At 63.9% G+C, this 93,789-nt stretch carries 93 protein-coding genes (1 of these 93 cut by a window edge); 38 read left to right on the forward strand and 55 right to left on the reverse strand.

Going from position 1 to position 93,789, the window contains the following annotated elements:
* The 6 genes in view from phnL to phnG are tightly spaced (at most 2 nt apart) and all read right to left on the reverse strand, a layout consistent with a single transcriptional unit that may run on beyond the window.
* A protein-coding gene (phnL, locus tag ACFPFW_RS03400) for a phosphonate C-P lyase system protein PhnL (RefSeq protein ID WP_114957456.1) crosses the window boundary here: on the reverse strand, positions 1-389 show its 5' portion. Its footprint begins 313 nt before the window's first position; 389 of the gene's 702 nt are visible here — the first part of the coding sequence; it begins with the start codon at positions 387-389; its stop codon lies off the left edge, out of view.
* A gap of 2 nt (positions 390-391) precedes the next feature.
* Complete coding sequence (gene phnK / locus ACFPFW_RS03405) at positions 392-1,165, reverse strand: phosphonate C-P lyase system protein PhnK (RefSeq protein WP_114957457.1); 774 nt, start codon at positions 1,163-1,165, stop codon at positions 392-394.
* On the reverse strand, positions 1,162-2,166 hold the full coding sequence (locus ACFPFW_RS03410) for an alpha-D-ribose 1-methylphosphonate 5-phosphate C-P-lyase PhnJ (RefSeq protein ID WP_114957458.1): 1,005 nt from the start codon (positions 2,164-2,166) through the stop codon (positions 1,162-1,164). Before ACFPFW_RS03410 ends, phnK begins: the two co-directional genes overlap by 4 nt.
* Positions 2,163-3,263: a carbon-phosphorus lyase complex subunit gene (locus tag ACFPFW_RS03415; RefSeq protein WP_114957459.1), complete on the reverse strand. Its 1,101-nt coding sequence runs from the start codon at positions 3,261-3,263 to the stop codon at positions 2,163-2,165. Before ACFPFW_RS03415 ends, ACFPFW_RS03410 begins: the two co-directional genes overlap by 4 nt.
* Positions 3,263-3,850 (reverse strand): phosphonate C-P lyase system protein PhnH, encoded by a 588-nt coding sequence (phnH, locus tag ACFPFW_RS03420; protein WP_114957460.1) that lies wholly within the window; start codon positions 3,848-3,850, stop codon positions 3,263-3,265. The genes ACFPFW_RS03415 and phnH overlap by 1 nt, the downstream gene beginning before the upstream one ends.
* Positions 3,850-4,299 (reverse strand): phosphonate C-P lyase system protein PhnG, encoded by a 450-nt coding sequence (phnG, locus tag ACFPFW_RS03425; RefSeq protein WP_379769435.1) that lies wholly within the window; start codon positions 4,297-4,299, stop codon positions 3,850-3,852. The genes phnH and phnG overlap by 1 nt, the downstream gene beginning before the upstream one ends.
* A 77-nt stretch (positions 4,300-4,376) precedes the next feature.
* Between phnG and phnF the strand changes: the two genes are divergently transcribed.
* On the forward strand, positions 4,377-5,117 hold the full coding sequence (gene phnF / locus ACFPFW_RS03430; protein WP_114957461.1) for a phosphonate metabolism transcriptional regulator PhnF: 741 nt from the start codon (positions 4,377-4,379) through the stop codon (positions 5,115-5,117).
* On the opposite strand, the gene ACFPFW_RS03435 is transcribed toward phnF, so the two are convergent.
* The 9 genes from ACFPFW_RS03435 to ACFPFW_RS03475 all read right to left on the reverse strand — a co-directional run bounded on the left by ACFPFW_RS03435 (position 5,114) and on the right by ACFPFW_RS03475 (position 15,937).
* Positions 5,114-5,800, reverse strand: a complete 687-nt coding sequence (locus ACFPFW_RS03435; RefSeq protein ID WP_114957462.1) for an LbetaH domain-containing protein — start codon at positions 5,798-5,800, stop codon at positions 5,114-5,116. The two genes, phnF and ACFPFW_RS03435, sit on opposite strands and share 4 nt — an antisense overlap.
* A gap of 57 nt (positions 5,801-5,857) precedes the next feature.
* The gene (locus ACFPFW_RS03440; RefSeq protein ID WP_162799712.1) at positions 5,858-6,820 is read right to left on the reverse strand and encodes a tripartite tricarboxylate transporter substrate-binding protein; all 963 of its coding nucleotides are present in this window, start codon (positions 6,818-6,820) and stop codon (positions 5,858-5,860) included.
* 33 nt (positions 6,821-6,853) lie between these two features.
* Positions 6,854-8,980 (reverse strand): putative bifunctional diguanylate cyclase/phosphodiesterase, encoded by a 2,127-nt coding sequence (locus ACFPFW_RS03445; protein WP_162799713.1) that lies wholly within the window; start codon positions 8,978-8,980, stop codon positions 6,854-6,856.
* A 336-nt stretch (positions 8,981-9,316) separates the two neighbouring features.
* A complete protein-coding gene (locus ACFPFW_RS03450) occupies positions 9,317-10,300 on the reverse strand; it encodes a dipeptide ABC transporter ATP-binding protein (RefSeq protein WP_114957465.1) in 984 nt (327 codons plus the stop codon).
* Complete coding sequence (locus ACFPFW_RS03455; protein WP_114957466.1) at positions 10,297-11,316, reverse strand: ABC transporter ATP-binding protein; 1,020 nt, start codon at positions 11,314-11,316, stop codon at positions 10,297-10,299. Before ACFPFW_RS03455 ends, ACFPFW_RS03450 begins: the two co-directional genes overlap by 4 nt.
* A 5-nt stretch (positions 11,317-11,321) precedes the next feature.
* Positions 11,322-12,242, reverse strand: coding sequence for an ABC transporter permease subunit (locus tag ACFPFW_RS03460; protein WP_114957467.1), 921 nt, complete (start codon positions 12,240-12,242; stop codon positions 11,322-11,324).
* On the reverse strand, positions 12,239-13,249 hold the full coding sequence (locus ACFPFW_RS03465; protein WP_114957468.1) for an ABC transporter permease subunit: 1,011 nt from the start codon (positions 13,247-13,249) through the stop codon (positions 12,239-12,241). The genes ACFPFW_RS03460 and ACFPFW_RS03465 overlap by 4 nt, the downstream gene beginning before the upstream one ends.
* 42 nt (positions 13,250-13,291) lie before the next feature.
* The gene (locus tag ACFPFW_RS03470; RefSeq protein ID WP_114957544.1) at positions 13,292-14,860 is read right to left on the reverse strand and encodes an ABC transporter substrate-binding protein; all 1,569 of its coding nucleotides are present in this window, start codon (positions 14,858-14,860) and stop codon (positions 13,292-13,294) included.
* Positions 14,861-15,082: 222 nt separating this feature from the next.
* A complete protein-coding gene (locus ACFPFW_RS03475) occupies positions 15,083-15,937 on the reverse strand; it encodes an urea carboxylase-associated family protein (RefSeq protein WP_114957469.1) in 855 nt (284 codons plus the stop codon).
* Between the two features lie 94 nt (positions 15,938-16,031).
* On the opposite strand from ACFPFW_RS03475, the gene ACFPFW_RS03480 reads away from it, so the two are divergent.
* A complete protein-coding gene (locus ACFPFW_RS03480) occupies positions 16,032-16,226 on the forward strand; it encodes a diguanylate cyclase domain-containing protein (protein ID WP_114957470.1) in 195 nt (64 codons plus the stop codon).
* A gap of 37 nt (positions 16,227-16,263) precedes the next feature.
* On the opposite strand, the gene ACFPFW_RS03485 is transcribed toward ACFPFW_RS03480, so the two are convergent.
* Entirely contained in the window at positions 16,264-16,953 is a 690-nt protein-coding gene (locus ACFPFW_RS03485; RefSeq protein WP_114957471.1) for a MarC family protein, read from the reverse strand.
* A gap of 104 nt (positions 16,954-17,057) precedes the next feature.
* Here ACFPFW_RS03485 and ACFPFW_RS03490 point away from each other — a divergent pair, with 104 nt between their 5' ends.
* Positions 17,058-17,849: a class I SAM-dependent methyltransferase gene (locus ACFPFW_RS03490; RefSeq protein ID WP_114957472.1), complete on the forward strand. Its 792-nt coding sequence runs from the start codon at positions 17,058-17,060 to the stop codon at positions 17,847-17,849.
* Here ACFPFW_RS03490 and ACFPFW_RS03495 read toward each other — a convergent pair.
* From ACFPFW_RS03495 to ACFPFW_RS03515, 5 genes are all read right to left on the reverse strand, one after another.
* Complete coding sequence (locus ACFPFW_RS03495) at positions 17,762-19,117, reverse strand: sensor histidine kinase (protein ID WP_114957473.1); 1,356 nt, start codon at positions 19,115-19,117, stop codon at positions 17,762-17,764. The genes ACFPFW_RS03490 and ACFPFW_RS03495 overlap by 88 nt on opposite strands.
* The gene (locus ACFPFW_RS03500) at positions 19,114-19,785 is read right to left on the reverse strand and encodes a winged helix-turn-helix domain-containing protein (protein ID WP_114957474.1); all 672 of its coding nucleotides are present in this window, start codon (positions 19,783-19,785) and stop codon (positions 19,114-19,116) included. The genes ACFPFW_RS03495 and ACFPFW_RS03500 overlap by 4 nt, the downstream gene beginning before the upstream one ends.
* Positions 19,766-21,355 carry an ArnT family glycosyltransferase gene (locus tag ACFPFW_RS03505; RefSeq protein ID WP_114957475.1) on the reverse strand — a complete coding sequence of 530 codons (1,590 nt, stop codon included), beginning with the start codon at positions 21,353-21,355 and terminating at the stop codon, positions 19,766-19,768. Before ACFPFW_RS03505 ends, ACFPFW_RS03500 begins: the two co-directional genes overlap by 20 nt.
* Positions 21,352-21,633 carry a lipid-A-disaccharide synthase N-terminal domain-containing protein gene (locus ACFPFW_RS03510; protein ID WP_114957476.1) on the reverse strand — a complete coding sequence of 94 codons (282 nt, stop codon included), beginning with the start codon at positions 21,631-21,633 and terminating at the stop codon, positions 21,352-21,354. The genes ACFPFW_RS03505 and ACFPFW_RS03510 overlap by 4 nt, the downstream gene beginning before the upstream one ends.
* Before the next feature lie 104 nt (positions 21,634-21,737).
* The gene (locus ACFPFW_RS03515) at positions 21,738-22,322 is read right to left on the reverse strand and encodes a TetR/AcrR family transcriptional regulator (protein WP_114957477.1); all 585 of its coding nucleotides are present in this window, start codon (positions 22,320-22,322) and stop codon (positions 21,738-21,740) included.
* A 116-nt stretch (positions 22,323-22,438) separates the two neighbouring features.
* Between ACFPFW_RS03515 and ACFPFW_RS03520 the strand changes: the two genes are divergently transcribed.
* Both ACFPFW_RS03520 and ACFPFW_RS03525 read left to right on the forward strand, forming a co-directional pair.
* Entirely contained in the window at positions 22,439-23,674 is a 1,236-nt protein-coding gene (locus ACFPFW_RS03520) for an efflux RND transporter periplasmic adaptor subunit (protein WP_114957478.1), read from the forward strand.
* A gap of 32 nt (positions 23,675-23,706) precedes the next feature.
* A complete protein-coding gene (locus tag ACFPFW_RS03525) occupies positions 23,707-26,901 on the forward strand; it encodes an efflux RND transporter permease subunit (protein WP_114957479.1) in 3,195 nt (1,064 codons plus the stop codon).
* 32 nt (positions 26,902-26,933) lie between these two features.
* On the opposite strand, the gene gntR is transcribed toward ACFPFW_RS03525, so the two are convergent.
* Positions 26,934-27,992 (reverse strand): HTH-type transcriptional regulator GntR, encoded by a 1,059-nt coding sequence (gntR, locus tag ACFPFW_RS03530; protein WP_114957480.1) that lies wholly within the window; start codon positions 27,990-27,992, stop codon positions 26,934-26,936.
* A 184-nt stretch (positions 27,993-28,176) separates the two neighbouring features.
* Here gntR and ACFPFW_RS03535 point away from each other — a divergent pair, with 184 nt between their 5' ends.
* The 6 genes from ACFPFW_RS03535 (at position 28,177) to ACFPFW_RS03560 (ending at position 32,524) form a co-directional block, all read left to right on the forward strand.
* Entirely contained in the window at positions 28,177-28,659 is a 483-nt protein-coding gene (locus ACFPFW_RS03535) for a gluconokinase (RefSeq protein WP_114957545.1), read from the forward strand.
* A gap of 10 nt (positions 28,660-28,669) precedes the next feature.
* Positions 28,670-29,251 carry a TRAP transporter small permease gene (locus ACFPFW_RS03540; protein ID WP_379769450.1) on the forward strand — a complete coding sequence of 194 codons (582 nt, stop codon included), beginning with the start codon at positions 28,670-28,672 and terminating at the stop codon, positions 29,249-29,251.
* A complete protein-coding gene (locus ACFPFW_RS03545; protein ID WP_114957481.1) occupies positions 29,248-30,525 on the forward strand; it encodes a TRAP transporter large permease subunit in 1,278 nt (425 codons plus the stop codon). The genes ACFPFW_RS03540 and ACFPFW_RS03545 overlap by 4 nt, the downstream gene beginning before the upstream one ends.
* A gap of 47 nt (positions 30,526-30,572) precedes the next feature.
* A complete protein-coding gene (locus ACFPFW_RS03550) occupies positions 30,573-31,574 on the forward strand; it encodes a TRAP transporter substrate-binding protein (RefSeq protein ID WP_114957482.1) in 1,002 nt (333 codons plus the stop codon).
* A gap of 94 nt (positions 31,575-31,668) precedes the next feature.
* Entirely contained in the window at positions 31,669-32,040 is a 372-nt protein-coding gene (locus ACFPFW_RS03555) for a DUF6152 family protein (protein ID WP_114957483.1), read from the forward strand.
* A 7-nt stretch (positions 32,041-32,047) separates the two neighbouring features.
* A complete protein-coding gene (locus tag ACFPFW_RS03560) occupies positions 32,048-32,524 on the forward strand; it encodes a DUF2214 domain-containing protein (protein ID WP_114957484.1) in 477 nt (158 codons plus the stop codon).
* Here the strand turns inward: ACFPFW_RS03560 and ACFPFW_RS03565 are convergent.
* Positions 32,521-32,718 (reverse strand): hypothetical protein, encoded by a 198-nt coding sequence (locus tag ACFPFW_RS03565; protein ID WP_114957485.1) that lies wholly within the window; start codon positions 32,716-32,718, stop codon positions 32,521-32,523. The two genes, ACFPFW_RS03560 and ACFPFW_RS03565, sit on opposite strands and share 4 nt — an antisense overlap.
* Positions 32,719-33,018: 300 nt before the next feature.
* A complete protein-coding gene (locus tag ACFPFW_RS03570; protein ID WP_114957486.1) occupies positions 33,019-33,198 on the reverse strand; it encodes a hypothetical protein in 180 nt (59 codons plus the stop codon).
* A gap of 192 nt (positions 33,199-33,390) precedes the next feature.
* Between ACFPFW_RS03570 and msrP the strand changes: the two genes are divergently transcribed.
* Both msrP and msrQ read left to right on the forward strand, forming a co-directional pair.
* A complete protein-coding gene (gene msrP / locus ACFPFW_RS03575) occupies positions 33,391-34,335 on the forward strand; it encodes a protein-methionine-sulfoxide reductase catalytic subunit MsrP (protein WP_114957487.1) in 945 nt (314 codons plus the stop codon).
* Positions 34,335-34,967 (forward strand): protein-methionine-sulfoxide reductase heme-binding subunit MsrQ, encoded by a 633-nt coding sequence (msrQ, locus tag ACFPFW_RS03580; protein WP_114957488.1) that lies wholly within the window; start codon positions 34,335-34,337, stop codon positions 34,965-34,967. Before msrP ends, msrQ begins: the two co-directional genes overlap by 1 nt.
* Positions 34,968-34,971: 4 nt before the next feature.
* Here the strand turns inward: msrQ and ACFPFW_RS03585 are convergent, their stop codons facing one another.
* Positions 34,972-35,100, reverse strand: coding sequence for a PepSY domain-containing protein (locus ACFPFW_RS03585; RefSeq protein WP_114957547.1), 129 nt, complete (start codon positions 35,098-35,100; stop codon positions 34,972-34,974).
* A 242-nt stretch (positions 35,101-35,342) separates the two neighbouring features.
* A complete protein-coding gene (locus ACFPFW_RS03590) occupies positions 35,343-37,508 on the reverse strand; it encodes a putative bifunctional diguanylate cyclase/phosphodiesterase (RefSeq protein ID WP_114957489.1) in 2,166 nt (721 codons plus the stop codon).
* 218 nt (positions 37,509-37,726) lie between these two features.
* On the opposite strand from ACFPFW_RS03590, the gene ACFPFW_RS03595 reads away from it, so the two are divergent.
* The 20 genes from ACFPFW_RS03595 to ACFPFW_RS03690 all read left to right on the forward strand — a co-directional run bounded on the left by ACFPFW_RS03595 (position 37,727) and on the right by ACFPFW_RS03690 (position 55,855).
* A complete protein-coding gene (locus tag ACFPFW_RS03595; protein ID WP_114957490.1) occupies positions 37,727-38,626 on the forward strand; it encodes a hypothetical protein in 900 nt (299 codons plus the stop codon).
* 12 nt (positions 38,627-38,638) lie between these two features.
* The gene (locus ACFPFW_RS03600) at positions 38,639-39,061 is read left to right on the forward strand and encodes an SET domain-containing protein (protein WP_114957491.1); all 423 of its coding nucleotides are present in this window, start codon (positions 38,639-38,641) and stop codon (positions 39,059-39,061) included.
* Positions 39,062-39,069: 8 nt separating this feature from the next.
* The gene (locus tag ACFPFW_RS03605) at positions 39,070-40,212 is read left to right on the forward strand and encodes an MFS transporter (protein ID WP_162799715.1); all 1,143 of its coding nucleotides are present in this window, start codon (positions 39,070-39,072) and stop codon (positions 40,210-40,212) included.
* Positions 40,213-40,346: 134 nt separating this feature from the next.
* Positions 40,347-40,559, forward strand: a complete 213-nt coding sequence (locus tag ACFPFW_RS03610) for a hypothetical protein (RefSeq protein WP_162799716.1) — start codon at positions 40,347-40,349, stop codon at positions 40,557-40,559.
* Positions 40,560-40,646: 87 nt separating this feature from the next.
* Positions 40,647-40,844 carry a DUF3606 domain-containing protein gene (locus ACFPFW_RS03615; protein ID WP_114957493.1) on the forward strand — a complete coding sequence of 66 codons (198 nt, stop codon included), beginning with the start codon at positions 40,647-40,649 and terminating at the stop codon, positions 40,842-40,844.
* 136 nt (positions 40,845-40,980) lie between these two features.
* Complete coding sequence (locus ACFPFW_RS03620) at positions 40,981-42,693, forward strand: Na/Pi cotransporter family protein (protein WP_114957494.1); 1,713 nt, start codon at positions 40,981-40,983, stop codon at positions 42,691-42,693.
* A 78-nt stretch (positions 42,694-42,771) separates the two neighbouring features.
* Positions 42,772-43,818 (forward strand): phosphate ABC transporter substrate-binding protein PstS, encoded by a 1,047-nt coding sequence (pstS, locus tag ACFPFW_RS03625; protein ID WP_114957495.1) that lies wholly within the window; start codon positions 42,772-42,774, stop codon positions 43,816-43,818.
* Between the two features lie 302 nt (positions 43,819-44,120).
* On the forward strand, positions 44,121-45,413 hold the full coding sequence (locus ACFPFW_RS03630) for an ABC transporter substrate-binding protein (protein ID WP_379769493.1): 1,293 nt from the start codon (positions 44,121-44,123) through the stop codon (positions 45,411-45,413).
* A gap of 74 nt (positions 45,414-45,487) precedes the next feature.
* Positions 45,488-46,456 carry a carbohydrate ABC transporter permease gene (locus tag ACFPFW_RS03635; protein ID WP_114957497.1) on the forward strand — a complete coding sequence of 323 codons (969 nt, stop codon included), beginning with the start codon at positions 45,488-45,490 and terminating at the stop codon, positions 46,454-46,456.
* A 10-nt stretch (positions 46,457-46,466) separates the two neighbouring features.
* Positions 46,467-47,420, forward strand: coding sequence for a carbohydrate ABC transporter permease (locus ACFPFW_RS03640; RefSeq protein WP_114957498.1), 954 nt, complete (start codon positions 46,467-46,469; stop codon positions 47,418-47,420).
* Entirely contained in the window at positions 47,417-47,650 is a 234-nt protein-coding gene (locus ACFPFW_RS03645) for a hypothetical protein (protein ID WP_114957499.1), read from the forward strand. Before ACFPFW_RS03640 ends, ACFPFW_RS03645 begins: the two co-directional genes overlap by 4 nt.
* Before the next feature lie 4 nt (positions 47,651-47,654).
* Positions 47,655-48,764, forward strand: a complete 1,110-nt coding sequence (locus tag ACFPFW_RS03650; RefSeq protein ID WP_114957500.1) for an ABC transporter ATP-binding protein — start codon at positions 47,655-47,657, stop codon at positions 48,762-48,764.
* Positions 48,757-49,791 (forward strand): ABC transporter ATP-binding protein, encoded by a 1,035-nt coding sequence (locus tag ACFPFW_RS03655; RefSeq protein ID WP_114957501.1) that lies wholly within the window; start codon positions 48,757-48,759, stop codon positions 49,789-49,791. Before ACFPFW_RS03650 ends, ACFPFW_RS03655 begins: the two co-directional genes overlap by 8 nt.
* Entirely contained in the window at positions 49,788-50,393 is a 606-nt protein-coding gene (gene dhaL, locus ACFPFW_RS03660; protein ID WP_114957502.1) for a dihydroxyacetone kinase subunit DhaL, read from the forward strand. The genes ACFPFW_RS03655 and dhaL overlap by 4 nt, the downstream gene beginning before the upstream one ends.
* Positions 50,390-50,824 (forward strand): dihydroxyacetone kinase phosphoryl donor subunit DhaM, encoded by a 435-nt coding sequence (dhaM, locus tag ACFPFW_RS03665; RefSeq protein ID WP_114957503.1) that lies wholly within the window; start codon positions 50,390-50,392, stop codon positions 50,822-50,824. Before dhaL ends, dhaM begins: the two co-directional genes overlap by 4 nt.
* Positions 50,821-51,129 carry an HPr family phosphocarrier protein gene (locus tag ACFPFW_RS03670; RefSeq protein ID WP_114957504.1) on the forward strand — a complete coding sequence of 103 codons (309 nt, stop codon included), beginning with the start codon at positions 50,821-50,823 and terminating at the stop codon, positions 51,127-51,129. Before dhaM ends, ACFPFW_RS03670 begins: the two co-directional genes overlap by 4 nt.
* Positions 51,126-52,733 carry a putative PEP-binding protein gene (locus ACFPFW_RS03675; RefSeq protein WP_162799717.1) on the forward strand — a complete coding sequence of 536 codons (1,608 nt, stop codon included), beginning with the start codon at positions 51,126-51,128 and terminating at the stop codon, positions 52,731-52,733. Before ACFPFW_RS03670 ends, ACFPFW_RS03675 begins: the two co-directional genes overlap by 4 nt.
* A 6-nt stretch (positions 52,734-52,739) precedes the next feature.
* A complete protein-coding gene (locus ACFPFW_RS03680; RefSeq protein WP_114957506.1) occupies positions 52,740-53,150 on the forward strand; it encodes a hypothetical protein in 411 nt (136 codons plus the stop codon).
* A gap of 25 nt (positions 53,151-53,175) precedes the next feature.
* Positions 53,176-54,162: a dihydroxyacetone kinase subunit DhaK gene (locus tag ACFPFW_RS03685; RefSeq protein ID WP_114957507.1), complete on the forward strand. Its 987-nt coding sequence runs from the start codon at positions 53,176-53,178 to the stop codon at positions 54,160-54,162.
* Between the two features lie 55 nt (positions 54,163-54,217).
* Entirely contained in the window at positions 54,218-55,855 is a 1,638-nt protein-coding gene (locus tag ACFPFW_RS03690; protein ID WP_114957508.1) for a dihydroxyacetone kinase subunit DhaK, read from the forward strand.
* 46 nt (positions 55,856-55,901) lie between these two features.
* Here the strand turns inward: ACFPFW_RS03690 and ACFPFW_RS03695 are convergent, their stop codons facing one another.
* The 29 genes from ACFPFW_RS03695 to ACFPFW_RS03835 all read right to left on the reverse strand — a co-directional run bounded on the left by ACFPFW_RS03695 (position 55,902) and on the right by ACFPFW_RS03835 (position 87,891).
* Complete coding sequence (locus ACFPFW_RS03695; RefSeq protein ID WP_379769496.1) at positions 55,902-56,624, reverse strand: transcriptional regulator NanR; 723 nt, start codon at positions 56,622-56,624, stop codon at positions 55,902-55,904.
* A 42-nt stretch (positions 56,625-56,666) separates the two neighbouring features.
* A complete protein-coding gene (locus tag ACFPFW_RS03700; protein WP_114957509.1) occupies positions 56,667-57,944 on the reverse strand; it encodes a TRAP transporter large permease in 1,278 nt (425 codons plus the stop codon).
* On the reverse strand, positions 57,941-58,537 hold the full coding sequence (locus tag ACFPFW_RS03705; RefSeq protein WP_114957549.1) for a TRAP transporter small permease: 597 nt from the start codon (positions 58,535-58,537) through the stop codon (positions 57,941-57,943). The genes ACFPFW_RS03700 and ACFPFW_RS03705 overlap by 4 nt, the downstream gene beginning before the upstream one ends.
* Positions 58,538-58,658: 121 nt before the next feature.
* A complete protein-coding gene (locus tag ACFPFW_RS03710) occupies positions 58,659-59,669 on the reverse strand; it encodes a TRAP transporter substrate-binding protein (protein WP_114957510.1) in 1,011 nt (336 codons plus the stop codon).
* Positions 59,670-59,762: 93 nt separating this feature from the next.
* Positions 59,763-60,614, reverse strand: coding sequence for a phosphogluconate dehydrogenase C-terminal domain-containing protein (locus ACFPFW_RS03715; protein ID WP_114957511.1), 852 nt, complete (start codon positions 60,612-60,614; stop codon positions 59,763-59,765).
* Positions 60,611-62,005, reverse strand: coding sequence for a four-carbon acid sugar kinase family protein (locus tag ACFPFW_RS03720; RefSeq protein WP_114957512.1), 1,395 nt, complete (start codon positions 62,003-62,005; stop codon positions 60,611-60,613). The genes ACFPFW_RS03715 and ACFPFW_RS03720 overlap by 4 nt, the downstream gene beginning before the upstream one ends.
* Positions 62,002-63,261, reverse strand: a complete 1,260-nt coding sequence (locus ACFPFW_RS03725) for a ribulose-bisphosphate carboxylase large subunit family protein (protein ID WP_114957513.1) — start codon at positions 63,259-63,261, stop codon at positions 62,002-62,004. The genes ACFPFW_RS03720 and ACFPFW_RS03725 overlap by 4 nt, the downstream gene beginning before the upstream one ends.
* A 261-nt stretch (positions 63,262-63,522) precedes the next feature.
* A complete protein-coding gene (locus ACFPFW_RS03730) occupies positions 63,523-64,902 on the reverse strand; it encodes an FAD-containing oxidoreductase (RefSeq protein WP_114957514.1) in 1,380 nt (459 codons plus the stop codon).
* Positions 64,899-65,588 carry a VOC family protein gene (locus ACFPFW_RS03735; protein WP_114957515.1) on the reverse strand — a complete coding sequence of 230 codons (690 nt, stop codon included), beginning with the start codon at positions 65,586-65,588 and terminating at the stop codon, positions 64,899-64,901. Before ACFPFW_RS03735 ends, ACFPFW_RS03730 begins: the two co-directional genes overlap by 4 nt.
* A 387-nt stretch (positions 65,589-65,975) precedes the next feature.
* A complete protein-coding gene (locus ACFPFW_RS03740) occupies positions 65,976-66,902 on the reverse strand; it encodes a ribokinase (RefSeq protein WP_114957516.1) in 927 nt (308 codons plus the stop codon).
* A 14-nt stretch (positions 66,903-66,916) separates the two neighbouring features.
* On the reverse strand, positions 66,917-67,363 hold the full coding sequence (rpiB, locus tag ACFPFW_RS03745; RefSeq protein ID WP_114957517.1) for a ribose 5-phosphate isomerase B: 447 nt from the start codon (positions 67,361-67,363) through the stop codon (positions 66,917-66,919).
* 64 nt (positions 67,364-67,427) lie between these two features.
* Complete coding sequence (locus ACFPFW_RS03750) at positions 67,428-68,219, reverse strand: transporter substrate-binding domain-containing protein (RefSeq protein WP_114957518.1); 792 nt, start codon at positions 68,217-68,219, stop codon at positions 67,428-67,430.
* Between the two features lie 34 nt (positions 68,220-68,253).
* The gene (locus ACFPFW_RS03755) at positions 68,254-68,991 is read right to left on the reverse strand and encodes an amino acid ABC transporter ATP-binding protein (RefSeq protein WP_114957519.1); all 738 of its coding nucleotides are present in this window, start codon (positions 68,989-68,991) and stop codon (positions 68,254-68,256) included.
* A 17-nt stretch (positions 68,992-69,008) separates the two neighbouring features.
* Positions 69,009-69,677 carry an amino acid ABC transporter permease gene (locus ACFPFW_RS03760; protein ID WP_114957520.1) on the reverse strand — a complete coding sequence of 223 codons (669 nt, stop codon included), beginning with the start codon at positions 69,675-69,677 and terminating at the stop codon, positions 69,009-69,011.
* Between the two features lie 10 nt (positions 69,678-69,687).
* Positions 69,688-70,371, reverse strand: coding sequence for an amino acid ABC transporter permease (locus ACFPFW_RS03765; protein WP_114957521.1), 684 nt, complete (start codon positions 70,369-70,371; stop codon positions 69,688-69,690).
* A gap of 12 nt (positions 70,372-70,383) precedes the next feature.
* Positions 70,384-71,280, reverse strand: coding sequence for an NAD(P)-dependent oxidoreductase (locus ACFPFW_RS03770; RefSeq protein ID WP_114957522.1), 897 nt, complete (start codon positions 71,278-71,280; stop codon positions 70,384-70,386).
* A 29-nt stretch (positions 71,281-71,309) separates the two neighbouring features.
* A complete protein-coding gene (locus ACFPFW_RS03775; RefSeq protein ID WP_114957523.1) occupies positions 71,310-72,065 on the reverse strand; it encodes a FadR/GntR family transcriptional regulator in 756 nt (251 codons plus the stop codon).
* 236 nt (positions 72,066-72,301) lie between these two features.
* Positions 72,302-72,913, reverse strand: a complete 612-nt coding sequence (locus ACFPFW_RS03780; RefSeq protein WP_114957524.1) for a TetR/AcrR family transcriptional regulator — start codon at positions 72,911-72,913, stop codon at positions 72,302-72,304.
* Between the two features lie 19 nt (positions 72,914-72,932).
* Positions 72,933-76,067 carry an efflux RND transporter permease subunit gene (locus tag ACFPFW_RS03785; RefSeq protein WP_114957525.1) on the reverse strand — a complete coding sequence of 1,045 codons (3,135 nt, stop codon included), beginning with the start codon at positions 76,065-76,067 and terminating at the stop codon, positions 72,933-72,935.
* A 13-nt stretch (positions 76,068-76,080) separates the two neighbouring features.
* Positions 76,081-77,178: an efflux RND transporter periplasmic adaptor subunit gene (locus tag ACFPFW_RS03790; RefSeq protein WP_114957526.1), complete on the reverse strand. Its 1,098-nt coding sequence runs from the start codon at positions 77,176-77,178 to the stop codon at positions 76,081-76,083.
* Positions 77,179-77,374: 196 nt separating this feature from the next.
* Positions 77,375-78,127: an iron ABC transporter ATP-binding protein gene (locus ACFPFW_RS03795; protein WP_114957527.1), complete on the reverse strand. Its 753-nt coding sequence runs from the start codon at positions 78,125-78,127 to the stop codon at positions 77,375-77,377.
* Positions 78,124-79,074 carry an iron chelate uptake ABC transporter family permease subunit gene (locus ACFPFW_RS03800; protein ID WP_114957528.1) on the reverse strand — a complete coding sequence of 317 codons (951 nt, stop codon included), beginning with the start codon at positions 79,072-79,074 and terminating at the stop codon, positions 78,124-78,126. The genes ACFPFW_RS03795 and ACFPFW_RS03800 overlap by 4 nt, the downstream gene beginning before the upstream one ends.
* Complete coding sequence (locus tag ACFPFW_RS03805; protein ID WP_114957529.1) at positions 79,067-80,044, reverse strand: ABC transporter permease; 978 nt, start codon at positions 80,042-80,044, stop codon at positions 79,067-79,069. Before ACFPFW_RS03805 ends, ACFPFW_RS03800 begins: the two co-directional genes overlap by 8 nt.
* Complete coding sequence (locus ACFPFW_RS03810) at positions 80,041-80,946, reverse strand: siderophore ABC transporter substrate-binding protein (protein WP_379769499.1); 906 nt, start codon at positions 80,944-80,946, stop codon at positions 80,041-80,043. The genes ACFPFW_RS03805 and ACFPFW_RS03810 overlap by 4 nt, the downstream gene beginning before the upstream one ends.
* Before the next feature lie 11 nt (positions 80,947-80,957).
* Positions 80,958-81,803, reverse strand: coding sequence for a sugar phosphate isomerase/epimerase family protein (locus ACFPFW_RS03815; RefSeq protein ID WP_114957530.1), 846 nt, complete (start codon positions 81,801-81,803; stop codon positions 80,958-80,960).
* A complete protein-coding gene (locus tag ACFPFW_RS03820; RefSeq protein WP_114957531.1) occupies positions 81,800-83,113 on the reverse strand; it encodes a DUF6005 family protein in 1,314 nt (437 codons plus the stop codon). Before ACFPFW_RS03820 ends, ACFPFW_RS03815 begins: the two co-directional genes overlap by 4 nt.
* Positions 83,113-84,381, reverse strand: coding sequence for an AMP-binding protein (locus ACFPFW_RS03825; protein ID WP_114957532.1), 1,269 nt, complete (start codon positions 84,379-84,381; stop codon positions 83,113-83,115). The genes ACFPFW_RS03820 and ACFPFW_RS03825 overlap by 1 nt, the downstream gene beginning before the upstream one ends.
* A complete protein-coding gene (locus tag ACFPFW_RS03830; RefSeq protein ID WP_114957533.1) occupies positions 84,378-86,114 on the reverse strand; it encodes an IucA/IucC family protein in 1,737 nt (578 codons plus the stop codon). Before ACFPFW_RS03830 ends, ACFPFW_RS03825 begins: the two co-directional genes overlap by 4 nt.
* The gene (locus tag ACFPFW_RS03835) at positions 86,098-87,891 is read right to left on the reverse strand and encodes an IucA/IucC family protein (protein WP_114957534.1); all 1,794 of its coding nucleotides are present in this window, start codon (positions 87,889-87,891) and stop codon (positions 86,098-86,100) included. Before ACFPFW_RS03835 ends, ACFPFW_RS03830 begins: the two co-directional genes overlap by 17 nt.
* A 458-nt stretch (positions 87,892-88,349) precedes the next feature.
* Between ACFPFW_RS03835 and ACFPFW_RS03840 the strand changes: the two genes are divergently transcribed.
* The 5 genes from ACFPFW_RS03840 to ACFPFW_RS03860 all read left to right on the forward strand — a co-directional run.
* Positions 88,350-88,847, forward strand: a complete 498-nt coding sequence (locus ACFPFW_RS03840; RefSeq protein WP_114957535.1) for an RNA polymerase sigma factor — start codon at positions 88,350-88,352, stop codon at positions 88,845-88,847.
* 66 nt (positions 88,848-88,913) lie between these two features.
* Positions 88,914-89,885, forward strand: coding sequence for a FecR family protein (locus ACFPFW_RS03845; protein WP_114957536.1), 972 nt, complete (start codon positions 88,914-88,916; stop codon positions 89,883-89,885).
* Positions 89,886-90,013: 128 nt separating this feature from the next.
* Positions 90,014-92,248: a TonB-dependent receptor gene (locus tag ACFPFW_RS03850; protein WP_379769485.1), complete on the forward strand. Its 2,235-nt coding sequence runs from the start codon at positions 90,014-90,016 to the stop codon at positions 92,246-92,248.
* A 10-nt stretch (positions 92,249-92,258) separates the two neighbouring features.
* On the forward strand, positions 92,259-92,480 hold the full coding sequence (locus ACFPFW_RS03855; RefSeq protein WP_114957538.1) for a DUF2218 domain-containing protein: 222 nt from the start codon (positions 92,259-92,261) through the stop codon (positions 92,478-92,480).
* Between the two features lie 60 nt (positions 92,481-92,540).
* The coding region (locus tag ACFPFW_RS03860; RefSeq protein ID WP_379769502.1) for an ABC transporter ATP-binding protein at positions 92,541-93,789 on the forward strand (1,249 nt) is incomplete at its 3' end.

The raw sequence follows: 93,789 nt of genomic DNA on the forward strand, positions 1-93,789 counted from the left end.
GCTTGCGCAACCTCCGGCGAAAGGCCGCTGTCGCGGCCGGCCGAGGCGACGACGTCGATGGTCGAGACGCGCGGGATGACGCGCAGGAACTGGCTGACATAGCCCATCACGTCGCGACGGAGCGCGATCATCCGGCGCGGTTCGGCGGTGGCGACATCGACATAGTCGTCGCCGTCGCGGACGAGCACGGAGCCATGATCGCAGCGGTAATTGCCATAGACGATCTTGAGCAGCGACGACTTGCCGGAGCCGGACGGGCCGCCGAGCACGACGCATTCTCCGGGCATGACCTCGAAGCCTACATCGTCGACGACGTCTAGCTTCATGCCGCCGCGCAGATGAAGAGTGAAGGCCTTCGAGACGCCGTTGAGCTTGATCAGAGGCTGCATGGTCAGGCCGCCAGGACGGAGGATACGAGGAGCTGGGTGTAGGGCTCGCGCGGATCGTCGAGCACCTGGTCGGTCAGTCCGGTCTCGATGACGCGGCCACCCTTCATCACCATCATCCGGTGCGAGAGGAGGCGCGCGACGGCCAGGTCATGCGTGACGATGACGACGGCGAGTCCCAGTTCGGCGACGAGCGTGCGGATCAGGTCGAGGAGGCGCGCCTGGACCGAGACGTCGAGGCCGGAGGTCGGCTCGTCCATGAAGACGAGGCGCGGCTGGGTCACGAGATTGCGGGCGATCTGAAGGCGCTGGCGCATGCCGCCGGAAAACGTCTTCGGGCTGTCGTCGATGCGGCCGGGATCGATCTCGACGCGGGCGAGCCAGTCCTCTGCGGTCGCGCGGATATTGCCGTAATGGCGCGCGCCGACGGCCATCAGTCGCTCGCCGACATTGCCGCCGGCCGAGACCGGCATACGCAGGCCCTGCGTCGCATCCTGGCGGATGAAGCCCCAATCGGTGCGCATCAGCAGGCGCCGTTCGGCCTCGCCGAGCGTGAGCAGATCGCGGACCTCGTCGTCGCGGAAGCGGTAATGGACCTCGCCGGCGTCGGGAGAAGTCTCGGTGGCAAGCAGGCCGAGTAAAGTCGACTTGCCGGAGCCGGATTCGCCAACGATCGCCAGCACCTCGCCCTCGTAGAGGTCGAGCGAGACATCGGCGCAGGCGGCGCGCGGGCCGTAGTTCTTGGCCAGACCACGGGCAGTGAGCAGGGGTGAGGTCACGGCAATGCCTCCTCTCCCTCTCCCCTGTGGGGAGAGGGTCGGGGTGAGGGGGAAGCCGAGTCGGATTTATGTTCTTCCCTCACCCGGTCGCCTTCGGCGACTCGACCTCTCCCCACAGGGGAGAGGGGATCGTCGCCAGCCAGGTGGCCGCGATGGCCGGCCTCGCGGCGCTCCTCGCAATAATCGGTGTCGGAACAGACGAACATCCGCCCGCCGCGGTCGTCGAGCACAACCTCATCGAGATAGACGCCTTCGGCGGCGCAGAGCGCGCACGGGTCCTTGAAGGTCTGAACCCGGAACGGATGATCCTCGAAGTCGAGGCTGCGAACCTTCGTGTGCGGCGGCACCGCGTAGATGCGCTTTTCGCGGCCGGCGCCGAAGAGCTGCAGCGCCTCGCAATCGTCGATCTTCGGGTTGTCGAATTTCGGCACCGGCGAGGGGTCCATCACATAGCGGCCGGCGACTTCGACCGGATAGGCGTAGGTCGTCGCGACATGGCCGTGGCGGGCGATGTCCTCGTAGAGCTTCACGTGCATCAAGCCGTATTCGCCGAGCGCATGAAGCTTGCGCGTCTCGGTCTCGCGCGGTTCGAGATAGCGGAGCGGTTCGGGGATCGGCACCTGGTAGACCAGCACCTGGTCCGAGCGCAGCGCCGTCTCCGGCACGCGGTGGCGCGTCTGGATGACCGTCGCCTCGACTGTTTTCGTCGTCGTCGCGACGCCGGCCGTGCGCGCGAAGAACTTCCGGATCGAGACAGCGTTCGTGGTGTCGTCCGAGCCCTGGTCGATGACCTTCAGTACGTCGTCCGGGCCGAGGATTGCGGCGGTCACCTGCACGCCGCCGGTGCCCCAGCCGTATGGCATCGGCATTTCGCGGCTGGCGAACGGCACCTGATAGCCGGGAATTGCGATCCCTTTCAGGATCGCGCGGCGGATCATCCGTTTCGTCTGCTCGTCGAGATAGGCGAAATTATAGCCCGTGGCCTGCGCGTGCTCGTTCATTCTGCGGCCTCCAGCGCATCGGTCTGGCCGCCGGCCTCGTGCTCGGCGCGCATGCGGCGGACGAGTTCGAGTTCGGCTTGGAAGTCGACGTAATGCGGCAGCTTCAGGTGCTCGACGAAGCCGGTGGCCTGCAGGTTGTCGCAATGCGACAGCACGAACTCCTCGTCCTGCGCGGGAGCCGCAACCTCCTCGCCGAATTCGCGGGCGCGGAGCGCGCGGTCAACCAGCGCCATGGCCATGGCCTTGCGCTCGCCGCGTCCGAAAGCGAGGCCATAGCCGCGCGTGAACTGCGGCGGCTGGGCGGCCGAGCCGGTGAACTGGGTGACCATCTCGCATTCGGTGAGGGTCATCTCGCCGAGCGGCACGGCGAAACCGAGCTCTTCCGGCACGAACTCGATCTCGACATCGCCGATGCGGATCTCGCCGGTGAAGGGATGGGTGCGGCCGAAACCACGTTGGGTCGAATAGCCGAGCGCCAGCACGAAGCCCTCGTCGCCGCGCGCCAGTGCCTGCAAGCGCAGATCGCGGCCGGCGGGGAAATCGAGCGGTTCGCGAGTCAGGTCGCCGACGGGGATGTTCGGATCGGCCGCAGGCTCGCGCTCGATCAGGCGCTCCCCGTCGAGCAGGCTCGCCACATGCGGCATTACCTCGGATGCTGCCTGGCTTTCGGCCGGCCTCTCCGGCTCGCCTTCGGCCGCGAGCGCGAAGTCGATCAGGCGATGGGTGTAGTCGAAGGTCGGGCCGAGCACCTGTCCGCCCGGCAGGTCCTTGTAGATCGCCGAGACGCGGCGGATCGCGCGCATCGTATCGGTGTCGATCGGCTCGGACGTGCCGAAGCGCGGCAGCGTGGTGCGGAAGGCGCGGACAAGGAATACCGCCTCGATCAGGTCGCCGCGCGCCTGCTTCAGCGCGAGCGCCGCGAGGTCGGGATCGTAGAGCGAGCCCTCGGTCATCACGCGGTCGACGAGAAGCGTCATCTGCTCACGGATCTGCGCGACCGAAAGCTCGGGGACGGAAGGGTCGCCGCGCCGCTCGTGGTCGAGCAGAGCGTGTGCATTGTCGATGGCGGCCTCGCCGCCCTTCACCGCGACATACATCAGCGCGCCTCCATCATGGTCGTGCGTGGCAGGCCGGTGACCATGCCGTTCGCCGTGAACAGCACATCGACGCCGCATGGGAACAGTGCGCGGTTCGCGATCCACTCTCGGGCGAATGCGGGCGGCAGCGGGTCGATCGACATCGTGGCCGTGCCGCGAATGCCGGGGCCGCTGAGAATCAGCCCGTCTCCGACGGAAATCCGGCTTGTATGGACAAACATAGTCGTCGAGCGATCCGGATAATCCGGCGTGCCGCGCGCGAAGCTGTGAAGCGACGGACAGAGCGCGGGGTCGGAAACCAGCGCGAAATGCGCCTCGCGCGGATTGGCCGTGATCGGAGTGCCGGTGTGGAAGCGGAGATAGTCCGTGACCTCGCGCGATCCGGCCAGAGTTGCATCGAGCCAGAGCGGCGTCTCATGGTCGGCGAGCGTCAGCGCAAGCGCGGCAAGTTCGGCAGGCAGCGAGGCCGGTGGCGCGATATCGCAGTCGAGCGTCTGCAGCGTACCGGGCCGTGACAGCGCGTTCATCGCCGCGCGGAAAACACGCTGAGCGTCGAAGACGGGATTGGCGAAAGCATGGGCGGCCATCAATCCTCTCCCCGGACCATGGTGAAGAAATCGACCTTCGTCGCCGCGACACGTCGTGCCTTAAGCGCGCGCTCTTCGGCGATGCGATTGCGGACCGGTTCGAGTGCGGCATGGACCTCGGTCCGGCGACCTGCCTGCCACAGTGCATCGAGCATTGCGGCCGTGCGGGCCTTCGGTTTGTCTCGACCGAGTTGGTAGGCGATTCCGATCTCGCCGGTCGTTAGCCGGACCGCCGCGCGAGTGACGCTGACCTCGCCGGCATTGAAGGGAGCGCCCGTTCCGCCGATGCGGCCGCGCGCCATGACGAGGCCGATCTCTGGCGCGCGCATCTCCTCGGCGCCGTCCGGCGGTCCGACCTTTTCGAGCGCGGTCGCGAGTTCGTTGGCGGTCGCCAGCGCGTAGACGCGCATCGCTTCCTGCCGGGGCTCGTATGCTGGTGTCTCGGTCATTCACGATCCTGTCGTCGAATGTTGTCTATTTTATTAGACAACTGGCCAAACACTGTCCAATGAAGTTTTGATGACGGATGACGATAACGAGGGATCAGGTGCTCGACAGGGCTTTGGGGCTGGCGGCGTGGCGGCAGGTGGCGGATGCGGTCGAGGCCGACATTACGTCGGGTCGATTGAAGCCGGGCGACAGGCTGGCGCCGGAATCGCAGCTGGCGGAAAGGTTCGGCGTCAACCGCCACACGGTCCGGCGCGGTCTTGCCATGCTGGCCGAGCGCGGCCTCGTGCGCGCCACGCAGGGCAGCGGCACGTTCGTCGAGACGGCGCCGGTCGTCTATCCCATCGGCCTGAAGACCCGCTTTTCGGAAGTGATGGCGAAGGTCGGCCGCGAGGCGCGGGGCGAACTCGTCTCCGCCGAGCATGTGCCGGCCGACAAGGGCATCGCGGAGGCACTCGGCATCGAGAAGGGATCGCCGATCCTGCAGATGCATACGATCTACCGCGCCGACGGCGTGCCCCTGTCGTTTGCCCGGACCTGTTTCCCGCTGCCCCGCTTCCTCGGTCTCGACCAGCATTTCGCCGCCAAGGGCTCACTGACCAAGGCCTACAAGAAGCTCGGCATCGAGGACTACAAGCGCCTGTCGACCCGCATCACGGCGCGGATGGCGGACCCTGCCGAGGCGGCGCAACTCGACATCGCGCCGGGCCGCGTCGTGTTGATCATCAGCAGCATCAATGTCGACCTGGAGGGTGTCCGCATCCAGGCGACGCAGTCGCGTTTCGTCGCCGACCGCGTCGAACTGACGATCGAGCGTTAGACCTGAGCCACAGCTTCGGCGACGTCGTAGCGCTTGGAGAACTCGATCGCGTCGAGCTTGCGGAAATCGGCCATCGCCTCGCTCAGCCGGGCATGGCTCCAGTCCCACCATTTGATGCGCAGGAAGCGGGCTTCGGTTTCTTCATCGACGCGGCGCTTGATGACACGCGCGGGTGATCCGACGACCACTGCGTAGTTCGGCACGTCCTTGGTCACGATGGCGCCCGAGCCGATCACCGCGCCCGTTCCGACATTGACGCCCGGCATGATGATTGCCGCGTGGCCGATCCAGACGTCCGGGCTGATGACAATGCGGTTCTTCAGCCGCCACTCGAAGATCTCTCGGTCGTCGTCCTGGGCCATGTGGTGGCAGCGCGAACGGTAGGTGAAGTGATGCAAGGTCGCCCGCCACATCGGATGATTGGTCGGGTTGATCCGGACATTCGTCGCGATGTTGCAGAACTTGCCGATCTCCGCGTTGAAGATCTGCACGTTCGGCGTCGCATAGGCGAAATCGAGGAAATCCGAATCGGTGATCTCGCAGCCCCTGGCGATCGAGGTCCAGGGACCGACGCGGGTGCGCAGCACGGTTGCGGAAGGATGGATGACCGGCGTCTCGGACAGCCCCTGTTCGTCGTACCAGGGAGCTTCCGGTTCGCCTTGATTGATCTCGATGAGCGCCATGATCCCCTTATCCCGCGTGAAAGCGGCGGACTCAAGCGGTGGAGTGTGACAGGCCGATTACGGCTGGCTGCCGCGCAGTCCCGCGACCTCCCAGCGCTCAATCTCGCTCCTCACAAGCAGCGCGAGCGCCTCTGGGGTCCGCCGGTTGTCGGCAGGTATTTCCGCGCCGAGGTCGATGAGGCGGTTTCGGAAGCGCGGTTGATCGAGCGTCGTGCGAACCGCCGAGTTGAGCGCCTGGATGTGTTCCGGTGGCGTGCCGCGTGCGGCGAACAGCGCGGTCCAGGAGTCGACCGGAAAGTGCATGCCGACCTCGCGCGCCAGCGGAACGTCCGGCAAGACGTTCGAGCGCTTGCTGCCTGAGATGACGTAGGCGTCGACGCGATGCGTGGCGGCGGCCGGAGCGATGTTGACCACCTGATCGATCAGGACATCGGCCTGGCCGCCGATCAGATCGTTCAACGCCGGACCGCTGCCGCTATAGGTGACCAAGGTCGGCGTGATCTTCATCTCCGACACGAGAACCAATGCTGATGCATAGGTACCCGCGCCGGGGCCGGAATGGGCGAGCTTGATCGCCGGTCCCCGTTCGCGGAGTACCCTGACGAGGTCGTTGTAATCACGGGCGAGACCGCGCCGGGTGACGAGGACGGCAGGCGTGTTGGCGATCAGCGCGACGGCAGCGAAATCCTTCTCGGGGTCGTATCCGGCGTCGTCGAACATCACCTTCGCCGCGGCATGCGTGCCGCCGCTGCCGAGCAGCAGGTCGGTTCCGTCGGTGGCCGTGGCCAAGAAGTTGAGGATGCCGGTTCGCCCGCCGCGGCCGGTGATGTTCTCCACGTAGACCGATCGGTTGAGGATGTTCGCAAGCTCGTCGGCGAGAATGCGCGCGAGCGTGTCGGTCGATCCTCCGGCGGCGAACGGCACGACGATGCGCACCGGCCCTTGCGGCCTCCAGGGCAGATCGGCGCGTGCGGATCGCGCGGACGGGCCCGCGAGCGCCAGACCCGCGGTTGCGGCCATGAATTGGCGACGATCGCAGGCCGGGCGCCGCATTCAGGTGCCCGTTGCCCCGAGCTCCGGCCCGGTCTCGCGCTTGAGATAGGTGACGACATCCCTGGCCGGCATCGGCTTGGCGAAGAGATAGCCCTGGCCCAGGCTGCAACCGGCCGAGAGCAGGAAGGCGCGCTGCGCCTGGGTTTCCACGCCCTCGGCGACGACGGACATGTTCAGGCTGCGGCCGAGATTGACGACGGCGGAAACAATGCCGGCGCTGTCGGTATTGCTCTCGAGGTCGCGCACGAAGCTCTGGTCGATCTTCAGCACGTTGACGCGGAACTGCTTCAGATGCGTGAGCGAGGCGTAGCCGGTGCCGAAATCGTCGAGGGCGAGCGGAACGCCCGCCTCGCGCAGCGCTTCGAGGTTCGCGCGGACATTCGACGAGTTCTGTTCGAACAGGACGCCTTCGGTAATCTCGATTTCGATCTGATGGGAATCGATCCCGGCCGTCGCCATTTCGGTGCGGAGGCTTTTCGCGAACGACCCGGTCTGCAGTTCGGCGCTCGATACGTTCACCGCCACGCGCACGAAGTCGATGCCCAGGCGCGTCCATTCCCGCATGTCGCGGAAAATCTGCGAGCGCAGTTCGCGGCCGAAGGCCATCGACAGTTCGTGGTTGGCGAAAACGGCCGCGAAGGCCATTGCCGACAGAACGCCCTTCTCCGGGTGATTCCAGCGGGCGAGCGCCTCGAAGCCGAGAACGGTGCCGGTCCGGATGCAGACCTGGGGCTGGTAGAACGGAACGAATTGTTCGCGCTCGATCGCCTCGCGGATCTCTTCGAGAAGCGCCACTTCTTCGAGGACGCGCCTGCGCATGTCGGGCGAGTAGACGCAGTACTGGTTTCGGCCGAGCGACTTGGCGCTGTAGAGCGCGATGTCGGCGTTCTTCAGGAGCTCGCTCGCTTCGCTGTCATGGCGCGGATATGCGGTGATGCCGATCGATGCAGGCATCGACAGCGCGTGCCCCTCGAATTGGCAGGGTTCGCGCAGATGCATCAGCACTTCCTCGGCGACGCTGATGCCTCGTCCGAGCGTACCCGGAACGATGATCGCGAATTCATCGCCGCCGAAGCGTGCGACGAGATCGTTCGGACCGACCGCGACGAGAAGCCTGCGGCCGACTTCACTGAGCAGGCGATCACCTGCCATGTGGCCAAGCGTATCGTTGACGTGCTTGAAGTTATCGAGATCGACGAGGAGCACGCAGAGCCGCTGGTTGGTGCCTGCGGCATCCCGCAGCGCGGCTTCCAGCTCGCGTCCGAAGAGAGTGCGGTTGGCGAGGCCGGTCAGGGCATCGTAATTCGCCGCGCGTAACAGCTCCTTTTCCGAATTGTCCCTCTGCGTCGCCTCCCGGGCCAGCATTTCGCCGACGACGGCGAGAAAGATGACACCGGCGAGCGCAAGCAGGGCGTTGCTCAGCGCGTCGTGCTGCCACTGCATCAGGGCGTCGCTGAGCGAGATGCCGATGCTGACGATGACCGGCACGTCCTTCAGTCGAACGAAGCTGAAAATCCGCTCGATGCCGTCGAGATGCGACCGCTGCTGGAATGTACCGGTCGGATGGTTGGACAACGGTTCCTTGAACATCACGCTGTTCGCGATGCTCCTGCCGATAGTTCCCTGTAGCGCCGGATGGCGGGCAAGCGTCGTTCCGTCGGACCGGAACAGCGCAACGGCGCCCTCAGGACCGACAGCGATCGATGAGTAGAAGCTGTTGAGATAGTCGAGGTTGACCAGTGCCAACACCACATGGCCGGGCACGCCTTCGCGACCGCTGATGCGGCGGCTGATCGCGACGACCTGCTTCCCGCTGACCGGGTCGAAGGTCGCGCTGCTGGCATAAAGCCCGCGATGGGATTTTGCCTGATGCGCGTTGATCGCGTCCTGATCGAGAAGATTGCCGACAGATGCCGAGCGTTCGAAGTCGTAGAGCGGGGCTGGAGCGCCCGGCGCAAGGAGGCGAACGGCCATGACATGCGGCAGGCTCTGGGTGAGCAGCGCGAGTCCGCCGGTGACATTGCTGCGGCGGACTGGATCGTCGGGAGCCGGGCCGAGTTCATGCGCGAGCAGGCCCAGCAGCATATTGACGGAGTCGAAGGTCCGTTCCGTATGCTGCGCCAGCATCCTGACGAGATTTTGCGAATTTCGCTCCGCGGCGTGCATCGCATCGATGTGCGCACGGCTGATGAAGAGCGAAGCGATCGCGATGACGGCCGCGCAGGTGAGTGCGACGCTCAGGCGAATGACCCAGCGGAGCGGGAGGCGCGACGTTAAAGTGCTCCCACGCCCATTTTCCGAGCGTAACCAAGTGGGCGCGTGTTCCCGTTCGGCTTTCACGCCGCGAGAGTTGATCGAAATCAGTTTCGATTATGTGAATGGAATGCTGTCGAAGCGAATACTTGCTCGATCACGAATAACGCTAAGCCGTTCACGCTATTTATGAATATCGATCTGTGTCGATCAAGACGCGCCAACTTCACCGGTCAGGACGCGCTCGGCGTAATGACAGGCGATCATGCGTCCATCGACGGGCCGCAAAACGGGGCGCACTTGCCTGCAATGCTCGGTGACTGTCGGACAGCGGGTGGAGAAGACGCAACCGACCGGCGGATTGAACGGTGACGGCGGCTCACCCTTCAGAATGATGCGCTCGCGGCGTGGAGCATTGATGTCCGGCGTGGAGGCAAGAAGAGCGCGAGTATAGGGATGCAGCGGCCGCGCGAAGATGACGTCCTTCGGACCCTGCTCGAGCGCGGTGCCGAGATATAGCACGAGTAGATCGTGCGCGAGGTGACGGACGACACCGAGATCGTGCGAGATGAACAGGTAGGCGAGGCCCATGTCCCGCTGCAGATCGGTGAGCAGGTTCAGCACCTGCGCCTGAACCGAAACGTCGAGCGCGGATACCGGCTCGTCGGCGACGATCAGACTCGGCTCGAGTATCAGTGCGCGTGCGATGGCGATACGCTGGCGCTGTCCACCGGAAAACATGTGCGGATAGCGATCGGCATGCTCCGGGCGCAGGCCGACGCGGGCCATGGTCTCGCGCACTTTGGCGCGGCGTGACGAGCGGTCGCCGCGCTTCGCCGCAATCAGAGGTTCTTCCAATATGGCGCCGACCTTCCGGCGCGGATTGAGCGAGCCGTACGGGTTCTGGAAGACGAACTGCACATGGCGGCGAAGCTTCGCCCGATCGATCTTCGATGCATAGGCGACGTCCGCGCCTTCGATTTCGAGCTGGCCGGATGTCGCGGGCTCGATCAGCGCGACCATCCGGCCGAGCGTGGATTTGCCGGAGCCAGATTCGCCGACCACCGCGAGCGTCTTGCCGGGTTCGATATCGAACGACACGCCGCCGACGGCGGTAAGCTTCGCCGGCTCCGCGAACATGCCGCGGGGGACTTTATAGATCTGCACGAGTTCGTGCGCCGAGACCGCTTTCATGATGCGGTCTCCGTGACGCCGATTGGTGTATCGGCGGCGATGTTCTGCAGACGCTGCGGATCGCCGAGCGGGTAATGGCAGCGCACGCGCCCGCCCTCCCAATCGCGCAATGCAGGCTGGTCGTTGCGGGAATGATCCGTCGCGTAGACGCAGCGCGGGCTGAACAGGCAGCCTTTCGGCCGGTCATAGGCGCCGGGAACCATTCCGGGAATGGTGGCGAGGCGGCCGTCCATCGCACGCTCGGGAAGTGCGTTCAGCAGGGCCTCCGTATATGGATGCTGCGGCGCGGCGAAAAGCTTCGCGGCTGGCTGCTCCTCCATGATCTGGCCGGCATACATCACCAGCACGCGCTTTGCGGTTTCGGCGACGACGCCCATGCTGTGCGTGATCAGGATCAGCGCCATGCCACGATCGCGCTGCAGATCGAGCAGGAGATCGAGGATCTGCGCCTGGATGGTGACGTCGAGCGCGGTCGTCGGCTCGTCGGCGATGAGCAGTCGCGGATTGCAGGAGATCGCCATGGCGATCATCACGCGCTGGCTCATGCCGCCGGAAAGCTGGTGCGGATAGGCGGAGAGGCGGCTTTCCGGCGCCGTGATGCCGACCTGATCCAGAAGTTCGATCGCGCGTCGCCTCGCCGCCTTGCGGTCGAGGCCGAGATGCAGCCGGATCGTCTCCTCGATCTGGAAGCCGACGGTGAAACACGGGTTCAGGCTCGTCACCGGATCCTGGAAGATCATGGCGATGTCCTTGCCGATCAGCCTGCGGCGCTGGCGGGCGGACATTCCGAGCAGGCTCTGGCCGTCGAACGTCAGGCGGTCGGCGGTCACGATGCCGGGGAATGGGACGAGACCCATCATCGCGAGCATCGAAATGCTCTTGCCCGAGCCGGATTCGCCGACGACGCCGAAGACCTCGCCCTCGTCGAGATCGAACGAGACGCCGTCGACCGCCTGGAGCATGCCGCCGGCGGTCGGGAAGCGGACACAGAGATTGCGGACTTGCAGCAAGGCCATTCCGGTCACCGCTTCAGCTTGGGATCGAGCGCATCGCGCAACCCGTCGCCGACGAGGTTGAACGCGAGCACGGTGATCAGGATCATTAGTCCCGGGAAGGTCACGACCCACCAGGCGCGCAGGACGAACTCACGCGCATCGGCGAGCATGGTTCCCCATTCCGACGCGGGCGGCTGGGCGCCGAGGCCGAGAAAGCCGAGCGCGGCCGCGTCGAGGATCGCGGCGGAGACGCCGAGCGAAGCCTGCACGATCAGCGGCGCGGCGCAGTTCGGCAGCACTTCCTTGAACATGATGCGCAGATTGCTCGACCCGCCGACGCGGGCGGCGGTGACGTAATCCTTCGACAATTCGCCGATGACGGCGGCGCGCGTCAGCCGGACGTAATGCGGCAAAGTCACGAGCGCGACGGCGATCATCGCGTTGGCGAGGCCGGGACCGAGGATCGCAACGATGACGATGGCGAGCAGCAAGCTCGGCAGCGTCAGGATGACGTCCATCGCACGCATGATCGCGGTCTCGATCCAGCCGCGGAAATAGCCCGCCGCCATGCCGATCAGCACGCCCGAGACGAGCGAGAGGACGACGACCGCAACGCCGATCGAGAGCGAGAGCTGCGCGCCCCAGATCAGGCGCGAAAGGAGGTCGCGGCCGATTGCGTCGGTTCCCAGGAGGTGGGACCACGAACCGCCGTCCTGCCAGACCGGCGGGCGGAGGAACGCGGTCGAGTCGGTCCGGTCCGGATGATGCGGCGCGATCAGCGGCGCAAACACCGCGAGGCCCGTCACGACCACGATGATGGCGAGGCCGATGACCGCGCCGGTATTGCGGCGGAAATCGTGCCAGAAGGCCGCCAGGTCGGATGGCGGTGCGGCCGCGGGCGTCGTGCCGGCCGCGATCGGGGGTGTCTGGAGAACCTCGGTCGTCATCGGGCGTGCCTGATGCGCGGGTTGATGATGCCATAGGCGAGGTCGACGAGCAGGTTCACGATCATGACGACCGCGCCCATCAGCAGGACGCCACCCTGAAGCACGGGATAATCGCGGCGGTAGATCGCCTCGATCAGCCATTTGCCGACGCCGGGCCAGGAGAAGATCGTTTCGGTCAGGATTGCGCCGGTGAACAGCACGCCCACCTGCAGCCCGATGACAGTGACGATCGGGATCAGGGCGTTGCGGAAGGCGTGCAGCGCGATCACGCGCATGCCCGACAGACCCTTGGCGCGAGCGGTGCGGATGTAGTCCTCACCCAGCACTTCGAGCATCGCCGAGCGCGTCATGCGCGCGATGACGGCGAGCGGAATCGTACCGAGCACGATCGACGGCAATATGAGGTGGGAGACGGCGGAGCCGAACGCGCCTTCCTCGCCGGACAGCAGGCTGTCGATCAGCAGAAAACCCGTCACCGGCTCGATGTAATAGAGCAGGTCGATGCGGCCGGAGACCGGGGTCCAGCCTAGCTGGACGGAAAACAGCAGGATCAGCAAGAGGCCCCACCAGAAGATCGGCATGGAATAGCCGGTCAGGGATATTCCCATCACGCCGTGATCGAAGATCGAGTTTCGTCGGACGGCCGCGATCATGCCGGCCGGAAGCCCGATGACGACCGCGAAGATGATGGCGCAGAGCGACAGTTCGACGGTCGCGGGGAAAAGCTCGAAGAATTCCGACGCCACCGAATTACGGGTGACGAAGGAACGGCCGAGATCGCCCTGCAGGACGCGCGAGATGTAGAGCCCGTACTGGACGATGACCGGCTGGTCGAAGCCATAGGCCTTGCGCAGTTCCTCATGCCGGGCGGCGGAGATGCCGCGCTCGCCGGCCTGAGCTTCGATTGGATCACCCGGCACGAGCCGGATCATGATGAAGGTGAGAAGCGTGATCCCGATAAAGGTGGGGATCAGGAAGCCTAGGCGGGAAAGTACGAACCTGAACATGGTGGGTGGCCGCGGGCTGTCATCCAGCCCGCGGCCCGCTCCTTAGTTGATGTCGACACCGTAGAAAGTGTGACGGCCGAACGGGCTCAGCTTGTAGCCGGTCACGTTCTTGCGGATCGGTCCGATCTGCACCGCGTGGGCGATCGTGAACCAGGGTTCTTCCTTCTTGAAGATCACCTGCGCCTGCTCATAGAGCTTGGTGCGCTCGGCCTGGTCGGAGATCGCCTTCGCCTTCACGACGATGTCGTCGTATTCCTTGTTGCAGAACTTGGCGATGTTCGAGCCGCTCGTCTGCTGCGCGGAGGCGCAGCCGAGCAGGGTGTGCAGGAAGTTGTCCGGATCGCCGTTGTCGCCGGTCCAGCCGAACAGCGCCATCTGGTGCTCGCCGGCCTGCAGCTTCTTGCGGTACTCGCCCCATTCGAAGCTCTTGATCTCGGCCTTCACGCCGATCTTGGCGAGGTCGGCCTGCATCAGTTCGGCGATGCGGCGGGCGTTCGGATTGTAGGGACGCTGCACCGGCATCGCCCAGAGATCGGTCTCGAGGCCGTTAGGATAGCCCGCTTCCGCAAGGAGCTTCTTGGCACCTTCCGGATCATAGGGCGTGTCCTGGATCGAGTCGTTATAGCTCCACATCGACGGCGGGATCGGGTTCTTCGCCGCGACGCCGGTGCCGAGGAAGACGCCATCGACGATGGCCTTCTTGTCGATGGCCATCGAGATCGCCTTGCGAACGCGAACGTCGTCGAACGGCTTTTTCTGGGTCTGATAGGCGAGGTAGCCGATGTTCAGGCCCGGCTGCTCGAGAACCGTGATGTTCGTGTCCTTCCGCATCGCCTCGATATCGGCCGGGTTCGGGTACGGCATCACATGGCATTCACCCTTCTGCAGCTTGGCCCAGCGGACCGAAGCGTCGGGCGTGATGGCGAAGACGAGATCGTCGATCTTGGCCTTGCCGCCCCAGAATTCAGGGAATGCCTTGTAACGGATGACCGCGTCCTTCTGATACTGGACGAGGTAGAACGGGCCGGTGCCGATCGGCTCCTGGTCGATCTTCTCCGGCGTACCCGCCTTCAACATCGCGTCGGCATATTCCTTGGACTGGATGCCGGCATATTCCATCGCGAGGTTGGCGAGGAACGGAGCCTCGGGTTTGTTGAGCGTGAATTTGACCGTGTAGTCGTCGACCTTCTCCAGCGACTTGATCAGTTCCGGCATCGCCATGTCGTTGAAGTACGAATGGTCCGGACTCGTCACGTTGAAGTAGGGATTCTCCTTCTTCCACATGCGCTCGATCGAGAAGACGATGTCGTCGGCATTGAAGTCGCGCGTCGGCTTGAAGGTCTTGTTGGAGTGCCACTTCACTCCCTTGCGCAGGTGGAAGGTGTAGGACGTGCCGTCCTCGGAGATGTCCCACTTCTCGGCGAGACCGGGAACGACCTTGGTGCCGCCGGATTCGAAGTCGACGATGCGGCCGTAGATCTGGGAGTTGGCGTCGAACGACGTACCCGTCGTCTGTACGCCGGGATAGAAATTTTCCGGGCTGCCTTCCGAGCAGTAGACGAGGGTTTTTGCAGAGGCGGGGGCGATAGAGACAGGCAGGGCCAGGCACATCGCGGCAATCAGATAACGAGACTTCACGACACCACTCCAACTGGGCTGGGTGAAGCGGCAGAGGCTATTCCACTAAAGGTTCCTGTCAATCGCGTCGCAGGCATGAAAAGCGGGCGAATCATGGCCTAAATTTGTGCAACAGCCTGTCTGAGAAGCACAATTCGGCTCTTTAAGATTTCTAATCCAAACGGTCCGAAATCGGGCGGTCAGGCGACTCTCCGATTACTCGCCGTCCTTGTCCCACCAGCCTTTTTCGGGCTTGAGGCCATGCTGGCCACGATAGGGCGCGACGTCCGGACTCTTCCAACTCTCGATCGTTGCGGGATCCAATCTGTACACCTCGACGCCAAGCGGGCGGCAGACCTCGATCGGGTCTCGGGCGTCCGGGCCCCACAACGGCACGGAGAGATCGCCCCCGGGACACGTCGACAGGGCGCAGAGGAGATCGATCTCGGCGAAGAATTCGAGATAGTCGCCCTTCTGCGCCGGGCAGTCGCGCATGAAGTACATGTCGTCGGCGTTGAGCCCGGTGACCTGGAAGACGTTCAGCACGTCGTGCACGTCGAACTCGGTCAGCCCGAACGGCAGGACCGAGCGGACGAGGTTCGAATGGCAGTGGAAATGGAAGTCCTGCCCGGTCAGGAGCTTGTTGACGTAAGGATCGCAGCGCGTGCCGAGGAGGTCGTGGATGCGGCCGCCATATTCGTCGATCCCGTAACCCGCCAGCGTGTCGGCGATGATGGTCACCAGCGGCCGCAGGAACGGCAGCGTCGACCACAGCCGGTCATGGGTCGAGACATGCGCGCCCTGGAGCTGGCGCGTCCGCGAGGCCCATAGGCGCTCGCGCGGATCGTGGCGGTTCCAGATATTGAGGTCGCCGACCTGCGGGCCCTCAACGGCGACGATTCGGAAGACATGGCCGGCCGGCACTTCCCAGGCGCGTCCGGTGCGAATCGGGATCGTGAATTGTTCGACCAGTTCGCGGCCCGGGGCCGAGGCGACGCGGTCGTAGAACTCCTTGTCGACGTCGAGCGCCGATCCCTTGCTCACCTGATACGCCGCCCGAAAATCCTTCATCGCACACTCCATGAAACCGGCGGATCAGGCAGGCTAGCGGCGGCGTCGTCAACCATCCGGATGACACGCGAAATTCTCCGATTGGTTCAACAGCGTGTTTACCGATGGGGTCGAAGTCTTGCGGATCCCGTTCGTGATCGAGGACCATGAGGTCTTCATCGGTGCGAGCGTCGGCTTCGCGGCGATGCACCCGGACGATCCAATGGAGGGAGACCAACTCCTCGTCGCGGCCGACAACGCGCTCTATGCCGCGAAACGCGCCGGAAAGAACACATGGCGGAATGCGTGACCGGCAACGTCTTCGAATGGGACGCCGCGATCTGAGCCTAAGTGTGCGGCCAGAGCGATTGCAGGAATTCGCTGATTCCGTTCATCGCGATCTGCGTGCCGATGCACAGCAGCAGGAACGCCGACAGCCGCGACAGCGCGCGCGCGCCGCCGGGTCCGAGAAAATTGAGCAGGCGGTCGGCCGACGAATAGGCCAGCCAGACGATTATCGCGACCGCCAAAGCCGCCGCCGATGCTCCCGCGACGAAAGCAAGGAACTCCTCGTTCGAATGCGGATGATTCGCGCCGATCGCGATCGCGACCGAGATGGTGCCGGGGCCAGCGGTGAACGGCATCGTCAGCGGGAAGAAGGCTACGTCCTCATAGCCTGCCGCCTCCGACGCCTGTTTCTGCTTGTCGGCCTCGTAGCTCTCGGTGAGGAAGAGCAGGCTCCACGCGCTCGCGGCCACCACGACGCCGCCCGCGACGCGGAGCGCCGCCAGGGTGATTCCGAAGAAGCTCAGTATGTACGCGCCGCCCCAGAGCGCGACGAGCATGATGATCGCCGAATAGATGCCGATCCGCCGCGCCAGGATCAGCCGCTCGAAATGCGAGCGATCCGCCGTCGCCTGGCTGAAGATCAGCGCCGAGCCCGGCGGATTGACGATCGAGAACAGCGCGGAAAATGACAGCAGGAATGTTTCGGTGGCGGTCGGCATCGGCGTCTCGACGGGCGGCGCCGGCATCATGACACGGCGCCTTCCCGTGGTCCAAATCCCTGTCCTGCAAGCTGTAATGTTGCCGTAAGGGCGCTCGGGCCGAGTCCTCGCGAATTTTCGTGAGGCGGTGTCGCATGTTGGATCCCGAGGGCATTCAGGTTGTCGCCAAGCAGTCCGGCTTTTCGAGCGTCGAGTCGGAACAGGTCGTCCGCACGCGCGGGCTCTTGGTGACGGGGCGCGCCGGCATCGTCGATACGCTCGAGAACCTGATCAGCGGCGGTCAGCAGGAAGACATCCTCGCCGCGACGCTCTCCGCTGCACTGGTCGACGAGGGCGACCGTCTGGTCGATGTTGGGTGCGGAACCGGCAAGCTTGCGATCGCCGCGTCGCGGCTGGTCGGCGCCAAAGGCTCGGTCGTCGGTATCGACGCGACGCCACAGATGATCGATCTCGCCAATGCCCGTTCCGCGAAGGAGAAGTCGGGTGCACGCTTCCGCGTCGGCGTCGCCGAGCACCTTCCGCTGCCGGCGGGCAGCCAGGACGCGGTGACCAGTTCCTATTTCTTCCATCACCTGCCGAGCGACCTGAAGCCGCTGGCGATGCGCGAGATGTGGCGCGTGCTGAAGCCGGGCGGCCGACTGATCGTCACCGATTACGGTCGGCCGCGCAGCCTGTTCGGCTATATCGCGAGCTTCCCGATGCGCTGCGATTTCCACGAATATGTTCGTCCGCAGCTGCGCGGCGAACTCGAACGCATCATCGAGACCGAGGGGTTCGGGCCGGTGGAATTCACCGCGACCTTCCTCGGCTACATCAGCGTGCTGCGGCTGATCAAACCCTACCCGGCGACGACGCGCTCGGTCGGCAGATCGAGCACGAACGACGATCCGCCGCCGGGCCGCGCCTCGATGCGGATCGAGCCCTGATGCTGCCGCATGATCTCGTGCGTGATCGCGAGCCCCAGCCCCGTGCCCGGCGCCTGTGTGGCGCCGCGCTGGAAGCGGCGGAACAGCCGCTCGCGGTCTCCCTCAGCGATACCGGGGCCGCGATCGTTGACGCGGGCCGTGGCGGGCAGGACGAGCTCGATCTCGATCGGGCTGCCTCGCGGGGTGTGCTTCAGCGCGTTCTCCAGCAGATTGCGCAGAGCGACAGCAATCGCGTGCGGGTCGGCGCGGACGGGCAGCGCGCCGGTCTCGCCGGTCACCGCGATCTCGCGGCCGTCCTTCACGGCGAGCGGGGCGATCTCGGCCACCGCCTCGACCACGACGTCGCGCAGGTCGAACACACGGTCGGATTTGAGCGTGCTGGCGTCGAGCCGCGCGACTTCCAGCAGTTGCTGGACGAGGCGGTTGATGCGGTCTGCGTCGCCGGCGAGCACCTTCCGATCCTCGCCGGGCGGGAGGCGATCGATGCGGGCGGTGAGGATGCTCAGCGGCGTCCGGATCTCGTGCGCCGCATTGGCGATGAAGCGCCGTTCGGAATCGAGCGCCGTTTCCAGCCGCTGGATGGCTGACGCGACGGCGTCGACGAAGGGCCGGATCTCGATCGGCATGCGCGAGGTCGCGAGGGTCGGCACGCCTTCGCCCGGCCGCATGCTCTCGGCGACGTCGGCGGCGGCGTCGACCTCGCGGAACGCCTGCCGAAGCGTGATCCAGACCACGGCGATGCCGAACAGCATCACGGCGAACAGGACCGGCGTGCTTTCCCGCGCGAGTTCTCCGACGACGCTGTCGGCCAGGACGTCGTCATGGATGCCGCTCTGCGCGACCGCCACGGAATAGTCGCCGACCGGCCGGTGATAGGCGTACCAGGGGCCGCCCGTCGCGCCCACGGGATTGAGCGCGAAGAAGTCCTCCGCAGGATGCTTGTTCGCGGTCTTCAGCACCTCGACCGCGCGGGGCGAGGACGAGGCGATCGCGTTTCCGGACTTGTCGAAGACCGCGTAGAGGAAGCCGTCGTTTGACGATTGGTAAGACCGCGCGAGCGTGTCGGGAACGCTGAGCGTCCCGGTCTTCGTGTCGAACGCGCGGACAATATCGGTCGCCTGGTCCTGCAGCGTGCGGTCGCTCATCGTGTCGATCGATTCCGCCGCGCGGAAAATGACGACCATCACGGGAATAATCGTGCCGAGCACGAGGACGAGCGACAGGCGGAAGATCAGCCGTCTGCGAAGCGACCAGCCACGGGCCTTCATGACGCGTCGTCCAGCATGTAGCCGATGCCGCGCAGGGTATGGATCGCGGCGCTCGACTCGGCGCTGACGAGCTTGCGGCGAAGGCGATGCACCAGCACCTCGATCGCGTTCGAGCCTAGTTCGTCATCGAAGGCGTAGAGCGCGCTTTCGATGACGTCCTTGGTCACGACGCGGCCCATCCGGCGCATCAGGAGTTCCAGCAGCGCCAGCTCGCGGCGCGAAAGGACGAGCGGCGAACCGCCGACTTCGGCGGTGCGGGTCGGAGTGTCGAAGCTGAGATTGCCGCTGACGAGGCGCACCCCGAGCGCGGTATTGGGCCTGCGAAGCAGCGCGCGAAGGCGGGCGAGCAGTTCGTCGAAATGGAACGGCTTCAGCAGGTAATCGTCCGCGCCAGCTTCCAGACCGTCGACCTTGTCCTGCAGTGCGTCGCGGGCGGTCAGCAGCAGGACCGGACAGCCGAAACCGGCGATCCGGCCCTTCAAGAGATCGATGCTGTCGCCGTCGGGCACGATGCGGTCGAGCACCGCGACATCGAACGATCCGACAGCGAGCGCGTCTTCCGCCGCGTCGAGGCGAGTGACGTGATCGACGGTGAAGCCGCTCTCATGCAGTCCCTTGATCAGGATCGCAGCGAGGTCCGTCTCGTCTTCAAGGAGGAGGAGCCGCATTCGTCTGTTCCGGCTGGAGCGGGCGCCATAACGCCATCATGCCGCCGCGATAGGGTCGCTGCAGGTCCGGCTGCGTTTCGAGATCCCGATGATACATGTCGGTTACGGCGATGACGATGCCTCGCGGATGCGCGGTGCGCCATGAGGAGATGTCCGCGCTTCCGATCTGCGCGACCGGTCTGTCGAGCCGGCCGAGGAAAGCGATCTCGCCATGATACAGGCCGACGAAGGCGACGTCCGGATCGTGATAGGAGCGAAGCTCGGTGCCGACCCAGCCGAGATCGTATGGTATGAAGGCCGAGCGCCAGCCGTGCAGGTGCAGGCCGAGGAAGACGATCGCGGTGAACGCCGCCGCCAAGGTCAGATCGTGCCGCGCCAGCATGAGCATCGCCGCCAGGCCGACAAGCACAAGCAGGCCGTCGGCATTGATATGCAGAGTCGGCAGGTCGAACACGTCGAGGCTGACCACCACGGCGATCATGACGAGGCACACCGCCAGTGTCAGGACGAACCAGCGCAAATCGTCGGGAACGTTGCGGACGCGCTGCATCAGCAGGGCCGCGGCCGGGAGCAGTGGCAGGAGGTAATGGACCTGCTTGCCCGACATCAGGCTGAAGATGATGAAGCCGCAGCCGGCCGAGATCGTCAGTAGCCGCCATTCGCGGGCACTCTCCGACGGCCAGCTGACGAGGCTCCTGATCGCACTGCGGCTGAAGGTGAATGGACAGAGCACCAGCGGCAGTATCGCGATATAGAACCAGAACGGCTTCTTGTGCGCGAACGCATCGACCACCCGGCCGGCCGACTGCTTCAGGAAGAGCTCGTTGGCAAATTCCTGTCCGCCGGCGATCGCCGCCGGTATGGCCCAAACCAGTCCGATCGCGGTGCCGATTGCGATTGAACAGACAACGCCGAGATACCACCCTTTCCAACTGGCTCGGCGAGCGGCCCAGACCGGAGCGAGGAGAGCCGCCGGCAGGAGATGGACGGCGATGACCGGCCCCTTGGCGAGGACACCCAGGCCGATGGCAACGCCCAGGAGGACGAAGCCGCTCCGCTCGCCTCGGCCGGCACGGACAAGACCTATCAGTCCCACGAGAACGCAGACCGTCAGGAGGCCGTCGAACATCGTCATGCTCGACAGCGCGACGAAGACGAGCATGGATGCGAGAACGAGCGCGCTCTCCGCGCCGCGCCGCGTCGCATTCAGCTCGCGGCCGAGGCGTGAGGTGAGGAAGACGGCGACCGGCATCGAAAGCGCCGGGACGAGCCGCGCGACGATTTCCGACGGGCCGGTGACGGCCCAGGCGAGATTGATCAGCCAGAACAGCAGCGGCGGCTTGTGGGCGTAGGTCTCGCCGTTCAGGTGCGGGACGAGGTAATTGCCCGAATTCCACATCTCCCAGGCGACGGTGAGATAGCGCGTTTCGTCGATCGGCAGCAGCGGCCGCGCGAGCAACGCGACGGCGACAAAGAGAAACGACAGGCCGACCGCAAGGCCGGTCGGCGACAGAGAGAGCTCGCGCCGCGTGACGATGGGGGAGGCGCGTTCGGTCGAGGCGAGGGTCATGCGGTCGCCTCGCTCAATTTCGCGCGTTTGCGGATGAGATGCAGGTTGCGGAGATAGACGGCGAGGCCGAAGCCCTGACCCGCCATGAAGATCGGGTCGCCGACATGCAGGGCGTAGATCATCAGCAGGACGCCGCCGCCGAGGCTGAAGAACCAGAAGGCCACGGGTGTCGTGCTCTCGCCGCGCTTCTCACTGGCAAGCCATTGGATGAGGAAACGCGCGCTGAATAGCGCCTGCCCGCCGATCCCGACCAGCATCCAAAGGGATGAGAGGATCATGGGCGGACGCCCGGCTGTACGGGAAAAGGCTTGAGACGTGACAACAGGCGGCCCCCGGGAAAGCGCCGTTGTCGATCCGTCACATTACAGCTTGCTTACGGCCTTCAGGCCGCCGGGAGCCCGTTCATCGCGAACTTGGCGATCTCGTCCAGTTCGGCCTTGTCCGCGCCTGCCGCTGCCTGCACGCCCATGCCGGTCAGGACCGACATGACATAACGGGCCAGCCCGGCCGGACTGGTCGTGCCGGGGAGGTCGCCCTCGTCGGCCGCGCGCTGGAAGCGGTCGCGAAGCGCGATCTCGATGCGTTCGCGGCGATCGGCCAGGTCCTGCGCGATAGCCTCGCAACCCAAAGCTACGCCGCCGCGCATCACGAGCCAGGACGCCTGGTCCCCGTCCTCGCTATAGAGAAGGGCGGCGGTGGCGAAAATGCGCTCGACGGTCTCGCGGGCGGTCGGGGCGCTCAACGCCTCCTCCAGATATTGCACGCGCTGCTGGCCGTACCGATCTAGCACCGCACGGAAGAGCCCTTCCTTGCTGCCGAAGGCCGAATAGAGACTGGGCGAATTGATGCCCATCGCCTTTGTCAGCTCGGACAGGGAGGCGGCATCGTAGCCACGCGAGCAGAACACGGTCTGGGCGCGATCGAGCGCCTCACCGATGTCGAAACCGCGCGGGCGGCCCATTTTCATTACACGATCCTCCAAAATTCTTGCTCTTTTGTGATATTCGTTACATAAGTCCCTTGACGATTGGTTTCCAGACCCACATCTGTGTCGCTCGATACAAAAGTGCGGGTCCCACGATCATGGAAGACAATTCGTCCAACCGGCGCCGCCGGCTTCTCTCCCTCGCAACCGTTTCCGTTCTCGCTCTTTCCGGCGTAGGCGGCGTTTTCGCCGTCACCGAGCATAATGCACGCGCGAGCGATCCGGCTCCGGTGGCTGTGCCGGCCGTTCCGGTCTCGGTCGCAGCCGTCGAGCAGAAGGAGACGGCTTCCTGGGACGAGTTCTCCGGCAGGCTCGAGGCTGTGGAGCGGGTCGAGGTGCGCTCGCGCGTCTCTGGCGCGGTTCTGGCAGCCCACTTTAAGGAGGGCGCGCTGGTCAAGCAGGGCGATCTCCTGATCACCATCGATCCGGACCCCTATGAGGCCGAAGTTGCGCGCCAGAAGGCCGCCGTCTCGGCCGCCGAAGCCCGTGTCGACCTGACCAGGAGCGAGTTCGAGCGCGGCAAGCATCTCGTCGAGACCCGCTTCCTGTCGCAGAGCGATCTCGACCAGCGGACCAACAATTACAACGAGGCGCAGGCCAACGTGTTGGCCGCTCAGGCCGCGTTGAAGACCGCCCAGCTCAACCTCGATTACACACAAGTCCGCGCCCCGGTCTCCGGCCGCGTCGGCAAGATCGAGGTCACGCAGGGCAACCTCGTCGCCGCCGGCCCGGGCGCACCGGTGCTGACGACGCTCGTCTCGGTCGACCCGATCTACGTCCAGTTCAACGCCGACGAGGGTCTGGTCGGCGATGCGCTCTCCTCCATTCCCGCCGATCAGAGCGGAGTCCGCGATCTGTCGCGCATTCCGGTCGAGATCACCACGGCGACGACCGGCGACTACCGCACCCGCGGCACGCTGCAATTCGTCGACAACCAGGTCAATGTCGGCACCGGCACGGTCCGCATGCGCGCCGTCTTCGACAATCCCGACGGCCGACTGATGGCCGGCCAGTTCGCTCGCGTCCGGCTTGGCCAGGCGAAGGCTGAAGAGGCCATCGCCATCACCGAGCGCGCGATCGGTACCGACCAGGACAAGAAGTTCGTCATGGTCGTCGGCCAGGACAACAAGGCCGCCTATCGCGAGATCAAGATCGGCAAGGCCGTCGAGGGACTTCGCCTCGTGACCGCCGGCCTTAATCCAGGCGAGCGCATCGTCGTCAACGGCCTGCAGCGTGTCCGTCCGGGCGCGCTCGTCGAGCCCCAGCAGGTTTCCATGGATGGCCGTTCGGCCCTCAAGGAAACCGACAAGACCTCAACCTTCGCCGAGCGCTGATCGCCGGCACTTCCGATTGATCGGGTGGCACCGTGAACCTCTCCAAATTCTTCATCGACCGTCCGATTTTCGCGGGGGTCCTGTCCGTCCTCATCTTCGTGGGCGGACTGATCTCGATGTTCGCGATGCCGATCTCGGAATATCCGGACGTCGTCCCGCCGCAAGTCGTCGTCCGCGCCAATTATCCGGGCGCGAACCCGAAGGTGAACATCGAGACCGTCGCCACTCCCATCGAGGAGCAGGTCAACGGCGTCGAGGACATGCTCTACATGGCGAGCCAGGCCACGACCGACGGCCTTATGACGCTCACCGTCACCTTCCGTCTCGGCACCGACCCGGACAAGGCGCAACAGCTCGTCCAGAACCGCGTCTCGCAGGCGCTTCCCCGCCTGCCGGAAGAGGTGCAGCGCCTCGGCGTCACGACGATCAAGAGTTCTCCCGACCTGACGCTCGTCGTGCATCTGATCTCGCCCAACGGCCGCTACGACATGACGTATCTGCGTAATTACGCGGTGCTGAATGTTCGTGATCGGCTGAAGCGTATCGGGGGCGTCGGCGACGTCCAGTTGTTCGGCTCGGGCGACTACTCCATGCGCATCTGGCTCGACGCGCCGAAGGTCGCCGAGCACGGCCTGTCGGCAAGCGACGTCGTCGCCGAGATCCGGGCCCAGAACGTGCAGGCCGCGGCCGGCGTCGTCGGCGCGTCGCCAGGAGCGCCTGATCTCGACCTCCAGCTTTCCGTCAACGCCCAGGGCCGCCTCGCGACCGAAGAGGAGTTCGGCGACATCGTCGTGAAGACGGGCACGAACGGCGAAGTCGTGCGCCTGCGCGACGTCGCCCGTATCGAGATGGGCGCGTCCGACTATGCGCTGCGTTCGCTGCTGAACAACAAGGACGCGGTCGCGGTGCCGATCTTCGCGGCGCCGGGCTCGAACGCGATCCAGATCGCCGACAACGCCCGCGCAACCATGGAAGAGATCAAGCAGAACATGCCTGACGGCGTGGACTACGAGATCGTCTACGACACGACCCAGTTCGTCCGCTCGTCGATCGAAGCCGTCATCCACACGCTGCTCGAAGCCATCGTGCTGGTCGTCATCGTTGTCGTGCTGTTCCTGCAGACCTGGCGCGCCTCTATCATCCCGCTCTTGGCCGTTCCGGTGTCGATCGTCGGCACGTTCGCCGTCATGCACATGTTCGGCTTCTCGGTGAACGCGCTCAGCCTGTTCGGCCTCGTTCTCGCCATCGGCATCGTCGTCGACGACGCCATCGTCGTGGTCGAGAACGTCGAGCGAAACATCGAGGAAGGATTGTCGCCCCGCGAGGCGACCTACCAGGCCATGCGTGAGGTCTCGGGCCCGATCATCGCGATCGCGCTTGTCCTTGTCGCGGTGTTCGTGCCGCTCGCCTTCATCAGCGGCCTGACCGGCCAGTTCTACCGCCAGTTCGCGTTGACCATCGCGATCTCGACGGTGATCTCGGCGGTCAATTCGCTGACCCTGTCGCCTGCTCTGGCCGCGATGTTGCTGAAGGGCCACCACGCCGAGCCGGACCGGCTGACGCGGATCATGAACTTCCTGTTCGGCTGGCTGTTCAGCCGTTTCAACAAGGTGTTCGCGTTCGGCTCGAACGCCTATAGCGGCGGCGTCTCGCGGCTCCTTGGCCGCAAGACGATCATGCTGGCGGTCTATCTCGTCCTCGTCGGCGCGACCGTCTTCCTGTTCCGCGCGGTGCCGGGCGGCTTCGTGCCGGGCCAGGACAAGCAGTATCTTGTCGGCTTCGCCCAGTTGCCCGACGCGGCCACGCTTGACCGCACGGAAGAGGTGATCCGCAAGATGAGCGAGATCACGCTCGCCCAGCCGGGCGTCGACAACGCCATCGCCTTCCCCGGCCTATCGATCAACGGTTTCACCAACTCGTCGAACTCCGGCATCGTCTTCGTCGGCCTGAAGCCGTTCGATGAGCGCAAATCGCCGGAACTGAGTGGCAATGCCATCGCCTTGCAGCTGAACCAGAAGTTCGCCGGCATCGGCGAGGCCTTCATCGCGATGTTCCCGCCGCCGCCCGTTCAGGGCCTCGGCACGATCGGCGGCTTCAAGCTGCAGATCCAGGATCGCGCCGGTCTCGGCTATGCGGCGCTGGACGAAGCGGTGAAGGCGTTCCTCGCAAAGGCGGCGCAGGCACCCGAACTCGCCGGTCTGTTCTCGAGCTTCCAGGTCAACGTTCCGCAGCTTTACGCGGACGTCGACCGCACCAAGGCGCGCCAGCTCGGCGTTGCTGTCACCGACGTGTTCGAGACCATGCAGATCTATCTCGGCTCGCTCTATGTGAACGACTTCAACAAGTTCGGCCGCACCTATTCGGTGCGCGTCCAGGCCGACGCGCCTTATCGCGCTCGCGCCGAGGACATCGGCCGGTTGAAGGTCCGTTCGGCGAGCGGCGAGATGATCCCGTTGTCAGCCGTGCTGAACGTGCAGTGGAGCGCGGGTCCGGAACGGGCGATGCGCTACAACGGCTTCCTGTCGGCCGACATCAATGGCGGCGCCGCGCCCGGTTTCTCGAGCGGACAGGCGCAGGATGCGGTCGCGCGCATCGCCGCGGAGACCCTGCCGAAGGGCATCAGCTTCGAATGGACCGAGCTGACCTACCAGCAGATCATCGCGGGCAATTCGGCGATTTACGTCTTCCCGCTGGCGATCCTGCTCGTCTTCCTGGTGCTGGCCGCCCAGTACGAGAGCCTGGCGCTGCCGATCGCGATCATCCTGATCGTGCCGATGGCGCTGCTCGCGGCGATGTTCGGTGTCTGGCTGACGGCCGGCGACAACAACGTCTTCACTCAGATCGGCTTGATCGTCCTGGTGGGGTTGTCGGCGAAGAACGCCATCCTGATCGTCGAATTCGCGCGTGAGCTTGAATTCAACGGGCGGACTCCGGTCCAGGCGGCGATCGAGGCAAGCCGGCTGCGTCTTCGCCCGATCCTGATGACCTCACTCGCCTTCATCATGGGCGTCCTGCCGCTGGTCCTGTCGGTCGGCGCGGGCGCCGAGATGCGGCATGCAATGGGCGTCGCGGTGTTCTCGGGCATGATCGGCGTGACCTTCTTCGGTCTGTTCCTGACGCCGATCTTCTACGTGCTCGTCCGTCTTTTGAGCGGCAATCGCCCGCTCACCCAGCACGGCGAGCATATCCAGGTCGGACATTCGGCGGCCGCCACTCCTGCCGAATGACCGCAAGGGGGTCCGGGTAGCGTATCGACCCCCTATTGGGACAGCACGGGCCCCCCCGTGCTGTCCCGCACCGCCAATTCGTAGCCGATGTCGATGACCCGCTCGGGGATGTCGCGTCCGGTTATGGCATCCAGCACCATGCGGACCGACCGGTAGCCGATCTCGTAGCGAGGGGTGCGGACGCTGGTCAGCGGCGGATGGGCGGCCGCCATCATTTCGAGATCGTTGAATCCCGCGATGCCGAGCCGGCGCGGCACGTCGAGTCCCGAGCGCTGGCATTCGAACAGCGCACCCATCGCAAGGTCGTCATTGTTGCAGAACACGGCGTCGAGGTCGGGCGCGCGGGACATCAGATCGCGCAGCAGATCGCGGCCGAGCGAGACCGAGGACGGCGCGGGCGTCGTCGTGACCAGCGCCGGATCCACGCCGCCAAGCGGTTCCAGCGCGTCCCGATAGCCCTGCAGGCGGCGCTGCGAGCGCGGGTCCATGCGGGCGCCAATGAAGCCGATGCGGCGATAGCCGGCGTGCCAGAGATGCCGGACGATCTCCTCGGCGGCTTTGCGATGCGAGAAGCCAACCATCATGTCGACCGGGTCCGGGCCGCTTTCCATGATCTGAAGCACCGGACAGCCGGCGTTTTCGAGCGTCGCGCGGGCGGTCGGCGTCTGGTCGATGCCGGAGACGATCAGCGCCGACGGCCGCTGGCTGACGAACGTCGTCAGCAGCCGCTCTTCCTCGATGGGCGAATAGCGGCTGTTGCCGAGCTGGATCTGGTAGGAGCTGCCGTTGATGGCGTCGTACATGCCGCGCAGCACGTCGGCGAAGACATTGTTGGTCAGCGAAGGGATGATCACGCCGATGACGTCCGCCCGCGACGAAGCCAAGGCGCGTGCGTTCGGGTCCGGTACATAGCCCAGGGTGCGGACTGCTACGTCGATATTCGCACGAAGATCTTGCGAGACGCGCTGGGGATCCCGCAACGCGCGCGAGACGGTGATCGGGCTCACGCCCGCGAGCCTTGCGACGTCCGAGATCGTCGGCCGACCGGCGCCTCTGCGCTTCCGTCCAACGGATTGGCCTGAATCGCTCATATGACAGCGCTATCAAATCTGGAATGGTTCGGAAAGAGCGTTGAAAAGCACTGTTGACCGCCCTGAATGGTAGCGCTACCAATACCGTCAACGCGGCCAAGAACGCGGTGTGTGAGTACAGGGAGAACAGGTGGTGGAAGCCGTTTCGGCAGCGGCCACGCATGCCAATCCGATCGTCGTCGTGATGGGCGTCGCGAGCAGCGGCAAGTCCTCGATCGGACGTGCGCTCGCCGAGCGTTGCGGCTTTCCTTTCGTCGAGGGCGACGACCTTCATCCCAAGGCCAATGTCGAGCGCATGTCGAAGGGCATCCCGCTCGACGATACCCACCGCAAGGACTGGCTGGCGAAGATCGCCGAGATCATCGCGGATGCCGATGCCTCGACCGGCATGGTCGTGACCTGCTCGGCCCTCAAGCGCTCCTACCGCGACCAGCTCGCCGCCGCGAGTGACCGCGTCGTCTTTCTTCATCTCACCGGCAATCGCGGGCTGATCGAGGCGCGGATGGCGCACCGGCGCGGCCACTTCATGCCGACGAGCCTGCTCGACAGCCAGTTCGGCGATCTCGAACCGCCGCAGCCCGACGAGCACGTAATCACGCTCGATGTCACCGATGGGATCGACGATCTCGTCGGCCTCGCCCGCCAACATCTCAACCTCGCGTGCTGATCAAGGAACGATGATGGACAGCATCGCCGCAAAACTGGCCCGGATCGTCGAGTGGACCATGGGAATCCTGCTCGCGATCATGGTCGTCCTGATCTTCACCAATGCCGCGGGCCGATATCTGTTCTCTGCAGGTTTTGCCTCGGCCGAGGAACTCGGCCGCCTCGCTTTCGTCTGGCTGATCTTCCTTGGCGCCATTCTCGCCGTGCGCGAGCGCTCGCATGTCGGTATCGACATGCTGGTCCAGCGCTTCGGGCCGACGGGCAAGCGCATCTCGCTCGGCGCGATGAACCTCCTGATCCTCTATGCACTCTGGTTGTTCGGCAAAGGCAGCTGGCAGCAGACGATCATAGGCATGCAGAGCCATACTCCGGTCACAGGCATCCCGCTCGCGGTCTATGCGGTGGCGGGCCTCGTCTGCGCCGTCGCGATGACCGCCCTCTTCATCATCGACCTGTTCCGCCTCGTCACCGGTCGGGTGCGCGACGACGAACTGATTCAGGTCCGCGAGACGCCGAACCATGACGACGTTCTGCTCGCGACCAACGGCAAGGCGCATGTCGTCCACGCGCCGACGGAGAACCCGCAGAAATGACCATCGTCGTCTTCCTCGGTGTGCTCCTTGGCCTGATGGCGTTCGGCATGCCGATCGCCTTCGCCCTGATCCTCAGCGGCGTCGCGCTGATGTATCATCTCGATTTCTTTGACGCCCAGCTCGTCGCGCAGAACCTGCTCAACGGTGCGGACAATTTCCCGCTGATGGCGGTGCCGTTCTTCCTGCTCGCCGGCGAGCTGATGAATGCCGGCGGCATGTCACGGCGCATCGTCGATCTGTCGATCACCTTCTTCGGACATATCCGCGGCGGCCTCGGTTTCGTCGCCATCGGCACGGCTGTTCTGCTCGCCAGCCTTTCGGGCTCGGCCATCGCCGACACTGCGGCCGTCGCGGCGCTGCTGATCCCGATGATGAAGAACAACGGCTACAATCTGGAGCGCTCGTCGGGCCTGATCGCCTCCGCCGGCATCGTCGCGCCGATCCTGCCGCCGAGCATGTCCTTCATCATCTATGGCGTCGCCACCAACGTCTCGATCACCAAGCTGTTCATGGCCGGCATCGCGCCCGCTTTGATGATGGCCGCGACCCTGTTCGCGACCTGGGCTTGGGTGGCGCGCCGTGAGAACGTGCCAGTCCAGGCTCGCGCGTCATGGCCGGTCCGCCTGAAGGCGATCGGCAACGCGTTCTGGGCGCTGCTCATGCCGGTGATCATCATCGGCGGCCTGCGCGCGGGCGTGTTCACGCCGACGGAGACGGCCGTCGTCGCGGCGACCTACGCACTCGTCGTCGGCCTCTTCGTCTATCGCGGCCTCACCATTGCCGACCTGCCGAAGGTCTTCATCTCGGCGGCCAAGACGACCGCCGTGGTGATGTTCCTCGTCGCTTCGGCGATCTTCACCTCGTACATGATCACGCTCGCCGATCTGCCCGGCGAAGTGATCTCGCTGCTCGAGCCGATCCTCGACCATCCGAAGCTTCTGATGGCGGCGATCATGATCCTGCTGACGCTCGTCGGCACGGCCATGGACCTCACCCCGACGATCCTGATCCTGGCGCCGGTGCTTGCGCCGCTAATCGGCAAGGCCGGCATCGACCAGGTCTATTTCGGCGTGATGTTCGTGATGGTCGGCGCGGTCGGCCTGCTCACGCCGCCTGTCGGCACGGTGCTGAACGTCGTCTGCGGCGTCGCCGGAGTCAGCATGGAGGGCATCATTCGCGGCGTCTGGCCGTATGTCATCGCCTATACGGCGCTGCTCGGCCTGTTCGTCATCTTTCCCGAACTCATCACCGTGCCAGCCGGCTGGCTGCACTGATTTGGGATAACGCGCCGGGTTCAACCGGCAGGACAGGAGGAAGAACCATGAAACGGATCGTGACAGCGGCGCTGTTTCTCGCGCTGAGTACGGCGGCAGGCGCCGCGCAGGACGTGCAGACGCGGCTCATCCGCTTCGGCTACGGCCTCAACGAGGATTCCAACCAGGGCCGCGCGGTCCGCTATTTCGCCGAGGAGGTCAACAAGGCTTCCGGCGGCAAGATGAAGGTCCGCGCCATCGGCGCCGCGGCCCTCGGCCCCGACACGCAGATGCAGAACGCCCTCATGGGCGGCGCGCAGGAGATGATGGTCGGCTCGACCGCGACCCTCGTCGGTACCGTCAAGGAATTCGGCATCTGGGATACGCCCTTCCTCTTCAACAACGAGAAGGAAGCCGACGCCGTGCTCGACAGCCCGGTCGGCCAGAAGCTTCTCGACAAGCTGCAGGAGAAGAACCTCGTTGGTCTCGTCTATTGGGAGAATGGCTTCCGCAACCTCACCAACAGCCGCCATCAGGTGAAGTCGGCCGAGGACATGCAGGGCATCAAGGTCCGTGTGATGCAGAACCCGATCGCGCTCGACACCTTCAAGGCGGTCGGCTCGAACGCGGTTCCGATGGCCTTCTCCGAGCTCTTCACCGCGCTCGAGACCAAGGCGGTCGACGGCCAGGAGAACCCCTACACGACGATCCTGTCGTCGAAGTTCTACGAGGTTCAGAAGTACCTGACCGTCACCAACCACATGTACTCGCCCTGGATCGTCCTGGTGTCGAAGCAGTGGTGGGACAAGCTCTCGGCCGACGAGAAGAAGATCCTGATGGATGCCGCCATCGCCTCGCGGAAGTTCGAGCGTGAGGACACCCGTGCGCAGTCGACGAAGGCGCTTGAGGATCTGAAGAAGGCCGGAATGGACGTCTCGGTCCTGCCGGAATCCGAGATCGCCAAGTTCCGCGAGAAGTCGAAGAGCGTGCAGGAGACCGTCATCGCCTCGGTCGGCAAGCCGCTCTGGGACGAGGTCCAGGCCGAGATCGCCAAGGTCCGCGGTCAGTAATCCGAAGCCGCGATACGCCGACTCCCGCCGGCGTATCGCCCGCCATCGACATGCCGGACTTCCGTTCTACCTTGGTCGTAGATGGAGGTTCGTCATGACGAGCAGGCTTTTCGCGACGGCGTTCTCACTGGTTCTCATCAGTTCCCATGCCAGTGCACATCACGGCTGGTCCTGGGCCGAGGCGGATCAAGTCAATCTCGAAGGCACCGTCCAGGACATCTATATCGGCCCGCCGCATCCGACCCTGAAGGTCGCGACGTCCGATGGCGTCTGGACGGTCGAACTCGGCAATCCCAACCAGACCCAGCGCTCGGGTTTCGTCGAGGGGGCCGCCAAGAAAGGCGACCGGATCATCGCCCGCGGCAACCGCTCGCAGGACAAGGCCGAGAAGCGGATGAAGGCGGTGCAGATCACCGTCGGCGAGAAGCGTTTCGATATCTATCCGGACCGCATCAAGGCACAGTAATTCCTGCATGGAATTCCTGCAGGCTCTCTCGGACTGGCAGGTCGCAGCCGCGATCCGCCAGTCGCCCGTGCTCTATCCGCTGGTCAACGCGGCGCATATCCTGTCGCTGGGACTGGTGATCGGTGCCATCGCCACGCTGGACCTTCGGCTGCTCGGCCTTTTCCGGACTGCCTCGGTCGCCGAACTTGCGCCGCCGCTCTGGCGTGTCGCGGCCGTCGGAGTGCTGTTCGCGGTCATGACCGGGTTTCTCCTGTTCAGCGTCCGCGCCCCGAGCTATGCGGCGAATCCGGCCTTCATCCTCAAGCTCGCGCTCGTCGGCATCGGCCTGCTGAACGCCGTCGCGGTTCACGCCAACCCGCATTGGCGTCGAGCCCTGAATGGAGGCGCGGTTCATGGATCGATCCGCGTGTCGGCCGCCTTGTCGCTGCTGACCTGGACCGGTGCGATCTTCGCCGGTCGTTGGATCGGCTTCCTGCAGGACTAGATGGTCGGGACGAGTGCCTTGCCCATCCAGAACAGCGCGGTTCCGAGGAAGATGCCGAGCACGCAAGCGGCAGCCTGAATGCCGGCCTGCACCGTGAACGGTGTCTGTTCTTCCACTAACTCGCTGGTAACCCAAGGATCGTCGGACTCGATCGACTTGAGGTTGAACTGCGCTGGAGTGATGATCGGAACCATGTCTGTGCCGTTCGGAAACGTCTGGCGCTGACATTATCGCATTAGTTGCATCAAACGCGTTCCGAAAACTCGTAAAACTTTAAGGATCGAGCCGTCGTGTGCCTATTCGGGAAAGCTTCGCTTTACCGAGATTTCAGCTTCAGCCGAACTATCCCTATTAAGGCCGAGTTTGTCCGTTTCCGTTCGCAGCGGGAGCACGGAATGAACGACACCGAGATCATAAAGCTGGTCGCGTATGCCGGCGCCGTCGGAATCCTGATTTCCGCCGTCGCCTACAAGCTCATCTTCCATTGAGCGGATTTACCGCTCCTCACCGTCCAGGGCATGCTCGACAGCCGCGATCGTCAATTCGAGATCCGCGATCTTTCGAAGAGCATTGTCGGAGGGCAGGCAACCGGCATCGGCGGCGTGTTCGAGCAGGCGGCGCTGCTCGTCGGACAACAGCTTCACGAGCTGCTTGAGTTTCTGTTTGCTGGTCATCGAGACGGCATAGTTGTGGTGCCGCGGAATTGCTAGACTCACCTAGTAAATGAGCGTGTACGACGCACCATTCATTTGTCCGTGTTGCGGACGGGCACGCAACGGCATCGCGTTGACGAGAACGTGAAGTAACCTCCGTCACCCTCGCTACGTATCTGCGAGTGGGTTGGGCTGAGTTTTTGAGGGACTGACATGCTTTTCCGCCGTCCGAGCGATATCGCTCCGTCCGAGATCACGCCAAAGCACATCTTTCTGAACCGCCGCCAGATCATGGCGGGCGCGATCGGCTCCGCCGCAGCCATCATGCTTCCGGCGGTCTCGCATGCAGCATCGCTGCAGGTGACAAAGAGCCCGCTGTCGACCGACGAGCCGGCGACCTCGCTCGACGACATCACGAGCTACAACAATTTCTATGAGTTCGGCACCGACAAGTCTGATCCGAAGGCGAATTCGGGGACACTGAAGACCAAACCCTGGACGGTGAAGGTCGACGGCCTCGTCGACAAGCCCGGCGACTACCAGCTCGAAGACTTCATCAAGCCTTACGCGCTGGAGGAACGCGTCTATCGGATGCGTTGCGTAGAGGGCTGGTCCATGGTCATCCCATGGGACGGCTTCCCGCTGGCCGAGGTCCTCAAACAGGTCGCGCCGCAGTCTGCCGCAAAATACGTTGCTTTTGAAACCCTCGTTCGTCCCGCGGAAATGTCGGGACAGCGCGGCTTCCTGCAGGCGCTCGACTGGCCCTATCGCGAGGGCTTGCGGCTCGATGAGGCGATGCACCCGCTGACCATTCTGGCGACCGGCATCTATGGCGAGCCGATCCCGAACCAGAACGGCGCGCCACTCAGGCTCGTCGTGCCGTGGAAGTACGGCTTCAAGGGCATCAAGTCGATCGTCCGCATCAGTTTGGTCGATAAGCAGCCGCAGACCTCATGGAACATGCAGAACGCGCGGGAGTACGGCTTCTATTCGAACGTCAATCCGGCGGTCGACCATCCGCGCTGGAGCCAGGCGACGGAGCGGCGGATCGGCGAGGGCGGCATCTTCGCCAAGCGTCGGCCGACCTTGCCGTTCAACGGCTATGGCGACCAGGTCGCGAGCCTCTATTCCGGAATGGATCTTCGGACCTACTACTGATGCGCCTGACCGCTACCCAAGCGAAGTTCAGCGTCTGGCTGCTCTATGTCGTGGCGTTCTTGCCGGCGATCTGGATGGCCTGGCTGACCGTCAACGATGCGCTCGGCGCCGACCCGGTGCGGGAACTGGAGCATCGCCTCGGGCTCTGGGCCCTCAGATTCCTGATCCTCGCGCTCTGCGTCACGCCGATCCGCCAGCTCTTCCGCATTAATCTGCTGCGCTACCGCAGGGCGCTCGGCCTGTCGGCATTCTGGTATGCGCTGATCCACCTGCTCGTCTGGCTGTTCCTCGATCGCCAGCTCGAAATGCAGGCGATCGTCGCGGACATCATCAAGCGGCCCTACATTACGATCGGCATGGCCGCTTTTGCGCTCCTGATCCCGCTCGCGCTGACGTCGAACCGGTTCTCGATCCGCAAGCTCGGTGGAGCGGCCTGGGCCAGGCTGCACAAGCTCGCCTATGTGGCGACAGCCCTGGCCGCGCTGCATTTCGTGATGGTGGTGAAGTCCTGGCCGCCGGAACCTTTGATCTATTCCGCGATCGTCGCCACGCTGCTGCTCTTCCGCGCGGTCCAGGCCGCGCGGTTGAGGCGGCGGGCGGAACCAGCGCCGCTGCCTCGTCCCGCCCGCTGACGCATCAGTCGTCGTCGCGCTTGCTGCGGATCACTTCAGCCGTGCGCGGATCGACCTTGAGGTCGACGCGATGGCCTTCCGGCGCCGTCGTATCGATCTCGTAGAGGCCGTCATCGCTTTCGATCTCGGTGATGCGGGTGTTATCCGGTGGCTTCCAGCTTCGAGGAGACCGCGCTCGGGCTCAGCCAGTTGCTGCGATCGCCATGCCAGTCGTCGTCCGCGAGTGCCGGGACAGGACATCGTCGGTGGAACGATCGGCGATCCGCGCTCAATCAGAGGCTCGATCGTCTGGTCTCCGAAGCCGTACACGCCTTGACTGCGAACGCTGCCGTCCGGGCGGTGGAGCATGCCGCCCGATTGTGGTTGGTCTGACGACTAGCTGACGCGGCGAAGCGACGAGGTGTTTTCGACGACCGCCCCGGCGGGCGGAGCGGCCTCCAGCAGTTCGACGATCGAAGCGACCGGCGCCGGGCGCGACAGCAGGTAGCCCTGCAGGTATTCGCAGCCGCAAAGCCGCATCATCTGGGCCTGTTCGGCGGTCTCCACACCTTCGGAGACGACTTCGAGCTTCATGCTGTCGGCGACCGCGACCAGAGCGCGGACCAGGCCGATGCTTTCCGGATTGGTCGTCATCTCCTGCACGAACGAGCGGTCGATCTTGATGCGGTCGAGCGGGAAGGAGCGCAGAGCGCCGATCGACGAGAACCCGGTGCCGAAATCGTCCAGTGCCACGGTCACACCGAGCTTGCGGAGTTCCGCGAGCTTCCGGGCGGCGGCATCCGGATCGTCGATCAGGACGTTTTCGGTCAGTTCGATCTCGATCTGGTGCGGCTTCACGCGGTGGCGCTTCAGGATCTTCTGGAAACCCGCGGGATAGCTCGGGTCGCGGAGCTGCATCGGGGAGACGTTCACCGAGACACGCAGATCGGGCCAGTGGCGCATGTCCTGACAGACACGGTCGAGCACAAAGTCGCCGATGTCGCGGATCAGGCCGGACTCCTCAGCGGCTGCAACCAGCTTGGCCGGGGAGACATAGCCGAGCTCCGGCGAATTCCAGCGGATCAAGGCTTCGAGACCGGTCACCCCCATGTCGCTGGAGCGGGCGATCGGCTGGTAGAACACTTCGAGCTCGCCGGCTTGGAACGCATTCCAGAGATGGTTCTCGAATTGCTTCTTCTCGAGCGCGCCGGTCTCCATGGAAGACATGTAACCGAGCGGCTCGCGGACACCGTCGCCCTTGGCCTGGTACATCGCCATGTCGGCTTGGCGGATCAGTTCTTCCGCCTCCGCGTCGCCCGTTGCCGTGGTCGTGTAGCCGACCGCGCACGAGACATGGAATTCGACACCGCAAACGTTGAACGGAACCCCCAGGGCGCCGGACAGCATGGCCGCCACGCCGGCGACGTTCGCGGCGTTCACGCCGACAAGCGCCACCACGAACTCGTCGCCGCCGACGCGGGCGAGCAGGGAGCCGGCCGGTAGAACCTGGACGAAACGCTCGGCGATTTCCCGGACGAGCTGGTCGCCACCATGGTGGCCGACTGAATCGTTGACCCCCTTGAAGCCGTTGATGTCGAGATAGATGACGGCGAGTTCACCGCGTGAGGCGGCTTGGCGGCATTGCTTGGAGCCTAGCAGTTCGCTCAAACCCTTGCGGTTGGACAATCCGGTGAGGTGGTCGCGACGTGCCGCGATATTCGCCTGCTGCTCGCTCCACGACAGGGCGGATGCCAGGGTCCGGGCCCTGAAGCCGATCAGGAACATGGTCAGGGTGAACACGCCGAGTGCTCCGGCGAGCGGCATCGCCGCCGTCCGCAGCAGAGCCTCGCCAGGCTTCGGCGGTGTCCAGGTCAATTCAGCGATCGTCGCACCTGATGCGTCAGCCAGCGCAAACGAGTCCTGCCCGTCGATGGGGTCGTTGGAGACGTTCAGGTCCTGGAGCAGGAAGCTCCGGCCGAGTTCGCCGAGCCGCTCCTCGTTGAGATATTGCGCCATGATCAGCATGGGCATCGTCGATTTGTCGGAGCTGCCGGCCGTTTCGACAGGTGTGATCGGCGCGGCGCCGACCATCAGGACGCCGCTTGGCCCGCGGGCGAGGATCGTACGCGCTTGCGCCCGGTCCACCGGAACATTCCGCGTCACGTCCAGTGCGGTCTTGATGATGTCCTTGCTGACGATCGCGTCCGCCGCGTCGCCGCCTTCGAGAGCCCAGCCGTATTTGATCTCTCCTTCAGGGGAGACGATCACCAAGGCGTCGGCGATTTCGGTGCCTGTGATGCCGGTGCCGATGTTGGCGTCGATCCAGCCGCGGTCATCACGGTGATACGCCTGATAGGCTTCGTCCCACCAGGCATAGTCATTGGTCAGCGCTTCGAGTTTGTGCCGCGCGGAGGCCAGCCCCCCGGTCACCATGGTGCGGGTAGCCGACGCAGCCTCGATATCGTGCTGCTTCGCCATCCAGAATGTCATCAGGCCAACGGTCAGAAATGTGACCATGGCTCCGATCGCCAGGCAGATCGTGATTTGGCGCGTCAAACTCATGGCACCCCTCGACCTTGTGATCCTTTACACGACCGATCTTGCAGGCGCCTTTTAAGGTCTTCGCAAATCTTAGTTAATTTCGATTATTATTGTTAATCAACGGTTTACCAGTAGGGGCCGGCCTGACCCCGTTTGTATGCGATTGCCGCTAAGAGAGGTTTATGGTTTATAAAACGTTAACGTGATCGGTAGCGTGCGGGTCGGTCCAAATGTCGTCAATGAGTTCTGAAGCGACTCTCGGGCTGAATGAAGCCCCGGGTTGTCCCTTCCACGGCAGCGCCGACTTCGATTTCCAGAATTGGCTTCAGAAAGATCTGCTCTGTTCCGCGGGCAAGCGCGAGTTCAGGCACGGGCGCTATCAGCTTGCGCGTATCCGCAACGGACAGGAGCTGAAAGGCGCGATCGACAAGTTCCGCGATGCCGTGAAAGATCATTCCAAGACCGGCATGCTTTCGGTTCTCGATACGTGCGGCCGGCGTTTCGAGAACTCGTTCGAGGAATTGTCGGTGCTTGGCGATCTGATGTTCGAGGCGGGCCTGTGCTCGAGCGCGGAAGCGGTGGTCGACGGCGAGACCGTGGTGGTCGAGATCGAGACCGTCTGCCCGGTGACTGCGATCCCGACGGTCTACAGCTTCTTTCCCGTCGCGTTCTGCCAGAGCGCCGCCAATCCGGCGGACGAACTCTACGATCCGTCGCTCAGCGCGCCATTCACCGGCATCAACATGACCTCGGACGCCTTCGCCTTCGCGCTTCTCGTCCGCGACCAGTCGATCCGCCTCTATGGCGCTCCTCCGTCGGAGACGTGCGTGGACGCGAACCGCAAACTGTTCCATCACAGCGTGACGACATGGCAGAACATGTCCGCGAACACGATCTCGAGCTACAACAAGCGTTCGGCCTGCCCTGAGCGTGCGGTCCATCTCTCCGACGACCGCCGCAGCTGGTTCGCCGCCCACAACGATCCGGTCTTCGCTGAGCGGCGCAAGGAAGTGCACAGCCACGAAATGCCCGTCGTCTATGCGCAACGTCTGTGCGATATCTGGCTGTCCGCGTTGACCGATCGGCATATGCCGGCGGTGGGGCGGGAAGGACAGTCCGGCGGCGTTCTCGTCGGCTGAAACACGCGGTCTATGAGCTACACCAATTTCGACCTCGTCGAGGTCCGTACCATCGGGGCCGATCACAAGTCGATCTATGCGCGCCGGAGCATTCCCGACGGCACGCTGCTCGGTTGCTTCGACGGTGAGGCCATGGTCGCCGAACTCGCTGACCTGGAGACGCAGAAGGGCACCGACAGCTTCTTCTGGCGACAGTCGGTGCATCTTCGTATCGTCGGGACCCAGCTTCTGTACCTGCTCCCGGTCAAGGAGCCCGACGGCGTCGACTACCTCAATCACAATTGCCGGGCGAATGCTCGCGTCGAGGACCAACTTTATGTCTATGCCGCGCGGGAGATCGCGGCGGGCGAGGAGATCCTGGCCGACTATCGGACGTTCAATCTCGTCAGCGAGGACATTCCCTGCTGGTGTCCTGAACCGCGTTGCCTGATCTGATGGCCGGCATGCGTCTGTGGCGGGTCGCCGGTGTTCTCGCGCTCATCGCAATCGAGGCATTTCTCTACGGCTATACCTATCCGTATTTCTCGCTCGCCCTTGAAAAGATCGGCCTGGCGAACTGGCTGATCGGCCTCAACGCCTCGCTCGCGGGCGCCGGCATCTTCATCGTCGGCCCGTTCCTTCCGAACGCGATAAACCGCATCGGCCTCAAGACCATCGTCGCCGGCCAGTTCCTGCTGTCGCTTCTGTCCTTCGTCGCGATCCTGATGACCGAGGACGTGATCGTCTGGTTTATCGCGCGCTTCGTCATGGGAACGTGTTTCTCGACCCTGTGGACGACGACCGAGATCTGGCTGAACGGCGTCGTCAGCGACCGCCATCGCGGCCGTATCATCGGCGCCTCGGGCACCTTGTACGCTACCTGCCAGTTTCTCGGACCGGTCGTGCTGGGCCAGGTCGGCGTCGTCGGGGCAGTGCCGATCTGGACGGCGATCATTCCGCTGGCCGTGGGTGTCGCGCTCGCGACGGCGATTCCCTCCGCAGTCGGCGATGCCGAGGAGGAAGATCTCGGCGATCTCAAGGGCCTGAAACTGGCCTGGGCGCTTGCCGGCAGCATCATCCTGATGGGCTTCTTCGCCGGCGTCGGCGAGACGGCGCTGCAAAGCCTTCTTCCGCTCTATGGCCTTGCCCACGGTCTCGACGACGCCCAGTCCTCCTATCTCGTCGCCATTTTCAGCCTCGGCGAAGCGGTCCTCGTCGCGGTCCTCGGCTGGCTCGCCGACCGCTGGGGACGGAACGCGACGCTTCAGCTCTGTACCCTGCTCGCTGTCGCGACCATGCTCGCGCTCCCGCTCACAATGGGAATGCCGCTCGCCCGCGCACCGGTCCTGTTCCTCGCCGGCGGCGTAATCTCGGGCCTCTACACTCTGGGCGTCATCCTGATCGGGCAGGACTATCAGGGAACGCGCCTTGCGACCGTCTCGACCGGCTTCGCGATGGCCTATGCCGCCGGCTCAATCATCGGATCGACGCCAGTGGGCGCGCTGATCGACCTCGTCGGGCCGGAAGGCCTGCCGCTGTCGATCGCCGCGGGCTTCGGACTGCTCGGCGCCGGGGTCTTCATGAGGAAACGGCCGGCTACCGCCTGAGTGCCTCCACGCGAGTTCGCGCGGCTCCCTAGACCATCCAAACGCTTGCCGGATTCCTTTCCCGAACACGAAAATGTTCCTCGACACTCGCCGCAACCATTGAGAGCATCGGGTGCCTAGAGGGGGCTGAAGCCGTGATGGATGTGTCTGAGTTTCGTGACGAGAGTGAGCGTTTGGCGCGAGAGGCAGCGAGCGAACCGAACCCGATCATCAGGAAGATGCTGGAGACCCAGGCGATCTTCTTCAGCAGTGTCGCACAGGCCGAGGCGGCGGAAACCGATGCATCGATCTTCCAGGTGCGCCGGCTGATCCGCCGCGGTCCGGGGAACAGGCGGAGTGCCGCGTAGGGCGAAGACGGGTTCAAGACGTCGCGCCCGGGAACTTCCGAGGCCGTCCGTTGCTTTACGCAACGAGCGAACATTTGGAGCTTTCCGATGGGCGAGGACCCACTTCTTCGGCTCGAAGCCGAACGCACCTGCATTTCCGGTCTGGACGAATGCGAGGTCGCCGCCTTCGCACTCGACGCGGGTATTGCCCGCAGCCAAGTCTATGAGCTGATCAAGAAATACGGCAACGACCGCAAGACGCTGCTTGCTGCGGCGCAGAGACTGACCGATAGCAACCGGGCCTGAAAGGGCCCGACCCGGCTTGCACTGAACTAAGTCTCTAAGACTTTCGTCGTTAGCGCGTCACGGACCATCGTCAACCTCTCGTTAGGGATCGGCGCCGCACGGATGCTGGCAGCCGGCCGTCAACGAGGGGCGGGCTATGCAGGCCGATATCTTCAAGGACATTCTCGTTCCGGTCGTCGGAGGTTTGGGCATCTTCATGCTCGGCCTCGAATTCATGTCCAATGGCATCCAGGCTCTCGCCGTCAGCCGGATGCGAACGCTGCTCGGCCAGATCGCCGGCACCCCGATCAAGGGGGTGATGGCCGGCACCTTCATCACCGGCATCATCCAGTCCTCGACCGCGATGACGGTGATGGTGGTCGGCCTCGTCAATGCCGGCGTGCTGGGTTTGCGCCCGGCGATCAGCGTCATCATGGGAGCGAATATCGGCACGACGCTCGGCAACGGCCTGATCGCGCTGCCGCTCGGTCCTCTAGGACTTCTGCTCGCCGGCTTCTTCGCGCTGATCTATGTGTTCTCGAACAATCACAAGGTCCGCAACATCGCGCTGGCCTGCATCGGCTTCTCGCTCATCTTCTATGGCCTGAATTTGATGACCGGTGGCCTGCGGCCGCTGCGCTCCATGCCCGAGGTGATGGAGGCGATATCGAGCCTCAACGCCGATAATTTCACGGGACTGATCACCTGCGTGCTGATCGCAGCCGGCATCACGGCGATGATCCATTCGTCCTCGGCGACAATCGGCATCGTGATGGGTCTCGGCGCGGCCGGCGTCCTCGAGTGGCAGACTGCCGTCGCGTTTTCTCTCGGCGCCGATCTCGGTACCACGATCACGTCCTGGATCGCCTCGTTGAACCTGACCAAGAACGCCAAACGCGCGGCCTACGCTCATATCTCTTTCAACTTCATTGGCGTCGCGGTGATGCTGCCGCTGTTCTTCCCGTCGATGATCCTCCTGACCCACATCATGGGCTGGTTCGGCGGTGATCCAGGAGTCGCGCAGGTGGTCGACGGAAAGGAGATCTTCCCGCTCGTCCCGGTCGCGGTCGGCATCTACTCGACCTGCTTCAACCTCTTCAACACGGCTCTCCTCTTCCCCTTCGTCAGCGTGTTCGAGCGTGTTCTCCTGCGTGTCGGCCACGACGCGTCGGAGGACGTCGAGGACTATTCTCACGCCCGCTATCTCGATCCGAAGGATCAGGCCGATCCGAGTCGCGCGGTGCCGGCCGTGCAGAAGGAACTCGCCCGCTATCTCGACGCGGCGCGGCTGTTCCTCGACATCGGCCGCGGCAGCAAAACCGCGCCGAAGGATACCCGTGATCATTACTCCTCTACGGATATCCTGAGCCGCGAGATACGGACGTATACGGCAGGCATGTTCAGGCCGGAGCTGCCATATGCGCAGACAGACCTCGTCGCGAGCCTGATCGAGGAGGCCGACTTCACCGCGAGCCTGGGCGAGACGCTCTACCAGACTGCCCGTCGCGTCGAGCGCGAGAACTTCTCGACGGCCGGCCGCGCTCTTGCCGAAGTGGTGCTCGATAAGATCGCCGAGGCGATGACGGTTCTCGCCCGCGAGGCGGATGGCGAGACGGCAGTCGCCGCCGACGTGGAAACCCGCTTGCCCGAAATCGCGGTGTTGCGCGAGCAGTGCCTGAAGCTCGGGCCCGAACTTCCGGCGGCCGAGCGCGGCTCGCTGCTCGCGCTTCTCGGCAGCGCGGAGCGCGCCTTCGTGCTGATCGAACGTATCGATGCCGAGCGCCGCTCGGTGTCACGCACCGTTCGCCCGCGTCCGGTGGCCGAGACCGGCCCGGAACTGCCGCTCGCCGGCGCCCCGGTGCCAGCGTGATCGAGTGCCGCCTCTCCGGAGGCGGCCCGTTCGCTCTGACCAATATGTACGGCGCTGATCGCCGATTGGAGCACATCAATGAGGCTTGCTCTTCTCGCGGCCGCGGCCGCCGCCATTCTCTGCCTGTCGGATTCGCCGTCTGTCGCCCAGGGCGTTACCGGAGCGGGTTCGACCTTCGCTCATCCGGTGCTGAACCGCTGGTCGCAGGCGTATCAGAGGGAACAGTCCGACGCCGAATTCCAGCCTGTCGGATCGGGCCTCGATTATGAGCCGATCGGATCGCAAGCAGGCATCATGCGCGTGCGGGCGAGGGAAGTGGATTTCGGAGCGACCGACGTACCGCTCGGATCGAAGGAGCTGGAAACGCTGGGTCTCGTTCAATTCCCGATCGTTATCGGTGGCGTAGTCGCCGCGGTGAACGTCGGAGGCGTCGAACCCGGTCAGTTGAAACTCACGGGCGAGATCCTCGCCGACATCTATCTCGGCCGCATCAAAATGTGGTCGGACTCAGCGATCAAGACACTGAATCCCGAGCTGAAACTGCCTGATGTGGCGATCAACGTGGTTCGGCGTTCGGACGGTTCGGGAACCACCTATAATTTCACCGACTACCTCTCGAAGGTCAGCACCGACTGGCAGACCCAGATCGGCCGCGCCCTCTCCGTGGCGTGGCCGGTCGGTCTCGGCGCAAAAGGCAATGGCGGTATCGCCGACGCGGTGAAGGGCACGCTGAACTCGATTGGTTATGTCGAATTCGCGCAGGCGCAGAAATCCGGCCTGTCCTATGCGGCGCTGAAGAACCGTGCCGGGAATTTCATCGTACCGAGCCGGGACAGTTTTCAGGCTGCCGCGGCAAGCGTGGATTGGACCGCAGCCAGCGATTTCAACCTGCTGCTGACCGATGCCGCGGGCCCGGATGCCTACCCGATCGTCGCGACGACCTTCGTCGTGGTGTCGAATGCCAAACCGGCATCACGCGGCGTGCGTGCGACCCTCGACTTCTTCCGCTGGTCGCTTGAGAAGGGTGGGTCCGCGGCAGCCGAGCTCGGCTATGTGCCGCTGCCGCCTGCGCTCGTCGGGCAAATCAAGATCTATTGGGCGCGTTCGATCGGCGTCGAAGGTTAAGGTCCGAGGGCGAACGAGTTTCTGCGACTGACACGTCGGAACGGCGATTGTCGAAGGCCAGCTGGGCCTACCCGACCCGGTCAACCCGAACCAATTTTCTTCGGCAACGATCTCATCCACCGGGCGAGCGCGAAAAGCGCTTGACATGTTTAGTTATAAACTTCCTACTTAATTCGCTGAGCAGATCGTGACACACGGTCGCGAGCAGTGGATCAGAGGGTAAAAGCCCCCCGCTGTTGAACGCTCGGCAAGGGGAGGACGATATGAAAGTGCTTCTGCGTGCGGCGTTTGCCGCGAGCGGGATGTTGGCCCTTTGCCTGTCTTCAAACGGCGCGGCTGCCCAAGACAAATCCTTGACTCTATGCTGGGCCGCCTGGGATCCAGCCAACGCGCTCGTCGAACTGTCGAAGGATTTCACCGCCAAGAGCGGCATCGCGATGAAGTTCGAGTTCGTCCCGTGGACGAGCTATGCCGACCGCTTCCTCAATGAACTGAACTCGCGCGGTAAACTCTGCGACCTCATCATCGGCGACAGCCAGTGGGTCGGCGGCTCCGCCGAGAACGGCCATTACGTCAAGCTGAACGATTTCTTCGAGAAGGAAGGAATCTCGATGAACGACTTCGCTCCGGCGACGGTCGTTGGCTATTCCGAATGGCCGAAGAACTCACCGAACTATTGGGCACTGCCAGCGATGGGTGATGCGGTCGGCTGGACCTACCGCAAGGACTGGTTTGAACGGCCGGAACTGCGCGCGGAGTTCAAGACGAAGTACGGGCGCGAGCTCGATGTGCCGAAGACCTATGACGAGCTGAAGCAGATCGCCGAATTCTTCCAGGGCCGTATGATCGACGGCAAGAAGGTCTATGGAGCGTCGATCTATACCGAGCGCGGCTCGGAGGGCATCACGATGGGCGTGACCAACGTCCTCTACGATTACGGCTTCCAGTACGACAATCCGAAGAAGCCCTATGAAATGAAGGGCTTCGTGAATTCCAAGGATGCCGCCGCGGGACTCGAATTCTACAAGAGCCTTTATGACTGCTGCACCCCGCCCGGCAGCTCGGACGGCTACATGGCCGAAGGTCTCGATGCGTTCAAGTCGGGCCAGGTCGCCTTGCAAATGAACTTCTTCGCCTTCTTCCCCGGCCTCTACAAGGACCCGGCGGTCGGCGGCAAGCGCATCGGCTTCTTCGTCAATCCGGCCGGCCCCAAGGGCCATTTCGCCCAGCTCGGCGGACAGGGCATCTCGGTCGTGTCGTATTCGGACAAGAAGCAGGACGCGCTCGCCTACATCAAATGGTTCGCCGCGACGGACGTGCAGAAGAAGTGGTGGTCGCTCGGCGGTTATTCCTGCGCCAAGGCGGTGCTGGACGACCCGAGCTTCCCGGCGAGCGCTCCCTTCGCGCAGCAGTTCCTGGACTCGATGGCCATCGTGAAGGACTTCTGGGCCGAGCCTGCCTATGCCCAACTGCTCCAGGCGATGCAGCGCCGCACCCACGACTATGTAGTCGCGGACAAGGGTACCGCGCAGGAGGCGCTCGACCTGCTGGTCAAGGACTGGACCTCCGTCTTTGAGGAGGAGAACAAGCTCTAGACAGAGCTTCCGGCAATCATCGCGCCGGGCCCGCCCGGCGCGATCACCGCCTTGTTCCTTGTGACGAGAGAGCGATGACCGAAGCGTCCACGACTTCGAGACCGGGCCTGGTGGAACAGGTGATCCGGCGCCACCCAGACCCGGTGTCCGTACGGTTCAGGGGGCTGTCCGACCGGACCATTGCCTGGCTGTTCATCTCGCCGACAATCGTTCTGCTGCTGGCGATCAACCTGTTTCCGCTGCTGTGGACGGTCTACCTTTCGTTCACGAATTACCGCGCGAACCGGCCGAACGCCGAACTCCGCGGAATGGGCACGACCTATTACGAGCAGATCCTCAGCGATCCCGATGTCTGGGAATCGATGCAAGCGACCGCGCATTTCGTGATCGCGACGATCGCCATCGAAACGGTGCTCGGCTTCGCGATCGCCTATCTGATCGACCGGAAGTTCCGTGGACACGCCTTCTGGACGACGGTGATCCTGATCCCGATGATGCTGCCGCCGGCCGTCGTCGGAAACTTCTGGAAGTTCCTGTACCAGCCGCAGAACGGCCTGTTCAATGCGATCGTCGCCCCGGTGCTCGGGGTGTCGCCCGGTTCGTTCCAGATGCTTGGCGACGTGCAGCTCGCACCCTGGTCCATCATCATCGTCGATGTGTGGATGTGGACGCCTTACGTCGTGCTGATCTGCCTCGCCGGGCTGCGTTCCATTCCCGACTATCTGTACGAGGCCGCGGAAGTCGATCGCGCGTCGCCGTTGCGCCAGTTCTGGTCGGTCACCCTGCCGATGGCGCTGCCGTTCATCATGCTCGCGGTGCTGTTCCGCGGCATCGAGAACTTCAAGATGTTCGACCTTGTGAACCTGCTCACCTCGGGTGGGCCCGGTTCGACGACCGAGGTTGCCTCGATCACGCTGAAGCGCGCCGCGTTCGAAAGTTGGCGGACGGGCTATGCATCGGCGCTCGCCGTCATCCTGTTCGTCACGGTATTCGGGCTCGCGAACATCTACGTGAAAGCCCTCAACCGAGTGAAGCAGCGGTAGGACGATCGAGATGCCCGCTCTCAGCACCGCACATTCCGTCGTCGCCCCATCCTCCACGTCGCGGTGGATCGCCGGTACGATCGTCATCACCTATGCGGTGATCACCATGATCCCGCTCGTCTGGATCGTGCTGACGAGCTTCAAGACGCCGCCGGATTCGATCGCGTATCCGCCGAAGGTTGTCTTCGAGCCGACGCTCGAGGGCTATTGTAACCTGTTCACGACGCGCACCCGCCAACCGCCCGAATATATCGCGTCGCTGCCCCCCGCCGAGGATGTTTGCGACGAGATCGCGCGCAGTCGCAATATGGTGATCGCGGGTCCTTCAAACGTCGTCCCGCGCTTCGTTAATTCGATTGTGATCGCGTTCGGCTCGACGTTCCTCGCGGTGCTGCTCGGAACGCTTGCCGCCTACGGGTTCTCGCGCTTCAAGGTGCCGCTGAAGGACGATCTTTTGTTCTTCATCCTGTCGACGCGGATGATGCCGCCGGTGGCGGTCGCGATCCCGATCTATCTGATGTACCGGGAGCTCGGACTGACCGACAGCCGGCTCGGGATGATCCTGCTGTACACCGCGGTCAACGTCTCGCTGGCGGTCTGGCTGCTCAAGGGCTTCATCGACGAGATCCCGCGCGAATACGAAGATGCGGCGATGGTCGACGGCTATACGCGGCTGCAGGCGTTCCGGCTGACCGTGCTGCCGCAGGCCGCGACGGGGATCGCGGCGACCGCGATCTTCTGCCTGATCTTCGCCTGGAACGAATATGCGTTCGCGGTGCTGCTGACCTCCGGTGAGGCGCAGACCATGCCGCCCTTCATCCCGTTCATCATCGGCGAGGGCGGCCAGGACTGGCCGGCGGTATCGGCCGCAACCACGCTGTTCCTCGTTCCAATCTTCGTCTTCACCATCCTGTTGCGGAAGCATCTGCTGCGCGGGATCACGTTCGGAGCGGTGCGCAAATGATCGTGGACGAACATTCTCGCCGAACGAACATCGAGGCCCGTCCGCCCGGCTTCGTCAGCGGGTTGCTGCGCCTGCGCCGCGCGCCATGGGAAATGGTCGCCACCATCCTGATCGGCGCAGGTGTCGTCATGCTGATGCAGCCGCTTTCGATCGACCTCTACGGCTGGTCGTTCGCGGTCATCCTCGGCGGGACCGCGATGTTCCTCGTCGTCAGCCATTTTCCGGATTAGCGGCATGGCAGAGATCAGGGTCGAGAACCTCCACAAATCCTTCGGCACTTTCACCGCTGTGGTGGAATCAAACTTCACTGTCCGTGACGGCGAGTTCTTCGTCATGCTCGGCCCGTCCGGGTGCGGGAAGACGACGACATTGCGCATGATCGCGGGGCTGGAACTGCCGACATCGGGCCGCATCCTGCTGGGTGGCGAGGACGTGACGTTCAAGCGCGCCTCGCAACGCGACATCGCCTTCGTATTCCAGCTGTTCGCGCTCTACCCGCACATGAACGTGCGCAAGAACATCGCCTTTCCACTGGTCAGCCAGGGCATGCCGAAGGCCGAGATCAAGGCCGCGGTGCAGGAGGCGGCGCGCCTGCTGCGGATCGACCATCTCCTCGACATGCCGGTTTCGGGGCTGGCCGGCGGCGACCGCCAACGCGTTGCACTGGGGCGGGCGATCGTGCGGAGACCCAAGGCATTCCTGATGGACGAGCCGCTTGGGGCGCTCGATGCGGAATTCCGCGACATGATGGTGCATGAGCTGCGCGGCCTGCACGACCGCATCGGCGCGACCACCGTCTATGTGACGCACGACCAGATGGAGGCCATGTCGATGGCCGACAAGATCGCCGTGATGAACCACGGGGTCGTCGAGCAGTTCGGCACCCCACAGGAAATCTACGACAATCCCGCGTCGACCTACGTCGCCGATTTCATCGGATCGCCGCCGATGAATCTCTTGCCATGCGAGGCGGCGCTCCAGCCGGGTGCGACGGAAATCCGGCTCGACGGCCGTCCGATCGCCATACCCCGTCTCGCCGAGGCTGCGGGATCGATCCGACTCATCCTCGGTGCACGGCCGGAGCATGTGCGCCTGGTCGACGAAGGCGGGCTGCGTGCCGAGGTGATGGGCGTCGAATATCTCGGCACAACCCAGATCGTGACGCTTTCCACGTCGTATGGCCTGGTGCGGGCGCGCGTCTCGTCCGGAACGACTGTCCGGCGCGGCGAGACTCCGGGCCTCGTCTTCAAGACGGAGCGCCTGTCGCTGTTCGACGGGGCGAATGGCCGCGCTCTGCGCACCACGACGAGTGCTGGCATTCAGCCGGGAGGCGCAAATGGCTGACGTCCGGCTGAAAGGTCTGAGCAAGACGTTCAACAAGCGGCTGGCTGTCGACGATCTCTCGCTCGACATCCGCCACGGCGAATTCTTCGTGCTTTTGGGACCCACCGGTGCCGGCAAGACGACAACCCTGCGCCTGATCGCCGGTCTCGAGCGGCCGGACAAGGGCTCGGTTTCGATCGGCGGGCGCGACGTGACCCACAGCGAGCCCGCCGAGCGGGACTGCGCCTTCGTCTTCCAGCAATACTCGCTTTATCCGCACTTGACGGTCTACGACAACCTTGCCTTCCCGCTGAAATCGCCGCTGCGGCGGCTTTCGAAGGAGGACATCGATGTCCGCGTCCGCGAAGTCGCCGAAACTGTGCATATCTCCCACAAGCTCGACAGCAAGGCGACGCAACTTTCGGGCGGCGAGATGCAGCGGGTCGGTATCGGGCGCGCGCTTGTCCGACGGCCGAACATCTACCTCATGGACGAACCACTGTCCTCGCTGGACGCGCGGCTGCGCTCGGACCTGCGGCTCGAATTGAAGCGGATCCAGCAGGATACCGGCGCGACCCTGCTCTACGTCACGCACGATCAGATCGAGGCGATGACGATGGCGAGCCGCATCGGCATTCTGGAGAACGGCCGGCTCGTGCAATGCGGCACTCCGCGTGAGATCTACGAGAATCCCGCCAGCGTGTACGTCGCGACGCGGCTCGGCACCCCGCGCATCAATCTGCTGCCAGCGGGCGTCATTCCAGCGGGGTCGGAACCCACCGGCACCAGCGTCATCGGCGTCCGCACGGAACATGTCGTGTTAGGCGATCCAAGTTCCTCGGCGTCGAAGGCCCGGATCGGCAAGGTGGAGCGGCTCGGCGACCAGACCTTCCTGCATGTCGATGTTGAAGGCCACAAACTGGTGCTGCTCGCCGATCCCCATGTTGCACTTGAGGCGGATCGCGCGGTCGGGCTGTCGCTGCGCGCGCCTCTGTTCTTCGCCGCCGACGGCGCGCGGATCCACGCCGGACAGGAGGCGCGGCAATGACCGGCACGGAACAGGTCGGGCGCGCTGTCGACGCCGTGGCGCGGTGCTGGATCGATCATGCCGACGAACTGACGAAGCTCGATAGCGCGATCGGCGACGGCGACCACGGCACGAACATGAAGCGCGGCGCCGAAGCGGTGCTCGCCGAGCGGGACGCGATCGTCGCACGACCGCTGCCGAGTGCACTTCAGGATATCGGGCATGTGCTCGTGGAATCCATCGGCGGTGCGGCGGGGCCGCTCTACGGCTCGTTCTTCCTGTCGCTGGGACGGACGGTATCGCTCCACCCAAACCGCGACGACTGGAACATGGGGCTGCGGGATGCCGTCTCCGCCGTGGCGCGCAGAGGCAACGCCTCCCCCGGTGAAAAGACGATGCTGGACGTTCTCGTTTCCGCCGAAAGCGCCTTCTCCCACGGCCTCGACGCCGCTGGGATCGAGGCGGCCGCGAGCGAAGCGGCTGAAAGCACAATACCCATGCTAGCGAGGCGCGGGCGTGCCGCGTTCCTGTCGGAGCGTTCGATCGGCCACATGGATCCGGGCGCGTTGTCGAGCGCGCTCGCAGTCGCCGCAATCTGCAGGGTCTGGGAGGACGCGCCATGACCGATGTCGTCGGCATCGTCATCGTTTCGCATTCGCCGCTTGTGGCCGAGGGCGCGGCGGACATGGTCCGTCAGATGGTCGGTGACCGCGTTCCGCTTGCGTGGTGCGGCGGTGTCGGCGAGGGCGTTCTCGGCACCAGATTGTCCGACATCAGGGCTGCGATCGATCGTGCGTGGTCCGAGCGCGGTGTCGTCGTCATGGTCGATCTCGGCGGTGCCGAGACCAACAGCGAGATGGCGATCGAAGCGCTGCCGCCCGAGCGGCGGCGCAAGGTCGTCGTCGCCAACGCGCCCGTGGTGGAAGGCGCTGTCCTGGCGGCAACCGAGGCGGCGAGCGGCGCCGCTCTCGCCACCGTCCTGGCAACCGCGGAAGAGGCCGGCGCGCGGTGCCGGTCGGTACCGTCCAAAACGAGTGCGGGGCGCCGCCAGTGATACGCTCGTTTGCTCTTCCCAACTTTGGCGGGCTGCATGCACGGCCGGCGGTGAAGCTCACGATGCTCGCCAAGTCGTTCGACGCCAGCATCGAAATGTCCGCGCGCGACGACGGGAAATGGGTGGACGCGAAGAGCGTATTGCGGGTCATGGGGCTGCGGATCGGTCCGGGCGACACGTTCCATTTCCGGGCCGGCGGCGCCGATGCGGAAACGGCGCTTTCCGCCATCGCCGCACTTGCGGAGCGTTCGTTCGACGAGCCGGGTGGAGGCGAGACGGCCGGTTCCCCGGACAACGCGCCGTGACGACCGCTGCGACAGCCGGCTCCCGGCTTCCTGGAAAGCCCGCGGCCGGCGGGCTGGCCTTCGGGCCGCTTTACCGGCTTCGGCCGCCACCCGGGTCTGCTCGCGCGGGTGGAGGGGCGGGCCTCGCTATGAGCCTCGACGAAGCGATTGAGGCGTCGCGGATCGATCTGGAGAGGCTTGCCGGCACGGAGTGCGGCCCCACGGCAGAGATCATCGGCTTCCAGGCCGCGCTCCTCGACGATCCGGCCTTGCGAGGCCGGGTGCGCGAACTGATGGAAGAGGGCATGTCCACCGATGCCGCGTGGCGCACGGCCACCGATGCGGAGGTGGACCTGTTTCTGGCATCAGGCAGCGATGTGTTGAGGAATTCCGCACCGGATATTCTCGACGTTCGCCAACGCGTCCTCGCGCATCTGTGCGGCACGGCGACGGCGCGCTCCGTTCCGCCGGGGCATGTGGTGCTCGCGGACGATCTGGCTCCTTCCGAATTCCTGTCGATCGACTGGGCGGGCGGTGGCCTGGTCCTGCGGCGCGGGAGTCCTTCCTCGCATTTGGCCGTTCTGGCGCGGGCTCGAGGCGTGCCGATGATCGTCGATATCGGACAGGCCGACGCTCCCGATGCGACGCACGCCCTGGTCGACGGAGATGCGGGCGTTGCCGTGTTGCAGCTTTCACGGCAGGGCGGCAATGATATCGAGCGTCGCCCAGTTAGCAGCGCAGTTTCACCCGTGCCTGCGACAGAGACCGCAGATGGCCCGCGTGCCGAGGTCATGGTCAACATCTCGGATCTGGCCGAGCTCGATCGCCTCGACCCTGATACGTGCGACGGCATCGGGCTGGTCCGAAGCGAATTCCTGCTCTCGGAGCCGGAAGACATCATATCAGAGGAACGCCAGCTGCTCGCCTATCGGCGTCTCCTGGAGTGGGCGGCCGGCCGGCCGGTCCGCATTCGCACGGTCGATGCCGGCGACGACAAACCGGTGCACGGATTCGCCGATCCCGAAGGCCGAGCGAAGGTCGGCCTGCGTGGATTGCGGCTCTCACTCCGGAGGATCGAGATTTTCAGGGTGCAATTGCGGGCATTGGCTCGTGCCGCCGCCGGGGCCGACAATCTTTCGGTCATGTTCCCGATGGTGACCACGCAAGCAGAATTCCGCGAGGCCCGCGCGCTGTTCGTTGAGGAAGTCGAAACGTTGCGACGGCGCGGTATCGACGCGGCCGTGCCCCCGCTCGGGTTAATGATCGAGGTCCCGGCGGCCGCCCTCGCCGCAAATCTTTTCGACGGTGTGGCGTATTTCTCCATCGGATCGAACGATCTCTTCCAATACACCATGGCCATCCCGCGGGAGGATGCGTCCATGGCCTCGCTCGCGGCCGTCGACCATCCGGCGATGACCCGGCTGATCGAGGCGGTCGTCCAGGCCGGTCGGGAACTGGGCGTGGGAGTCGCGGTGTGCGGCGATGTCGCCGCGGACCCGAGCAGGACGAAATGGCTCCTTTCCTGTGGGGTTCGCTCGCTCTCGGTGCCGCCGTCGGCGCTTGCGGCAGTGAGGGCTTCGGTACGCGTATCTGCCACTGCTTCCGCGTGGAGAAACCAGGGATGACGGCCTATGACGGTGGACGAGGGCAACGACAGGGCCGCGAGGGTCAGAGCCTACAAGCTGATCCTCCAGGAACTGATCGACCGGCGGCCATCGGGAACCCGTGGCCGGATCGCCGCGACTTTGGGGCGGAACCGCAGTTTCGTCTCGCAGATGACGAGCGCCCGGTACGACACCCCGATTCCCGCCCAGCATGTGTCGACCATCCTCGACGTCTGTCATTTGTCGCCGGCCGAACGCGCAATCTTCATGGCGGCTTATTCGGCGGCACATCCCGGTCGCATTGCGCAGGCCGGTGCCGATTTGCGCCTGCGGCCGCTCGTCGTCTATCTGCCCGACCTCGACGACGAGACTCGCAACAGATCCGTCGACAAGCTGGTGATCGATTTCATCCGCGGCCTCGGCAAGCTGCTGGAGTGAGGATCGCGGCGGGGCGAGTCGGCTCGTGAAGAAGTTCGTCAACCGGATCGACGATGCCGCAGCCGAAGGGCTGGCGGGTTTCGCCGCCGCCTATCCCGACCACGTCGTGCTTGGCGAGAATGCACGCTTCGTGCGCCGGCGGCATACGGTGCCCGGCAAGGTGGCGCTCATCTCCGGCGGCGGCTCCGGTCACGAGCCGCTGCATGCCGGCTTCGTCGGGACCGGAATGCTGGACGCGGCATGTCCCGGCCACATCTTCACCTCCCCAACTCCGGGCCAGGTAGAAGCGGCGATGGGCGCGGTCGAGGTGGGCGCCGGTTGCCTGCTCATCGTGAAGAACTACGCCGGTGACCGGCTGAATTTCGCCATGGCCGCCGAGGCGGCCGACCGCGCCGTGCAGACCGTCGTGGTCGGGGACGAGGTTCTTGTCGGCAGTTCGGCGGATGGCGAGCGGCGCGGTCTCGCAGGCACGCTCGTCGTCGAGAAGATCCTCGGCGCTTCAGCCGAGCGTGGCCTTGATTTGAAGATGCTACGAGAACTCGGCGAAAGGGTCGTCGAGCGCACGCGGACGATTGGCGTCACCCTTTCGAGCTGCTCCCCGCATTTCGTGCGCGGCCCGACCGTGGAGCTTGGTCCCGAGGAGATCGAGTTCGGTGTGGGCATCCATGGCGAGCTCGGCCGGCGTCGCGCTTCGCTTCGGCCCGCGCGGGCGCTGGTCGATGACATGGTCGCCGCCATCATCGCCGATACCGGCTCCCTCGCGGGCGAGGAAATCCTGCTGTTCGTCAACGGTCTCGGCGCAACGCCGCTGATGGAGCTGCACCTGATGTTCGGCCTTGCCGAAGAGGCGCTGTCGGCGGCCGGTGCGCGGATCGTGCGCCGGCTCGTCGGCACCTATGTCACGTCGCTGGATACGGCAGGCTGCTCGCTGACTGTGACGCGCCTGGATGCGGAGATGACGGCGGCGTGGGACGAGCCGGTCGACACTCCGGCCTTGCGCTGGGGATGTTGAGGCAGGCCATGGACGAAGACCAGCCGGGAAGGGCGTCGAAAGGGAGCCGAGGGCCATGAAGCACGTGATCAACGAGCGGGACGCGATCGTTACCGAGGCCGTGGACGGTGCCGTCCTCGCTTCCGGCGGAATGCTGACGCGTCTCGATGGATATCCGAACATCAAGGTGGCGCTCCGCACCGACTGGGACCGCTCCAAGGTCGCGATCATCTCGGGCGGCGGCTCCGGCCACGAGCCGGCGCATGTCGGTTTCGTCGGTCAGGGCATGCTGACCGCAGCGGTGTGCGGCGAGATATTCGCGTCTCCCAGCGTCGATGCAGTCCTTGCCGCGATCCTCGCCGTCACCGGGCCGTCGGGCTGCCTGCTCATCGTCAAGAACTACACTGGCGACCGCCTCAATTTCGGGCTTGCCGCGGAGAAGGCGCGCGCTCGCGGCCTGGATGTCGAGATGGTCATCGTCGGAGACGACGTCGCGACCGCGGGCGGAAGCCCCCGCGGGATCGCCGGGACCGTTCTGGTGCACAAGGCGGCCGGACACGCGGCGGAGCAGGGCGGTTCGCTGGCCGCAGTGCGAGCGGCCGCCGAACACGCCTCGGTCAATGTCTTCAGCCTAGGCCTGTCCCTGTCGACCTGCGAGATCCCGGGTCAGCATATGGAGGCCCGGCTCGGCAGCGACGAGGTGGAGATGGGGCTCGGCATTCATGGCGAGCCTGGCGTCGCGAAGGTGCGGCTCGCCAGCGCCGAGGTTCTCGTCGCCCAGATGCTGGAACGGATGGCACCCGCGCTTGCCCGGGTCTCCGGTCCCATCGCGCTGCTCCTCAACAATCTCGGCGGGCTGCCTGCGATCGAGATGGCGGTGGTGACGCGAGTGCTGCTCGCAGGTCCGCTGGCGGAGCGGGTCGAGCTTGTCGTCGGCCCGGCGCCGCTGATGACGTCGCTCGACATGAAGGGCTTTTCCGTAACCGTCCTGGTGCTCGACGACGTATTGCGCTCCGCGCTCCGCGCGCCAACGACCGCGCCGGCCTGGCCGGGTACAAGCATCATGCGACCGCTCAAGGTCGAACCCATGCCTGCCGGCATTGAGGGCGCCGGCTATCCAGCCAGCGAGGATCGCGTTGCGCGTGAGGTCCTGACGGCGGTCTGCGACGAACTCATGAGGCAGGAAGCAAGCTTGAACGCCCTCGACGCGCGAGTCGGAGACGGAGACACCGGCTCCACGTTCGGGGCGGGAGCCCGTCAGCTCCTCGCCGATATGGACCGCCTTCCTCTGGCCGAGCCCGCGAAGCTGTGCCGCGCCATCGCCGAGCGCCTTTCCAAGACCATGGGTGGATCGAGCGGCGTTCTGTTGTCGATCTTCGCAGCGGCGGCCGGCAAGGAGATGGAACGCGGCGCGTCCTGGCCCGACGCCTTGCGCACAGGCGTGGACCGCATGCAGCACTATGGGGGCGCGAAGGAGGGCGAACGCACGATGATCGACGCGCTGCTCCCTGCCTTGCGAGCGCTTCAGGCGGGAGACGACATGGCAGCCGCCTCAGCGGCTGCGGAGGCCGGCGCCAAGGCCACCGAATCGATCGGCAGCACACGCTCAGGTCGGTCGAGCTACCTCAATGAAGCCGATCTGATCGGGGTCCGGGATCCGGGTGCCGCGGCGGTGGCCGCAGTGTTCGCCCGGCTCGCCGCCGGACCTGGATAGTGTCGCCGAGCTACTCTCGGCATAGGATCTGCCGAGGCGGATACGATCAGGCTGGATGGGTGTAGAGAGCGCTCGACCTGTCCAGATGCTTGATCATGACAGCCTCGGCCTGGTCGGGATCGTGCTGCTCGATATATTCGATGATCTGCCGGTGCTCCACCAACGTGAGGTTCTCCTTGCCGCTCCAGAGCAGCATCTCGGTATGGTAGCGACGCAGCCATCCGAGCATTGCCTCGCTGACGGCCTCGAAGATCGGATTTCCAGAAATCGCTGCGATCTGGGTGTGAAATCGCATGTCTGCCGAGATGAAGGCGTGAGGATCACTGACGCCTTTTGTCTGTTGGTCGAGCGTTTCCAGCAGCCGATTGACGTCTTCGCTCGTCGCGTTCGCAGCGGCCTCGCGCACCATGGCGCGCTCGAAGAAGCGGCGAGCTTGTTTGAGATGCTCGAGGCTGGCCGGCGAGGCTGAAAGCAGCATATTGGCCGTGAGGTCCACCTGCTCGAAGAGCGATCTGGCACTCAATTGCCGGACGCGCGCACGCTCACCGTGAGAGATCGCAAGCAGGCCGTTATTGGCGAGTGCCTGCATGGCCTCCCTGATCGCAGGACGGCCCACGCCGAAACGCTCCATCAAGTCGCGTTCCGACGGCATTGCATCTCCCGGCGCGAGCTCGCCCGTGGTGATCATCGCCTTGAGACGATCAAACACCTCGTGAGAGAGCTTCCGTCGGACAATCGTCTCCGACACGTCTGTTATCCGCGGCTCCATCGGTTTCACACTTACCTCGAGCGGTGCACCCACCGCGTTTGTTCAATGCAGCAAACTCGCCGGCCACATCACCAACGCCGGGAACAGCACCATCAACAGCAACGCGACGAACTGCACGAGCATGAATGGCCAAACGGCCTTCATGAGATCCTCCATGCTGATCTTCGCTACGCCGGAGACCACGTTAAGCACTGTCCCGACTGGCGGCGTAACTAACCCAATCGAATTATTCACGATGAACAGGACGCCGAAATAGACCGGGTCGATGCCTGCGCTCTTGATGATTGGCATCAGGATCGGCGTGAGCACAAGAATTGTCGGGGTCATGTCCATCGCGGTGCCGACAACGATGACCACAGCCATAATCGCGAGGAGCAGGAGCGTCTGGTTATCCATTAAAGGCTGAAGCAGCGCGACCAGATCGTTGGCGATGTCCGACACGGTGATCAGCCAGGACGAGACCAAGGCGGCCGCGACCAGGAACATGACGATTGCCGTTGTCTTCCCGGCCGCGACGAACACGCCGAACAGTTCGTCGACCTTTAGTTCTCGATAGACGCATGTGGCTACGAACAGCGAGTAGACCGCTGCGACGACCGCGGATTCGGTTGGTGTGAAGACACCGAGTTTCAGGCCGACGATGATGATCACCGGAAGCATCAGCGCCCACACACCGTCTACAAGGGCGCGCACGATCTCGCGGCTACTCTGCTTCGGCGGAGGCACGACGTCTTCCTTCTTCACTTCCCACCACCATGCGATGGCGAGCGCCAGGCCGATGATCAGTCCCGGTACCAGTCCAGCCAGAAAGAGCTTGGTGATCGAAACCCCGCCGATGACCCCGAAGATGACGAAGCCGATGCTCGGGGGAATGATCGGTCCGATCACGCTTGACGCGGCGATCAGGCCGGCCGACCGCGCCTTGCTGTGCCCGGCGCGGGTCATCATCGGCACGAGCAGCGCTGACAACGCGGCCGCATCGGCGACCGCCGACCCGGACAGAGCGGAGATCACGCAGGCGGCGAGGATCGCGACGTAACCCAGTCCGCCCTTCACGTGCCCGACCAGAGCGAGCGCCACGTTGACGATCCGTTTCGACAGGCCGCCCGTATTCATGAGCTCGCCGGCGAGCATGAAGAACGGCACCGCCATCAGCGGGAAGGAATCGGCGCCGTTGATGATGTTCTGGGCGATGATCTGAGGGTCGAAGATGTCGAGGTAGTGCATCAGCGCCACGCCGGCGATGAGCAGCGCGAAGGCGATTGGCATGCCGATCGCCATGGTGCCCAGAAGCGATCCCGCAAAGACGACGATCGTCATGTCCGCCCCCCGATGGCTGGAGCGGCCGGCATTCCGTGGAATCCCTCCGGGTCCGCGAGGTGACGCTTCTGGATCTTGTCGACGTCCTCCTCCTCCGATTCACGGATGGTCACGAGTTCGGATTCGTCGGCGCGCCCCAGCAGGACGCGGTAAAGACCGACGAGAAGAATGGGAATGGTCGAGACGCCGAAGACCAGGCCAACGGCGTAGAAGCAAGCGACGGAAAGGCCCGATGCCGGCGCCACGACATCCCAATTGATCAGGCTTTGCTGCCAGCTACCGATGAGCAGGAGCGAAGTGCCGTAAAGCATCAGCACGTAGCTGCTCGTGAAACAGATCTTTTTGCCAAGGAGCGGCAGACGGCGAACGAGAGAGTCGACGCCGAGATGTCCGTTCTCGCGCATTGCCACGATCGCGCCGAGGAAGGTCAGCCAGACGAACATCCAGCGCGACACCTCTTCGGAGAGGGTGATGCCGGAATTGAAGCCGTATCTCAGCACCACGTTGCCGAAGACGAGGACGACCATCGCGGCCATCAGGAATGCGATCAGGACCTTCAGAATCCAGAAATAGGCGTCGACGATGTACGACACGACCAATCCTCCTCCTCGCCAGGCCGTCGTTTGTCGCGGCCCTTTCGGCGATCATGCCACTTTGCCGGTGCGTCCGGTTGTGTGGTCCGCGCGACCTGTCCGGCCGCGCGGACCAAGGTGATCACTGGGTGGCGGCAATCGAGGCTTGAGCCTGTTTCACGAGATCCGCTCCGACGGTCGCGGAATATTTGTCGATCACCGGCTGAAGGGTCGCCTTGATCTTGGCGACTTCCTCCGGCGAAAGCTCGTTGATCGCCATCCCCTTCGACTTGAGATCCGCGACGATCTTCGCATCCTCCTCGCGGCTGAACTTCCTCTGGAACTCCTTCGCCTCATTGCACGAGTCGACGAAGATCTTGCGCTCGTCGTTCGAAAGATCGTCCCAGAGCTTCTTGCTCATGATCATGGCCCACGGCGAATAGGCATGCTTGGTGACGCTGATGTACTTTTGCACCTCGTTCAGCTTGTTGACCGAGATGATGCCATACGGGTTCTCCTGCGCGTCGATCGCGCCTGATTCGAGCGCGGTATAGACCTCCGGCCAAGGCATCGGCACGGCGTTCGCGCCGAGCGCTTTGAAGGAGTCGATGTAGACGGGATTCTGCATCGTCCGGATCTTGAGGCCGGCGACGTCCTCGCCCTTCGTGATCGGTCGCTTGCTGTTGGTAACGTTGCGGAACCCGTTCTCGAAAAAGCAGAGGCCCGCGAGGTTCTTCTCGGAAAGCTTCGCGAGCAGCGTCTGGCCCACGGGACCATCGACGACCGCATCGGCCTCCTTCGCGTTGGCGAACAGGAACGGGAAATCGAAGATCGCGTATTCCTTGACCAGACCGGTCAACGGAGCCGTCGACGTGCCGACGATGTCCTGAACGCCGCCTTGCGTCGCGGAGATGGTCTGGGTTTCCGAGCCGAGCTGGGTCGCGGGATAGACCTTCATCTTGATCTTGCCGTCGCTCTTCTTGCCGACCAGCTCGACGAACTTGTTGGCGCCCTGACCGAGCGGATGGGCCTCGAAGGTGCTGTAACCGAATTTGAGGGTCCGCTCCTTGACGTCGGCGGCAAGGGTCGAGGTGGACAGCAGAATCGTCGACAGGACGGCGACCGCGGCGCTCGCGGATGTGAGTTTCAACATGGCATTTCCTCCAAAATGCGAAGTGGACCGCCGCGACCGTTTTGGTCTTGTCGGCGGTATTGTCGGGGAGGCGATGTTCGCCTCCCGTGGTCGTCACGCCGCCTTCGGCGGATTGCAGATTTCCTCGACCGAGCGCTGAACGGCCGCGGGATCGAAGATCCGTTCGAGCCAGCCTTCCCTGAAGATCTGCGGCCGCGCCTGATCGATGGCGTAGAGCGCGCCGTCCGAGAACTTGCCTTCAGGAAAGACCTCGAAAGCGATGGCCAACTCGATCGTCAGATGGCCGAGCAGGAAGTCGGTCGCGGCTTCCCGAGGAACGCCCCGGCGCACAGCTTCGTCCACGGCTTCGCGCAAAGCGAGGCACATGGTTGCCCCGATCGTTTCAGCGAGCGCAGGCTCCATGATCGCGATTTGCTCCACCGTGCAACGGTGGGCGCGCATCACCGGTTTGTAGATGGTCCGAGCGATCTGTTCGCACATCGCATAGTGCTCGTCCGGCCCCTGCATGAGCGCGCAGACGATGTGCTGCTTTGCATGCACGCCGCCGAAGAAGTCTTTCTTCGCCGCCTCGGTCACCTCGTCGTTGAAGATCGGTGGATGGCAGGGGTGCGTGACGAAATAGGTGACGTCGTCGCGCCTGGGGAGCTCGCCGGCGTGCGGCGCCGCGGCGTCAAGCATGATGATCGCCGTGCCGGGCCTTACCTTGTTGATGAAGGTATGGGCGATCTTGCCGATCAGCCGATCCGGAACGGCCATGAGAACGGCATCGGTTTCGGCCAGCGCATTGTCGCCGTCGACGCATTCCGCCCCGGTTGCCGCCTTGAGCCTGGCTCGGCCCTCGTCGGAGGGCTCCACATGCAGCACCTCATAGGGCGAACCCTGAAGGTTGGTCGCAAGCCGCACCCCCATTTTGCCCCCCGCACCGAGCAAAGCGATCTTCTTCATGTCCTCTCCTCTCCCATTTTTCGAGTTTTCTGTCCGCCGTCCCTGGCATCGAGGAAAAAATCCGGCGAACCCATCTGCCCGCCCTTGAAGGCGATCTGCAGCCCGTCGTGAGGGCCGTCGGCGTAAGCGCGGCAAAGGGGCGAGCCGGGCACGAGTGGCGCGAGCGCCGTGACGGCATAGATGCCGAGCGCCATCCCGGCCTGCCCGGACGTGTCGCCGCCGGATATCACCACCCGCTTGAGATTCGCCGTCCGGGTCACGCGGTCGAGGATCGTTCCCAAACCGTCGCCTATGCGGACGTTAACGTCGCCGGCGACAGCGCCGCTCGACGCGATCGCCTCACCCAAAGCGGGCACGGCCGGGTCGTCCGGACCGCTCGCGGTGAAGACCAGCGGATCGTATCCGTTACTCAAGGCGCGTAGCGCCTGCTCGATGCCGCTGTTGATTTCCTGGTCCCAGGCCGTTGGGTCGACGGCCCGGGTGGCATCGAGTCGAATTCCCTCAAAGCCGCTACGCAGCGCATGGTTGATCTGCGTGGCCGTGGTGGGCGAGCATGAGCCGGAGACGACGGCGATCCGCTCGACCCGTGGCGTCTCGCCAGCCGTATCCCGAGCCGACAGGGCGCCGACCGCCTGCCAATATGCGACGAGCGCGTATTCGAGGCCCTGCGACCCGACGGCGAACAGTCTCTCGTCGCGGTTTTCCCAGATCAGTCGACCGGTCTCGCGAAGAGTTTCGGCATCGATCACATCGAACGATACGATCGTTCGGCCGTGGTCTAGTTCGCGCCGGAGCGCGATGTCAGCCTGCTTGCTTTTCAGGGTTACGAGATCGATCAGCCCGACAGACATATCGGTCTGACGGCCGAGATGGAGGCGGAGGTCCGCTTCCCGCATCGGGGTCACCGGATGCCTCGACATCACGGGGTGACGGTCGAGGCGATGCCCGACGCCTTCGATCAATGCGAACAGGTTTCCAAAAGCCTGGTATCGGGCAAGCGCCGGGGCCGCCACGACCAGGGGGTGCCAATCGCCGCCGAGCCGCGGCACGGCCAGTTCAATCGCCTTGCCGATAGATCCCATTTCGGGAGCCGAATCGAAGGTCGAGCAGACTTTGTAATGGGCGATCGGCGCACCCAGCGACGCCAATAGGTCAAAAACCGGCGGCAGGTTTTCCGTCATCCAGGACGGCGATCGCGCCCGAGCGACCCCGGCGATGCCGAGCGCCCGGTAATCGGAAAAGCGCGCGATCTGCTCGGCCGTCGGCAAACCGAGGAACAACACTGTCGGCACGCCGGCGAAGCTCAGAACCTCCATCACCGCCGACGACCCGGTGTAGTCGTCGCCGTAGAAGCTCAGCAGCCATCCGCCGGGGAGCGCCTGCGCCGTCATGTGGCATAGGTCTCCAGCGCTTTGGCGAGTGCCGCGTGATCCTTCGCATAATCCGCCAGAGGAACCCTGGTGAGAGCCGCATCCCAGGCCTCGCGAAGGCTTGCCACGCCCGCCGCCGGTCCGTCGGGATGGGCCATGATCCCGCCACCGGCGGCAAAGATCAGGTCGGCCGATCCCAGCGCGGCATAAGTATCGGGAACCTGCTTCGCCGATTGGCCGGACGAGAACACTGGCATCGAAACGCAAGGCTTCCGCGCGAACATCGGGGTCAGGCATTCGCGGGCGGAAGCGACGACGCTGTCGTCCGGCTCGGCGAATTTGTTCGACAATCCGTTGACGTGCATGTGGTCGGCGCCGGCGAGGCGCCAGATCTTCTGCCAGGCCACGTAGGACCAGCCGAGCATCGGCGAGCGGGAGAGATAGCCCCAGCCGTTGCGGTGGGCGTGGATCGGCAGTTCGGTGAAGCGGCCGAGTTCGATCATCCCCACTAGGCCGACCGAGTTCAGGCTCGCCATCACGCAGGTGCCGCCGAGTTCGAGAACGAGATCGTGCCGGCGGCGCATCTGGTCGAGTTCACCCGTGAGGTTGAACGCGAACATCACCTTCTTGCCTGTCCGCTCAGCGTGGTCGTTGATCACCCGCATCACGGCGCGAGCGCGATCCTCGAACGGGCAGGCAGGGCCGTCGGATTGCAGCTCGTCATCCTTGATGAAATCGAGCCCCGCTTCGCACAGCAGCTTTGTCAGCGCCGCCGTTTCCTTGGGGCCGAATCCAACGCTCGGCTTGACGATCGTGCCGATGATCGGACGGTCGGCGACGCCGGCGAGACGCCTCGTGCCGTCGATCCCGAACTTCGGACCCGCATAGGCATCGGCGAACGCGTCGGGAAGGCGGATGTCGAGCAGGCGCAATCCCGAGAACTGTTTGAGCTCGAACAGATTGCCGGCGACGGTCGCAACGAGATTGGGAAGCGACGGTCCGATGTTCTCGACGGGCCATGACAGAGTGACTTTGGCCCTCTGGAACGTCGTATCCGAGCCGTTCGCTCCGCCTGCTCCTGGCAGTGACGGAGACGACGAGGTGCCAAGGATTTCGAGGGTCTCTGTCCGCGCCGCAGACCGTTGCTTTAGCTCTGGAGTCTCTCCGGGGACCGGGACGAAAGTGCCGCTCGATTGCTCTCCGGCAGCAGCCTCGGCCGCCCATCGCGGATCGTATGCGGTTTCGATCAGATAATCCGCTTCAATCCGAGTAGGCATGGGCCCTCCGCGCGCGGCTCGCATCGGCAGCGAGCGCGCTCTGAGACTTCAGTAATGACTGAGAAGGGCAGGCCCCCTCGGCGGCGTTTCCGGCAGCTCTGGCGGCTGCATCTGGACTAGTCATTATACCAGTTGGCGAAACCAGACAATCCCGGGGACCCTAAGAAATTTGCGCGCGGGGCCGCCCAGACAGATGATGTCTTTGAAGCTCGCTAGAACCACATGAGCTCATTGAGGTCTGCGTTTGGATCCCTCCGCAGCCTAAGCAATGGGCTTCAGGTCTCCGAGAACCGTCGGGATCAATTCCGAAACGGTCGGATGGATCGGGACCGCCCATTGCAGCACCGGATAGGTGACGCCGGCGTTCATCATGTCGAGGATCCCGTGGATCGTTTCGTCGCCGCTCACGCCGAGGATTGCCGCGCCGAGGATTTCCTTCGTCTCCGCGTCCGCGATGACCTTCATGAAGCCCTTGGTCTCGCCCTTCTCGACCGCACGCCCGACCCGTGTCATCGGACGCTTGGAGACCAGCAGCTTGTGACCGGTTTGCTTCGCCTCCGTCTCCGACAGGCCGACGCGCCCGAGCGGGGGATCGATGTAGAGCGCATAGGCGGAAATCCTGTCGCTCACCCGGCGGTCGTCGCCGTCGAGGAGATTGGCGGCGACGATCTCGTAGTCATTGTAGGCCGTGTGGGTGAAGGCTCCGCGGCCGTTGCAGTCGCCCATGGCCCAGATGCCGGGAACATTGGTGGAAAGGCCGTCGTCCACCTCGATATAGCCCCGGGAGTCGACCGCCACCCCGGCCTTGTCGAGACCGAGATCGTCCGTGTTGGGCCGGCGTCCCACCGCGAGCAGCACATGCGAACCGACCACGACCGGCTCCCCGGACGTGCAATCGACGTTGACCGCCACGCCGTCCGCATGAGGCTTGAACCCAATGCAGGTGGCGCTGGTCCGCACCGCGATCCCCTCGTCGGAGAGGATGTCCCGGACAGCCTCCGACACGTCCTCGTCCTCGCGGGCAATCAGCCGCGGCGCCATCTCGACGACGGTGACCTCCGCGCCGAAACGCCGGTACATCTGGGCGAACTCAAGCCCGATATAGCTCCCGCCGACGACGACCAGGTGCCGGGGGACGGTTTGGAGCTTCAGGATCGACGTGTTGGTGAGATAGTCGACCGTGCCGACGCCCGGCATGTCGGGCACGTTCGCCCGGCCGCCGACATTGATGAAGATGCGCGGAGCCTTCAGCACACTCTCGCCCACCCGGACGACGCCCGGCCCTTCGAACCGCGCGTGCCCCTGGATCACCGTTACGCCGTCGATGCCGCGAAGCCATTTTTCGACGCCCTCGCGGGCATTCGTCGAGACGGTGTCGGCCCGGGCCCTGACCCGCTTCATGTCGATCCCGACTGGCGCCTCGATCGCGACCCCATATTCGGCGCTCCGCCGGGCGAGGTGGGCCGCGTAAGCGCTGGCGACCAGCGTTTTTGTCGGCATGCATCCCGTGTTGACGCAGGTTCCGCCGAACAGGTGGCGCTCGACGATCGCGACTTTCATTCCGGCGGCGGTCAGGCGCCCGGCCAAGGAGGGCCCGGCCTGCCCGGCACCGATGACGATGGCGTCGTAATCGCTGCTCATGACGGCAGCGACTTGCCGGCCTGCTCCCGGACCATGTACTCGGCGTACCAGTCCGGCCAGTCCTCATCGTGCTGCCCGGTCCGCTTCTCGTGCTCGCCGTGCGCGGCCGCCGCACGTTTAAGCGCGGCCGCGAGATCGGAGGACGACGCGAAGCTCGTTTCGTCCGCGTCCACGCGTCCGGGTAACCGGCTGGTGATCTCCTGGAACAGCCAGCCATTGCCGTCGGGATCGTTGAACGAGGCGAACGAGCTGTAGCTCTGACGCTCGGGATCGGGCCCGCTGACCCGCAGGCTCCCGGACAGAAACGGCTCGTCCGCGCCCGTGTGCACGTCACCCCCTGCGTGAAATACCTCGCTGACCTCGACGCCGCGCCGGAGCAGTTCGTTGCGCGCCGCCTCGATGTTGGAGACGATCAAATACAGGCCCTGGGCGGATCCGGGTGCGGCGGCGGTGACGTTCTTGCCGAAGATGACCGAGCACCCGGAGCCGGGCGGCGTGAACTGGATCACACGCCAGTCGTCGCCAGAGGAGAAGTCGGCGTCGAGCCTCCAGCCCAGATCGCCGTAAAATCTTTTGGCGCGATCGACGTCAGAAACAGGGATGACGATGATCTCGAGCTTCATGTCGAGACCTCGCGTCCTCGCAGTCTTCATTGCAGTTTCGCTGCGTACCTGAGTATCGCTCATGTCCAGCTCCTTAGGTTAGGGTACCCGGAGAGTGGCGGGTCCAGCCGACCTTAGTCACCGGACCTTCGCCATTGATCAGCGGCCAACTACGTATCGAGCGGCTGGCCTTGCGGCAGCGGCGGCATTTGACAGGCTATATTGAGCGGCTTTTTGGCGGTCTCTGCGCACAACCATGGCTTTTATGCTGTAGCATTCTTACCTCCTGGTGAGCGAGCCTGAGCCGGTGTGAATCTACCATACGAGCAGAGGATGGGCGCTCCAAATGCGGGCGCTTAACCGAAGCCGCAGCTATTCGACGGAGAATACAGCGCGCGAGCGCAAATTTCTGCGGGCCTCGGATCAGGCCGCAAGCGCCATGACATGCTGCGATCCCTGGGGTGCAGAGGCCTATCGGTCGCCGGTTCGGCGATCAACCAGCTCGTTGCGCGTCGGCATCCCGGTCTGGGCGCCGATCTTGAGGCAGCTCATCGATGCGCCTTCACAGGCACGCTCGAGCGAAGCCGTCAGGCCAAGTCCCTCGTCCAGCGCGCTGGCGAGAATACCGACGAAGGTGTCGCCGGCGCCGGTCGTATCGACGACGTCAACAGGAGCAGCTCGGGCCTCGACGCGAGATCCGTCGCTCAAAAAGGCGACGGCGCCCTTCTCGCCGAGCGTGACGATGCAATTAGTATCGCCGACCTTTGCGAGCAGAGCCGCAGCATCGGTCGGAGACCGGGGCGTTTCGATCAGGGTCGCCGTCATCAAGGCTTCATGCTCGTTGACGACCAGGAAATCGACGGCCGCGAGAAGACGCCTGAGTTCAGACGGGTCGAAGCTCGCCGGAGCAGGCGCCAAATTCCAGATTACCCGACCGCCGGCTTGCTTGGTCCGTTCGGCGATGGCGAGGCTTTCGGCAAACGGCACCTCCATCTGCAATACGAGGATGGTCGAGCCTTGCACGCCGTTGGTCGGCACGGCGGCGTGAGTAAGCGCCAGATTGGCGCCGCTGGCGACCGTGATCGCGTTCTCTCCGGCCTCATCCACGGTGATGAAGGCACAACCCGTCGGCTCCTCACAAACATTGATGAACGCCGTACCTACACCCTGAGCGTCGAGGTTCGCTCTGGCGTCGCGGCCGAAGCCATCGTCGCCGATGCATGCGGCCATCACCACTCGTCCCGCCTCGGAGGCTCGGGCAGCGGCAACGGCCTGGTTGGCGCCCTTGCCGCCGAACAGGGTCTCGTAGCGCGGCGACAGCACCGTCTCGCCAGGGCGAGGAATGGAGGAGACACGCGCGACGAGGTCGATGTTGATCGAGCCAAAGACGAGGATCATTGGTCCCTGGCCGCTCAGTTCTCGGCATCCATCTGATGCAGCTTGTCGACCCGCCGCCGGAACTCCTCCTCGGTCGAGAATTCGGCCGAGAGATATGAGGAGATCAGATCCTTGGCGAGCCACGGCCCGACGATCTGCGCGCCGATGCACATGACGTTGACGTCGTCGTGCTCGACCGACTGATGTGCGGAATGGATGTCATGGCACACGGCGGCGCGGATGCCCTTGATCTTGTTGGCGGCGATCGACGCGCCGACGCCCGTGCCGCAGACCATGATGCCTCGCTCGGCCTCGCCGGACGTGACCTTCCCGGCCAAGGTCCGGGCGATGTCGGGGAAGTCCACGGGCTTGTCGTCGAACGAGCCGACATCGACCACGTCGTGACCGAGCGATCGCAGGTAGTCGACCACGGTCGACTTGAGGCTCCATCCCGCATGATCGGAGCCGATCACCACTTTCATCGCATCTATCCTTCTCAACGGTTGAGGGAAGCGGCACCCATAAGGGGCGCCGCTTCGTCTTAAGTCATTGCAGCATCGCTGCCGGCAGTTCGCTGCCGTGAAACTTCTTGTAGATCTCGTTCAGCTTGCCGTTTTTCAGATTGGCCGAGACCCATTCATTGAGCTTCTCGACGAGCCGCGGCTCACCCTTGCGGATGCCGATGGCGAGATCGAACGTGGTGATCAGGACCTTGGGCTCGAACGGACGCGCAGGATTCTTCACGCCGACCTGGTTCACGATGGTCGCCGAGGTCGCCATGCAGTCCGCCTGGCCGGACACGGCGGCCGTCACCATGGTCGCGTCGTCGTCGAAGCGGGCCAAGGTCAGTTCGCGATCCTTCATGTTGGTGAGCGCAGTGTCCTGTGTGGTCCCGCGCGACACCGCGATCGTCTTGCCCTTGAGATCCGGCCAATCCTTGACCTGGACCGCTTTCAGACAGCCGACGACGGACTGAAGGGCCGCATACGGTTTGCTGAAGTCGATGACCTTGGCGCGTTCGGGCGTGACCGAAAGCGTCGAGATGATGATATCGGCCTTGTTCGTCTGGACGTTCGGGATGCGCGTGGCACCCGTGGTCTGGATGAATTCGAGTTCCAGGCCCCAGTCTTTTGCGAGAAGTTGGGCGGTCTCCACGTCGGATCCGGTCGGCTTCATGCTGCCATCCATCATGCCGGACGGGGGTATCGCCAGGTCGGTCGCTATCCTGATCTTCTTCGCCGCCATGATGTCGTCGAGCAGATCAGCGCGGGCACCGGTCGTCGCCATGGTCGCGACGCCGACCGCGATGGCGGTGGCAAAAAGCATGTGCTTCGTCATTTGTGTTGTCCTCCCTGTTGCTTCGGCTCGTTGTTCAGAGCTCTTTGCCCACGAACTGGGCCAGTTCGGGCGTCGTCGGCGATGTCAGGATGGTCGCGGGTCCGGACTCGTGGACCTTGCCGCGATGCATGAACAGAACCTGGTCGGCGATGCCCTTGGCAAATCCCATCTCGTGCGTGACCATCACCATGGTCATGCCGTCCGCGGCGAGCGCCTCGATGACCTTCAGCACCTCACCCGTCAGTTCGGGATCGAGAGCCGAAGTCACCTCGTCGAACAGCATCACCTTCGGCTGCATGGCGAGCGAGCGGGCAATAGCCGCGCGCTGCTGCTGACCTCCGGAGAGTTGTTCGGGATAGTAGTGAAGCTTTTCCTCCAGCCCGACCTGGGCGAGGACGCGTTTGGCTTGTTCCTTCGCCGCCGTCTTCGACGCGCGCTTCACGGAGCACGGCGCGAGGATGATGTTCTCCTCGACGGTCAGGTGCGGAAACAGATTGTAGCTCTGGAAGACGATGCCGACGTCCTGCCGAAGTGCCCGGAGGTCGATGTTGGGATCACTGACGTGATGGCCGCAGACGATGATCTCGCCCTCATCGATCGTCTCGAACCGGTCGAGGCAGCGGAGCGCGGTACTCTTGCCCGAGCCGCTGCGGCCGATGATGACCATGACCTCGCCGCGCTGGACCTCGAAATCGATGCCGTCGAGAACCTTGAGCGGACCGAAGCTCTTGTGAACGTCTCTTGCCGAAACGACGGCACCGTTGGTGTCCATTGAGACCGTCTCCCTGGTTACGCGGTCACGGGTTTGATGCGAGGCAGGCCGGACCGCCGCTCCAGACGGCGGCTGAGGCGCGAGATCGGGTAGCAGAGCGCGAAGTAGATGACCGCGATCACCGAATAGGTGAGGAAGGGTTCGAACAGCGAGTTGTTGATGATCTGCCCAGCGCGAGCGAGTTCGACGAAGCCGACGACGGACGCCAGCGACGTGTTCTTGATGATCTGGACCATGAAGCCGACGGTTGGCGGCGTGGCGATCCGGATTGCCTGCGGCAGGATCACCTTGGTCATCCGCTCGGCCTTGGTGAGCGCCAGGCCTTCCGCCGCTTCCCATTGCGGTTTCGGCACGGCCTGGATGCAGCCGCGCCAGATCTCGCCGAGATAAGCGCTGACATAGACCGTCAGCGAGGCGCCGGCCGCCGCGAGAGGCGAGATCGAGAACCCGATCGCCGAGAGACCGAAATAGCTGAGGAACATGATGACGAGGAGCGGCGTGCCCTGGATCAGCTGCACATAGCCGGCGGTGACGATGCGGACCGCCCGGTTCGGCGAGATACGGCAAAGCGCGATGATGAAAGCCGCGATGCCGCCTCCGGCGAAGGCGATCAGCGAGAGGCCTATCGTCCAGAGGGCCCCGTGGCCGAGAAAGAGAAGGTGATTGGCATTCAGCGATCCGCCCATGGCCGTCTCCTCACAACGGGGTGCCAAGGCGCCGGCGGCGCGGGAAGATCACAAGGCCAAGCGCCCAGAATCCGGCGCGCATGATCAGCGACAGGATCACGTAGACGATCGCGACCAGAATGTAGGTCTCGAAGGCGCGATAGGTGTCAGATTGGACGTAATTGGCGACGGCGGTCAGTTCCTCCGCCGATATCTGCGAGGTCACCGAAGAGGCGAGCATCAGCAGCACGAACTGGCTCGTCAGGGCCGGATAGACCTTCTCGATCCCGGGCCAGAGGATCACGTTCCAGTAGATCTGGGCGCGCGACAGAGCGAGCCCTTCCGCCGCTTCGATCTGACCCCGCGGGACGGCATCGAAGCCCGCGCGAATGATCTCTGTCGTGTATGCCCCGACATTGATGGTCAGGGCGGCCGCTGCGACCGTGAACGCCGAGAACTTGAGGCCGAGACTCGCGAGGCCAAAGTAGACGAGGAATATCTGGACGAGCAGCGGGGTATTGCGGATGCCTTCGACGTAGATCGTGCAAATCCGTGACAGGACGGCGTTGCTGCTCCGCCGTCCCATGGCTCCCACGACCCCGATCACGCCACCGAGCAGGGTCGCGATCAGCGCCAGTTGCAGCGTGAGCCAGGCTCCGTCGAGAAAGAGCGGCCACCGTTCCAGAATGGCTGGGAAGTCCAGAATGAGGTTCATGGACAGTCGCCGTCAGCTGGAGGCCTGATTGGTCATGCGATCGTAAACTCGAAATAGCGCCTGATTGCCGTTCACACCCTCCCCGTGTGCCCGCGCCTCCAGATACTGGTTCGTGACCAGTGAGATGCCGGGCAGCGGTACGGCCAGCGACAGCGCCTGCTCCTGAACGAGGCGCAGATCCTTCAGCATCAGATCGATGCGGAAGCCCGCCGCGCTATCCCCGGCGATCATCGCCGGTCCGAGATTCTCCAGCATCCAGGAGGCAGCCGAACCGCCCAGCAGGACCTTGCGCAGTTGATCGAGATCGACGCCCGAAGCCCGGCCCAGCGCGATCGCCTCGCAGATGGCCTGGATGTTGAGGCCGCAGACGAGCTGGTTGCACAGCTTCACCGCCTGCCCAGCGCCGCTCTCGCCGACGTGGGTGACAGTCGTGCCCATGCCGCGGAAAAACGGCTCGGCGCGGCCGAAGGCGTCGGCGTCACCGCCGACCATGATCGACAAGGTCGCCTTTTTCGCCCCGATCGGCCCGCCGGAAACTGGAGCATCCAGGAAGTCGACGCCGACGGACCTCAAATCGGCGCTCATGCGGCGGACGGCGACCGGAGAGATTGTGCTCATATCGACGATCAATCGTCCGGCCGGGGGAGAGGCGAGGAGCCCGCCTTCGCCATAAACCGTCTCTTCGACGTGCGGCGTATCGGGAAGCATTGTGATGGCTATATCCGCGGATCCCGCGGCGTCAGCGACGCTCGCGGCCGGCGTCGCGCCTTGCGCCGCGAGATCATCGATCGCTTCCCGGCGTACGTCGTAGGCGCGGACGGCGAACCCCGCTCTCATCAGATTGAGCGCCATTTCGCGGCCCATCGTGCCGAGGCCGATGAAGCCGACAGTCTTCTGAGCGTTTCCCATGTCGTCTTTCTCGTTGTTGTTGTTCGAGTTCAGGACGAGACGATGCGACGGCCTCCCTCTCCGATCGCTGCGCGGTGGCGGAAGTCCTCGCCGATGGCGAAGTGCTCCCTGAGGACCTTGTCGGCGTTCTCCGGATCGCGCGCGACGATCGCGTCGAAGATCCGGCGGTGGTCGTTGATGAGGAAGGCCTTCATCGTGTCGAAGACCTGGAGGAGTTCGCGCCGTCCCTTGTGCGAGCGCATCAGGATTCCGGACATCGAGTCGTGAAGGACGATGAGCGTCTCGGATTTCGAGGCGACCACGATCGCGCGGTGGAACTCGAAGTCGGCCGCGCCCCCGGCATCCGCATCGTCGATCGTTTCCGCGATCAGCTGGAGCGCACGTTGCAGCCCCTCGAAATCGGAGACGGTCGCCCGCTCGGCCGCCAGCCGGATGGCCTGGCATTCGATGGCGATCCGCGCCTGCATGACGTCATCGATGATGTGCGCCTGCTGCGCCATCGCGAAGGTGAAGAAGTCGTTCAGTACGGAGACGTCGGGCCGCCGGACGACGGTGCCGACGCGGTCGCGGATTTCGACGACGCCCAGCACGGTCAGCGCCCGCAGCGCCTCACGCAGGATCGCTCGGCTGACGCCGAGCTGGGCCGCGAGCTCCCGCTCGGGGATCAGTCTGTCGCCCGGGCGCAGCGAACCGGCCAGGAGGCGCTCGCGCAGGAACGCGAACACCTTCTCGAAGCCCTTGCTGCCGCTCTCCCCAAGCCGCGTGATTTCGAGATCAGCGGTCATTAGTCCTACCTTGGTCGGACCACGATACTCGTCAAGGACGCCCAGTCAAGTATGCGGGGATTCTGGCGCTGCGACCTGGCATTTTCCGGGTTATGAGCGGTCCTTCAAAAAGACGACCAAATCTGCGTCTTCTGCCGCGACGGCTGGAGCTGGAGGCAAAAGCCGACGATCGAAACCTAGTAGGCAGCAGCATTTGGCGCCAATGGCTTCCCCTTGCGCTCGCAAGGAGGAATGGATTAGCCCGCCTTGCTCACCGATTTACCGCGCGGCGCAAGGCCGGCTATGACGAAGTCGACCATCTGATCGATCGACGGTCCCGGCTTGGTGGCGCATTGCGCGATCATCTGCGGGTGAAAGAACCGCATCATCGCGGTGCAGGCGCACATCGCCGCCATCGGCACGTCGGGGGCCTCGAACTCGCCCGTTGCCGCGCCTTCGGCGATGACCTCGCCGATCGTGGCGGTGATCCGATCGATATGGGCGACGCAGACGTCCCAGCTCTCCTCCATCGCGACTTCGACCATCTCGTGCAGCTTGGAATCGCCGACATAGCGTTCCGAGTTCATGCGATGGACGGAGATCAACAACTCGCGCAGGCGTTCGGCCGCCGGACCGGCCCCGGTGGCGATGGCATGTGCCGTCTCCTCGACCTCGCCCATCAGGGCACGCGCGACGCCTTCGTTGATCGCCTTCTTTGAATCGAAAAAGCGATAGATGTTGGCCGGGCTCATGCGCAGCATCTTGGCGATGTCGGCGACGGTGGTCTTTCGATAGCCGATTTCGCGGAACAAGCGCTCCGCCTCCACGAGAATCCGTTCTCGGGTATCGTGTTCAGAAATCAGCGTCATGTCAGCGCTCGATGTTCAATTATTTCGCCGCCGCAGCAAGCGGAAATGCAAGTTGTGTTTCGCCGTGAGGTTGCGGCGCGGCATGCTCGCTCGGGCCGCTTTCTTCCAGGCTTTTGCGGAACCAAAGGGCATACAGGCCCGGCAGGTACAGCAAGGTCAGGAAGGTCGCAACAAACAGACCGCCCATGATGGTGATCGCCATAGGGCCCCAGAACGCGGAGCGCGACAGTGGGATCATCGCGAGGATAGCCGCCAGCGCGGTGAGCACCACGGGCCGTGCGCGGCGGACCGTAGCCTCGACGATGGCTTCTTTCCGCGGCAGGCCGTGAGCGACATCGGTTTCGATCTGGTCCACCAGGATCACCGCATTGCGCATGATCATCCCGGCCAGCGCAATCAACCCGAGCAGCGCCACGAAGCCGAACGGCTGGTTCGCGATGTTCAGCCCGAGCGAGGCGCCGACGATGCCGAGCGGTGCCGTCAGAAACACCAGGATCAGACGCGAGAAGCTTTGCAATTGGATCATCAGCAAGGTCAGCATCACGAGGGTCATCAGCGGAAACAGCACGAAGATCGACGCGTTGCCCTTGGCGGATTCCTCGAACGCGCCGCCCATCTCGATCCGGTAGGCCGGTTCGAGGCTGTCGCGGATTTCCTGCAGTTTGGGCCATATCTGGTTGGTCACGTCCGGCGCCTGCACGCCATCGACGACATCGCCGCGCACAGTGATTGCCATGTCACGGTTGCGCCGCCACAGGATCGGCTCCTCGTGGGCATATTCGATCTTGGCGATCTGCGACAGCGGCACTGCGACGCCATCGCGTGACGTAACGGTGAGGTCGCCGACACGACCGAGATCAAGCCGCTCGGACGGCACAGCGCGGGCGACCACGCCGACCTTCTCGATGCCGTCGCGGATCGTGGTCACCGGCGCGCCGGAGATCAGCATGCTCAGCGCTTGCGACACATCCTGCGGGGTCAGGCCGAGCGCGCGGGCGCGGTCCTGGTCGACTACCAGCTTCAGGTATGGCGACTGTTCGTTCCAGTCCAGTTGCGGATCTTTGACGCTGGGATTCTGCCTGACGACGTCGCGCACCTTGTAGGCGATATCGCGGACCGTGTTGGGATCAGGACCGATCACTCGGAATTGGATGGGGAACCCGACCGGTGGCCCGAAGTTGAAACGATCGATACGCACGCGGGCTTCGGTCAGCACGCCGTCATCAACCGATTTCTCCAGCCGCGCCTTGATCCGCTCGCGCGCCTCGACGTCCTTGGCGACGATCACGATTTCGGCGAAGGCCTCGTTCGGCAGCTGCGGGTTCAGCCCGAGCCAAAAGCGCGGCGATCCCTGGCCGATATAGGCCGTATAGGTCGAGATGTCCTTGTCGTCCTTCAACAGGGCTTCGGCCTCCTTCACGGCTTTTTCCGTGACGTTGAACGCCGTGCCTTCCGGCAGTCGCAGCTGCAGGAACAGCTCGGGCCGCTCGGACAGCGGGAAGAATTGCTGCTGCACACGAGCGAAGCCGACGATCGAGAGTGCAAACACGCCGACCGTCGCCACCACGACCTTGACCCGGTGGTTGACGCACCACTGGATCATGCGGCGGAGACCGCGATAGACCCGCGTCTCGTAGACCGCATGCGGATCGTGGTTGTGGCTGACCGCGATGTTCGGCAGCAGCTTGACGCCGATATAGGGCGTGAAGATCACCGCCACGAACCAGGATGCGACCAGCGAGATTGCGACGATCCAGAAGATGCCGCCGGCATATTCGCCGACCGCCGAATTAGCGAAGCCGATGGGGAGAAAGCCAGCCGCGGTGACCAGCGTTCCCGTCAGCATCGGAAAGGCGGTGGATTCCCAGGCAAAGGACGCGGCGCGGACGCGGTCCCAGCCCTGCTCCATTTTCACCACCATCATCTCGACCGCGATAATGGCGTCGTCGACGAGAAGCCCGAGCGCGATGATCAGCGCGCCGAGCGTGATGCGATGCAGGTCGAGCGACATCGCATTCATGACGATGAAGACGATCGCCAGCACCAGCGGGACCGACAGCGCGACCACGATGCCGGTGCGCCAGCCGAGCGCAAGGAAGCTGACAAACAGCACGATGACCAGAGCCTCGATGAACGAGCGCACGAATTCGCCGACCGCGTGCTCGACCACCTTCGGCTGATCAGCGATCTGCTCGACATCGATACCTTGCGGGACCGCCTTCATGAATTCCGCGGTCGCTTGCTTAACCTCCTTGCCGAGTTCCAGGATGTTGGCGCCATTGGCGGTGACGACACCGATGCCGAGCGCGGGCTTGCCTTCTTGGCGAACCACAAAACTCGGCGGATCGACGAAGCCATGCGTGACGGTCGCGACGTCGCCCAAGCGAAACACGCGGCCGTTGCTTTCGACCGGCGTCTCGGCGACGGCCTTGACGCCGTCGAGCGCGCCGGTGACGCGCAGCGGCACCCGTTGCGAGGAGGTTTCGACGGTGCCGGCCGGCACCACGTTGTTCTGCTTGGCGAGCGAATCGAACAGCGCCTGCGGCGTGATTCCCAGCGTCGCCAGCTTGGCATGCGAGAATTCGACGAAGATCCGCTCGTCCTGGGTGCCGTAGAAATTGACTTTGGTGACGCCCGGCACCTTCAGCAGCCGCTGGCGCATGCCCTCGGCGGCCTTTTTCAATTGCGCGTAGTCGGCGCCATCGCCGGTCATCGTATAAAGGATGGAGTCGACGTCGCTGAATTCGTCGTTGACGACAGGGCCGAGCAGGCCCGCCGGAAGCTCGCCCTGTACGTCGGCCAGCTTCTTGCGCAAGAGATAAAACAGATGCGGCACGTCCTTGGGCGGCGTCGAATCGCGGAACGTGACCTGCATCGCGGTGAACGCCGGTTTCGAATAGGTCTGTACCTTTTCGAAATAGGGCAGTTCCTGCAGCTTCTTCTCGATGGGATCGGCGACCTGCGTCTGCATCTCGGCTGCGGTGGCGCCCGGCCAGATTGCCGAGACGTTCACAACCTTCACCGTGAAGAACGGATCCTCGGCACGGCCGAGCTGCTGGTAGGAGAAGAAGCCGGCGACGCTGAGGGCGACGATAAGAAACAGAACAAGCGCGGGATGGCTGACCGCCCAGCCGGACAGATTGAAGCGCTTCATCGTAGCCTCCCGCTCAGAACGACAACGACGAGACGACGGCGACCTTCTGGGCCGGATCGAGCTTTTGCACGCCAAGCACAACGACTTTCGCGCCTTCATCGACGCCGCCCGATATGACGACGTCATTGCTCTCGTAGGATTTTACGGCGACCGGCTTCAGCGCCACTTCGCCCTTGTCATCGACAATATAGAGCGAGGGATCGCCGCCCTGGCTGTACAGTGCCGACAATGGCAGCCGTGCCACGCGCTCGGTCACGGGATCGGACAATGTCAACGTCGCGGTCATGCCGAGCGAAACGCTGTCGTCCGCCCCGGGCAGTGAAAATTTCGCGAGATAGGTCCGGGTGGCGGGATCGGCAGCGGGTGCGATCTCACGCAGTTTTGCCTCATATTTCTTGCCGGGCTCGGACCACAAGGTGACGGTAGCCGCACCCTCCTTGGCGCGTCCCACCAAGGTTTCCGGAATTGCGACCACAGCTTCCTTTTCGGCAAAGCGCGCGACGCGAATGGCAGTCTGTCCCGACGCAACGACCTGCCCGGCATCGATCAAGGTCGCGGTGACGACGCCGCGGGTGTCGGCGACGAGGGTTGCGTAAGAGAGAGAGTTTTTGGTCAGTTCGACCGAACGCTCGGCACGAGTGAGACGTGCACGCGCCTCATCAGCGGTGGCCTTGGACTGATCCAGCTGCGCATCGGTGACCCAGCCCTTGGCGCGCAAATCCGTGGCGCGCTGTTCGGCGGCGGCGGCCTGCGCCAGCACCCCGGTGGCGGCGCGGAATTCTGCCTCGGCCTGCTCGGCCTGAAGTTTCAGGTCGACTTCATCGAGGGTGGCGAGGGGCTGACCAACGTCGACCGCTTGGCCTACCTCAACCAGGCGTTTTGCAACTTTGCCGGGCACCCGAAAACCCATGTCGGTTTCGATCCGCGGCCTAATGGTGCCGACGAAACTACGCTCCGGCGTTTCCGCTTCGTAATGCACGGTAGCTACCAAGACCGGACGTGACGGCGCCGTCTTCTCCGCAGCCAACTCGTTGCAACCGGCCAACGCGATCGCCAGAAACGCCAGCAATGCACCAGCTAAGAGCCTGTTATAACTCTCTAAAACAAACATCAGACTCTCCCTCCGAGCCTGACGATATATCGACTGATTACTGACGATTGTCAATAATCATCAGTGATCATGATTTCGTGAATGTTGTGGCAGCGCTGTCGGAGATGCCGAGAAGTTCGCGCCGGCTGGAACAAGCCGGCAAGCGATCGCCCCATTTCTTGGGCTGTGCTGGAGCACCTCCTCACGGGGCAAACCTTTAGTAATGGGCAACAAGCGGTGATTGACCCTTGAGAACCGACATCTCGTAGCCGAAGACCTGCTTCAGCATTGCGGGACCCAAAACCTCGGCGGTAGGGCCGTGGGCTTCCAGTCGTCCGCTTTTCATTGCGACGATGTGGTCCGCGTAGGCGGCCGCGTAATTGATTTCATGGACGATGATGACGATCGTCCGTGTCTTCTCGTCGGCGACCCGACGCACATACCGCATGAGCTGGCGTGCGTGGTACATGTCGAGATTGTTGAGCGGCTCGTCGAGCAGGACATAGTCGGTCCCCTGACAGAAGGTCATCGCGACGAGCACACGCTGTCTCTGCCCCCCCGATAATGTCTCGACGAATTTGTCGGCAAGCGTCGCGAGGTCGAACTCATCCAGGGTCTCGGCGACAATGCGGCGGTCCTCCGGGCCCGGCCTTCCTCTATGATGTGGAAACCGTCCCAACGCGACGAGTTCGCCGACGCGGAGGCGGCTTCCGATCGCCGGATCCTGCCTAAGGACCGCGAGCGTTTTCGCCAATTGCCGGCTTGGCGTCTTGCCGACGGGCAGGCCATCAACGGTGATCTGTCCATCTTGCAATGGCTGCAGTCTGGCGATCAGCGACAGCAGGCTGGATTTTCCCGCGCCGTTTGGACCGACCAGCGCGGTGACGCCGCCTTTCGGCACCGTCAGCGAGATGTCATCCAGCACGCGTGTTCCGCCGTGGCTGAGCGAGACATTGCGGATGTCGATCAACGCCGCACCCCGGCCAGCAAAAGAGCAAGGAACACGATGCCTCCGACAAATTCGACGACGACGCCCAGCGCCGACGCGCTTCCTAGCATGTGCTGGAACAGGATCTGACCGCAAACAAGGATCGCGACGGCCACCAGCGCGACGGTGGGGAGCAGGACCCCGTGCCGGCGGGTATCGATCATCCGTTCCCCGAGCGCGACGGCAATCAGACCGAGAAAAGCCACGGGCCCGACAAGAGCCGTCGACACCGCCACGAGCGCCGCCACGAGGATGAGGATACCGGTGACGGCGCTGCGCCATGCGATGCCCAGACCGATGGCTGCGTCGGCGCCGAGGGATATGACATCGAGCTCATGCCGCATGCGCCATGCCACGATCGCTCCAAGCATCGTCAATACCGCTGACAGCGCGAGCAGATTCGGCTCGAGATCGTTGAAGCTCGCGAAACTCGCCTGCTGGGCCACTGCGAAGTCGTTGGGATCGATCAGCCGGGCGATCAGCGAGGTCAGGCTCCGGAAAAGCACGCCGAGCACGACGCCGACCAGAAGCAGCATCCCCATATCCATCTGCGCGCGGAGCATCGGCAGGAAAAGCGCGAGCGCGAGCACCATCAGAAGCCCGATCTCGCCGGCGAATGTCAGTCGGGGGTCGAGGCTGGAGAAGCCGAGCCCGCCGAGCACAAATACGAGCGTGGTCTGTCCCAGCACGAACAGCGCGTCGAGCCCCATGATCGATGGCGTCAGGATACGGTTGCGGGTGACGGTCTGGAACAGGACGGTCGATACGCCGATGGCGACGCCGACCACGATCAGTGCGCAGAGCCGGATGCCGCGAAGCTCCAGCACGAAAGCGAGATTGCCGCGCAGTCCGAGCGTCATGAAGGCGACGCCGGACCCGAGAACGAGTGCGCACAGCCCGATTAGGACGATACTCGCCCGCTTAGCCATGCGAATTCTTTCGCAAGAGCAGGATGAGAAATCCTGCCGCGCCAACGACGCCGAGCACCGTGCCGACGGGGATTTCGTAGGGATAGCGAACGAGCCGTCCGAGGATATCGCACGTCAGGACGAGCCCGGCGCCACCGACCGCCACCGACGGCAGAGCGAGGCCGACGTTGTCGCCCTTGAAGCGGGAAACGAGGTTCGGCACGACCAACCCGACGAACGGGATGATGCCGACTACGACGACGGTAAGTGCCGAAATGACCGAGACGACGAGGAGCCCGATCTGCAGCATCCGGTCATAGTCGAGGCCGAGGCCGATGCTGACATCGCGGCCGAGCGACAGCACGGTCAACCGATCGGCCGTCCACCAGACCAGCGCCACCATCGCGGCCGCCACCCACAACAATTCATAGCGTCCACGCAGAACGCCGGAGAACTCGCCGACCGTCCAGGCTTCGAGATATTGCAGCAGATCGGTCTGCCAGGCGACGAAGGTCAGGCATGCTCCCAGCACGCCGCCATAGATCAGGCCAACCAGGGGAACGAGATAGGGCTGGGTTGGCGGCAGGCGATGGGCGATCGCTAGAAAGATCGAGGTCCCGCCGAGCGCCGTCGCGCTGGCGACGAGCGTCTTCATCGCGACGGAGGCGGACGGCCAAAACAGCGTCGTGACGAGGATGCCCAGCGCGGCGCTCTGCGAGGTTCCCGCAGTTGCCGGCTCCACGAAGCGATTACGTGCCAATGTCTGCATGACGAGGCCGGCGATCGCCAGACCAGCACCCGAAAGGAGCGCGGCCAGGGTTCGCGGTAGGCGACTCGCCATGATGATTTGCCGCGTTTCAACATCGCTCCAGACGGACCGGAACGAGACCTCGCTGACACCGACGTTCAGACTGACCGCGACCAGCGCCAAAAGCAGTGCGCCGGCAAGAATGCCGGCGCGTGGTCCACTGAGTTTGAGGGCCGCGATCATTTCGTCCCGGAGAATGCTTTCGTGATCGTGGCGAGGATCCGGCTCATCGCCTGCACGCCACCGGCGGCGATATAGAAGTCCGCCGCAGGCATATAGATCACCTGTCCAGTCTTCCAGGCGGTCGTCGCGGCTACGAGCTCGTTGTCCAACGTCGCTCTTGCATTCTGATCGTCCGACCCGATCGCTGCGGCCCGGTCGACCACGATCAGCCAATCTGGATTGGCCTCCCGGATGAACTCGAAGGAGATGGCCTCGCCGTGCGTGGTCGCCTCCACGTCCTTCACCGCCGGCGGCAGTCCAAGCGCCGAGTGGAGCCAGCCGAAGCGGGAACCCATGCCGTAAGCGGTGACTTTCGGACCGTTGGTCATCACAATCAGCGCGGTTCCCCTGGAGGCCACCGCAGCTCTGGCCCGCTCCAATGCGGCTTCGAATTCCTTGCGAGCCGCCGCCGCCTCTTCCTGCTTTCCGAACAGCGCGCCATAGGCGTCCAGCCGTGCCATGGCATCGCCGACGAGATCGGCGTTGCCGATCGACATGTCGATCGTTTGGGCGATGCGCGAGGTGGCTTTTCCCTGGGTGGATGATCGGCCGCCGATGATGACGAGGTCAGGCGACAGCGCGCTCAGTGCTTCGAGATTCGGTTCGAACAGGGTTCCAACGACTTCAGCTCGCGGGGCGATGGGCTTGAGTTCCGGCACGTAGAGATTGTCCGGTATCCCGGCAGGCGCGACGCCGAGGCGATCGAGGGTATCTAGCGCCGCGATGTCGAACACCGCGATCGTTTTCGGCGTCCCGGAGATTTCGACCTTGCCGGTTGCGGTCGTGATCTCGATGGCGTTCGCCGTGCCGGCCGAAGTCGCCACGGCAACCACGCACAGGATCAGGCCGAAGCCGGCTTTCATCATTCGCGTCATCATAAGGCGCCGACCCGCAGGGGCTCGACGTGACGCTCCGACAGGCCGCGGAGCAGCCGGCGGTCGCGCCCCAGCACGTTGAAGCAGTCATTGCCGAACCATTCGAGCGATGCCTCGACACCGGGCTCATCCAGCAGACGGGACAGGAAGTGGTTGTAGTCCATCATGCCGTCGAACAATGGCTCCATGCCCTCGCGACGGCCTGCGGCCGCATAGACGTTCGCCGGATCGAATACCCGAAGATCGGCGCGCGAGCGGACATTCTTCAAATGGTAGTGTCCGACATGGCTCCGCAGGGCCTGATGCGCGGCAACCGGGTCGTCGCCTGCCTCCCATACATGAAGCGCATCGAAATTGATGCGGAACGAAGCATGATCCACCAGCTCGATCAGACGCGCGGTCGAAGACCAGGAATCCGCCAGCGTGTTCGGATGGGTCTCGACGAGGAGCAGCAGACCGTGGCTGGCGGCGATATCGCACATCGTCCGCAATCTCGAAGCTATGGCATCCCGCTCGTCGGACGAGACCTCGCTGCTGGCGCGGTTGCCTGCGAAGGTGCGGATCTTCCGGGCGTTCCAATGCCGCGCGATACGGCAGAGGTGTTGCGCGCCGTCCCGTACGGCGGCCTCGTTGGCGTCGGTCGGCAGATAATCGCTAACCATGGGAACGGAGAGCCCGAATCCGGCCAGCCATTCGGCATCGTAGAGCGAATGCTTCGCCAGATTGCGCGCATGCGCGCCCCATAGCTCGATGCCCTGAAAGTCATTGGCCTGCGCCCACAGCGCGATGTCTTTCAGCGAAAGCAGATGGTGGCGGAACGTGATCGTGCAGAGCGAAATCTTCATGCCATCGCCCTCATGCGTTCGGATCGGGGGAAATCTGTCAGGCTGCGCTGGGCGCACCAGAGATCGAAGACCGCGGAGAGCCTGCGCTTGATCCTGTGCTCGAGCGCGTCGAGCCGATCGAGGCTCGTTTCGACGTCCCGGAGGAGGTCACGGTTCTGGGTCTGGCTCAGCTTCAGGACTGCGTAATGCAGCGTCTTAAACGACTGGGCGAGATCGTCGATCTCGTCGCACCAGATCTGGAATTCACTGTCGGGCAGTTTCAGAGCGCGCCAGAAAAAGGCGAAGCCATGCTCATAGGCGTATTTGCGGATCGAGATGACCGGCAGTTCGCGCAGCGCCGTCGCAAGCTCACCGAGCGTCGTGCCGTCCTGCCCCGCGGCGTGCGCGCGGATGATCAAACGCGTGCCCTCGATCAGCGCATTTCGATCGGGACGGAAGCAGGCCTCGAAATAGGCCTTGAGATCTGCGTCGCGCGGCTCCCGGATCTGCGCGCGATCAAATACATAGCCGCCTCCCACGGTCGGCTGCAGGATCGCGTTGACCACGCGATCCTTCTCGATCTGTCCCTCCCAGCGGAAGTCCGGATCGAGCACGCGCCAGATCGCGGGATCGTCGGTGGTCTCCAGCATCAGGTAGTGTGGAAACGGGTTCTGGTTGAACTTATTCTCGCGCTCGGGAAGGTGATACATGTCGAGCATCACCATCACGTATTCGGTGGAGCGGCGGCGCTCCAGAAGGTGGAGCAGGACCAGTAGGTTGTCCTGCTTTGAGCGGCCCGGATCATACCATTCCACGACCTCGACGCCGTAGAGCCTGCGATACCAGTCGCGGAAGAAGTCATGGCTGATGGAGGGCGCGTGGTAGAGCAGCCCCCAGCGGTCCGAGATCGCGAAATCCGCGTCCCAAACACCGAAGTAGAAGGGTCTGTGATCGATCCCCGGTGACTGCTTGAGGGCCGCGCAGACGCAGCTCACAAAACAGTGGACCTTGATGTCGATGTAATCCTCTCCATGCACGCCTTCCGACGGCTGGGAGGCAACCGCGGCGGAGGCGTCGCTGCATTCGCCGTCCGCCGCAAGCAGCTCAACAAGATCGGCGACCGTGGAGAAGCCCTCGCCTGCTATGACCTCGTCGGGAGCTGGCAGACCGAACTCCATTTCGAGGTTGAGGAAGAGGTGCAGCATCAGGACCGAGTCGAGGTAGAGATCCTCGTTCAGCCGCGCCTCCGGAGCGAACGCCTCCAGATGCGAATGCTGCATGTGATCGCGGAGGACGGCATGGATCGCCTCCAGAATCTCCGAGCGGGTCATCAGGCAGGCTCCGCGACCAAAGCGAGCGTGCCGTCGACGTGACGCTGTGCGACCTCGCGACGGCTGATCTTGCCGTTTGCCTGACGCGGAACCGCGTCGACCTGCACGAACTCCATCGGAACCTGATGGCTGGCGAGGTGCGCGAAGCACCAGTCCCGAAGCGCGGATATGGCGACCGGACCGGAGGTGCTGAACAGGAGACCGACGCGCTCGCCGGCGAAGCGGTCAGCCATCCGAAACGCCACCGCGTCGGTCACGCCGGGCATCGACATGACCACATCCTCGACTTCCTTCGGATAGACGTTCAGCCCGGAGACGTTGATCGTGTCGTCGAGGCGGGACACGAAGACGAGCGTCCCATCGGATTTGAGGTAGCCGAGGTCGCGAGTGTGGATCGGCCCATGCGGCCCGCCTACGACGATCTCGCCGGGCGCCGAGCGTTCGCCGGCGTCCAGCGAAAGATGCGGAAGGACATTCCCCATCTCGTCGGCCGCGACGACATCGGGATTGACCGCGATGCAGCCCGCTTCCGAACAGCCATATTGCTGGAACATGTGCCGCGATTTGGCGCGGATGTCTGCGAACCAGGGCTCCGGCAGCAGCGTGCCGGAAGTCATGACACCGTGAATCCGTTCGTCGGCCGGCAGCAGCTGCGCGAGCGTGTGCAGCATTGCCGGGGACGAATAGAGCAGGGGGCGCTCGGTCTCTCGAAGCACCTTGAGCAGATATTTCGGATTGGCGGTATTGACGATCACCGGCGTCTGGCCGCGTTGCAACGCAACGAGGATGCCGCAGATCAGGCCATACGAATGCGTCGTCGGACACGCGATGACGGGTGTCATCGTCTCGGGTTCGGCGAAATGGCCGACATAGCTTTCGACCTCGCGCTGAATCTCCGACCATCCGCGAGCGACGCATTTCGGCGCTCCCGTCGTACCCGAGCTCATCTGCAGCAACTGGCCCTCGCCGGAGACGGTCACGGCATCCGGCAGGATCTCGGCGGTCAGGCTGTTATAGAAAAGCCTGTCGCAGCCCGCCCCCTCGGCTAGGCGCCGTGCGGCGCTGTGGGGAGTCGAGGGATGGATGGGAAGGACGCTGGCGCCGACCGGGCGGATCGCGAAGAAGAGTGCCAGCCAATCGGCTGTTTCAGAGAAGCAGACTGCATAGCGTCTGCCGGGCTCCGCGCCCAGCCGCAATTGCTCGGTGAAACGAGCCGACGCGGCGTCGAAATCAGCCTTGCTGAAATGAGTATCGTCGATCTGGATCATGACTGCTCGCCGCATGGGATGAGTTGAAGACCGAGACTGTTCAGCACCCGGTGGCGATGCTCGGACCGGCTGGGATGCAGCTTTCGGCTGAGGAGGGATTCCGTGAAAATCTCCTCGCCGCCCAGGCGGAGCTGGTCCTGGCGCAGCTGGAGATCGTGTTCGCTGGCATAGCGGCGCAGGCGCGACTCGACCCTCGCCCAGAATTCTTGTTCGGGCAGGCCGTACCGCTCGCTCAGAAGGTCGGAAATCTCGGAGAGATTGTAGATGAACAGGCAGTCGACGACCAATTCCCGAAGTTCGCCGATCGAATCCATCCAGTAGAACTGGTTTGGCTCGGCGTTTCGATAAGCGAGATCGAGCGCTGGGAAATCGGGCTCTGCCCCTCTGTTGCGCAGGTAGTCCGGAACGTATTCGACGCTGTCGTGCAGGTCGCGCAGGATCAGCCGCGTCGGCCAGCCGTTGCGATGAACGAGAACGAGGTTCTGCCCATGCGCCTCGGTCGCGATGCCGTGGCCCACGAGGAGATGCCAGACGGGCATGACAACGACGTCGAGGAGCTTGTCCAGCCAGCCGGAAAGCCCGTAGCGCTCGATCCATTCGTCGGCGAACGGCCTGCCGTCATGGTCGATCACCATCAGCGCGTTCAGCGGCGCGGCCGCTTCTCCCGGACGCAGATGGGAGTCCACGCTCTCCCTCCAGATCGCGGCAAGCTGTCCGGCGAGGGGGCCGTCGCGGTCGAACACGACGCCGGCATATTCGGACAGAACGGCCAGCGGATAGCGGCTGCGAAATGCCGGATCGCCGGAGACGATGGCGGTGATCCAGCGCGACAGGACGGGAGCCACGCAAACGGAATGAGGCTCGATCGTCCGCAGCGAGGACGTGTTCACGAGATTCATCGCGAGCTTTACGCCCGCTTGGTCCGGACGGTCCGTGTTCAGCAGGGACCGGACCGATTGGCTCGCCCGATAGCGGTCTCCCGCGGAGCCGAGGAAATGGACCTCGCCGTCGGCGATCAGGCCGGCGAGCCCGTCGTCGCGCAGCTTTTCCCACTGCCACGGATGCAGCGGCAAAAGACCGAACTGGCTTGCGTCGACGCCAAGCGCGCGCCTGCGTTCCGAGAGGATATTCCAGCCTTCCTCGCCGATCTCGGCGATCCAGAATTCCGTTTCATCGCAGGGCAGGGATTGATCGAGATAGCGGCAGGCGACGGACAGCCAGACGAGCTGAAAACAATTGCCCGCCTCCGGTCCGTAGGCTTGGTGATCGCTTTCGTCGAAGCCCGTGCGCGCCTTGAAGCACGGGTGATAGGAATGGCCCTCGTCGAGCGCCGCATCGATCTCCGCGAAAGGCATCGACCGGCGCGGGACCCGCGCGAGATTGGCGTCGTTCCACCTGCTGAAGAAGGCTGTCTGTTCCAGCTCTCCAAGGAGGCGGTTGCGATCCTCGACCGTGCCCGGCAAGCCCTCAAGAAGCGCGCGGAGGTCCGCCTCGCGCCAGAATCCGTCGTCACCGAGTGCCTCGATCGAAGTCGGCATGATGCGGATGCGCCCGAACGCCCCGATCGTCGCCTGGCAACGATAGGAACGACCCTTCAGCCGCCAGAGGAAATGCCGCCGATCGCCGATGTCGGCGACCTCTGCGTCGATAAGTTCCTCGAACAGCAGCGCGGCCACGAACTGCCTGAGCACGCGCTCGTCCGGACGTCCGGGCAGGTCACGAAGCAACGGCACAGTCCGTCCCCTCGGCATTTGCTGGCGCCAGCGTCAGCAATGGGTTGGGCAGGCGCGTATAGACCGCGCGCTCGTCCTTGGCTTCGAGTTCGTCGATGTCGAACAGCCGGGTCACGAGATTAGCCTTCGAGGCGATCGTCGGGCAGTCCAGGAAACTCCGGGCGAAGCTGCGTCCGGAGCCCGTCATGGTGCGCGAGAAGTGGTTCAGGCGATCGCGCAATATGCCGATCAGGACCTCCTCCTCGATCAGCCGATCGTGTCCCATCCGGCTGATGACCGAGAAGATCTGATTGACGATCAGGTAATAGGCGAAGCGATCGCGGATATCGTCGTCGTCGTAATAGAGCGATGCGACGCCCTCCGCCTCCGGCAGCAACGCGTCGAGGCTGCTTCGATAGGCGCTCGACAGGTAGAAGCCCTGATTGTCGCGGTAGTAATAGGCCCGGGGATAGCCGCGGCTGACGTCGAGGAGGCTGTTCTGCTGATGGGCTTCGAGCGCGACGCCGTATTCGTCGTAGAGGTTCATCAGGGGATTGAGGACGCAGTCGAGATAGTCGCCGAACCAGCGGCGGCTGACGTCCGCGAAGGTCGCGCCACTCTGCTTGGACAGGCCCCGGAGGATGCGATCGAGCCGCGACCGTTCTCCGGGAACGGGATCGGCCGTCAGCGCCGCGACCGTGATCCCTTCGCCCTCACGCCCGCGGACGAATGGATTTTCGCGGAAGATCACCTCGAACCCGCTTTCGGGGCGGCCGGGCAGATCGAGCGTCAGATAGGCGGGGTCGTGAATGACCTTGAATTGCGGATATCTGGCGCAAAAGCCTGTTCGCTCGAACAGCCGGGCCATGAGGACGCCGGCTTCCAGCTCGGCGCGGCGATTGAGCCGCACGGAATTCGTGATCCGCACCGGCAGGGAGAATTTCAGCATCCACGGCGTGTCGGCGCTGTAGACGGTGCGAACCGATGAGGTCGCGGTAAACGAAGGGCCGGCCGGGCCAAGCAATCGCAGCGATCCTGCCGCCTGCAGCGCCTGGATGTCCTTGTCGAGCAGCAGGGCGTCCGCCTGGAGCGGATGCATCGGAAGCAGGACCTCGTCCTCGGCGAGCGCGAACCGGTCCGCATCATGTCCGGCAAGGCTGCGAACGATCTCCGGGACTGGAGCGGAGCGCGCGCTGTCGTGCGCGACGAGCGATGCCTTCGCCGCGAAATAGGTGAGACGAAACCTTCCACGAAGTTCAGGCGCATAGCTCGGCTGCTGCCATGACGTCATGCCTTGCCGGCTCTTCGGAGTCGGATGAAGCCAATGGCCGAACAACAAGGATTGCTCACCGCCTATGAAGCTATCGGCCTCATCCGGGGCAGTGTTTTTCGCGGTGTCCAGATAGAGCGCGATCGACTGGTAGCTGTCGAGCACCCGCAGCAGGAGTTCGAGTTCGCAGCCGCGCAGGAGCTCCGCCCGGCCTTTGCCGAACTGGCGGTAGGTTTCGTGAATGAGCGAATAGAGCGCGGACAGAGGCTCGACGCCGCACCAACCCAGATCCGGCGAACGACGGATGCTGATTTGACCGAAGCGATGCGGCCCGCAGAGCGAACGCGACAGAACCTCCGCTCGTAGCGCCATGTCCTGCGTCGGCAGGTCCCATTCGATGCAATCGACGACAGCACCGCCGGGAGACCGATGCTTCGTGGCCGCGCCCGCGTCGATCTCGCGCAGATAGCAATTGGCGAAGGTCTGGAACGTGACGTGTTCCGCGACTTGCCGCGATGATTGGCTCATGGCCGCACCCGCTTAACTCAAGGGAAATTATTAGGCGCCGGCAGGCGGCGGTGGCACGACGACGGTGGAAGCGCCGTGGCAAGCGCTTTCAAACTGGGGCATCGCTTTGGCCTCACTGGAACAGGCCGACAGGGCCTTCCTGACGTGAACGGCCGGTCGTGAGCGACCCCGTAAAATTTCTCGATCGACCGAGGATGGAAGGCTGCCTGCGCATCGTTCCTATGGCGTCTGCGAGAAGCGATGACTTGAGGTCATTACTTTAGAATCATAATAAATCGACAACGTTCGATTGAATTTGACAACCATCTGAAAGTCGCGTTTCTAGGTATAAAGTATTACCTAGTCTACAACAATTCTAAATTGGCTAGCAGGGGTCGCGTTGCTTTGGTCGAGCGATCGAATGGAGCGCTATCCCTTACCGAGTTCGTCCCCGTCGTGGGACAAGAAGGGCCGTTGTAATGCCGACGACCGAACTTCTGCGCCTTTACACAACCGAGCAGAGCCGCCTTCGCCGCCTCGTGCAGCGTATTACGGGTAGTTCGGAAAGCGCCGAGGACATCGTCCACGATGCGTTCCTCAAGCTTAGCGGTCGCGACATCGGCGCGGCCGATCTCGGCCTTTTCGTCCGTACCGCACAGAATCTCGCTCGCGATACCAAGCGCGCCGAGCGCGTGCGCTACACCTATGCCGCGCATACGGCCGAGGAGCAGATCGCAGCGCCAACCGTGGCGCCGGATCAGGCTATGGCAAGCCGCCAGGAATTGAACGGGCTGTTCGACGCGCTGAAATCGCTGCCGCAGCGGACCCAACGCATTTTCCTGATGAGCAAGCTCGACGAGATGACCCACCCGCAGATCGCGGCTGAGCTGGGTGTTTCGGTCTCGACGGTGGAAAAGGAAATGATCTCCGCGCTTCAATTCTGCCGAGCCTGGAAGAAACGCCGCGATTTATTTTGAGGGGCCGTCGCTTTAGAATCGTTCTGTTATCATGACGAGGCGCCCTTTTCGAAAGTGACACCCAAGATGGCACCCGCTCTGGGTAATAGCGATGCGGCCGAAAGGGCGGCGCATGAAGCAATCGTATGGTTCGTGCGCCTCGACAAAAAGACAGCCGGTCATGAAGACCGCGAGGCATTCGAAGCCTGGCTTGCCGCCGACCCGGCTCACGCCGAAGCGATGCGCGAGATTCGGGACCTCTGGAGCGATCTGGATGGATCTGCCGCTCGTCTGGGCGCCGACGGCTGGCATCGAATCCCCGAAATACGCTCCTCTGGTGGACGGACCTGGCGCCTCGCAATGGCTGCGGGTTTTCTAATCGCGGTTCTGGCCGGCGCAATGCTGTGGCGCGACAGCGGTCTTATCGATCGGGCGTTCGCGGATTATGCGACGCGCCCTGGTGAACATCGCGAATTTCAGTTGGCCGACGGTACGCAGGTCTATCTCGACGGCGATACCGCGATAACGAGGGCATTCGGTTCGGATCACCGTCACCTGACGCTGTTGCGCGGACGGGTCTGGCTCGATGTCGCAAAGGATCCGGATCGACCATTCGTCGTCCACGCCGGTGGGATCGAGACCCGGGTTCTCGGCACCGCCTTCGGCGTCGATCGCGAGGCCGCGGATGTCGCCGTCGATCATGGAACGGTCGCGGTCTCGGCCGGGAGCGGGGCCGAACAGGTAAGACTGACCGGTGGGCAGCGCGTGGCCCTTTCCGGCAACAGACTTGGCGTGCCGACGACCATCGATCCGAAGGTCGCCCTGGCTTGGCGGCGCGGCCTCATCGTGCTCGATTCAGCGCCGCTCGGCGACGTCGCGGATCAGCTTGCGCGTATGGCACCCGGCCGGGTGCTCATCCCGGATGGCGATCTTCGCTCATTGCCGCTTTCAGGGGTGTTCAGCGCAAGCGATCCGGATGCGGTTCTCGAAGCCATGCGTACCGCGCTTGGCCTCAAGACGTTGTCCGTCCCCGGCTTCGCGACGATCGTCTACCGATAATTTTACGGGGTCGGCGCATCCCGCCCGTTCACACTCAGGGGCCGTGAAGACGGCTGATCTTGGGTGCGGTGGGGCTTATGAGGACTCTGGCGAGAGCCGTCTTTCTGTGCGGCGTTTCTGTTTTTGCGATGACGGCCGATGGCGCGACGAACACTGTTCTGGCGCAGGCCAGCCAGTCAGTGCAAAGCTTCAACATCCCCTCCAAGCCGCTTCTTTCCGCTCTCGCCGACTTCACAGCGGCGACCGGCATTCAGGTGGTTCGTCCGAATGCCGAGAGGATCTCGGGCAATTCCGGGGCCGTCATAGGCCAGTATCCTCCCGAAGCCGCGCTGCGCGGAATCCTCGCTGGTTCCGGCCTGATCTATCAGTTCACCGGCCCTCGCACGGTCAGCGTGCATCGAGCCGGTGAACCGGCCACGACGTTTGCCCCGGTCGAGGGTCAGGTCCAGCTCGAACCGATCATTGTTCAGGGACAGGGAGAAGCGGTTCCCCTGGGCGGCGATTTCAGTCAGATCGCGATCACGTCGGAAGATCTCGAACGGAAAAATCCGAGCGATATCAAGCAGGTCTTCCGGGGTGAATCCGGCGTGGCGGTCGGTGGATCGACCCCAATGTCCCAGAAGGTCTATGTGCACGGCGTTGAGGAGACCAATCTCGCTGTCACCGTCGATGGCAGCCGCCAGAACAACAAGGTCTTCCACCATAATGGCACGAACTACATCGATCCCGGTATTCTGAAGGCCGTGCAGGTTGACGCCGGCGTGGCGCCGGCCGATGCAGGGCCGGGCGCGCTCGCCGGCTCGATCAGATACGAGACCAAGGATGCGCGCGACCTGCTCGCGCCCGGCGACAATTTCGGCGGCTTCATCACGGGGCAGTACGACACCGCCGGCGATACGGCGACCACTAGCCTTTCCGCCTACGGTAGGAGTGAAGGCTTCGAAATCCTCGGCTACGGCAAATTCGCGAAGGGCGACGATTACGACGACGGCGATGGGAACGAGGTGCCCGGCACTTCAACCGATTTCATCGGTGGTCTCGGCAAGATCGCCTACGAGGCGGAGAGCGGCGACCGCTTCGAACTCAGCCACGAGCAGATCAACGACGACGCCGACCGGCCGTTTCGCGCCAACATGGTGTTCGCGCCGCCGCCGCGACCGTGGAATCCGGCCGTCCGCCGATATGTGATCGACCGGCAGAATACTGTCTTTAGTTACACCGATGAGACGCCCGAAGGCTGGTGGGCTCCGAAGATCGTTCTCGCCTACAGCCGGACGGATGTCGACGTCGACCAGTTCGTCGTGGGAGCGCCCTCGCCCGTCTACGATTATACGAGCCACGGCAGCACCGACAGTCTCAACGGAAAGTTCGAAAACAAGTTCGCGCTGGCGTTCGGCAGCGTGACGGCGGGCTTCGATTTTTACAGCGACGAAGCCAAGTATGTAGACGCGGCCTACACGGTCTCGGAGAAGGCCGACAATATAGGCATCTACAGCCAGGCCCGGCTGGAGCCTTGGGAGCGGACACGCCTTTCGTTCGGCTTCCGTGGCGACCAGCAGTGGTTCGAAGGCCTTGATGGATCGAAGTTCGACGATGCCGGTCTCAGCGGAAACATCTCGGGCGAATACGACCTGACGAGCTTCCTGACGGCCAAGGTCGGCGCGTCCCATGTCTGGGCCGGCGTTCCCCTGTCCGAGAACTACGTCATGAATCCGCTGTGGGATTATGGCGACGGCCCCGAGCCTGTGGCCGCCGACAACGTAGTCGCCGGCCTGATCGCCCGCCACGAAGGGTTCACGCTCGAGGGCGGCGTCTTCCGCACGAACATCGACAACGCCCGCGTCACCTTGTTCAATCCTGCCGCGACGGCGGCGCTGCGCGCATTCGACCTAGAGACCAAGGGCTTCGAGGTCGGCGCCGGCTACGACTGGAACGACGGCTTCGTTCGCGTGAAATACGCAAACACCGACGCCGAGATCGACGGCATCGTCGCGGACACCTATCTCGGCAATTATCTCACCGCTCCCGTCGGCGAGATCATCACCGTTCAATGGGCGCATACCTTCGCCGGTTGGGGCGTGACCGTCGGCGGCGATGTCGAGATCGCCCTGGACTACAACGAGTTCAACGGCATCTTGATTTCCGGCGACCCGACCGAGAACATCCCCGGCTACGAGGTCGTCAATCTGTTCGCACAGTATGTGCCGGCATCCCTGCCGGACCTGACCCTGCGGGCCGAGGTGAACAACCTTTTCGACGAGACCTACACCGCGCGCGGAACCTATGGCAGCGAATACCCGGGCGTCATCACGCTCCGCGAGCCGGGACGCTCGTTCGTCTTCAGCGCCAAGATGCAGTTCTGACGGACCCGTCATGCATCGAAACCAGGGGATAATCGCGACGTCGAAAGGCAGCAGCTATCTTCAGCAGCTCTGCAAGCACTGGAGCCATCGGCTGGACGTGGAATTCACGCCCAGCCCTACGACAACGAGTTCGGCACCGTCACACCGCTCTTCGAGCCGAGCCGGTCGTTCGTCTTCGTTGCGAAGGCGACGTTCTGACCCTGCGCGTGCTACAGCCGGAGACCGCCTGTAGCACGCCCATGATACGGAGAGAGCGGTGATGGCGCCCGCGGCCATCACCCTTGATATTCTCATGCATTTGATCCGCCAGTTCGCTTCGTATTACGCTCCGTACCGGGGCCTGTTCATGCTCGATTTCGGCTGTGCGGTGCTGTCGGGGCTGCTCGAGCTCGGCTTCCCGATGGCGGTGAAGCTGTTCGTCGACGAACTGCTGCCGAACCGCGACTGGACGCTGATCCTCATCGCCGCGGTCGGCCTGCTGGTCATCTATGTGATCAATGCCGGGCTGATGGTGGTGGTGACCTATTGGGGCCACATGCTCGGCATCAACATCGAGACCGAGATGCGCAGGAAGAGCTTCGACCATCTGCAGAAGCTGTCGTTCTCGTTCTTCGACAACCAGAAGACCGGCCATCTGGTCGCCCGCGTCACCAAGGACCTGGAGGAGGTCGGCGAGGTCGCCCATCACGGCCCCGAGGACGTCTTCATCGCGGTGATGACCTTCATCGGCGCCTTCGCGCTGATGGCGAGCGTCAACCTCGAACTGGCTTTGATCACCGGCCTGATCGTGCCGATCGCGGCGGTCCTGACCAGCCGCTACGGCAATCGGATGACGCAGAACTTCCGGGCGCTGTTCAGGAGCGTCGGCGCCTTCAATGCCCGCATCGAGGAGAATGTCGGCGGCATCCGCGTCGTCCAGGCGTTCGCCAACGAGGACCACGAGCGGGCTCTGTTCGCGCAGGACAATGCGCGTTACCGCGAGACCAAGCTCAATGCCTATCGGCTGATGGCGGCGTCGACCTCGCTCAGCTATCTCGGCATGCGGCTGGTCCAGGTTATCATCATGGTCGCCGGCACCTGGTTCGTGATCCAGGGCGAGCTGACGCAGGGCGGCTTCATCTCGTTCCTCCTCCTCGTCACCGTGTTCTTCCGGCCGATCGAGAAGATCAACGCGGTGCTGGAGATCTATCCCAAGGGCGTCGCCGGCTTCCGCTCCTATCTCGAACTCCTCGCCACCAAGCCCGACATCGAGGACCGGCCCAATGCCCGCGCCGTCTCCGGTCTCAAGGGCGACATCCGGTTCTCGGGCGTCAGCTTCGGCTATGGCGACGGCCGGACCGTGCTGAACAATATCGAGCTGTCGATCAAGGCCGGCGAGACGATCGCTTTCGTCGGCCCGTCCGGCGCCGGCAAGACCACGATCTGCTCGCTGTTGCCGCGATTCTACGAGCCGACCGCGGGATCGATCTCGATCGACGGCATCGACATCCGCGACATGACGCTTTCATCGCTCCGGAGCCAGATCGGCATCGTCCAGCAGG

Origin of the sequence: Flaviflagellibacter deserti (assembly GCF_042652085.1) — a bacterium.
GTDB classification, from domain to species: domain Bacteria; phylum Pseudomonadota; class Alphaproteobacteria; order Rhizobiales; family Methylopilaceae; genus Flaviflagellibacter; species Flaviflagellibacter deserti.

Bases quoted from the DNA above. Each gene is read 5' to 3' on its own strand.
- ACFPFW_RS03410 (WP_114957458.1), bottom strand. From the start codon at position 2,166: ATGAACGAGCACGCGCAGGCCACGGGCTATAATTTCGCCTATCTCGAC.
- ACFPFW_RS03415 (WP_114957459.1), bottom strand. From the start codon at position 3,263: ATGTATGTCGCGGTGAAGGGCGGCGAGGCCGCCATCGACAATGCACAC.
- phnH (WP_114957460.1), bottom strand. From the start codon at position 3,850: ATGGCCGCCCATGCTTTCGCCAATCCCGTCTTCGACGCTCAGCGTGTT.
- phnG (WP_379769435.1), bottom strand. From the start codon at position 4,299: ATGACCGAGACACCAGCATACGAGCCCCGGCAGGAAGCGATGCGCGTC.
- phnF (WP_114957461.1), top strand. From the start codon at position 4,377: ATGACGATAACGAGGGATCAGGTGCTCGACAGGGCTTTGGGGCTGGCG.
- ACFPFW_RS03435 (WP_114957462.1), bottom strand. From the start codon at position 5,800: ATGGCGCTCATCGAGATCAATCAAGGCGAACCGGAAGCTCCCTGGTAC.
- ACFPFW_RS03440 (WP_162799712.1), bottom strand. From the start codon at position 6,820: ATGGCCGCAACCGCGGGTCTGGCGCTCGCGGGCCCGTCCGCGCGATCC.
- ACFPFW_RS03445 (WP_162799713.1), bottom strand. From the start codon at position 8,980: ATGCTGGCGCAGCATACGGAACGGACCTTCGACTCCGTCAATATGCTG.
- ACFPFW_RS03450 (WP_114957465.1), bottom strand. From the start codon at position 10,300: ATGAAAGCGGTCTCGGCGCACGAACTCGTGCAGATCTATAAAGTCCCC.
- ACFPFW_RS03455 (WP_114957466.1), bottom strand. From the start codon at position 11,316: ATGGCCTTGCTGCAAGTCCGCAATCTCTGTGTCCGCTTCCCGACCGCC.
- ACFPFW_RS03460 (WP_114957467.1), bottom strand. From the start codon at position 12,242: ATGACGACCGAGGTTCTCCAGACACCCCCGATCGCGGCCGGCACGACG.
- ACFPFW_RS03465 (WP_114957468.1), bottom strand. From the start codon at position 13,249: ATGTTCAGGTTCGTACTTTCCCGCCTAGGCTTCCTGATCCCCACCTTT.
- ACFPFW_RS03470 (WP_114957544.1), bottom strand. From the start codon at position 14,860: ATGTGCCTGGCCCTGCCTGTCTCTATCGCCCCCGCCTCTGCAAAAACC.
- ACFPFW_RS03475 (WP_114957469.1), bottom strand. From the start codon at position 15,937: ATGAAGGATTTTCGGGCGGCGTATCAGGTGAGCAAGGGATCGGCGCTC.
- ACFPFW_RS03485 (WP_114957471.1), bottom strand. From the start codon at position 16,953: ATGATGCCGGCGCCGCCCGTCGAGACGCCGATGCCGACCGCCACCGAA.
- ACFPFW_RS03490 (WP_114957472.1), top strand. From the start codon at position 17,058: ATGTTGGATCCCGAGGGCATTCAGGTTGTCGCCAAGCAGTCCGGCTTT.
- ACFPFW_RS03495 (WP_114957473.1), bottom strand. From the start codon at position 19,117: ATGAAGGCCCGTGGCTGGTCGCTTCGCAGACGGCTGATCTTCCGCCTG.
- ACFPFW_RS03500 (WP_114957474.1), bottom strand. From the start codon at position 19,785: ATGCGGCTCCTCCTCCTTGAAGACGAGACGGACCTCGCTGCGATCCTG.
- ACFPFW_RS03505 (WP_114957475.1), bottom strand. From the start codon at position 21,355: ATGACCCTCGCCTCGACCGAACGCGCCTCCCCCATCGTCACGCGGCGC.
- ACFPFW_RS03510 (WP_114957476.1), bottom strand. From the start codon at position 21,633: ATGATCCTCTCATCCCTTTGGATGCTGGTCGGGATCGGCGGGCAGGCG.
- ACFPFW_RS03515 (WP_114957477.1), bottom strand. From the start codon at position 22,322: ATGAAAATGGGCCGCCCGCGCGGTTTCGACATCGGTGAGGCGCTCGAT.
- ACFPFW_RS03520 (WP_114957478.1), top strand. From the start codon at position 22,439: ATGGAAGACAATTCGTCCAACCGGCGCCGCCGGCTTCTCTCCCTCGCA.
- gntR (WP_114957480.1), bottom strand. From the start codon at position 27,992: ATGAGCGATTCAGGCCAATCCGTTGGACGGAAGCGCAGAGGCGCCGGT.
- ACFPFW_RS03535 (WP_114957545.1), top strand. From the start codon at position 28,177: ATGGGCGTCGCGAGCAGCGGCAAGTCCTCGATCGGACGTGCGCTCGCC.
- ACFPFW_RS03540 (WP_379769450.1), top strand. From the start codon at position 28,670: ATGATGGACAGCATCGCCGCAAAACTGGCCCGGATCGTCGAGTGGACC.
- ACFPFW_RS03545 (WP_114957481.1), top strand. From the start codon at position 29,248: ATGACCATCGTCGTCTTCCTCGGTGTGCTCCTTGGCCTGATGGCGTTC.
- ACFPFW_RS03550 (WP_114957482.1), top strand. From the start codon at position 30,573: ATGAAACGGATCGTGACAGCGGCGCTGTTTCTCGCGCTGAGTACGGCG.
- ACFPFW_RS03555 (WP_114957483.1), top strand. From the start codon at position 31,669: ATGACGAGCAGGCTTTTCGCGACGGCGTTCTCACTGGTTCTCATCAGT.
- ACFPFW_RS03560 (WP_114957484.1), top strand. From the start codon at position 32,048: ATGGAATTCCTGCAGGCTCTCTCGGACTGGCAGGTCGCAGCCGCGATC.
- ACFPFW_RS03565 (WP_114957485.1), bottom strand. From the start codon at position 32,718: ATGGTTCCGATCATCACTCCAGCGCAGTTCAACCTCAAGTCGATCGAG.
- ACFPFW_RS03570 (WP_114957486.1), bottom strand. From the start codon at position 33,198: ATGACCAGCAAACAGAAACTCAAGCAGCTCGTGAAGCTGTTGTCCGAC.
- msrP (WP_114957487.1), top strand. From the start codon at position 33,391: ATGCTTTTCCGCCGTCCGAGCGATATCGCTCCGTCCGAGATCACGCCA.
- msrQ (WP_114957488.1), top strand. From the start codon at position 34,335: ATGCGCCTGACCGCTACCCAAGCGAAGTTCAGCGTCTGGCTGCTCTAT.
- ACFPFW_RS03590 (WP_114957489.1), bottom strand. From the start codon at position 37,508: ATGAGTTTGACGCGCCAAATCACGATCTGCCTGGCGATCGGAGCCATG.
- ACFPFW_RS03595 (WP_114957490.1), top strand. From the start codon at position 37,727: ATGAGTTCTGAAGCGACTCTCGGGCTGAATGAAGCCCCGGGTTGTCCC.
- ACFPFW_RS03600 (WP_114957491.1), top strand. From the start codon at position 38,639: ATGAGCTACACCAATTTCGACCTCGTCGAGGTCCGTACCATCGGGGCC.
- ACFPFW_RS03605 (WP_162799715.1), top strand. From the start codon at position 39,070: ATGCGTCTGTGGCGGGTCGCCGGTGTTCTCGCGCTCATCGCAATCGAG.
- ACFPFW_RS03615 (WP_114957493.1), top strand. From the start codon at position 40,647: ATGGGCGAGGACCCACTTCTTCGGCTCGAAGCCGAACGCACCTGCATT.
- ACFPFW_RS03620 (WP_114957494.1), top strand. From the start codon at position 40,981: ATGCAGGCCGATATCTTCAAGGACATTCTCGTTCCGGTCGTCGGAGGT.
- pstS (WP_114957495.1), top strand. From the start codon at position 42,772: ATGAGGCTTGCTCTTCTCGCGGCCGCGGCCGCCGCCATTCTCTGCCTG.
- ACFPFW_RS03630 (WP_379769493.1), top strand. From the start codon at position 44,121: ATGTTGGCCCTTTGCCTGTCTTCAAACGGCGCGGCTGCCCAAGACAAA.
- ACFPFW_RS03635 (WP_114957497.1), top strand. From the start codon at position 45,488: ATGACCGAAGCGTCCACGACTTCGAGACCGGGCCTGGTGGAACAGGTG.
- ACFPFW_RS03640 (WP_114957498.1), top strand. From the start codon at position 46,467: ATGCCCGCTCTCAGCACCGCACATTCCGTCGTCGCCCCATCCTCCACG.
- ACFPFW_RS03645 (WP_114957499.1), top strand. From the start codon at position 47,417: ATGATCGTGGACGAACATTCTCGCCGAACGAACATCGAGGCCCGTCCG.
- ACFPFW_RS03650 (WP_114957500.1), top strand. From the start codon at position 47,655: ATGGCAGAGATCAGGGTCGAGAACCTCCACAAATCCTTCGGCACTTTC.
- ACFPFW_RS03655 (WP_114957501.1), top strand. From the start codon at position 48,757: ATGGCTGACGTCCGGCTGAAAGGTCTGAGCAAGACGTTCAACAAGCGG.
- dhaL (WP_114957502.1), top strand. From the start codon at position 49,788: ATGACCGGCACGGAACAGGTCGGGCGCGCTGTCGACGCCGTGGCGCGG.
- dhaM (WP_114957503.1), top strand. From the start codon at position 50,390: ATGACCGATGTCGTCGGCATCGTCATCGTTTCGCATTCGCCGCTTGTG.
- ACFPFW_RS03680 (WP_114957506.1), top strand. From the start codon at position 52,740: ATGACGGTGGACGAGGGCAACGACAGGGCCGCGAGGGTCAGAGCCTAC.
- ACFPFW_RS03690 (WP_114957508.1), top strand. From the start codon at position 54,218: ATGAAGCACGTGATCAACGAGCGGGACGCGATCGTTACCGAGGCCGTG.
- ACFPFW_RS03695 (WP_379769496.1), bottom strand. From the start codon at position 56,624: ATGGAGCCGCGGATAACAGACGTGTCGGAGACGATTGTCCGACGGAAG.
- ACFPFW_RS03700 (WP_114957509.1), bottom strand. From the start codon at position 57,944: ATGACGATCGTCGTCTTTGCGGGATCGCTTCTGGGCACCATGGCGATC.
- ACFPFW_RS03710 (WP_114957510.1), bottom strand. From the start codon at position 59,669: ATGTTGAAACTCACATCCGCGAGCGCCGCGGTCGCCGTCCTGTCGACG.
- ACFPFW_RS03715 (WP_114957511.1), bottom strand. From the start codon at position 60,614: ATGAAGAAGATCGCTTTGCTCGGTGCGGGGGGCAAAATGGGGGTGCGG.
- ACFPFW_RS03720 (WP_114957512.1), bottom strand. From the start codon at position 62,005: ATGACGGCGCAGGCGCTCCCCGGCGGATGGCTGCTGAGCTTCTACGGC.
- ACFPFW_RS03725 (WP_114957513.1), bottom strand. From the start codon at position 63,261: ATGCCTACTCGGATTGAAGCGGATTATCTGATCGAAACCGCATACGAT.
- ACFPFW_RS03730 (WP_114957514.1), bottom strand. From the start codon at position 64,902: ATGAGCAGCGATTACGACGCCATCGTCATCGGTGCCGGGCAGGCCGGG.
- ACFPFW_RS03735 (WP_114957515.1), bottom strand. From the start codon at position 65,588: ATGAGCGATACTCAGGTACGCAGCGAAACTGCAATGAAGACTGCGAGG.
- ACFPFW_RS03740 (WP_114957516.1), bottom strand. From the start codon at position 66,902: ATGATCCTCGTCTTTGGCTCGATCAACATCGACCTCGTCGCGCGTGTC.
- rpiB (WP_114957517.1), bottom strand. From the start codon at position 67,363: ATGAAAGTGGTGATCGGCTCCGATCATGCGGGATGGAGCCTCAAGTCG.
- ACFPFW_RS03750 (WP_114957518.1), bottom strand. From the start codon at position 68,219: ATGACGAAGCACATGCTTTTTGCCACCGCCATCGCGGTCGGCGTCGCG.
- ACFPFW_RS03755 (WP_114957519.1), bottom strand. From the start codon at position 68,991: ATGGACACCAACGGTGCCGTCGTTTCGGCAAGAGACGTTCACAAGAGC.
- ACFPFW_RS03760 (WP_114957520.1), bottom strand. From the start codon at position 69,677: ATGGGCGGATCGCTGAATGCCAATCACCTTCTCTTTCTCGGCCACGGG.
- ACFPFW_RS03765 (WP_114957521.1), bottom strand. From the start codon at position 70,371: ATGAACCTCATTCTGGACTTCCCAGCCATTCTGGAACGGTGGCCGCTC.
- ACFPFW_RS03770 (WP_114957522.1), bottom strand. From the start codon at position 71,280: ATGGGAAACGCTCAGAAGACTGTCGGCTTCATCGGCCTCGGCACGATG.
- ACFPFW_RS03775 (WP_114957523.1), bottom strand. From the start codon at position 72,065: ATGACCGCTGATCTCGAAATCACGCGGCTTGGGGAGAGCGGCAGCAAG.
- ACFPFW_RS03780 (WP_114957524.1), bottom strand. From the start codon at position 72,913: ATGACGCTGATTTCTGAACACGATACCCGAGAACGGATTCTCGTGGAG.
- ACFPFW_RS03785 (WP_114957525.1), bottom strand. From the start codon at position 76,067: ATGAAGCGCTTCAATCTGTCCGGCTGGGCGGTCAGCCATCCCGCGCTT.
- ACFPFW_RS03790 (WP_114957526.1), bottom strand. From the start codon at position 77,178: ATGTTTGTTTTAGAGAGTTATAACAGGCTCTTAGCTGGTGCATTGCTG.
- ACFPFW_RS03800 (WP_114957528.1), bottom strand. From the start codon at position 79,074: ATGGCTAAGCGGGCGAGTATCGTCCTAATCGGGCTGTGCGCACTCGTT.
- ACFPFW_RS03805 (WP_114957529.1), bottom strand. From the start codon at position 80,044: ATGATCGCGGCCCTCAAACTCAGTGGACCACGCGCCGGCATTCTTGCC.
- ACFPFW_RS03810 (WP_379769499.1), bottom strand. From the start codon at position 80,946: ATGAAAGCCGGCTTCGGCCTGATCCTGTGCGTGGTTGCCGTGGCGACT.
- ACFPFW_RS03815 (WP_114957530.1), bottom strand. From the start codon at position 81,803: ATGAAGATTTCGCTCTGCACGATCACGTTCCGCCACCATCTGCTTTCG.
- ACFPFW_RS03820 (WP_114957531.1), bottom strand. From the start codon at position 83,113: ATGACCCGCTCGGAGATTCTGGAGGCGATCCATGCCGTCCTCCGCGAT.
- ACFPFW_RS03825 (WP_114957532.1), bottom strand. From the start codon at position 84,381: ATGATCCAGATCGACGATACTCATTTCAGCAAGGCTGATTTCGACGCC.
- ACFPFW_RS03835 (WP_114957534.1), bottom strand. From the start codon at position 87,891: ATGAGCCAATCATCGCGGCAAGTCGCGGAACACGTCACGTTCCAGACC.
- ACFPFW_RS03840 (WP_114957535.1), top strand. From the start codon at position 88,350: ATGCCGACGACCGAACTTCTGCGCCTTTACACAACCGAGCAGAGCCGC.
- ACFPFW_RS03845 (WP_114957536.1), top strand. From the start codon at position 88,914: ATGGCACCCGCTCTGGGTAATAGCGATGCGGCCGAAAGGGCGGCGCAT.
- ACFPFW_RS03850 (WP_379769485.1), top strand. From the start codon at position 90,014: ATGACGGCCGATGGCGCGACGAACACTGTTCTGGCGCAGGCCAGCCAG.
- ACFPFW_RS03855 (WP_114957538.1), top strand. From the start codon at position 92,259: ATGCATCGAAACCAGGGGATAATCGCGACGTCGAAAGGCAGCAGCTAT.